Origin of the sequence: Nocardia rhizosphaerae, from assembly GCF_042650365.1 — a bacterium.
Lineage (GTDB): Bacteria > Actinomycetota > Actinomycetes > Mycobacteriales > Mycobacteriaceae > Nocardia > Nocardia rhizosphaerae.
In genome coordinates this window covers 201,120-300,442 of sequence record NZ_JBHSBA010000006.1, presented here as the reverse complement: position 1 = coordinate 300,442, position 99,323 = coordinate 201,120, and the positions used below count along the sequence as shown (strand labels likewise).

Annotated in this window: 99 protein-coding genes and 1 riboswitch; of the genes, 51 read left to right on the top strand and 48 right to left on the bottom strand. The window is 68.9% G+C overall.

What is annotated here, in order from left to right; translation table 11 throughout:
* On the bottom strand, positions 1-502 hold a 502-nt coding region (locus ACFOW8_RS14880; RefSeq protein ID WP_378551187.1), incomplete at its 3' end, for an FAD-dependent oxidoreductase.
* A gap of 188 nt (positions 503-690) precedes the next feature.
* On the opposite strand from ACFOW8_RS14880, the gene ACFOW8_RS14875 reads away from it, so the two are divergent.
* From ACFOW8_RS14875 to ACFOW8_RS14865, 3 genes are all read left to right on the top strand, one after another.
* Entirely contained in the window at positions 691-1,149 is a 459-nt protein-coding gene (locus ACFOW8_RS14875) for an Rv0361 family membrane protein (RefSeq protein WP_378551186.1), read from the top strand.
* Between the two features lie 44 nt (positions 1,150-1,193).
* Positions 1,194-1,310, top strand: a riboswitch (SAM riboswitch).
* A 17-nt stretch (positions 1,311-1,327) separates the two neighbouring features.
* Positions 1,328-1,744: a rhodanese-like domain-containing protein gene (locus tag ACFOW8_RS14870; RefSeq protein WP_378551185.1), complete on the top strand. Its 417-nt coding sequence runs from the start codon at positions 1,328-1,330 to the stop codon at positions 1,742-1,744.
* Positions 1,745-1,754: 10 nt separating this feature from the next.
* Positions 1,755-2,963 (top strand): O-succinylhomoserine sulfhydrylase, encoded by a 1,209-nt coding sequence (locus ACFOW8_RS14865; protein WP_378551184.1) that lies wholly within the window; start codon positions 1,755-1,757, stop codon positions 2,961-2,963.
* Between the two features lie 267 nt (positions 2,964-3,230).
* On the opposite strand, the gene ACFOW8_RS14860 is transcribed toward ACFOW8_RS14865, so the two are convergent.
* Both ACFOW8_RS14860 and ACFOW8_RS14855 read right to left on the bottom strand, forming a co-directional pair.
* Positions 3,231-4,337: an SPFH domain-containing protein gene (locus ACFOW8_RS14860; protein ID WP_378551183.1), complete on the bottom strand. Its 1,107-nt coding sequence runs from the start codon at positions 4,335-4,337 to the stop codon at positions 3,231-3,233.
* Positions 4,338-4,339: 2 nt separating this feature from the next.
* On the bottom strand, positions 4,340-4,561 hold the full coding sequence (locus ACFOW8_RS14855; RefSeq protein ID WP_378551182.1) for a hypothetical protein: 222 nt from the start codon (positions 4,559-4,561) through the stop codon (positions 4,340-4,342).
* 121 nt (positions 4,562-4,682) lie between these two features.
* Between ACFOW8_RS14855 and ACFOW8_RS14850 the strand changes: the two genes are divergently transcribed.
* Positions 4,683-5,306, top strand: a complete 624-nt coding sequence (locus ACFOW8_RS14850; RefSeq protein WP_378551207.1) for a DJ-1/PfpI family protein — start codon at positions 4,683-4,685, stop codon at positions 5,304-5,306.
* Entirely contained in the window at positions 5,306-5,767 is a 462-nt protein-coding gene (locus ACFOW8_RS14845; RefSeq protein ID WP_378551181.1) for a MarR family winged helix-turn-helix transcriptional regulator, read from the top strand. The genes ACFOW8_RS14850 and ACFOW8_RS14845 overlap by 1 nt, the downstream gene beginning before the upstream one ends.
* Before the next feature lie 134 nt (positions 5,768-5,901).
* Here the strand turns inward: ACFOW8_RS14845 and ACFOW8_RS14840 are convergent, their stop codons facing one another.
* The 4 genes from ACFOW8_RS14840 to ACFOW8_RS14825 form a co-directional block, all read right to left on the bottom strand.
* Positions 5,902-6,450, bottom strand: coding sequence for a YceI family protein (locus ACFOW8_RS14840; RefSeq protein ID WP_378551180.1), 549 nt, complete (start codon positions 6,448-6,450; stop codon positions 5,902-5,904).
* A gap of 22 nt (positions 6,451-6,472) precedes the next feature.
* On the bottom strand, positions 6,473-7,093 hold the full coding sequence (locus ACFOW8_RS14835) for an FMN reductase (protein WP_378551179.1): 621 nt from the start codon (positions 7,091-7,093) through the stop codon (positions 6,473-6,475).
* 35 nt (positions 7,094-7,128) lie between these two features.
* On the bottom strand, positions 7,129-8,220 hold the full coding sequence (locus ACFOW8_RS14830) for an LLM class flavin-dependent oxidoreductase (RefSeq protein ID WP_378551178.1): 1,092 nt from the start codon (positions 8,218-8,220) through the stop codon (positions 7,129-7,131).
* A 76-nt stretch (positions 8,221-8,296) separates the two neighbouring features.
* Positions 8,297-9,055, bottom strand: a complete 759-nt coding sequence (locus tag ACFOW8_RS14825) for an HAD-IIA family hydrolase (protein WP_378551206.1) — start codon at positions 9,053-9,055, stop codon at positions 8,297-8,299.
* A gap of 154 nt (positions 9,056-9,209) precedes the next feature.
* Between ACFOW8_RS14825 and fgd the strand changes: the two genes are divergently transcribed.
* Positions 9,210-10,220, top strand: a complete 1,011-nt coding sequence (gene fgd, locus ACFOW8_RS14820) for a glucose-6-phosphate dehydrogenase (coenzyme-F420) (RefSeq protein ID WP_378551177.1) — start codon at positions 9,210-9,212, stop codon at positions 10,218-10,220.
* A 65-nt stretch (positions 10,221-10,285) separates the two neighbouring features.
* Here the strand turns inward: fgd and ACFOW8_RS14815 are convergent, their stop codons facing one another.
* Positions 10,286-10,792, bottom strand: coding sequence for a nitroreductase/quinone reductase family protein (locus ACFOW8_RS14815; RefSeq protein WP_378551176.1), 507 nt, complete (start codon positions 10,790-10,792; stop codon positions 10,286-10,288).
* Positions 10,793-10,866: 74 nt separating this feature from the next.
* Here ACFOW8_RS14815 and pta point away from each other — a divergent pair, with 74 nt between their 5' ends.
* Both pta and ACFOW8_RS14805 read left to right on the top strand, forming a co-directional pair.
* Positions 10,867-12,945 carry a phosphate acetyltransferase gene (pta, locus tag ACFOW8_RS14810; protein ID WP_378551175.1) on the top strand — a complete coding sequence of 693 codons (2,079 nt, stop codon included), beginning with the start codon at positions 10,867-10,869 and terminating at the stop codon, positions 12,943-12,945.
* Entirely contained in the window at positions 12,942-14,141 is a 1,200-nt protein-coding gene (locus ACFOW8_RS14805) for an acetate kinase (protein WP_378551174.1), read from the top strand. Before pta ends, ACFOW8_RS14805 begins: the two co-directional genes overlap by 4 nt.
* Here ACFOW8_RS14805 and ACFOW8_RS14800 read toward each other — a convergent pair.
* The 3 genes from ACFOW8_RS14800 to ACFOW8_RS14790 all read right to left on the bottom strand — a co-directional run bounded on the left by ACFOW8_RS14800 (position 14,138) and on the right by ACFOW8_RS14790 (position 19,367).
* The gene (locus ACFOW8_RS14800) at positions 14,138-16,453 is read right to left on the bottom strand and encodes a serine/threonine-protein kinase (protein ID WP_378551205.1); all 2,316 of its coding nucleotides are present in this window, start codon (positions 16,451-16,453) and stop codon (positions 14,138-14,140) included. The two genes, ACFOW8_RS14805 and ACFOW8_RS14800, sit on opposite strands and share 4 nt — an antisense overlap.
* A gap of 608 nt (positions 16,454-17,061) precedes the next feature.
* Positions 17,062-18,006, bottom strand: a complete 945-nt coding sequence (locus ACFOW8_RS14795) for a glutamate ABC transporter substrate-binding protein (protein WP_378551204.1) — start codon at positions 18,004-18,006, stop codon at positions 17,062-17,064.
* Positions 18,007-18,020: 14 nt separating this feature from the next.
* Entirely contained in the window at positions 18,021-19,367 is a 1,347-nt protein-coding gene (locus ACFOW8_RS14790; protein WP_378551173.1) for a hypothetical protein, read from the bottom strand.
* 264 nt (positions 19,368-19,631) lie between these two features.
* Here ACFOW8_RS14790 and ACFOW8_RS14785 point away from each other — a divergent pair, with 264 nt between their 5' ends.
* Positions 19,632-20,276 carry an NUDIX hydrolase gene (locus ACFOW8_RS14785; protein WP_378551172.1) on the top strand — a complete coding sequence of 215 codons (645 nt, stop codon included), beginning with the start codon at positions 19,632-19,634 and terminating at the stop codon, positions 20,274-20,276.
* A 106-nt stretch (positions 20,277-20,382) separates the two neighbouring features.
* Here ACFOW8_RS14785 and thiE read toward each other — a convergent pair whose 3' ends face one another.
* Positions 20,383-21,084, bottom strand: a complete 702-nt coding sequence (gene thiE / locus ACFOW8_RS14780) for a thiamine phosphate synthase (protein WP_378551171.1) — start codon at positions 21,082-21,084, stop codon at positions 20,383-20,385.
* Positions 21,085-21,164: 80 nt separating this feature from the next.
* Here thiE and thiO point away from each other — a divergent pair, with 80 nt between their 5' ends.
* From thiO to ACFOW8_RS14750, 6 genes are all read left to right on the top strand, one after another.
* Positions 21,165-22,250: a glycine oxidase ThiO gene (gene thiO, locus ACFOW8_RS14775; protein ID WP_378551170.1), complete on the top strand. Its 1,086-nt coding sequence runs from the start codon at positions 21,165-21,167 to the stop codon at positions 22,248-22,250.
* Complete coding sequence (gene thiS / locus ACFOW8_RS14770; RefSeq protein WP_378551169.1) at positions 22,247-22,462, top strand: sulfur carrier protein ThiS; 216 nt, start codon at positions 22,247-22,249, stop codon at positions 22,460-22,462. Before thiO ends, thiS begins: the two co-directional genes overlap by 4 nt.
* The gene (gene thiG, locus ACFOW8_RS14765; protein ID WP_378551168.1) at positions 22,455-23,216 is read left to right on the top strand and encodes a thiazole synthase; all 762 of its coding nucleotides are present in this window, start codon (positions 22,455-22,457) and stop codon (positions 23,214-23,216) included. The genes thiS and thiG overlap by 8 nt, the downstream gene beginning before the upstream one ends.
* 92 nt (positions 23,217-23,308) lie before the next feature.
* Positions 23,309-24,241, top strand: coding sequence for an ABC transporter ATP-binding protein (locus tag ACFOW8_RS14760; RefSeq protein ID WP_378551167.1), 933 nt, complete (start codon positions 23,309-23,311; stop codon positions 24,239-24,241).
* Entirely contained in the window at positions 24,241-24,996 is a 756-nt protein-coding gene (locus tag ACFOW8_RS14755) for an ABC transporter permease (RefSeq protein ID WP_378551166.1), read from the top strand. The genes ACFOW8_RS14760 and ACFOW8_RS14755 overlap by 1 nt, the downstream gene beginning before the upstream one ends.
* Before the next feature lie 200 nt (positions 24,997-25,196).
* Positions 25,197-26,102: an adenylate/guanylate cyclase domain-containing protein gene (locus tag ACFOW8_RS14750; RefSeq protein WP_378551203.1), complete on the top strand. Its 906-nt coding sequence runs from the start codon at positions 25,197-25,199 to the stop codon at positions 26,100-26,102.
* A 5-nt stretch (positions 26,103-26,107) separates the two neighbouring features.
* On the opposite strand, the gene ACFOW8_RS14745 is transcribed toward ACFOW8_RS14750, so the two are convergent.
* Complete coding sequence (locus tag ACFOW8_RS14745) at positions 26,108-26,263, bottom strand: hypothetical protein (protein ID WP_167456334.1); 156 nt, start codon at positions 26,261-26,263, stop codon at positions 26,108-26,110.
* A gap of 84 nt (positions 26,264-26,347) precedes the next feature.
* Here ACFOW8_RS14745 and ACFOW8_RS14740 point away from each other — a divergent pair, with 84 nt between their 5' ends.
* The 9 genes from ACFOW8_RS14740 (at position 26,348) to ACFOW8_RS14700 (ending at position 36,507) form a co-directional block, all read left to right on the top strand.
* Positions 26,348-28,060: an acyclic terpene utilization AtuA family protein gene (locus ACFOW8_RS14740; protein ID WP_378551165.1), complete on the top strand. Its 1,713-nt coding sequence runs from the start codon at positions 26,348-26,350 to the stop codon at positions 28,058-28,060.
* The gene (locus ACFOW8_RS14735) at positions 28,060-29,211 is read left to right on the top strand and encodes an acyl-CoA dehydrogenase family protein (protein WP_378551164.1); all 1,152 of its coding nucleotides are present in this window, start codon (positions 28,060-28,062) and stop codon (positions 29,209-29,211) included. Before ACFOW8_RS14740 ends, ACFOW8_RS14735 begins: the two co-directional genes overlap by 1 nt.
* The gene (locus ACFOW8_RS14730; protein WP_378551163.1) at positions 29,208-30,806 is read left to right on the top strand and encodes an acyl-CoA carboxylase subunit beta; all 1,599 of its coding nucleotides are present in this window, start codon (positions 29,208-29,210) and stop codon (positions 30,804-30,806) included. Before ACFOW8_RS14735 ends, ACFOW8_RS14730 begins: the two co-directional genes overlap by 4 nt.
* Positions 30,807-30,817: 11 nt before the next feature.
* Complete coding sequence (locus ACFOW8_RS14725) at positions 30,818-32,917, top strand: ATP-binding protein (RefSeq protein ID WP_378551162.1); 2,100 nt, start codon at positions 30,818-30,820, stop codon at positions 32,915-32,917.
* A complete protein-coding gene (locus tag ACFOW8_RS14720; protein WP_378551161.1) occupies positions 32,914-34,074 on the top strand; it encodes an acyl-CoA dehydrogenase family protein in 1,161 nt (386 codons plus the stop codon). The genes ACFOW8_RS14725 and ACFOW8_RS14720 overlap by 4 nt, the downstream gene beginning before the upstream one ends.
* A 305-nt stretch (positions 34,075-34,379) precedes the next feature.
* A complete protein-coding gene (locus ACFOW8_RS14715; RefSeq protein ID WP_378551160.1) occupies positions 34,380-35,162 on the top strand; it encodes an enoyl-CoA hydratase family protein in 783 nt (260 codons plus the stop codon).
* A 4-nt stretch (positions 35,163-35,166) separates the two neighbouring features.
* Positions 35,167-35,790 (top strand): TetR/AcrR family transcriptional regulator, encoded by a 624-nt coding sequence (locus ACFOW8_RS14710; protein ID WP_378551159.1) that lies wholly within the window; start codon positions 35,167-35,169, stop codon positions 35,788-35,790.
* A 76-nt stretch (positions 35,791-35,866) separates the two neighbouring features.
* Complete coding sequence (locus ACFOW8_RS14705; RefSeq protein WP_378551158.1) at positions 35,867-36,085, top strand: DUF2191 domain-containing protein; 219 nt, start codon at positions 35,867-35,869, stop codon at positions 36,083-36,085.
* On the top strand, positions 36,076-36,507 hold the full coding sequence (locus tag ACFOW8_RS14700; RefSeq protein WP_378551157.1) for a PIN domain-containing protein: 432 nt from the start codon (positions 36,076-36,078) through the stop codon (positions 36,505-36,507). Before ACFOW8_RS14705 ends, ACFOW8_RS14700 begins: the two co-directional genes overlap by 10 nt.
* A 115-nt stretch (positions 36,508-36,622) precedes the next feature.
* Here the strand turns inward: ACFOW8_RS14700 and ACFOW8_RS14695 are convergent, their stop codons facing one another.
* From ACFOW8_RS14695 to ACFOW8_RS14685, 3 genes are all read right to left on the bottom strand, one after another.
* Positions 36,623-38,878, bottom strand: a complete 2,256-nt coding sequence (locus tag ACFOW8_RS14695; RefSeq protein ID WP_378551156.1) for a glycosyltransferase family 39 protein — start codon at positions 38,876-38,878, stop codon at positions 36,623-36,625.
* A gap of 133 nt (positions 38,879-39,011) precedes the next feature.
* On the bottom strand, positions 39,012-40,370 hold the full coding sequence (locus ACFOW8_RS14690; protein WP_378551155.1) for a glycosyltransferase: 1,359 nt from the start codon (positions 40,368-40,370) through the stop codon (positions 39,012-39,014).
* 66 nt (positions 40,371-40,436) lie between these two features.
* A complete protein-coding gene (locus ACFOW8_RS14685; RefSeq protein ID WP_378551154.1) occupies positions 40,437-41,129 on the bottom strand; it encodes a class I SAM-dependent methyltransferase in 693 nt (230 codons plus the stop codon).
* Positions 41,130-41,266: 137 nt separating this feature from the next.
* Between ACFOW8_RS14685 and ACFOW8_RS14680 the strand changes: the two genes are divergently transcribed.
* Positions 41,267-41,986: a TetR/AcrR family transcriptional regulator gene (locus tag ACFOW8_RS14680; RefSeq protein ID WP_378551153.1), complete on the top strand. Its 720-nt coding sequence runs from the start codon at positions 41,267-41,269 to the stop codon at positions 41,984-41,986.
* Positions 41,987-42,098: 112 nt separating this feature from the next.
* Here ACFOW8_RS14680 and thiD read toward each other — a convergent pair whose 3' ends face one another.
* Positions 42,099-42,947 carry a bifunctional hydroxymethylpyrimidine kinase/phosphomethylpyrimidine kinase gene (thiD, locus tag ACFOW8_RS14675; RefSeq protein ID WP_378551152.1) on the bottom strand — a complete coding sequence of 283 codons (849 nt, stop codon included), beginning with the start codon at positions 42,945-42,947 and terminating at the stop codon, positions 42,099-42,101.
* A 78-nt stretch (positions 42,948-43,025) separates the two neighbouring features.
* On the opposite strand from thiD, the gene ACFOW8_RS14670 reads away from it, so the two are divergent.
* Positions 43,026-44,174 carry a GTP-binding protein gene (locus tag ACFOW8_RS14670; RefSeq protein WP_378551151.1) on the top strand — a complete coding sequence of 383 codons (1,149 nt, stop codon included), beginning with the start codon at positions 43,026-43,028 and terminating at the stop codon, positions 44,172-44,174.
* Between the two features lie 103 nt (positions 44,175-44,277).
* Here the strand turns inward: ACFOW8_RS14670 and ACFOW8_RS14665 are convergent, their stop codons facing one another.
* Positions 44,278-45,423, bottom strand: a complete 1,146-nt coding sequence (locus tag ACFOW8_RS14665; protein WP_378551150.1) for an epoxide hydrolase family protein — start codon at positions 45,421-45,423, stop codon at positions 44,278-44,280.
* A gap of 88 nt (positions 45,424-45,511) precedes the next feature.
* Here ACFOW8_RS14665 and ACFOW8_RS14660 point away from each other — a divergent pair, with 88 nt between their 5' ends.
* The 6 genes from ACFOW8_RS14660 (at position 45,512) to ACFOW8_RS14635 (ending at position 49,055) form a co-directional block, all read left to right on the top strand.
* On the top strand, positions 45,512-46,159 hold the full coding sequence (locus ACFOW8_RS14660; RefSeq protein ID WP_378551149.1) for a TetR/AcrR family transcriptional regulator: 648 nt from the start codon (positions 45,512-45,514) through the stop codon (positions 46,157-46,159).
* Positions 46,160-46,214: 55 nt separating this feature from the next.
* Complete coding sequence (locus ACFOW8_RS14655) at positions 46,215-46,625, top strand: VOC family protein (RefSeq protein ID WP_378551148.1); 411 nt, start codon at positions 46,215-46,217, stop codon at positions 46,623-46,625.
* Between the two features lie 187 nt (positions 46,626-46,812).
* Positions 46,813-47,697 (top strand): DUF559 domain-containing protein, encoded by an 885-nt coding sequence (locus tag ACFOW8_RS14650; RefSeq protein ID WP_378551147.1) that lies wholly within the window; start codon positions 46,813-46,815, stop codon positions 47,695-47,697.
* A 78-nt stretch (positions 47,698-47,775) separates the two neighbouring features.
* Positions 47,776-48,207 carry an SRPBCC domain-containing protein gene (locus ACFOW8_RS14645; protein WP_378551146.1) on the top strand — a complete coding sequence of 144 codons (432 nt, stop codon included), beginning with the start codon at positions 47,776-47,778 and terminating at the stop codon, positions 48,205-48,207.
* Complete coding sequence (locus tag ACFOW8_RS14640; RefSeq protein ID WP_378551145.1) at positions 48,197-48,526, top strand: ArsR/SmtB family transcription factor; 330 nt, start codon at positions 48,197-48,199, stop codon at positions 48,524-48,526. Before ACFOW8_RS14645 ends, ACFOW8_RS14640 begins: the two co-directional genes overlap by 11 nt.
* Positions 48,527-48,542: 16 nt before the next feature.
* Positions 48,543-49,055: an SRPBCC family protein gene (locus ACFOW8_RS14635; protein ID WP_378551144.1), complete on the top strand. Its 513-nt coding sequence runs from the start codon at positions 48,543-48,545 to the stop codon at positions 49,053-49,055.
* On the opposite strand, the gene ACFOW8_RS14630 is transcribed toward ACFOW8_RS14635, so the two are convergent.
* The 9 genes from ACFOW8_RS14630 to ACFOW8_RS14590 all read right to left on the bottom strand — a co-directional run bounded on the left by ACFOW8_RS14630 (position 49,056) and on the right by ACFOW8_RS14590 (position 59,626).
* Positions 49,056-49,850: a thioesterase family protein gene (locus ACFOW8_RS14630; RefSeq protein WP_378551143.1), complete on the bottom strand. Its 795-nt coding sequence runs from the start codon at positions 49,848-49,850 to the stop codon at positions 49,056-49,058.
* Between the two features lie 30 nt (positions 49,851-49,880).
* A complete protein-coding gene (locus ACFOW8_RS14625; protein ID WP_378551142.1) occupies positions 49,881-50,093 on the bottom strand; it encodes a hypothetical protein in 213 nt (70 codons plus the stop codon).
* Positions 50,094-50,174: 81 nt separating this feature from the next.
* The gene (gene thiC, locus ACFOW8_RS14620; RefSeq protein WP_378551141.1) at positions 50,175-51,827 is read right to left on the bottom strand and encodes a phosphomethylpyrimidine synthase ThiC; all 1,653 of its coding nucleotides are present in this window, start codon (positions 51,825-51,827) and stop codon (positions 50,175-50,177) included.
* Between the two features lie 310 nt (positions 51,828-52,137).
* Positions 52,138-54,402 carry an MMPL family transporter gene (locus ACFOW8_RS14615; RefSeq protein WP_378551140.1) on the bottom strand — a complete coding sequence of 755 codons (2,265 nt, stop codon included), beginning with the start codon at positions 54,400-54,402 and terminating at the stop codon, positions 52,138-52,140.
* 365 nt (positions 54,403-54,767) lie between these two features.
* Entirely contained in the window at positions 54,768-55,943 is a 1,176-nt protein-coding gene (gene fahA, locus ACFOW8_RS14610; RefSeq protein WP_378551202.1) for a fumarylacetoacetase, read from the bottom strand.
* 8 nt (positions 55,944-55,951) lie between these two features.
* Positions 55,952-57,154 (bottom strand): homogentisate 1,2-dioxygenase, encoded by a 1,203-nt coding sequence (locus ACFOW8_RS14605; RefSeq protein ID WP_378551139.1) that lies wholly within the window; start codon positions 57,152-57,154, stop codon positions 55,952-55,954.
* A gap of 65 nt (positions 57,155-57,219) precedes the next feature.
* The gene (locus ACFOW8_RS14600; RefSeq protein ID WP_378551138.1) at positions 57,220-58,035 is read right to left on the bottom strand and encodes an exodeoxyribonuclease III; all 816 of its coding nucleotides are present in this window, start codon (positions 58,033-58,035) and stop codon (positions 57,220-57,222) included.
* A 45-nt stretch (positions 58,036-58,080) separates the two neighbouring features.
* Positions 58,081-59,046 carry an N-acetylglutamate synthase, CG3035 family gene (locus tag ACFOW8_RS14595; RefSeq protein WP_378551137.1) on the bottom strand — a complete coding sequence of 322 codons (966 nt, stop codon included), beginning with the start codon at positions 59,044-59,046 and terminating at the stop codon, positions 58,081-58,083.
* Positions 59,036-59,626: a peptide deformylase gene (locus ACFOW8_RS14590; protein ID WP_378551136.1), complete on the bottom strand. Its 591-nt coding sequence runs from the start codon at positions 59,624-59,626 to the stop codon at positions 59,036-59,038. Before ACFOW8_RS14590 ends, ACFOW8_RS14595 begins: the two co-directional genes overlap by 11 nt.
* Before the next feature lie 201 nt (positions 59,627-59,827).
* Here ACFOW8_RS14590 and ACFOW8_RS14585 point away from each other — a divergent pair, with 201 nt between their 5' ends.
* From ACFOW8_RS14585 to ACFOW8_RS14565, 5 genes are all read left to right on the top strand, one after another.
* Positions 59,828-60,145: a DUF3263 domain-containing protein gene (locus ACFOW8_RS14585; protein ID WP_378551135.1), complete on the top strand. Its 318-nt coding sequence runs from the start codon at positions 59,828-59,830 to the stop codon at positions 60,143-60,145.
* A 44-nt stretch (positions 60,146-60,189) separates the two neighbouring features.
* Positions 60,190-60,753, top strand: coding sequence for a LytR C-terminal domain-containing protein (locus tag ACFOW8_RS14580; RefSeq protein ID WP_378551134.1), 564 nt, complete (start codon positions 60,190-60,192; stop codon positions 60,751-60,753).
* An 89-nt stretch (positions 60,754-60,842) separates the two neighbouring features.
* On the top strand, positions 60,843-61,526 hold the full coding sequence (gene sodC / locus ACFOW8_RS14575; RefSeq protein WP_378551133.1) for a superoxide dismutase[Cu-Zn]: 684 nt from the start codon (positions 60,843-60,845) through the stop codon (positions 61,524-61,526).
* 10 nt (positions 61,527-61,536) lie between these two features.
* On the top strand, positions 61,537-62,679 hold the full coding sequence (locus ACFOW8_RS14570; protein WP_378551132.1) for a glutamate--cysteine ligase: 1,143 nt from the start codon (positions 61,537-61,539) through the stop codon (positions 62,677-62,679).
* Between the two features lie 50 nt (positions 62,680-62,729).
* Positions 62,730-64,076, top strand: coding sequence for a phosphatase PAP2 family protein (locus ACFOW8_RS14565; RefSeq protein WP_378551131.1), 1,347 nt, complete (start codon positions 62,730-62,732; stop codon positions 64,074-64,076).
* Here ACFOW8_RS14565 and mnhG read toward each other — a convergent pair.
* From mnhG to ACFOW8_RS14525, 8 genes are all read right to left on the bottom strand, one after another.
* Positions 64,073-64,402, bottom strand: coding sequence for a monovalent cation/H(+) antiporter subunit G (gene mnhG, locus ACFOW8_RS14560; RefSeq protein ID WP_378551130.1), 330 nt, complete (start codon positions 64,400-64,402; stop codon positions 64,073-64,075). The two genes, ACFOW8_RS14565 and mnhG, sit on opposite strands and share 4 nt — an antisense overlap.
* On the bottom strand, positions 64,399-64,659 hold the full coding sequence (locus ACFOW8_RS14555; protein WP_378551129.1) for a monovalent cation/H+ antiporter complex subunit F: 261 nt from the start codon (positions 64,657-64,659) through the stop codon (positions 64,399-64,401). Before ACFOW8_RS14555 ends, mnhG begins: the two co-directional genes overlap by 4 nt.
* Positions 64,656-65,210 (bottom strand): Na+/H+ antiporter subunit E, encoded by a 555-nt coding sequence (locus ACFOW8_RS14550; RefSeq protein WP_378551128.1) that lies wholly within the window; start codon positions 65,208-65,210, stop codon positions 64,656-64,658. The genes ACFOW8_RS14555 and ACFOW8_RS14550 overlap by 4 nt, the downstream gene beginning before the upstream one ends.
* Positions 65,207-66,802: a Na+/H+ antiporter subunit D gene (locus tag ACFOW8_RS14545; protein WP_378551127.1), complete on the bottom strand. Its 1,596-nt coding sequence runs from the start codon at positions 66,800-66,802 to the stop codon at positions 65,207-65,209. The genes ACFOW8_RS14550 and ACFOW8_RS14545 overlap by 4 nt, the downstream gene beginning before the upstream one ends.
* Positions 66,799-67,185, bottom strand: a complete 387-nt coding sequence (locus ACFOW8_RS14540; protein WP_378551126.1) for a Na(+)/H(+) antiporter subunit C — start codon at positions 67,183-67,185, stop codon at positions 66,799-66,801. Before ACFOW8_RS14540 ends, ACFOW8_RS14545 begins: the two co-directional genes overlap by 4 nt.
* Positions 67,182-69,968, bottom strand: coding sequence for a Na+/H+ antiporter subunit A (locus ACFOW8_RS14535; RefSeq protein ID WP_378551125.1), 2,787 nt, complete (start codon positions 69,966-69,968; stop codon positions 67,182-67,184). Before ACFOW8_RS14535 ends, ACFOW8_RS14540 begins: the two co-directional genes overlap by 4 nt.
* Positions 69,969-70,085: 117 nt before the next feature.
* Positions 70,086-71,351: a hypothetical protein gene (locus ACFOW8_RS14530; RefSeq protein WP_378551124.1), complete on the bottom strand. Its 1,266-nt coding sequence runs from the start codon at positions 71,349-71,351 to the stop codon at positions 70,086-70,088.
* 17 nt (positions 71,352-71,368) lie between these two features.
* Positions 71,369-73,594, bottom strand: coding sequence for an AAA family ATPase (locus ACFOW8_RS14525; RefSeq protein WP_378551123.1), 2,226 nt, complete (start codon positions 73,592-73,594; stop codon positions 71,369-71,371).
* 151 nt (positions 73,595-73,745) lie between these two features.
* On the opposite strand from ACFOW8_RS14525, the gene ACFOW8_RS14520 reads away from it, so the two are divergent.
* Positions 73,746-74,108 (top strand): hypothetical protein, encoded by a 363-nt coding sequence (locus tag ACFOW8_RS14520; RefSeq protein WP_378551122.1) that lies wholly within the window; start codon positions 73,746-73,748, stop codon positions 74,106-74,108.
* A 5-nt stretch (positions 74,109-74,113) separates the two neighbouring features.
* Here ACFOW8_RS14520 and ACFOW8_RS14515 read toward each other — a convergent pair whose 3' ends face one another.
* The 5 genes from ACFOW8_RS14515 to ACFOW8_RS14495 form a co-directional block, all read right to left on the bottom strand.
* Complete coding sequence (locus tag ACFOW8_RS14515; protein WP_378551121.1) at positions 74,114-74,467, bottom strand: UBP-type zinc finger domain-containing protein; 354 nt, start codon at positions 74,465-74,467, stop codon at positions 74,114-74,116.
* Between the two features lie 131 nt (positions 74,468-74,598).
* Positions 74,599-76,044, bottom strand: a complete 1,446-nt coding sequence (locus tag ACFOW8_RS14510) for an ATP-binding protein (RefSeq protein ID WP_378551120.1) — start codon at positions 76,042-76,044, stop codon at positions 74,599-74,601.
* 12 nt (positions 76,045-76,056) lie between these two features.
* The gene (locus ACFOW8_RS14505) at positions 76,057-77,724 is read right to left on the bottom strand and encodes an FAD-dependent oxidoreductase (RefSeq protein ID WP_378551119.1); all 1,668 of its coding nucleotides are present in this window, start codon (positions 77,722-77,724) and stop codon (positions 76,057-76,059) included.
* 46 nt (positions 77,725-77,770) lie between these two features.
* Positions 77,771-77,950, bottom strand: coding sequence for a hypothetical protein (locus ACFOW8_RS14500; RefSeq protein WP_378551118.1), 180 nt, complete (start codon positions 77,948-77,950; stop codon positions 77,771-77,773).
* Between the two features lie 189 nt (positions 77,951-78,139).
* On the bottom strand, positions 78,140-79,168 hold the full coding sequence (locus ACFOW8_RS14495; RefSeq protein ID WP_378551117.1) for a beta-ketoacyl-ACP synthase III: 1,029 nt from the start codon (positions 79,166-79,168) through the stop codon (positions 78,140-78,142).
* 262 nt (positions 79,169-79,430) lie between these two features.
* On the opposite strand from ACFOW8_RS14495, the gene ACFOW8_RS14490 reads away from it, so the two are divergent.
* Positions 79,431-80,144, top strand: a complete 714-nt coding sequence (locus ACFOW8_RS14490) for a phosphatidylserine decarboxylase (protein WP_378551116.1) — start codon at positions 79,431-79,433, stop codon at positions 80,142-80,144.
* On the top strand, positions 80,141-81,010 hold the full coding sequence (locus ACFOW8_RS14485; RefSeq protein ID WP_378551115.1) for a CDP-alcohol phosphatidyltransferase family protein: 870 nt from the start codon (positions 80,141-80,143) through the stop codon (positions 81,008-81,010). The genes ACFOW8_RS14490 and ACFOW8_RS14485 overlap by 4 nt, the downstream gene beginning before the upstream one ends.
* Before the next feature lie 65 nt (positions 81,011-81,075).
* On the opposite strand, the gene ACFOW8_RS14480 is transcribed toward ACFOW8_RS14485, so the two are convergent.
* Positions 81,076-82,341 (bottom strand): hypothetical protein, encoded by a 1,266-nt coding sequence (locus ACFOW8_RS14480; RefSeq protein ID WP_378551114.1) that lies wholly within the window; start codon positions 82,339-82,341, stop codon positions 81,076-81,078.
* 71 nt (positions 82,342-82,412) lie between these two features.
* Between ACFOW8_RS14480 and ACFOW8_RS14475 the strand changes: the two genes are divergently transcribed.
* The 4 genes from ACFOW8_RS14475 (at position 82,413) to ACFOW8_RS14460 (ending at position 85,806) form a co-directional block, all read left to right on the top strand.
* The gene (locus ACFOW8_RS14475) at positions 82,413-83,144 is read left to right on the top strand and encodes a Clp protease N-terminal domain-containing protein (RefSeq protein ID WP_378551113.1); all 732 of its coding nucleotides are present in this window, start codon (positions 82,413-82,415) and stop codon (positions 83,142-83,144) included.
* 243 nt (positions 83,145-83,387) lie between these two features.
* Positions 83,388-85,010, top strand: coding sequence for a chaperonin GroEL (groL, locus tag ACFOW8_RS14470; protein ID WP_378551112.1), 1,623 nt, complete (start codon positions 83,388-83,390; stop codon positions 85,008-85,010).
* Between the two features lie 266 nt (positions 85,011-85,276).
* Positions 85,277-85,471, top strand: coding sequence for a hypothetical protein (locus ACFOW8_RS14465; RefSeq protein ID WP_378551111.1), 195 nt, complete (start codon positions 85,277-85,279; stop codon positions 85,469-85,471).
* On the top strand, positions 85,465-85,806 hold the full coding sequence (locus ACFOW8_RS14460; RefSeq protein ID WP_378551110.1) for a type II toxin-antitoxin system PemK/MazF family toxin: 342 nt from the start codon (positions 85,465-85,467) through the stop codon (positions 85,804-85,806). The genes ACFOW8_RS14465 and ACFOW8_RS14460 overlap by 7 nt, the downstream gene beginning before the upstream one ends.
* Before the next feature lies 1 nt (position 85,807).
* On the opposite strand, the gene ACFOW8_RS14455 is transcribed toward ACFOW8_RS14460, so the two are convergent.
* Both ACFOW8_RS14455 and ACFOW8_RS14450 read right to left on the bottom strand, forming a co-directional pair.
* The gene (locus tag ACFOW8_RS14455) at positions 85,808-86,608 is read right to left on the bottom strand and encodes a DUF6585 family protein (protein WP_378551109.1); all 801 of its coding nucleotides are present in this window, start codon (positions 86,606-86,608) and stop codon (positions 85,808-85,810) included.
* Between the two features lie 88 nt (positions 86,609-86,696).
* Positions 86,697-86,936: a hypothetical protein gene (locus ACFOW8_RS14450; RefSeq protein WP_378551108.1), complete on the bottom strand. Its 240-nt coding sequence runs from the start codon at positions 86,934-86,936 to the stop codon at positions 86,697-86,699.
* A gap of 49 nt (positions 86,937-86,985) precedes the next feature.
* Between ACFOW8_RS14450 and ACFOW8_RS14445 the strand changes: the two genes are divergently transcribed.
* Positions 86,986-87,765, top strand: coding sequence for an alpha/beta fold hydrolase (locus tag ACFOW8_RS14445; RefSeq protein WP_378551107.1), 780 nt, complete (start codon positions 86,986-86,988; stop codon positions 87,763-87,765).
* Between the two features lie 68 nt (positions 87,766-87,833).
* Here ACFOW8_RS14445 and ACFOW8_RS14440 read toward each other — a convergent pair whose 3' ends face one another.
* Positions 87,834-88,286 (bottom strand): SRPBCC family protein, encoded by a 453-nt coding sequence (locus tag ACFOW8_RS14440; protein WP_378551106.1) that lies wholly within the window; start codon positions 88,284-88,286, stop codon positions 87,834-87,836.
* Between the two features lie 200 nt (positions 88,287-88,486).
* On the opposite strand from ACFOW8_RS14440, the gene ACFOW8_RS14435 reads away from it, so the two are divergent.
* The 3 genes from ACFOW8_RS14435 (at position 88,487) to ACFOW8_RS14425 (ending at position 90,215) form a co-directional block, all read left to right on the top strand.
* Positions 88,487-88,609 carry a hypothetical protein gene (locus ACFOW8_RS14435; RefSeq protein ID WP_378551105.1) on the top strand — a complete coding sequence of 41 codons (123 nt, stop codon included), beginning with the start codon at positions 88,487-88,489 and terminating at the stop codon, positions 88,607-88,609.
* Between the two features lie 104 nt (positions 88,610-88,713).
* Positions 88,714-89,346: a TetR/AcrR family transcriptional regulator gene (locus ACFOW8_RS14430; protein WP_378551104.1), complete on the top strand. Its 633-nt coding sequence runs from the start codon at positions 88,714-88,716 to the stop codon at positions 89,344-89,346.
* Complete coding sequence (locus tag ACFOW8_RS14425; protein ID WP_378551103.1) at positions 89,346-90,215, top strand: alpha/beta hydrolase family protein; 870 nt, start codon at positions 89,346-89,348, stop codon at positions 90,213-90,215. The genes ACFOW8_RS14430 and ACFOW8_RS14425 overlap by 1 nt, the downstream gene beginning before the upstream one ends.
* Positions 90,216-90,218: 3 nt before the next feature.
* Here ACFOW8_RS14425 and ACFOW8_RS14420 read toward each other — a convergent pair whose 3' ends face one another.
* Both ACFOW8_RS14420 and ACFOW8_RS14415 read right to left on the bottom strand, forming a co-directional pair.
* Positions 90,219-92,279 carry a prolyl oligopeptidase family serine peptidase gene (locus tag ACFOW8_RS14420; protein ID WP_378551102.1) on the bottom strand — a complete coding sequence of 687 codons (2,061 nt, stop codon included), beginning with the start codon at positions 92,277-92,279 and terminating at the stop codon, positions 90,219-90,221.
* A 32-nt stretch (positions 92,280-92,311) separates the two neighbouring features.
* Positions 92,312-92,839, bottom strand: a complete 528-nt coding sequence (locus tag ACFOW8_RS14415) for an AMIN-like domain-containing (lipo)protein (RefSeq protein ID WP_378551101.1) — start codon at positions 92,837-92,839, stop codon at positions 92,312-92,314.
* Positions 92,840-92,968: 129 nt separating this feature from the next.
* Between ACFOW8_RS14415 and ACFOW8_RS14410 the strand changes: the two genes are divergently transcribed.
* The gene (locus ACFOW8_RS14410; protein WP_378551100.1) at positions 92,969-93,955 is read left to right on the top strand and encodes a dipeptidase; all 987 of its coding nucleotides are present in this window, start codon (positions 92,969-92,971) and stop codon (positions 93,953-93,955) included.
* Between the two features lie 142 nt (positions 93,956-94,097).
* On the opposite strand, the gene ACFOW8_RS14405 is transcribed toward ACFOW8_RS14410, so the two are convergent.
* Positions 94,098-94,796, bottom strand: coding sequence for a YczE/YyaS/YitT family protein (locus tag ACFOW8_RS14405; protein ID WP_378551099.1), 699 nt, complete (start codon positions 94,794-94,796; stop codon positions 94,098-94,100).
* 31 nt (positions 94,797-94,827) lie between these two features.
* Positions 94,828-96,585: an adenine deaminase C-terminal domain-containing protein gene (locus ACFOW8_RS14400; RefSeq protein WP_378551098.1), complete on the bottom strand. Its 1,758-nt coding sequence runs from the start codon at positions 96,583-96,585 to the stop codon at positions 94,828-94,830.
* Between the two features lie 163 nt (positions 96,586-96,748).
* Between ACFOW8_RS14400 and ACFOW8_RS14395 the strand changes: the two genes are divergently transcribed.
* Complete coding sequence (locus tag ACFOW8_RS14395) at positions 96,749-97,681, top strand: LysR family transcriptional regulator (RefSeq protein WP_378551097.1); 933 nt, start codon at positions 96,749-96,751, stop codon at positions 97,679-97,681.
* Positions 97,682-97,781: 100 nt separating this feature from the next.
* Complete coding sequence (gene lpdA, locus ACFOW8_RS14390; protein WP_378551096.1) at positions 97,782-99,185, top strand: dihydrolipoyl dehydrogenase; 1,404 nt, start codon at positions 97,782-97,784, stop codon at positions 99,183-99,185.
* The last annotated feature ends 138 nt before the right edge of the window (positions 99,186-99,323 follow it).

Below are 99,323 nucleotides of genomic sequence, written 5' to 3'. Positions count from 1 at the left end.
TCTTGGCCAGCACCCGCGCCACGTCCAAGGCGACGTTGCCGACACCGAGCACGGCGACCTTCTCCGCCTCCAGCGGCCACGAGCGCGGCACATCCGGGTGCCCGTCGTACCAGGAAACGAAGTCGGCGGCACCGTAGGAACCGTCGAGGTCGATACCGGGGATCGGCAGGGCGCGGTCGGCGTTGGCGCCGGTGGAGAAGATCACCGCGTCGTAGAACTGACGCAGGTCGTCGAGGGTGATGTCGGTGCCGTAGTCGATGTTGCCGAGCAGGCGCACCTGGTCCTTGTCGAGCACCTTGTGCAGGGCGGTGATGATGCCCTTGATCCGCGGGTGGTCGGGCGCGACACCGTAGCGGATCAGGCCGAACGGGGCGGGCATGCGCTCGTAGAGGTCGATGCTCACCTCGGCGTCGGACTTCATCAACGCGTCGGCGGCGTAGATACCGGCCGGTCCTGCGCCCACGATCGCAATGCGGAGCGGGCGGGTCATCTGTTCGGTCATTTCTACGCGCACCCTTTGGTCGAGAACTGTTGACGGCGTCGATTTAGCTTAGGCTAAGTTGACGATCCGGCTGCTGGCGGCTGTCCGCACCGTCGGCAGCAGGCCGCATTCTGGCGATTCTAGCTGCGGCATCGTGGCCACCCGGCGCGCGGTGTGGTTGCCCGCCCCGGGTCTGCCAGGATTACAGCATGAACGAGGAGCAAACAGGGTCGGACGACGGGCCCATCGTGGTGGATCAGACCGACAAGCGTTCCATCGTCCCGTTCGTCGCGGCGGCGGTGATCGCGGTCATCGTGCTCATCGGCATCGTGCTCGGGGGCGTGCTCTCGCCCGCTGAGAAAAATGTCACAGTGGCCGATCGGCTCGCGGCCGCCGTCACCAACTATATCGACGCGCGCTCGCGCAGCGAGCTGCGTCCGCCGCCCGGTGTGGCCTGCGAGGGCTTCGACGAGGTGAAATCCGGTCTGTCCGAACGCCTCGGCGGCCCGGATTCCGAGGTGACCATCGACAAGAAGGGCTTCGACAAGGCCACCGTCAACGGCTCGCGGGGCAAGATCGACGCCACGGTGAAGGTCGGCGACGAGCCGTCGACCTTCACCTGGAACCTGACCCAGGTCGACGACACCTGGCTGGTCTGCACCCCCTGACCGTTTGACACGGTGACCGGTGCCGGGGCAATCTCAGATCGCAAGGTCATGAGTGCCAGCGTCAAGCCCCGGCTCGCTGGTCGGCAACCCTCCTCCGCGGTGGGGTGCTCCGGGTGACGACCTGGCCGTGTGCTGGACGACCGCCACGGCAAGAGCGGATTCACGCAGGAGGTTCGACATGAATTACGCCGGCGACATCACGCCCGAGAAGGCGTGGGAGATCCTGACCGAGCACCCCGGTGCGGTGCTCGTCGACGTGCGCACCGAAGGTGAGTGGGCGCAGATCGGCATCCCCGACACCAGCTCCATCGAGCGCCCGGCCCACTTCATCGAGTGGGTCGACGGCACCGGGACCCGCAACCCGGCCTTCGGCGCGCAGCTCGAGCAGGCGCTGGCAGGCAGGCCCGACGACGCTCCCGTGGTGTTCCTGTGTCGCTCTGGCCAGCGCTCCATCGGCGCGGCGACGGTGGCGACCGCGGCGGGCATCACCCCGTCCTACAACGTGCTCGACGGTTTCGAGGGCGGTCCCGACGCGTTCGGGCAGCGCGGCAGCGTCGGCTGGCGCGCGGTCGGCCTGCCGTGGCGCCAGGCATAGGGAGAAACGCATGATCACCGGTGGTTCGTTCGACAAGCCGCTGCCAGAGGGCGTCGGCCCCGCAACGCTCGGTGTGCGCGGCGGCCTGCGCCGATCCGGCTTCGAGGAGACCTCCGAGGCGCTGTACCTGACCTCGGGTTTCGTCTACGAGAGCGCCGAGGCGGCCGAGGCCTCCTTCACCGGCGAGGTCGAGCACTTCGTCTACTCCCGCTACGGCAACCCGACGGTGGCCATGTTCGAGGAGCGCATCCGTCTGCTCGACGGCGCCGAAGCCGCGTTCGCGACCGCGTCCGGCATGTCGGCGGTGTTCACCGCGCTGGGCGCGCTACTGAAGGCGGGCGACCGGCTGGTGGCCGCGCGCAGCCTGTTCGGCTCCTGCTTCGTGGTGTGCAACGAGATCCTGCCGCGCTGGGGTGTGGAGACCGTCTTCGTCGACGGTGACGATCTCGACCAGTGGGAGCGGGCGCTCTCGGTGCCCACCCAGGCCGTGTTCTTCGAGACCCCGGCCAACCCGATGCAGACCCTCGTCGATGTCCGCAAGGTCACCGAGCTCGCCCATGCCGCGGGCGCGAAGGTGGTGCTGGACAACGTCTTCGCCACCCCGCTGCTGCAGCGCGGCTTCGAACTCGGCGCCGACGTGGTCGTCTACTCCGGCACCAAGCACATCGACGGCCAGGGCCGCGTCCTCGGCGGCGCCATCCTCGGCGCCACCGACTACATCGACGGTCCGGTCAAGAACCTGATGCGCCACACCGGCCCCGCGCTGAGCCCATTCAACGCCTGGACCCTGCTCAAGGGTCTGGAAACGATGCCGCTGCGGGTGCGCCAGTCCACCGAGTCCGCGCTGAAAGTGGCTCAGTTCCTGGAGACGAACAAGTCCGTGAACTGGGTGAAATACCCCTTCCTGGAATCACATCCGCAGTACGCGCTGGCCAAGTCGCAGATGTCCGGCGGCGGTACCGTCGTCACCTTCGAGCTCGCGGGCGAGGACGGCAAAAAGCGCGCCTTCGAGGTGCTCAACCGCCTGCGCATCATCGATATCTCCAACAACCTCGGCGACGCGAAAACCCTGATCACCCACCCCGCCACCACAACTCACCGTGCGATGGGCCCGGAGGGCCGAGCCACCATCGGCCTCTCCGACGGCGTCGTCCGCATCTCGGTCGGCCTCGAGGACATCGAAGACCTACTGGCCGACCTCGACCACGCCCTGAGCTAACTCCCGGAATGGCCCGCCGAATCAGTCTGTCGAAATCCGGCGGGCCATCCGTATTCGCCCGAATCCTGCGCGGGATCTCCCGCCTGCTCGCGAACATCGTCGAATGGCTTCTCGGCCTACTGTTCTGAGGAACTGCGGCTCACCACTCGCCCTGGTTGTCGGGTGTGGACCCCGCACCGCGGCAGACGTCAGCCCGACCGGGTGATGATGGGGAGCGTCTGCAACTTGCTTGTATGAACGCGATGCGGCAGCACCATCCCGACCTCGTCATTCTCCTTTGAGGCCGTCGCTCTCGCCGTTCGACAGCGCCTTCTGCAAGGAGTTGAAGACGGTGAGCCCCTGTCCGACCATCCCATTGACGAGTTCGCCCACACCGTCGGGCCCGTTCAACACGGTGAGGTTGGCGTTGGACAGGCCCGCGGAGGCCTGTTTGACGATTTCGGGGAGTTGTTCGATGAGGAGCTGATCCAGGGCGATGCGGTTGTTGGAGGCGGCTGCTTCGGCCTGGATGCGGGTGCGGTCGGCTTCGGCCTCGGCGAGGATGCGGACGCGTTCGGCCTCGGCCTGAGCGGGTTTCACGACCTCGGCTTGCAGTTCCTGCTCGCGCAGTTCGGCGTTCTTGCGGGCCTGCTCGGCCTGGGCGGTGAGCACCTCTTGGCGGGCGATGGCGTCGGCCAGCGGGCCCGCCTGGGCGGCTTCGGCTTCGGCCCGGTCGATATCGCGCTGGTACTGGGCCTTGAGGATCGAGGTCTCGCGTTCGTATTCGGCCCGACGGCGCAGCGATTCCTGTTCGGCCTCGGCGGAGCGCTGGGCGGCCTGGGCCTGGGCGATCTGGGCGTCGCGCTGCACGGCGGCGTTGTGCGGGGCCGCGAGGGCGTTGATGTAGCCGAGGTCGCCGTCGTCGATGGACTGGATCTGGAAGGAATCGACCCACAGGCCGATATTGCTCATCTCCACCTTGGAAGCGAGCAGCACCTCGTCGGCGAGCTTCTGGCGCTCCCGGATGATCTCCTCGACGGTCATCGAGCCGACGATCGAGCGCAGGTGACCGGAGAAGATGCGCCCGGTGAGCACCGACATCTCCTGCTCCTGCTCGGACAGGAAGCGCTGGGCGGCGTTGACGATGGAGGGGGTGTCGTTGGCGACCTTGAACGCGATCACCGCGCGCACATCGAGCTGGATCGCCTGCTTGGTGACGCAGCGTTCCCTGATCTCGGATTCGAACATGGCCAGCGACAGGTAGCGGACCTTGCGGAAGAACGGGATCACCCAGGCACCACGGCCGATGATCACCTTGAACGGCGCGTTGTCCTTGGACGTGCCACCGCTGACCAGCATGGCCTCATCGGGGTCAGGAACGTGATAGCCCAGCATCTTCAGTTCTCCTTCGTGAGCGGAATCCAGGTGACGACGTCGACCACCCGGCCCGGATGGACCGCGACGATCAACACGGTGGCTCCGGCCTCGATCGGCTCGTCGGCCCGGGCGAGATAGCTCTCGGTGCCGCCGCGGATCGCGACGAGCACTTCGCCGAGCGCGCCCGCCGCCCGGATCGGTGACGTGAGGGTTCCCGTCAGGCCCTGCACCGGGTCGGTCATCGCGCTGAAGTCTCCTTGTCTCGCACCGGATGCCGTCAGCGTACGATGTGCGGCCTTCGGGTGGGTTTCGAGTTCCTTATTGACAGTATCCTGTCATTTATGACAGGATACTGTCATGTCGATGAAAACCGTGCACATGGCCGTCTACGACACTCTCGCGGACTGGGAGGTCGGCGCCGCCACCGCGCATCTCGCCAATGGCAACTTCCATCGGGAGCCGGGCACCTTCGAGGTGAAAACGGTGGGCCTGAGCGCGACGCCGATCACCACGATGGGGCGCCTGCGGGTCACACCGGACCTCGCGCTCGCGGAGGTGGATCCGGCCGACAGTGCGATGCTGATCCTGCCCGGCGCCGATCTGTGGGACGGCGAGACGCTGACGCCGTTCGCGCACAAGGCGGCCCAGTTCCTCGCCGCGGGCGTGCCGGTGGCCGGAATCTGCGGTGCCACCTTCGGTCTGGCGAAGGCGGGCCTGCTCGACGATCGCAAGCACACGTCCAATGCCGCCGAATATCTCGGGTACAGCGGGTATTCGGGTGCGCAGAACTACGTGGAGGCGCCCGCGGTCACCGATCGTGACGTGATCACGGCCGACGGCATGTCCCCGTTCGAGTTCGCCAGGGAGATCTTCGCGCGCCTCGGGGTGTACGAGCCTCATGTGCTCGACGCCTGGTACGCGCTGTACGCGCATCGGGATCCCGCGGCCTATGCCGTGCTCGCGGAGTACGAGGCCGCCAACGCCTGATGCACGAACAGGAACTGTTTGCGACCGCCGCGATCACATCGTTTCGGCTCAACGGCCAATTCCTCGCCATCGCCGAGGAATTGGCGGCCCCGGCCGGGCTCACCGCCGCGTGGTGGCAGGTGCTCGGTGCGGTTCTCGCCGAGCCGCTGCCGGTAGCGGGTATCGCCCGCGAGATGGGCATCACCAGGCAGAGCGTGCAGCGCATCGCCGATCTGCTGGTCGACAAGGGGTTGTGTGAATATCGGCCGAACCCGGCGCACAAGCGGGCCAAGCTGGTCGCCGCGACCGAGGCGGGCTCGGCCGCGGTGCGTCGGATCGACCCACAGCACGCGCGAGTCGCCAACCGCCTCGCCGCGGAGCTGGGACCTGCGGAGTTCGCGAATGTCGTCGCCGCGTTGACTCGCCTCTCGGCGGCGGTCGATGCGATCACCGCCGAGGGGGTGGGGGCTCGGCCGCGCTGAGCCCACACAATCAGCCCGAATCGTCGCGATCGGGACCATTCGGGACGGAAGTGAACGTGCAGCGTGGCTTCCGCCTTTGGTGGGCTGCTCGGCACGACGCCCTCGGCACCAGCCGAGGGCGTCGAGTCGCGCGCTCAGCCCTGCAGGACGACCTCGATCTCGAGCGTGAGGGTGATCTTGTCGCCGATCACGGCGCCGCCGTCGGGCAGCGGCATGTCGATGTCGAGGCCGAAGTCGCGGCGCGAGACCACCGTCTTGGCCTCGAACCCGGCGACCGGGCCGTTGCCCATACCCGGGTTCACGCCGAGGAATTCCACCTCCAGCGAGACCGGCTTGGTGTTGCCGCGCACGGTGAACTCGCCGTCGACGACGAAATCGTTGCCTTCGCCACGGAATCCGGTGGACTTGAACGTCATCACCGGGAACTGTTCGGCGTGGAAGAAGTCGGCGGTGCGCAGGTGGCCGTCGCGCTGGGCGTTGTCGGTGGTGAGGGAGTCGACGCGGATCTCGGCGTTGGCCGAGGCGCTGCCGTCCTCGTCGATGACGAGCGCGCCGTCGAAATCGGTGAAGCGGCCACGGACCTTGCTCACCATCAGGTGGCGTACCGAGAAGCCGACGGTGGAGTGGGCGGCGTCGATGGTCCAGGTGCCCGCGGTGAGGCCGTTGGTGAGTGCGGTGGTCATGATTGCTCCTTGGTTGGTCGGTCTAGCGGGGTGCGTTGGCTGCGAGCAGATTCGCGAACGGGGTCGGCTCGTCGTAGGGGTCGGCGGACACGGCGGTGGGCCTGCCGAGGATCTGGGTGGTGAATTCGGCCGCGGCGCGGTCGATCCGGTTGTTCAGTGCCTGGTCGGCGTCGCGTGTGCCCCAGTCCGACGTCGCGGCGTAGACGGCTGTGGGGACGACGATCGAGCGCAGGTAGGTGAACAGCGGGCGCACGGCGTGTTCCAGCGCCAGTGAGTGACGTTCGGTGCCGCCGGTGGCGCCGGCCAGTACCGGCTTGCCCGCGAGCGAATCCGGTTCGAGCACATCGAAGAACGTCTTGAACAGGCCGCTGTAGGAGGCGCTGAAGATCGGTGTCACCGCGATCAGGCCGTCGGCGGTGACCACCTGGTCGATCGCGGCCCGCAGCGACGGTGCCGGGAATCCGGTGAGCAGGTTGTCGGCGAGTTCGCGGGCGTGATCGCGCAGGTCGACGACGTTCAGTTCGACCTCGGCGCCCGCGGCGCGCAGTTCGCGCGTGGTCGCGGTGGCCAGCCGGTCGGCCAGCATCCGGGTCGACGACGGCTGTGACAGTCCAGCTGACACCACGGCGATGCGGGTTGTCATGCGATCACCTCCGTGTTCGGTAGGGGGTGCCGACGTCATGCGCCGACCTGGGCGGCGCTCTTGGCGGCCAGCAGTGCGGCGTGCGTCGGCGCATCGGGCACATGCGCGGGGCGCCCTGTCGCGAATTCCTTGCGCAGCACCGGAATCACTTCCTCGCCGAGCAGATCGAGCTGCTCGAGCACCGTCTTCAGCGGCAGGCCGGCGTGGTCCATCAGGAACAGCTGACGCTGGTAGTCGCCGAAGTGCTCGCGGAAGGTGAGCGTCTTCTCGATGACCTGCGCCGGGCTGCCGACGGTGAGCGGAGTCTGCGCGGTGAACTCCTCCAGCGAGGGACCGTGTCCGTAGACGGGTGCGTTGTCGAAGTAGGGCCGGAATTCGCGGACCGCGTCCTGGGAGTTCTTGCGCAGGAACACCTGGCCGCCGAGGCCGACGATCGCCTGGTCGGCGCTGCCGTGACCGTAGTGCTCGTAGCGGCGGCGGTACAGCTCGATCAGCCGCTGGAAGTGGTCGGTGGGCCAGAAGATGTGGTTGGCGAAGAAGCCGTCTCCGTAGTAGGCGGCCTGTTCGGCGATCTCCGGGCTACGGATGGAGCCGTGCCAGACGAATGGCGGCACGTCGTCGAGCGGGCGCGGGGTGGAGGTGAACGACTGCAGCGGGGTGCGGAATTTGCCCTCCCAGTCGACCACGTCTTCGCGCCAGAGCCGGTGCAGCAGGTGATAGTTCTCGATGGCCAGCGGGATACCGTCGCGGATGTCCTTGCCGAACCACGGGTAGACCGGGCCGGTGTTGCCGCGGCCGAGCATCAAGTCGACCCGGCCGTCGGCCAGGTGTTGCAGCATCGCGAAGTCCTCGGCGATCTTCACCGGGTCGTTGGTGGTGATCAGCGTGGTCGAGGTGGACAGCAGGATGTTCTCGGTGCGGCCCGCGAGGTAGCCGAGCATGGTGGTCGGCGAGGACGGCACGAACGGCGGATTGTGGTGCTCGCCCATCGCGAACACGTCGAGTCCCACCTCCTCGGCCTTCTGCGCGATCGCGACCATCGCCTTGATCCGCTCGGCCTCGGTGGGAGTGTGGCCGGTGGTGGGATCGGTGGTCACGTCACCGACGGTGAAGATTCCGAACTGCACGGACCCTCCTTTGGTTGCCATGGCAACTATAACCAGGAGGTGCGGAAACCTATTCCATGGTGATGCGGATCACATGTCAGTCGGTGAACGGTGTGCGGGTGCGGCCGATGAGTTCGGCGACCGAGTCGACCACGAGCGTTGGCCGGAACGGGTACTGCTCCACCGAGCTCTTGGTGGAGATGCCCGAGGTGACCAGGATCGTGCGCATCCCGGCCTCCAGGCCGGAGATCACGTCGGTGTCCATCCGGTCGCCGATCATCACCGTGCTCTGCGAGTGCGCGCCGATGCGGCGCAGGGCCGACCGCATCATCAGCGGATTCGGTTTGCCCACGTAGTACGGATCCTTACCGGTGGCGCGGGTGATGAGCGCGGCGACCGAACCGGTGGCCGGCAGCACGCCGTCGCGCGAGGGGCCGGTGGCGTCGGGGTTGGTGGCGATGAACTTGGCGCCGCGCTCGACCAGCCGGATCGCGGTGGTGATGGCCTCGAACGAATAGGTGCGGGTCTCGCCGAGCACCACGTAGTCGGGGTCGCTGTCGGTGAGCACGTAACCGATCTCGTGCAGCGCGGTGGTGAGGCCGGACTCGCCGACGACGTAGGCGGTGCCGTTGGGCCGCTGGTCGTCGAGGAAGGTGGCGGTGGCCAGCGCCGAAGTCCAGATGGACTCCTCGGGTATGTCGAGGCCGGAGTGGCGCAGCCGCGCCTGCAGATCGCGCGGGGTGCGGATCGAGTTGTTGGTCAGCACCAGGAAGGGGATGTCGTTCGCGCGGAGTTCGGCGAGGAAGTCGTCGGCGCCGGGGATCAGCTGATCCTCGTGCACCAGTACGCCGTCCATGTCGGTCAGGTACGACAAGATCCGATCATCCTTGGCGGTCACCAGCTAATCATCCGCTAAAAGGCGTTTCCGTGCGACCGGACAGGAGATATCGGCGTTGGTTAGTGTCGAAGCGGCAGGGGCTGCGACGACGCGAACGACAGGAGTGGCTGGGATGGTTGATCTCAAGCTCGGATACAAGGCATCGGCCGAACAGTTCGGCCCGCGCGAACTGGTCGAGCTGGCGGTGGCCGCCGAGGAGCACGGGCTCGACAGCGCCACCGTCAGCGATCACTTCCAGCCGTGGCGCCACAACGGCGGCCACGCGCCCTTCTCCCTGGCGTGGCTGGCCGCTACCGGCGAGCGTACCGAGCGCATCATGCTCGGCACCTCGGTCCTCACCCCCACGTTCCGCTACAACCCGGCGGTGATCGCCCAGGCCTTCGCCACCTTCGGCTGCCTGTACCCGGGCCGGGTCATGCTCGGTGTCGGCACCGGCGAGGCGCTCAACGAGATCGCGACCGGATACTCCGGTGATTGGCCCGATTTCAAGGAGCGTTTCGCCCGTCTGCGCGAGGCGGTGAACCTGATGCGCGAGCTGTGGACCGGTGAGCGCACCGATTTCGACGGCGAGTACTACCACACCGTCGGCGCCTCCATCTACGACGTGCCCAAGGGCGGCATCCCCGTCTACATCGCCGCCGGTGGCCCGGTCGTCGCCCGCTATGCCGGTCGCGCGGGCGACGGTTTCATCTGCACCTCCGGTAAGGGCATGGACCTCTACACCGAGAAGCTGATGCCCGCCGTCGCCGAGGGTGCGGCGAAGGTTGGGCGCGATGTCGCCGGGATCGACAAGATGATCGAGATCAAGATCTCCTACGACACCGATCCCGAACTGGCCCTGCAGAACACCCGCTTCTGGGCGCCGCTGTCGCTGACCGCCGAGCAGAAGCACGACATCACCGACCCGATCGAAATGGAAGCCGCCGCCGACGCGCTGCCGATCGAACAGGTCGCCAAGCGCTGGATCGTAGCCAGCGATCCCGACGAGGCCGTCGCCCAGATCAAGCCCTACCTCGATGCCGGGCTCAACCACCTCGTCTTCCACGCGCCAGGGCACGACCAGCTGCGTTTCCTCGATCTGTTCGAGCGGGATCTGGCGCCGCGGCTGCGCGCCCTCGGCTGACCGCGAGGCCGAACCACTCGGCCGGTTCCGGCATCTCGTCGAACTGCCGGGCGGGCGGCCGCTCGCTATGCCCGGCGGAGGGCGAAGATGCGCAGATCGCGGGTGGTGCGGTTGCGGTAGGCGGTGTAGGCGCCGGTGATCTCGACGAAGCGGGCGAACACCGCTTCTTTGTCCGCCTCGGGGACCTGGGTGGCGACGACCGGGATGCGCTCGCCTGCGATGGCGACGGTGGCGTTCGGGTCGGCGAGCAGGTTGGCGGTCCATGCGGGGTGGTGCGCCTGGCCGAAATTGGAGCCGACGACGTAGAGGGTGTCGCCGTCGTGCACGTAGAGCAGCGGCTGGGTGCGCTTGACGCCGGACTTGCGGCCGGTGGTGGTCAGCAGGATCACCGGGGCGCCGATCGGGCCGAGCACGGTGTACTTGGCGTCGGTGCGCTCGAGCAGGGCCCGGTCCAGCGGCGTCACCGTGCGGATCAGCCAGGAACCCGGCTTGGTCGCGGCGAAACGGTTGGCGGCGCGGGAGAGCAGGGTGGTGCGCGAACCCCACTGCCGATCCGGGAACGGCGTAGTCATGGGCCGGACTATAACGCGGCCGATCGCGCCACACCGAACGCCCGAATCGCCGAGAATTCACTAAGCTCGCGGGCATGGTCGAACAAGCGCCGTCCACCGTGTACATCGCCTCACCCGAGGGTGACACCGGAAAGTCCACCGTGGCGCTCGGCGTCTTGCAGATGCTGTGCGCGACCACCGCACGCGTCGGGGTGTTCCGCCCGATCACCCGCTCCACCGACGAGCCCGACTACATCCTCGAACTGCTGCTCGAGCACAGCACCGCCGACATCGGCTACGACCAGGCCATCGGCGTCACCTACGAGGACGTGCACCGCGATCCGGTCGCCGCGATCAGCGATATCGTGATGCGCTTCCACGACGTGGCCAAGGCCTGCGACGCGGTGGTGATCGTCGGCAGCGACTACACCGATGTGGCCAGCCCGAGCGAGCTGCGCTACAACGCCCGCATCGCGGTGAACCTCGGCGCGCCGGTGTTGCTGGTGGTACGCGGGGCCGACCGTACCCCCGGTGAGGTCAGGCAGCTGGTCGAACTGTGTGGCAGCGAGCTGACCGCCGAGCACGCCCAGTTGGTCGCGGTGGTGGTCAACCGGTGCGCACCCGAGGAGATCGACGAGATCGGCGCCGCTGTCGCCGATCTCGATGTGCCGTCCTGGACCCTGCCCGAGGTGCCGCTGCTGATGGCGCCGACCATGGGCGAGCTGTGTACGGCCATCGACGGCGAGATCTACAGCGGCGACCCCGAACTGCTGCAGCGCGAGGCGCTGCGGATCATGGTCGGCGGCATGACCGCCGAGCACATCCTCGAGCGCCTGTCCGACGGTGTGGTGGTGATCGCGCCGGGCGACCGGTCCGACGTGCTGCTCAGTGTGGTGAATGCCCATGAGGCGGAGGGGTTTCCGTCGCTGGCCGGCATCATCATGAACGGCGGCATCCGCCCGCATCCGGCGATCGCCCGGCTGATGGAAGGCCTGCACCCGAAGCTGCCGATCCTGGCCACCGAACTGGGCACCTACGACACGGCCAGCGCCGTACACCGCACCCGCGGCCGGATGTGGGCGGGCAGCCCGCTCAAGGTCGATACCGCGCTGGCCCTGATGGAGGAACGGGTCGACGCGCCGGAGCTGCTGAAACGAATCCAGGTGCCGCCCTCGCATGTGGTGACCCCGCAGATGTTCGAGTACCAGCTCATCGAGCGGGCCCGTGCCGACCGCAAGCGGATCGTGCTGCCCGAGGGCGACGACGACCGCATCCTGCGGGCCGCGGGCCGGGTGCTGCAGCGCAAAATCGCCGATCTCACCATCCTCGGTGACGAGACCGCGGTGCGGGCGCGCGCCGCCGAACTGGGGGTCGACATCGCCGCCGCGCAGGTCCTCGACCCGCGCACCTCCGGTTACCTGGAGGATTTCGCCACCACCTACACCGAGCTGCGCAAGCACAAGGGCATGACGATGGAGCGGGCCCGCGAGACCATGGCCGACATCTCCTATTTCGGCACCATGATGGTCTACCAGGGCATCGCCGACGGCATGGTCTCCGGCGCCGCGCACACCACCGCGCACACCATCCGCCCCTCGTTCGAGATCATCAAGACCGTGCCGGGGGTCGCCACGGTGTCGAGCGTGTTCCTGATGTGTCTCGCCGATCGGGTGCTCGCCTACGGTGACTGCGCGGTGGTGCCCGACCCGACCGCCGAGCAGCTGGCCGATATCGCGGTGTCCTCGGCGGGGACCGCGGCCAGGTTCGGGATCGACCCGCGGGTGGCGATGCTGTCGTACTCGACCGGCGAATCCGGCACCGGAGCCGATGTCGACAAGGTCCGCACCGCAACGGAATTGGTGCGGGACCGGGCGCCGCAGCTGCCGGTGGAGGGCCCGATCCAGTACGACGCCGCGATCGAGCCCGCGGTGGCCAGCGCCAAGCTGCCCGAATCCGATGTGGCGGGCCGGGCGACAGTGTTCGTCTTCCCCGACCTCAATACCGGCAACAACACCTACAAGGCGGTGCAGCGCAGCGCGGGTGCCGTGGCGATCGGCCCGGTGCTGCAGGGTCTGCGCAAGCCGGTCAACGATCTCTCGCGCGGCGCACTGGTCGCCGACATCGTGAACACGGTGGCCATCACGGCCATCCAGGCACAGGGCGAGTCGCGATGAGCGACCTGGTGCTGGTACTCAACTGCGGCTCGTCCTCGATCAAATATCAGCTGCTGCACGCTGATTCGGCGGAGGTGCTGGCCTCGGGGCTGGTCGAGAAGATTGGCGAGGCGCACGGTGGCCGGATCGTGCACGAGTGCGGCGACCGGAAGCTGGTGCACGAGGGCGCCATCGCCGATCACCGGGCCGGGTTGCGGCAGGCGTTCGAGATGTTCCGGGAGACCGGTATCGACCTCACCACCATCGGGGTGAGCGCGGTCGGGCATCGGGTGGTGCACGGCGGTGAGGTGTTCTGGCAGCCGACGCTGATCACCGACGAGGTCGTGCGCACCATCGACGAGTTGTCGGTGCTCGCGCCGCTGCACAATCCGGCGAATGTGATCGGTATCGAGTCCACCAGGGAGCTGCTGCCCGACATCCCCGAGGTCGCCGTCTTCGACACCGCCTTCTTCCACGCCATGCCGGAGGCCGCGCGCACCTACGCGATCGACGCGAAACTCGCCGCCGCGCACGGTGTCCGCAAATACGGGTTCCACGGCACCTCGCATCACTACGTGTCGGAGCGGGCAGCGCAATTCCTCGGCAAGCCGGTCAGCGACCTCGACCAGATCGTGTTCCACCTCGGCAACGGCGCGTCGGCCTCGGCCATCGCCGGTGGTGTCGCGGTGGACACCACCATGGGCATGACTCCGCTGGAGGGTTTGGTCATGGGAACGCGGCCGGGTGACCTCGATCCCGGCATCATGCCGCAGCTGATGAACGCCGCCGGGCTCGATCTGGCCGCGGTGGAGCAGCTGCTCAACCGCGAGTCCGGCATCAAGGGGCTGTCGGGGGTGAACGATTTCCGTGAGTTGCAGCAGCTCATCGACAACGGCGACGCCGCGGCGAAATTGGCCTACGACGTCTACATCCACCGCTTGCGCCGCTACCTCGGCGCCTACCTGGTCGAGCTCGGGCGCGTCGACACCATCGTGTTCACCGCGGGGGTCGGCGAGAACAGTCCGGCCGTGCGGGCCGACGCCCTCGCCGGGCTCTCGGGGTTCGGCATCGAGATCGACCCGGACCGCAATGCCACCAGAACCCCTGGTGTTCGGGTGATTTCGCCGGACACTGCGCCGGTGGCGGTGCTCGTGGTGCCGACGAACGAGGAACTGGCCATCGCGCGCGCCGCGCACCGGCTCGTCGGCGCGGGCTAGAACCAGGACTTCGCGCGCAGCGCGTTGGCCAGGTCGACCAGGGCGTAGCGGTGCACCCGGCCCGGTGCGTTGCGGGCGATGGCCCGTAGGCCCGACTCGGTGCCGTCGCGCAGCTCCCGTTCGTCGAAGCGGCGGCCGAACAGCTTGGCGTCCTTACGTCTCGGCGTGTTTCCCGCCTGCAGCCAGGCCAGCGCGCTGCCCTGGACCAGGGTGCGCATGAGCGTCGAGCGGTGTTCGCCGGGCGGGATCGACTGGGCGCGGGAGGCGGCGAGGCGCAGGACCTGTTCGTCGAGCTCGGCGACCGGAGCGCTGGTGAGCAGCAGCAGGATCGCGGTGGTCTGCGCGGTGGTGAAATGCCGTGCGGCGGTGGGCACGTCGTCGAGGGCGTGTACCGCCTCGCCGACCCGGCCCGCCACCGCGAGCTGCCTGGCCAGGCCGAAGGCGGCGCTCACCACGGCCCGGTCGGTGCGCCAGACGGTGCCGTAATAGCGTTCGGCGAAGGAGCGCCATTGCTCGGGTGCGTCGGTATCCCAGTGCTGCAGAATGAGTTCCGCGGTGGCGGCCAGTGCGAGTTTGGGGGCGATCTCGCCGGGCAGCACCCGCAGTACGGCCTCGAACGCGGCGAAGGCGGCCTCGTAGTCCAGCTCGAGCAGGTAGGCCTGACCGGCGAACCAGTCGGCCCGCCAATCGGAGTCGCCGGGTATCCGGGCCAGCAGGTGCAGCACTGCGGCCGATTCGCCGAGCTCGAGCCGGGCGCGGGCCTCGGCGAAGACGAGTTCGCCCGCCAGGGTCTCCGGGGCGTTGTCCGGGTCGGCCTCGGCGCGTTCGCGGGCCTCGTGCAGCGCCTCCAGTACCCGCTCCGGTTCGAGATTGGCGGTCGCGGCCAGCAGCGGAGCCGACGGGTCGGCCGGATCGATCAGCGGAATCGGCAACGCATCGGCCACCTCGCCGGGGTCGAGCAGCGGGGAGCGGCCGACGCCGTCGAGGTAGGCGTCGGTCTGGCTGATCAGTTCCTCGGTGCCGAAACTGCTGCGCTGTGGACTGAACACCGTTGACAGCTGTGGATGTTCGGTCTCGGTGTCGTAGGCCAGGATCTCCCGCAGTACCCCGGCCAGCTGCGCCGACATCGCCCGCGCCGACGGAAAGCGCAGTGCCGGATCGGTTTCGGTGGCGGTGAGCAGGAACCGGTGGAAGAACTCGTAGCGGGCGAGCAGCGGTTCGTCGGCGGGATCGGGGATGCCGTCGACGTAGCGGCCGTGCTGGGTGGGCAGCCGCAGGGTGAGCGCGGCCAGCGTGCGCCCGACGGTGTACACGTCCGACGCCGGGGTCGGTCCGGTTCTGGCGATCTCGGGTGCCTGGAACCCTTTGGTGCCGTAGAGGTTTCCGTAGGCCTCGATCAGCGCGACCGCGCCGAGGTCGATCAGCTTCACCTGGTCCTCGGTGACCATCACATTATCGGGCTTGAGGTCGTTGTAGGTCAGACCGATCGAATGCAGATGTTCGAGCGCGGGCAGGATCTCCAGCACATAGGCGATGGCCTCCGCCAACGGCATCCGCTCACCGGAGGGCCTTGCCTCCAGGATGTCGCGCAGTGACCGGCCACCGACGTACTCCATCACGATGTAGCCGATACTCGATCCGGCCGGATCGGTGTGCTCGACGAAGTTGTGGATCTTCACGATGCTCGGGTGCGTCACCTCGGCCAGGAACTGGCGCTCCGCCACCGCGACGGCCTGCGCTTCCGCGTCCCCGGCATGCAACAGGCCCTTGAGCACCACCCACCGGTCGCTGACATTGCGGTCGATCGCCAGATAGATCCAGCCGAGCCCACCGTGTGCGATGCAGCCCTGGATCTCGTACTGTCCGGCGACCATATCGCCCGCGTGCAGCGAGGGCCGGAAATCGTAGGCGGCGCCACAGTTTTCGCACGCGCCCGCGGACGACGCGGTCTTGGCGGGGGTCGATCGCCCGACCGGGTTCATACACCGCCAGCAGAATCGTCTGCCCTCCGCGACCACCGGATCGGCGAGCACCGCCTCGCGGGGATCGGCGGGCGTCACGGCCGGAATCGGCACCAGGCCCGCGCCGAGCCTGCGCGTCGGCCGCGACCTGGCGGTGCGCACACTGCGACCGGAACGGGCGGTGCTCGGGCCGGTCTGCGGACCCGAAGTCGGCGCACCGGATTCGGGCGGCGTCGCGGCGGTTGCCGTTGATTCGGCACCTCGGGTCGGCACGGCACCGGCCCGCTGAGTCGCCGGCGCGGCGAACTCGCTGTCGGGACGATAGGCGGCTTCCGTCGCGGGCGGTGGTATGTGGCGGGGGGCCGCCTGGGTGGCGTCTGAACGTCCTGCTGCGGTGGCCTGGTCGGCGTCACCTGCGCGCGGATATGCCCGAGTGACCTCCGCGGCGTGCGGGTGCTCGGCGCTGTCGGGACGGTGCGGCGGCGGCGGTGCGGCGCGGGTGGCCGCCTGGGTGGCGTCGGAATGGCCTGTCACGGTGGCATTGTCGCGGGTAGACGGTCCGGGGCGCGTTGATGCTTGGGTGGCATCCGTGGTGTGCGGGTGCTCGGTCGTGTCGGGGCGGTGTGCCGCCGCGGTTGGCCCGTTCGTGACGGGTGGTCGGCCGGGGTGCGCGGCCGGCGGCGATTCGTCACGCGGCGATGCCTGAGTGGCCTCGATAGTGTGCGGGTGCTCGGTGGATTCGGGGCGGTGTGCCGGTCGGCCGGGTTCCGGTGCCGCGTGGTCGTCCGGCGACTTCGCTCTGGTTCCGACGATGGGGAGTGGCATGGTCTCGTCGTCGGCGGGAGCCGGTGGCAGGGTCCAGCCGCCGGGCAGCTCGCCCTCGCTGTGGTGCGAGTGCTCGGTGGGTTCGTGCTCCGGGTCTGCCCGAGCACCGTCGCGCGGCTCGTTGCTCATGGCGATCAATCCCGGTACGTGGGCGCGGGCGGGTTCGGCGGCGGGCCGAGGGAGGTGAGCCAGCGGCGGTGAATGCTGGTCCAGGTGCCGTCGTTGCGGATGCGGTCGAGGGTGGCGTTGACGAATCGCACCAGGTCGTCGTCGCCCTTGGGGATGCCGATGCCGTACGGCTCGGCGCTGATGCTGGCGCCGACCACCTCGGTGTACGGGTCCTGTGCGGCGAGTCCGGCCAGGATCGCGTCGTCGGTGCTCACCGCGTCGACTTGGCGTTGCTGCAGGACCACCAGACAGTCGGCCCAGGTCGGCACGGTCAGTATGGTCGCGGCGGGCTGGTCGCGGCGGATGTGATCGAGCGAGGTGGTGCCGCGCGCCACGCACACCCGCTTGCCCGCCAGGTCGGCGAGACTGTTGATCCCGGAGTTCTTCACCGCGAGTATCCGCTGATCGGCGCGCAGGTAGACGGTCGAGAAGGCGACCTTCTCCCGCCGCTCGCAGGTGATCGTCATCGTCTTGGCGACCAGGTCCACGGTGTGGTCCTGCAAGGCCCGTTCGCGCTCTTCCGAAGCGAGACTGCGGTATTCGATCAGATCGGGGTCGCCGAGCAGGTCGCGGGCGATCTCGCGGGCGATATCGGCGTCGAAGCCGACGATGCGTCCGGTCAGTGGGTCGCGGAAGCTGAACAGATTGCTGCCCGCGTCCAAACCGACGACCAGCCTGCCGCGCGCGCGGATGGCCTCGACGGTCGGTCCGCCCGCGGTGCTCGGCCGCAGGCTGGCGGTGGGATCGCCGCACCGCACCGGACTGCGCGTCGGCACCGGCGTATCGGTTTCGATCGGAATGGCCTTGGCGGGCAGTGGCGGCTCGGAGTACACCGTGTGCGTCGCCGGGGTGGGTGCGTCGTCGGAACATCCACCGACGAGCGCCGCGGCGGCCATGGCGAGGGCGGCCATGGCCCGGCCCGGCCTCACCGGTACTCCCGCAGCCGCGGCCACAGGCCGAGCGCCACACACACCGCGCCGACGATGCCGAGCGCGAACGCGCCCGGCGCCAGGAAACCGAGCACATCGATTGCCTGGGACACCTTGCCGCGCAAGGTCTCCCTGGTCGCCAGCGCGGCCTTGTCGAGGGCCCGGTCGATCGCGTCCACCTGGGCGGCCGCGTCGGCCGCGCTCGGCCCGGTGGCGACGGCGGCGGCGCCGATGAAGTCCCCGCGCGCGAGGGTGTCGTTCATCCGCTGGTGGGCGGCCTGCCAGCGGCCGACAGCGGCGCCTGCGGCGGCGACCTCGCCGCGGGCGGGCGCGTCCTCGGGATAACCGGAGAGCAGTTCGGTCAGCCGGGCGGTATTCAGTTCGAAGGTGCGGTCGTAGTCGCCGGTGGCGTCGCGGCGCACCAGTTTCACCATCTCCGCCGACCTGGCCTGCTGCACCAGGATGCGGCTCTCGGCCAGCCGGGCGGCCGGCACGACGCCCTGGTCCCGGCAGCGGATCATCGCGATCGCCGAGACCGAACCGGCGGCCACCGTCCACACCAGGGTCAGCGCCAGCGCGCCGGTGCCGATCAGCAGACCCATGTTGAACACCCGGCGCGAGCGGCGCGCCAGCTCCACCTGCACCCAGATCAGCGCGGCCAGGGTGAGCATCAGCAAGACGATGGCGGGCCACGGTGGCAGCACATGCCGGTGCTGGGCGGCGGTGACCGCGTCGATCCGGTGGCGCTCCAGTTCCTCGGCCATCGGCAGCAGCGCGGTCTGCATCTGGTGCGAGGCCTCGCTGAGGTAGGCCGCGCCCACCGGATAGCCGCTGCGATTGTTGGCGCGCGCGGTCTCGATCAACCCCGTGTACACCGGAAGTCCGGTGGCGATGCCGATGCGCAGCTCGCGGTCGGCCTCGGCGCCATCGGCCGCGTCGGCGCCGTGCTGATGGCCCGACTGGGTGACCAGCTCGGCGGCCGCCTCACCGATCGCCTGGGTGTAGCGGTCGCGCACGGCCACCGGCTCCAGACCGCCGGCCAGGAAGGCGGTGCCGGCGGCGGCGTCGGCGACCGACAGCGAGGTGTAGAGGTGGTTGGCCGAGTGCGCGTCGGGTTCGGTGTCGTCGAGCAGGACGCCGAGCGCTTGCTGGCGGTCGCTGACGATCGTCGAAGTCACCGCGCCCGCGGTGACACACAGCACCATCAGCGTCAGCCCGGCGGCGACCAGACGTCCCGGCGAGGACCGCGCGAAGTTCCGGATCCGGGACGGGTGGAGCTGGGCGCGCAGCGCCTTCACGTCCGGCGCCTGCGGGCGCTGCGCCCCGATCGGGAGCCGGCGCACGCCCGCTCGGACGCCCGTCAGAAGCGGGTTCGGTGACCCGTCCGCGGTGGTCGCACCGGCAGTGTCCTGCGCCGACGAGGCCGAACGGACGGCCGCGACCTCGGTCGGGGCAGTGCGCTTCCCCGAGTCGACCATCGTTCACCTCCCGGAGCTGTCCGCGCACCCATCCTGGTGCGGAGTTTATTGTGGTCGTACCGGTGGCGCAGCCCCGCAGACACCCCCGAAGCGGTTGCTGCTCGGCTGCTACGGAGGAAAGAGTATTGGATGCGCGGTGATGGGGACGGCTGGTCTACCAGCCCGGGCGGGATTCGGCACTGGGGCAGGTTCGGCGCGGCGGGTCTGCTGCTGCGCGCGCCGCTGCCCGGCGGCGGATCAGCCGTGTTACTGCAGCATCGGGCGCCGTGGAGTCATCAGGGCGGTACCTGGGCGATTCCCGGCGGCGCGCGGGATTCGCACGAGTCGGCCGAGCACGCCGCGGTGCGGGAGGCATGGGAAGAGGCGGGCATCACCGCCGACGCACTGCACGTGCGCGCCGAGCGCCTGACGATGACCGCGCCGAGCGGCTGGACCTACACCACCGTGGTCGCCGACGCCGCGGGTCCGCTGGCGACCGTGGCCAACCGGGAGAGCGCCGAGCTGGCCTGGGTCCCCGAGGACGAGGTGAGCGACCTGCCGCTGCACCCCAGTTTCGCCACGGCCTGGCTGGAACTGCGCGCGGTCCCGGTCCGCGTCCGGTTCTCCGCCGAACCGGTGCTGCCGCTGCCGCGCACCGTCGAGATCACCGACCGTGGCTTCTTCTGGGTCTCCGCCACGGTCGATGGGCCAGGAGATGAGGTGTCCCTCGACGCACCCGCGGACGAACTGGCCGTAACCCTCGCTGCCGTGCTCGCCGGCGTCGGGCCCGCGTAACGATGCCGACCGGGCCGCGCTCACCCAACACGATTCGCGCGAGTGGCTCGAAAACCGACAGTTCGACGCGATAGTGATCGGTCAGCCCGGGCGAACTCCCCAGGTCCTACGCCGCGGCGGCAACCAGCGCCCGCTTGATCTCGCGCGCGGCGGCCTCGGGGTCGGCGGCCTCGGTGATCGCCCTGACCACCACGATCCGGCGCGCCCCAGCGGCCAGCACCTCGGGAACTCGGGCGCTGTCGATACCGCCGATGGCGAACCACGGCATCGTCGGATGCGCTTCGGCGGTCGAGCGCACCAGCTCGATGCCGGCGGCCTGGCGGCCCGGCTTCGTCGGGGTGGTCCAGATCGGGCCGGTGCAGAAGTAGTCGAGATGGCCGTCGATCGCGGCGAGTCCGGCCTGGGCGCGATTGTGCGTCGACCGGCCGATCACCACGTCGGGGCCGAGGATGCGGCGGGCGTAGGCGGGCGGTAGGTCACCCTGCCCGAGGTGCAGCACGTCGGCGCCCGCGGCGAGCGCGATATCGGCGCGATCGTTCACCGCGAGCAGCGCGCCGTGCCTGCGGGTGGCCGCCTTGATCTCGGCCAGCGCCCCGAGCTCGGCCTTTGCCTCCAGCGGGCCGAACTCGGCCTCACCGGGCGACCCCTTGTCTCTGAGCTGCACGATATCGACACCACCGGCGAGGGCCGCGTCGACGAACCTGGCCAGATCGCCGGAGTGCCTGCGCGCATCGGTGCACAGATACAGCAGCGCGTCGGCCAGGCGCTCCCTCGGCGGGACGGATCGATTCGGATGGGAGGGCTGCACCCCATCGACGGTAGTCGCGCTAACGTGGAGACGCGAACGCCGCGGCGTCGGCAGGTGCGAAAAAGACAGGTGGAACGGTGATGGGAACTCTGGCGGTCGTTGGCGGCGGCGCCGTCGGACTCGCCGTCGCCTGGCACGCCGCCGAGGCGGGCTGGACCGTCACCGTCTTCGATCCGGCGCCCGCCTCCGGCGCGTCGTATGTGGCGGGCGGCATGCTCGCTCCGCTGTCGGAGGGCTGGCCGGGGGAGGACCGGGTTCTCGAGTTCGGGGCCGCCGCGCTGGCCGCGTGGCCCGCGTTCGGCGAACGGCTGCGCGCGGTCGGCGGCGAATCGGTGTTCGTCGCCGACGCGACGATGACCGTCGCCCTCGACGGCGCCGACGCCGCCGACCTGCGCACCGTCGCCGACTGGCTGGCCGGTTTCGGGCACGACCTGACACTGCTCGATCGCGCCGGGGTGCGCGCCGCCGAACCCGCGCTCGCCAGGACCGTGCGGGCGGGTCTGCTCGCCGAGGCCGAACCCGCGATCGACAACCGGCGTGTGCTGCGCGCGCTGCGCGCCGCCTGCGCCGCGACCGGCGTCGAGATCCGCACGCAAGCCGTCGCCGCACTCGATGATCTGCCGCACGACCGGATCGTGCTCGCGGCAGGCGCGCATTCGGCGCGGCTGTGGCCGGAGTTGCCGGTGCGACCGGTGAAGGGGGAGATCCTGCGTCTGCGGCACCGGCCGGGAGTACGCCCGGCGCCGAGCCGGGTGATCCGCGCGAGAGTGCACGGGCGGCAGGTGTACATGGTGCCGCGCGACGACGGAATCGTCGTGGGCGCAACCCAATACGAGGCCGGCTTCGACACCACCGTCACCGTCGGCGGGGTGCGCGACCTGATCGCCGACGCCGAAACCGTGCTGCCCGGCATCGGCGAGTACGAACTGGCCGAGGCGAGCGCGGGCTCGCGCCCAGGCACACCCGACAATCTGCCGCTGCTCGGCCACCTCGACGACCGCGTCATCGCGGCCACCGGACACGGCCGCAACGGCATGCTCACCCTCGCGCTCACCGCGACGCTGGTGTCCGGCCTGCTCGCCGACCAGCCGTCCGCGCTCGCGGATATCGCTGCACCGCAACGCTTTCCGGCGCTGCGCCTGTCGACCTCAGGAGGAGTTCGATGACCTCGACCATCCCGATCGGTGTCACCGTCAACGGCACCGACCACGAGTTCGCCGAGCCGCTCAGCGTTCGCGAACTGCTGACCAGACTCGACCTGCCGTGTCAGGGTGTGGCGGTGGCAGTCGACGGCGCGGTGTTCCCGAAGTCGCGCTGGGACGAGCGGGTCGGTCGCGGCTGGAGCATCGAGGTGCTGACGGCGGTGCAGGGTGGTTGAGGTCGCGCCGCTGCGGATCGCGGACTCCGAGTTCGGCTCGCGCCTGATCATGGGCACCGGCGGCGCCGAGAACCTGGCCGTGCTGGAAGAGGCGCTGGTCGCCTCCGGTACCGAGCTCACCACGGTCGCCATGCGCCGGGTCGACGCCGCGGGCGGCACCGGCGTGCTCGATCTGCTCAAACGTCTCGACATCACCCTGCTGCCCAATACCGCGGGCTGCCGCAATGCCGCCGAAGCGGTGCTCACCGCGCAGCTCGCCCGCGAGGCGCTCGACACCAACTGGGTCAAGCTCGAGGTCGTCGCCGACGAGCGCACCCTGCTGCCCGACCCGTTCGAACTGCTCGACGCCGCCGAACAGCTGGTCGACGACGGTTTCGTCGTCCTGCCCTACACCAACGACGATCCGGTCCTCGCCAAACGCCTCGAGGACGCGGGCTGCGCCGCGGTGATGCCGCTCGGCTCCCCGATCGGCACCGGCCTCGGCATCGGCAACCCGCACAACATCGAGATGATCGTCGCCGCCGCGGGCGTCCCGGTAATCCTCGACGCAGGCATCGGTACCGCGAGCGACGCGGCCCTTGCCATGGAACTCGGCTGCTCGGCCGTCCTGCTCGCCACCGCGGTGACCAGGGCTCGCGAGCCCGAACTCATGGCCTCGGCCATGTCCGCCGCCGTCCGCGCCGGCTACCTCGCCCGCGAAGCGGGCCGCATCCCCAAGCGTTTCTGGGCTCAGGCTTCCTCCCCGGCGAAGTAGTTCGCACTCAGGGTTCGGGTCATCCTCGAGGATGACCCGACTCGCGACCTCTCGGCGACGCGCGAGCAATCGTTCTCGGGCAAGCTGGGGGCATGATCGAGCTGAAGGGCCTGACGAAGCAATTCGGCCAGACCGTCGCGGTGCAGGATCTGACGTTCACCGTCCACCCAGGACAGGTGACCGGCTTCCTCGGCCCGAACGGCGCCGGTAAATCGACGACCATGCGGATGATCCTCGGCCTGGACCGGCCGACCTCGGGAACCGCGCTGATCGACGGCAAGAGCTACCACGAGCTGGAGCGTCCGCTGACCCAGGTCGGCGCGCTGCTCGACGCCAAGTGGGTGCATCCGAACCGGTCGGCGCGCGCGCACCTGGAGTGGCTTGCCGCGACCAACGATCTGCCGAAGTCGCGGGTCGAGGAGGTGCTGCGGCTGGTCGGCCTCTCCGAGGTGGCAGGCAAGAACGCGGGTGGCTTCTCGCTCGGTATGTCGCAGCGGCTCGGCTTGGCCGGCGCGCTGCTCGGCGATCCCAAGGTGCTGCTGTTCGACGAGCCGGTCAACGGTCTCGACCCCGAGGGCATCCTGTGGATCCGCCGCTTCATGCAGCGGCTGGCCGCGGAGGGCCGCACCGTACTGGTGTCGAGCCACCTGCTGTCGGAGATGGCGCAGACCGCCGAGCACCTGATCGTGATCGGCCGCGGTCAGCTCATCGCCGACACCACCACCAAGGACTTCATCGACCGCGCCTCCGAGCAGACGGTCCGGGTCCGTAGCCCCCAGCTCGACCAGCTGCGCAGCCTGCTCACCTCGCACGGCATGACCGTGCGTGAGGAGGGCGATTCCGCGCTGCTCGTGGCCGGGGTGACCAGCGACGAGGTCGGCAAGGTGGCGGGAACCAACAATGTGACCCTCTACGAGCTGGCGCCGCAGCAGGCCTCGCTGGAAGAGGCGTTCATGCGAATGACCGGCGGCGCGGTGGAGTACCACGGCGCAGGCCTCGACCAGGTGATGGGAGGTGCGCTCTGATGGGAGTGCTCGCTGCGGAACGGATCAAACTCACCTCGACCCGCTCACCCTGGTGGTGCTCGGCGATCGTGGTCGTGCTCGGTATCGGCCTTGCCGCGCTGATGGCGGTGATCACCAATATCGACGCCGAGCCGGGGCAGGGCCCGCCGCCGCTCACCCCGACGCTGGCCGCCTCCGGTGTCACCGGGTTCGGCGTGATGGTGCTGATGATCATGGCCGCGCTCACGGTGACCAGCGAATACCGCTTCGGCGTCATCCGCTCCAGCTTCCTCGCGGTGCCGAACCGGTCGAAGGTGATCGTCTCCAAGGCCGGTCTGGTCGGGGTGTACGCGGCGGTGCTGACCGCCGTGCTGGCGCTGGTCGCCTTCGCGGTGGCCAAGATGATCGCCGGTGACGGCGTGCCGACGCTGGTGCTCGAGGGGAATTGGCGGGCGATCTACGGCATCCCGATCTACGCGTTCTTCGCGGTGATGCTCGCCATCGGTGTCGGTGTGCTGGTGCGGCAGTCGGCGGCGGCGATCTCGCTGATCGTGCTGTGGCCGCTGCTGATCGAGAGTCTGCTCGGCGCGTTCGGCAGCTTCGGGCGCGCGGTCAACCCCTTCCTCCCGTTCGCGAATGTGAACCGGTTCCTGAGCGTGGAGGAGATCTCCGGCAACTGGCACTGGGGTGTGTGGGGCAGCCTGATCTACTTCGCCGCCTTCTGCGTGCTCGTCTTCGCAGGCGCGCTCGTGGTGGTCAACCGCCGCGACGCCTGATCGACCAGCCCGGGCTGCCCTCGCAAGTGCCCGGGCATCGAGGGCCGCGACCTTGTCGGGAGGTCGCGCGACCCGGCCTTCGGCCGCCGCTGCCCGGTCGCCGAAGGTATGACCGCCGGTCCGCTGGACACAAACAGCGGACCGGCGGTTTTCGTCGGGTGAGCTAGTCTCGTTGCGTGAGTGAGACGCCTTCCGGCGGGATGGATCCGCGGCAGCGCGACGCGGCCGCGGAGGTGGTGATTCCCTTGGAGCCCACCGCAAGTGAGCCTGCAGCGGATGAGACGGCCGAGGAGCCCGGTCAGCGGTCCGGCAGGCGCCGTGCCCAGCTGTCGTCGCGGTTGCAGGCGGCCAACCGGCGCGCCGATGTGATCGGCGCGGTCCGCAAGGCCAGGCAGCAGCTGCCGGGTGACCCGTCGTTCGGCGACCCTCTTTCGGTGTCCGGCCCCGGCGGTGCCCGTGCTGTCGCGCGCGCGGCGGACAAGATCGTCGGCGGTACGCCGAGCGCGGCCCGTGAGATCGGGTTCGGCGCGCTCCAGGTATGGCAGGCCGCGCTGGAGCGGATCGGGCGCGGTCGCGGTACCGAGGAGGTGACGGTGATGTTCACCGACCTCGTGTCGTTCTCCAGTTGGTCACTGTCGGCGGGCGACGAACGCACCCTGGAATTGCTGCGCAAGGTCGCCAGGGCGATCGAGCCGCCGATCGCCGAGCGTGGCGGTCAGGTGGTCAAGCGGATGGGTGACGGGCTGATGGCGGTGTTCTCCTCGCCCGATCGGGCGGTGCGCGCCGCCGTCGCCGCTCGTCGCAATCTCGCCGAGGTCGAGGTCGACGGATACCGGCCCCGGATGCGGGTCGGCCTGCACACCGGCACGCCACGCGAGATCGGCGGCGACTGGCTCGGCGTTGATGTGAATATCGCCGCCAGGATGATGGAGGCGGGCGGCAACGGCAATCTGATGGTCTCGAGTACCACGTTGGCCGCCCTTCGCCCGGAGACCCTCGCCGAGCTCGGCGCGATCGCCAAGCCCTACAAACGCAACTTCTGGGCGGCCCCGCTCACCGGCATCCCCGAGGACATCCGCATCTTCAAACTCAACGTGCCCGCCTAGCGCCCCTATTGCAGCCAGAGCACCGCGCCGACGGCGGCCATGACGGCGGCGACGAGCAGGCCGATCGACATCGAACGGTTGGTCTTCCAGGTGGTGAAGGCGCCGCCGATGAGGAAGCCGGCGAGGGCGAACAGCAGGATCACGGCGGTTGAGGACGACATGCCCCCATCTTGCCTGGTGGATTGCTCGCGATTAACAAGCACGCATGCTTGCTTTTTTATCGGCCCGATGTGATCCTGGGATGCATGAGTGCACTCTCGGCGGACCCGGAGCTGATCCGGATCGGCAACTGCTCCGGGTTCTACGGCGACCGGCTCAGCGCGATGCGCGAGATGCTCGAAGGCGGCGAGCTCGACGTGCTGACCGGTGACTATCTCGCCGAGCTCACCATGCTCATCCTCGGCCGCGACCGGATGAAGGACCCGAGCCTCGGCTACGCCAAGACCTTCGTCAAGCAGATCGAGGACTGTCTCGGGCTGGCGCTGGAACGCAATGTCCAGATCGTCACGAACGCGGGCGGGCTCAATCCGGCCGGGCTGGCCGAGCGGCTGCGCAAGGTGGCCGCCGACCTGGGGCTCGACGCCAAGATCGCGCACGTCGAGGGCGACGACCTGGTCGCCCGAGCGGGCGAGCTCGGCCTCGGGCAGCCGCTCACCGCCAATGCCTACCTCGGCGCGTGGGGCATCGTCGAATGCCTGAACTCCGGCGCTGACATCGTCGTCACCGGCCGGGTCACCGACGCCTCGGTGATCGTCGGCCCCGCGGCCGCCCACTTCGGCTGGGGCCGTACCGATTACGACGCGCTGGCCGGTGCCGTGGTGGCCGGGCACGTGATCGAGTGCAGCACGCAGGCCACCGGGGGCAACTTCGCCTTCTTCACCGAACTCGGCGAACTCGGCCGCCCCGGCTTCCCGATCGCCGAGATCCGCCGCGACGGGTCGAGCGTCATCACCAAGCACGCTGGCACCGGCGGCGCGGTCACCGTCGACACGGTCGAGGCCCAGCTCATGTACGAGATCCAGAGCGCGCGTTACGCCGGACCCGACGTCACCACCAGGCTCGACAGCATCGCCCTCGCGCAGGAGGGCAAGGACCGGGTGCTGATCAGCGGGGTCACCGGTGAGGCGCCGCCGCCGCAGCTGAAGGTCTCACTGAACACACTCGGTGGGTTCCGCAACGAGATGGACTTCATTCTCACCGGGCTCGACATCGAGGCCAAGGCCGAGCTGGCCAAGCGTCAGCTCGAAGCTTGGCTGCCCGACCGGCCCGCCGAGCTGTCCTGGACCCTCGCCCGTCTGGATCGGCCCGACGCCGAGACCGAGGAGCAAGCCAGCGCGCTGCTGCGCTGCGTGGTCCGCGATCCGGATCCGAACAAGGTCGGACGCGGATTCTCTAGTGTCGCCGTGGAATTGGCGCTGGCCAGCTATCCGGGAGCCACCTTCACCACGCTGCCGGGAAACGGTTCACCCTACGGCGTGTTCACCCCCGGCTTCGTCGACGCGCACGAGGTGCCGCACACCGCGGTGCTGGCCGACGGCACCCGCGTCGCCATCGAGCCCGCCACCGAAACCGCTGTGCTCGAACCGGTTCCAGAGCCGGAACTGCCCGCCGGTCTCCCGCCGTCGGAGACCAGCCGGGTACCGCTCGGCACCATCGCGTTGGCCCGCAGCGGCGACAAGGGCGGCGACGCGAACATCGGCGTGTGGGTGCGCACCGACGCGCAATGGCGCTGGCTGGTGCACACCCTCACCGTCGACAAGCTCCAGGAACTGCTGCCCGAGACGGCCGAGCTGACCGTCACCCGGCACGTGCTGCCCAACCTGCGGGCCGTCAACTTCATCATCTCCGGCCTGCTCGGTAAGGGCGTCGCCTACCAGGCACGTTTCGACCCGCAGGCCAAGGGGCTCGGCGAATGGCTGCGCTCCCGCCACATCGATCTGCCGACGGAGCTGCTCTGATGACTTCTGTTTGGGACACGCCGGAACGAAAAGAGCTGCGCGCCACCGTGCGCGGGTTCGTCGAGCGGGAGATCCTGCCCGACCTCGACACCTGGGAACGCGAGGGCGCCCTGCCGCGCGAACTGCACAAGAAGGCCGGTGAGCTCGGCCTGCTCGGCATCGAGCATCCGGAATCGGCGGGCGGCGAGGGCGGCAGCATCGTCGACACCGTGATCGTCGGCGAGGAAATCCATCTCGCCGGTGCGTCCGGCGGTCTGTGGGCCTCGCTGTTCACCTGTGGAATCGCGTTGCCGCACATCATCGCCTCCGGCAACACCGAGCAGATCGAGAAGTGGGCCAAGCCCACCCTGCGCGGCGACCTGATCGGCTCGCTGGCCATCACCGAACCCGGCGGCGGCTCCGACGTCGGGCACCTCACCACCACCGCGGTGCGCGACGGCGACGACTTCATCATCAACGGCGCCAAGACCTTCATCACCTCAGGTACCCGCGCCGATTTCGTCGTCACCGCCGTGCGCACCGGCGGCGCGGGCGCTGCGGGCGTCTCGCTGATCATCGTGCCGACCGAGACGCCGGGCTTCACCGTCAGCCGCAAGCTGGAGAAGATGGGCTGGCTGGCCTCCGACACCGCCGAGCTGTCCTACGTCGACGTGCGGGTGCCGGCCGCGAACCTGGTCGGCGGCGAGAACACCGGGTTCGCCCAGATCGCCGCGGCCTTCGTGAGTGAGCGGGTGGGTCTGGCGGTGCAGGCGTACGCCCTCGCCCAGCGGGCCCTCGACCTCACCGTGCGGTGGTGCCGGGACCGGGAGACCTTCGGCCGCCCGCTGATCAGTCGTCAGAAGGTGCAGATGACGCTGACCGAGATGGCCCAGCGCGTCGACGTGTCGCGCACCTACACCCGCGCACTGGTCGAGCGGTTCGTCGCCGGCGAAGAGAATCTGATCGCCCAGGTGTGCTTCGCCAAGAACGACGCCGTCGAGACCGCCGAGTGGGTCGCCAACCAGGCCGTCCAGCTGCACGGTGGCATGGGCTACATGCGTGAGTCCGAGGTGGAGCGCATCTACCGCGATGTCCGCATCATCGGCATCGGCGGCGGCACCAACGAGATCCTGACCATGCTGGCGTCGAAAGTATTGGGGTACCAGGCATGACGACCTTCCGTTCCATCCTCGACACCGCGTCGCCGGAGTACACCGCGGCCGCCGAGGCGATGTCGACCAAGCTCACCGAGATCGAGGCCGAGTTCGCCAAGGCCATCGCCGGTGGCGGGCCCGACAAGGTGGCCAGGCACCACAAGCGCGGCAAGCTCACCGCTCGTGAGCGCATCGAGCTGCTGCTCGACGAGGACTCGCCGTTCCTCGAGCTGTGCCCGCTGGCGGCCTGGGGCAGCGACTTCCATGTCGGCGCGTCGACGATCGCAGGCATCGGCATCGTCGAAGGTGTCGAGTGCATGATCGTCGCGCCCGACCCCACGGTGCGCGGCGGCACGTCGAACCCGTGGACGCTGCGTAAGACGTTGCGCATCAACGACATCGTCAAGGAGAACCGGCTGCCGGTGATCTCCCTCGTCGAATCCGGTGGCGCCGATCTGCCGACGCAGAAGGAGGTCTTCATCCCGGGCGGCGCGATGTTCCGCGACCTCACCCAGGCCTCGGCCGCCGGAATCCCCACCATCTCCCTGGTTTTCGGCAACTCCACCGCCGGTGGCGCCTACATCCCCGGCATGTCCGACTACGTGGTGATGGTGCAGGAGGGCGCGAAGGTCTTCCTGGCAGGCCCGCCGCTGGTGAAGATGGCCACCGGTGAGGACTCCGACGACGAAACCCTCGGCGGTGCCGAAATGCACGCCCGCACCTCGGGTCTGGCCGACTTCATGGCCGCCGACGAGCAGGATGCCATCCGCATCGGCCGGGGCATCGTGCGCAGGCTGAACTGGAAGAAGCAGGGCCCCGAGCCGCGCGCCGAGGTGATCTCGCCGCTCTACGATCCCGAGGAACTGCTCGGCATCGTGCCCGCGGATCTGAAGATCCCGTTCGATCCGCGCGAGGTGATCGCCCGCGTCGTCGACGGTTCCGATTTCGACGAGTTCAAGCCGCTCTACGGCTCCAGCCTGGTCACCGGGTGGGCCGAGATCAACGGCTACCCGATCGGCATTCTCGCCAACGCGCGCGGCGTGCTGTTCTCCGAGGAATCCCAGAAGGCCACCCAATTCATCCAGCTGGCCAACAAGAAGAACACGCCACTGCTGTTCCTGCACAACACCACCGGCTACATGGTCGGCAAGGACTACGAGCACGGCGGCATCATCAAGCACGGTGCGATGATGATCAACGCGGTCGCCAATTCGAAGGTGCCGCACATCTCGCTGCTGATCGGCGCGTCCTACGGCGCGGGCCACTACGGTATGTGCGGCCGTGCGTTCAATCCGCGCTTCCTGTTCGCCTGGCCGAGCGCGAAGTCGGCCGTGATGGGTGGCGCGCAGCTCGGCGGCGTGCTCACCATCGTGCAGCGTGGCGCGGCCGAGGCCAAGGGGCTGCCGTTCGACGAGGAGGCCGCCGCCGGTCTCGCCGCCATGGTCGAGGCGCAGATCGAGGCCGAGGCCATGCCGATGTTCCTGTCGGGCAGGCTGTTCGACGACGGCATCATCGACCCACGTGACACCCGCACCGTGCTGGGGATGGCGCTGTCGGCCATCCACTCCGCACCGATCCAGGGCGCCGAGGGCTTCGGCGTCTTCCGAATGTGAGGCGCGACGACATGACTACAGCATCGCGAAGCGATTCCGCGCGGGGCGGCGGGCCGATCACGAACGTGCTCGTCGCCAACCGGGGTGAGATCGCGCGCCGCGTGTTCGCCACCTGCAGGCGGATGGGGATCGGTACCACCGCCGTGTACTCCGACGCCGACGCCGAGTCGCCGCATGTGTACGAGGCCGACGCGGCCGTCCGGCTGCCCGGCAACACCCCGGCCGAGACCTACCTGCGCGGTGAGCTGATCATCGAGGCGGCGCTGTCCGCCGGTGCCGACGCCATCCATCCCGGCTACGGATTCCTCTCCGAGAACGCCGAATTCGCCAGGGCGGTGCTCGATGCCGGACTGGTGTGGATCGGTCCGCCGGTCGCGGCGATCGAGCAGATGGGTTCCAAGGTCGAGTCCAAGAAGATGATGGACGCCGCCGGTGTTCCGGTGCTCGCCGAACTCGATCCCGCCGAGGTCACCGAGGCGCATCTGCCGGTGCTGATCAAGGCCTCGGCCGGTGGCGGTGGTCGTGGTATGCGCGTGGTGCGCGCGCTGGCGGAGCTGACGGATCAGATCGCCGCGGCGCAGCGCGAGGCCGAGTCGGCCTTCGGTGATCCGACGGTGTTCTGCGAGCGCTATCTCGAGACCGGGCGCCACATCGAAGTGCAGGTCATGTCGGACACCTTCGGCACGACCTGGGCGGTGGGCGAGCGCGAGTGCTCGATCCAGCGGCGCCATCAGAAGGTCGTCGAAGAGGCGCCGTCGCCGCTCGTCGAGAAGATCGACGCGCTGCGAGCTCGAGCGGATCGTGCCCACGCAGGCCCCGCGAACAGCGCCGATGGGCCGAGCATGCGCGAACGGCTGTTCGAGGCGGCGCGGCTGGCCGCCGAGGCCATCGGGTACGAGGGCGCGGGCACGGTCGAATTCCTCGCCGACGAGAAGGGCGAATTCTTCTTCCTGGAGATGAACACCCGGCTGCAGGTGGAACATCCGGTCACCGAGCAGACCACCGGCCTCGACCTGGTGCGCCTGCAATTGCAGGTGGCCTCCGGGCTTCCGCTGCCCGCGACCCAGCCCACACAGCGCGGGCATTCGATCGAGGTCAGGCTCTACGCCGAGGACCCGGCCCACGACTGGCAGCCGCAGAGCGGGCCGGTGCACAAGATCGAGATCCCCTTCACCGCCGGTGAATTCACGGTGCTGGAGCAGACCGGCGTCCGGCTCGACACCGGTGTCGTCGACGGCTCGGTGGTCGGCGTGCACTACGACCCGATGCTGGCCAAGGTCATCTCCTACGCCGAAACCCGGGCGGAGGCGGCGCATCTGCTGGCCACCGCGCTCCAGCGGGCGAAACTGCACGGCCTGGTCACCAATCGCGACCTGCTGGTCCGGGTGCTGCGGCACCCCGCGTTCCTGGCCGGCGACACCGACACCGCCTTCTTCGCCACCCACGACCTCGCCGCGCTGTCGGCGCCGCTGGTGTCGGAGGCCGACGAAGCGCTGTCGATCGTGGCCGCCGCACTCGCCGATTCGGCCTTGGCGCATCGCGCCAACCGGTACGCGCGCCTCGCCCCCAACGGCTGGCGCAATCTCGGCTCCCAGCCGCAACGCAAGTCCTACGAGAGCCGGATCAGCGGCACGCACGAGGTGCGCTACCGGTTCGACCGGTCCGGCGCGGTCACCGTCGACGGTCATGACGGACTGGAGCTGATCTCGGTGAGCCCGGAGCGCGTGGTGCTCGCGGTGCCCGGCGAGCGCGGTCCGGTGCGCCGTCAGTTCGAGATCGCCCGCTACGGCGAGCTCGTCGCGGTCGACTCCGCGCTCGGCCCGGTGTCGGTGCGCAGGCTGCCGCGGTTCACCGACCCGTCCGAGCAGGTCGCGGCCGGATCGCTGCTCGCACCGATGCCAGGCAGCGTGATCCGGCTCGGCGCAGCCGTCGGCGACCAGGTCGAGCGGGGTCGGCCGATCCTGTGGCTGGAAGCCATGAAGATGGAGCACACCATCGTCGCGCCTGCCACCGGCGTGCTCAGCGCACTCAATGTGACCGTCGGCCAGCAGGTCGAGGTGGGAACCGTCCTCGCCGTCGTCGAGGAACAAGAGCAGGAGCAGACAGCATGAGCTTCCAGGAAACCGAAGAGCAGAAGGCGCTGCGCGCGGCGGTCGCGTCGCTGGCGGCCAAGTACAACTACCGCGACTACGTGCTGCCGCTCTCGCGCAAGAACGAGCCGCTGAGCGAACTGTGGGACGAGGCGGGCAAGCTCGGCTTCCTCGGCGTGAACCTGCCGGAGGAGTTCGGCGGCGGTGGCGCGGGCATGTACGAACTCGCCCTGGTGCAGGAGGAACTCTCGGCGCAGGGCGCGGGCTTGCTGCTGATGGTGGTCTCCCCGGCCATCTGCGGCACCATCATCACCAAGTACGGCACCGACGCGCAGAAGCAGACCTGGCTGCCCAAGCTCGCCGACGGCTCGTCGAAGATGGTTTTCGCGATCACCGAGCCCGACGCGGGCTCCAACTCGCACCAGATCACCACCACCGCCCGGCGCGACGGTGCCGACTGGATCCTCAACGGCCGCAAGATCTTCATCTCCGGCGTGGACCAGGCCGAGGCGATCCTGGTGGTCGCGCGCACCGAGGACCACAAGACCGGCAAGCTCAAGCCCGCCCTGTTCATCGTGCCGGTGGACGCGCCCGGCCTGGTGAAGAACGTCCAGGAGATGGATGTCATCGAGCCGGATCACCAGTACACGCTGTTCTTCGACGACGTGCGCCTGCCCGCCGACGCCCTCGTCGGCACCGAGGACGCCGCCCTGGCCCAGCTGTTCGCGGGCCTGAACCCCGAGCGCATCATGGGCTCGGCCATGGCCATCGGCCTCGGCCGCTACGCCATCGACCGCGCCGTCGAATACGCCAAGGAGCGCACCGTCTGGAAGACGCCGATCGGTGCGCACCAGGGCATCTCGCATCCGCTGGCGCAGGTCAAGATCGAGCTGGAACTGGCCAAGCTGATGATGCAGAAGGCCGCGACCCTCTACGACTCGGGCGACGAGTTCGGTGCCGCCGAGGCCGCGAACATGGCCAAGTACGCGGCCGCGGAGGCCAGCATCAAGGCGCTGGACCAGGCGATCCAGACGCACGGCGGGTCGGGGCTCACCAAGGAAGTCGGTCTGTCGGCCATGCTGCAGGCGGCGCGCATCATGCGTATCGCGCCGGTGAGCCGCGAGATGATCCTCAACTTCGTCTCGCAGCATTCCCTGGGCCTGCCGCGGTCGTATTAGTTGGAGCGCTGGCGCGCTCGAGTCGCGGCCCCTAGGGGCCGCCGGTCAGCGCTCGAGACTCGCGCCTGCGGCGCATGCGCTTCGAGCGCTGACCGGCGACCCGGCCGCGACCGGCCACTGCGTGGCCGCCGCTCCTCGGGGTCGCGAGGTGCGGGGTTGGGAGTGCTGATGTGCGCGAGTCGCGGCTCATAGGTGGGTTGTGGAGCAACTGGGGCTCGAGGCGATGCCCCTTTGGGCGCGGGTGTGGTGGTGTGCGGAGATGGTCAGTGTTGAGTCCGATCCAGTGAAAGTCGAGGTGGGTGTCGATGAGTGAATCCGAAGCTGCCCCTTATGTCCGGTACGAGGTCGTCGACGGGTTCGCGACGCTGACCTTCGATTCCCCGCACAACCGCAATGCGCTCTCGTCCAAGCTCGTCCGTGAGTTGCTGGCCGGGCTGGCCGCGGCCGCGGCCGATCCCGCGGTGCGCGGCATCGTGCTCACGCACACCGGTGACACGTTCTGCGCGGGTGCCGACCTGAAGGAGGCGAGCACCGCCGATCCGGCGACCGCGGCCGATCAGCGCACTCGCGTGATGATCGACGTGTTGCGCGGCATCCTCGCCTCGCCGAAGCCGGTGATCGCGTCCGTTGACGGCAATGTCAGGGCCGGTGGCATGGGCATCATCGGCGCCTGCGATCTCGTCGTCGCCGGACCGGCGAGCAGTTTCGCGCTCACCGAGGTGCGCATCGGGATGGCGCCGTTCATGATCTCGCTCACCCTGGTGCCGCGGCTGGAGCAGCGGGCGGCGAGCCGGTACTTCCTCACCGGTGAGAAGTTCAACGCGGTGACCGCGCAGGAGATCGGGCTGATCACGGTGGCGGCCGCCGATGTGGCCGCCGAGGTGAAACGCCTGTGTGGCGAGCTGCGCAAGGGGTCGCCACAGGGGCTGGCCGAGTCCAAGCGGCTGGTCAACACGGCCCTGCTCGCCCGGTTCGACGCCGAGGCCGAGGAACTCGCGCAACGCTCGGCGGGGTTCTTCGGCACCCCCGAGGTGATCGAGGGGATGACCGCCTTCTTCCAGAAGCGTCCGCCCACCTGGGCACAATAGTCCGATGGCGACACCCCACGAACCCAAGCAGGACCGCAGCCGGGTCACCCGGCAGCGGCTGCTCGAGGCCACCATCGACTGCCTGGCCGAGATGGGCTGGGCGGCCGCGACGGTCTCGGTGGTAGCCGAACGGGCCGGGGTGTCGCGCGGTGCCGCCCAGCATCATTTCCCCACCAGGGAAGACCTGATCACCGGCGCGCTGGAGTACATGTTCGACACCAGGATGGAACAGTCGGCGGCCGAGGCGGCGACCGTGGCCGAGGTCGCCGAGGGCGTCGGCCGTACCCGCGCCGTCGTCGCCGGGCTGGTCGAGTCCTACACCTCCCCGCTGTTCAAGGCGGCCCTGCAGGTGTGGACGCACGCCGCCGCCGATCCCGCCCTCCGGGAGCGGATCGTCCCGCTCGAGGCCCGCTTCGGCCGTATCGCGCACCGGCGCGCGGTGCAGGCGCTCGGCGTGAACGACTCCGATCCGGTCGCCCACCACCTCGTCCAAGCCACCCTCGACCTGGCCCGTGGACTCGGCCTCGCCGACGTCCTCACCGACGACTCGGCCCGCCGCAAACGCATCGTCGACCAGTGGGCGACGACCCTCCATCAAGCCCTGCGCACACCACACAACCCCTTGTGAGCTGCGACGTTCCGGGTATATAGTTCAGCGGCGGGACGTATATCCACCAGGGGGGTTCGTGGTGAGGGATTGCGAGATGACGAAACGGCTGATCGAGATCGACGACGAGCTACTCGAGTCGGCCAAGGCGGCTTTGGGGACCTCGGGGGTTTCCGATACGGTCCGTGCCGCGCTGAGTTCGGCGACGAGTGCCGCGGCAATCGCGGCGGCGCGGGTTCGGCACATCGAGTGGTTGACCAGTGGTGGCGCGGAAGAGATGGCCGACAAGAATCGGCGCGGTGACGTATGGCGATAGCCGCGCGGTACCTCGCTGATACCAGCGCCCTCGCGCGAATGCGGCATACAAAAGTCGCTGGGCACCTCGCCCCTTTGATCGATGCGGGCAGTGTGGCGACTTGCGCTGCCATCGACGCGGAAATGCTCTACAGCGCACGCAGCCCCGTCGACTACGAGCAGATCAGGGCGGATCGTCGTCTGCTGTTCGAATACCTGCCAATCAACGACGAACACTGGCACAGTGCCTTCGCGATCCAGCGTGAGCTCGCCCGGTCGGGGCGCCATCGCGCGGTCGGCATCCACGATCTGCTCGCGTCGGTGCTGGCGATCGAACATCGCCTGGTGCTGATCCACTACGACGCCGACTTCGAATCCGTGGCCTCGATCGTCGATCTCAACCACCGCTGGGTCGCACCGCGCGGAACGCTCGAACAATCCTGAGTCCGGCGTCGCACCGGTTCGTGCGAGGCGGTGGGATCGATAGGGCAGGGTCAGCACATCCGGCCCGGTGGATCGGGTGATCCACCGGGCCGGACCGGGTCCGCTCGGACCGAAACTACGACTTCGGTTGCGTGAGGTCGTAGAGGGTGACGCCGTCGATGGTGACAGGGGTGTAGCTCGCCTCGACCCAGGCGGTAATCGCCGACGCGGTGGACTCGCTCCTCCCGCCAGGCCCGCCACGGCCACCCGCGACGAAGTAGTGGATATTGCCCTCGGCCACGTACTGCTTGAACTGCGCGAGCGTGGGCGACGGATCGCTGCCGTTGAAGCCGCCGATCGGCATGACCGGCAGTTCGGTGGCGAGCTGGTAACCGGCCGCGTTGTTCGAGCCGACCGTGGCGGCGACCCAGGTGAAGTCGCTGCCGTCCTGCGCGAGCAGCGCGACGACCTGGTCGCTCGGGCGTGATCCGCCGAGCAGACCACCCGCGCCACCCATCGGCCGTCCGCCTGCACCGCCGGACGACCCGGACGGCGCGCTGTCGTCGCCCGACGCGGTGGTGCCGCTCGCCGCACCGCCATTTCCTGACGAGGTGCCGCCGCTCGCCGAGCCGCCATCCCCGCCCGCAGTGCTGCCATCCCCGCCCGAGGTGCCGCGATTACCGCCCGCGGTGCCGCCTGGCATACCGCGCGGGCTCGCGCCGGGCAGCGATATCCCGTCCGGCCCGAGGCCACTGCCCGGCCCGGCGGTGCCGCCCTGGGCCGGAGTGCCAGGACCGTCGCTCGGCCCCGGAGCGCCGGGCGTGGTCGAACCGTCGCGTACGCCGGCGCCGTCCTGAGCGGCGCCGGGCATCGTGCCCATCGGGCCCGCACCGTCCGGCCGCTTTCCTGGGCCGCCCATCCCGCTGGTCACAGGCCCGGCCGTCGGGATGGCACCGGAGTTCGCGGCGGCGATGGTGTCGATGGAGTAGGCGAGGGGGCCCGCGAGGCCGACCAACACGGCGGCCAGGACGGCGAGCGCCGAGCGTCTGCCGGTCAGCGGAAAGGTGACCGCGATCGTCACCAGGACGCCGGTGACCAGGATCGCCCATCGCAACCATGGTTGGAAGGAAGCGCTGCGCGACAACAAGATCCACGCGGTCGCGATGGTGAGACCGAGGGCGAGGGCGCAGCTGAGCCGCACCGATGCCCGGTCCCGCGCGCCCCATGCCGCGGCGGCGCCGATCCCCACCAGCGCGGCGACGGCGGGGGCGAGGGCCACCGTGTAGTACTCGTGGAAGATCCCGGCCATGTAGCTGAACACCAGCCCGGTGACGAGCAGCCAACCGCCCCACAGGATCAGTGCGGCCCGACGGCCGTCGGTACGCGGGGCCCGGCCGCGCAGGACGAGTCCGGCGATCAGCGCTATCAGGGCCGCCGGGATCAGCCAGGCGATCTGTCCGCCCTGCGCGGGGTCGAACAGCCGGGTGATCCCGGTGCTGCCCCACATCCCGTTGCCGCCGGGCGGCAGTTCACCGCCGGGTCCGACGCTGCCGGTCTCGTTGCCGTTCAGCCTGCCGAGACCGTTGTAGCCGAGGGTCAGTTCGATGATCGAATTGTGCTGCGACCCACCGATCCACGGACGGCTGTCGGCAGGCCACAGCTCCACCGCCAGCAGCCACCAGCCCGCCGCGACCACCATGGCCGCGCCGGCGGCGCACAGCTGCGCGACGCGCTTGCCGAGCTTCGGCGGCCCGGCGATCAGATAGGTCAGCGCCAGCGCGGGGACGACGAGCAGCACCTGCAGCTGCTTGGCGAGGAAGCCGAAGCCGATGAACGCGCCGGTGAGCAGCAGCCAGCGCCACCTGCCGTCGGCGACGGCCCTGGTCATGGCCCAGGCGGCCGCGGTCATCAGCAGCACGAGCAGGGCATCGGGGTTGTTGAACCGGAACATCAGCACCGCGACCGGTGTCACCGCGAGCACCGTGCCCGCGATGAGCCCGGCGACCGGCCCGTAGACGCGCCGCACAGTCGCCCACAGGGTGGCGACCGTGCCGACTCCGAGCAGCACCTGCGGCACCAGCATGCTCCAGCTGCTGAGCCCGAACAGCCGCACCGACAGCCCCATCACCCACAGCGAGGCCGGCGGTTTGTCCACGGTGATCGAGTTCGCGGCATCGGAGGACCCGAAGAAGAACGCCTTCCACGACTGCGAACCCGCCTGCACCGCAGCGGCATAGAAGTCGTTGGCCCAGCCGTTGGCGCTCAGGTTGACCAGATAGGCGACGAGGGTGCCGAGCAGCAGCAACGCCAGTGCCGGCAGCTCCCAGCGAGGACGGGGTGCTGCGACAGCCGCCGCGGCAGGGGTCGCGGGTCGGGTGCTCACGGTGGTCATCTCGGCACCTCCGGGTTCGCCGGGGCAGCGGGAGACGGGGCACAGACTCGCGGGGTGATGGGTTCGGTGTTCGCGGAGGGGCCCGACAGCCGGTGGGCGGTGCGTTCCTGTGCCGAAGGGGTGCGGGCAGTGCTCATCGCGGCACCTCCGGGCTGGCCGAGATCGCGATCGAGCCGGTGGCAGCCGGGTCGCCGATCCAGGGGACGTGGGTGATCGGCTCGGTGATCGCGGTGGGGCTCGACCGGCGCGCGGTTCCCGCAGGGGCGCGTGTGGACCCAGTGGGCCGCGCACCGGTCGCGTCGCGGAACACCCAGCGCAAGCCGACGAAGCGCGCAAGTGTCGCGACGAGATTGGCGGTGACCAAGACCCCGAGTTCTACCGCGACCGGCGCATCGGGCGCCCAGCGGTGCAGCGCGAACAGCGAGCCACTGGTGATCGCCAGGCCGAAGGCGAAGATGGCCAAGCCATTCAACTGATGGGTCAGCGCGCCGCCCGGCCCGCGCACGCCGAAGGTGAAGGCGCGGTTGGCCGCGGTATTGCCCACCGCGGTCACCAGCAGCGCAACCAGATTCGCGCCCTGCCCGCCGAGCAGTGGTTGCAGCAGCAGGTACAGCACGGCATAGGCCAGCGTGGACAGCACGCCGACGATCGCGAACCGCACCAGCTGGCCGACCATGCCGAGCGGTACCCCGGCTACCAGCGGTTCCCGTCCGACCGCGGCCCGCAGTTCCGCCATGGGCAGCGCGCCGGTGGTCAATGCCTTGGTCAGCCGCCAGATTCCGCGCAGGTCCTTGCGCGCGGTGTCGACGAGGTCGACGCGGCTGTCCGGATCGTCGATCCAGTCGACGGGCACCTCGTGAATTCGCAGCCCCGCCCGCTCGGCCAGGACGAGCAGTTCGGTGTCGAAGAACCACTCCCCGTCGCGCACCAGCGGCAGCAGCTCACGCGCCACCTCGGTGCGAACCGCCTTGAAGCCGCACTGCGCGTCCGAGAAATGTGCGCGCAGTGTGGTTTTCAACAGCAGGTTGTAGCAGCGGGAGATGATCTCGCGCTTGGGACCGCGCACCACCCTGGCGGCCGCGTCGAGCCGGGTGCCGATCGCGAGATCGGAGTGGCCCGACACCAGCGGCGCGACCAGCGGCAGCAGCGCGTTCAGATCGGTCGACAGGTCGACGTCCATATAGGCCACCACCGCCGCGTCCGAATCGGTCCACGCCGCGCGCAGCGCCCTGCCCCGCCCCTTGGCGTCCAGGTGCAATACCTCGACGTCGTCGAGTTCGGCCGCGAGCAGCCGCGCCACCGCGAGGGTGGCGTCGGTGCTGGCGTTGTCGGCGATCGTGATCCTGGCGGTGAACGGGAATCCGGCGCGCAGATAGGCGTGCAGCCTGCGCACACAGAGCCCTAGATCGGTTTCTTCGTTGTAGACGGGAATCACCACGTCGAGCACCGGTGGCGCGGTGCATGGCGTGGTCTGTGCCTCGCTCTGGGTCATGGCACCCACCCTCGGCGGCGCCGCTGCCACCGAGCTGGGACCGGGCTGGGAGGTTGCTGGGGATCGTTACCCGCGGCGCAGACGCAGCACGCTGTCGGCCCGCTCGCCCTCGACGCCGTCCGGGCTCGTCGACGGGCTGGTGACCAGTTCGGCTGTCTCCACCCGCCATTCGGGTCCGAGGTCGAGCTCGTCGAGCATCTGCTCGATGGTCGGGAAGCTGACATCGTGCGGCGGGGTGGTGACCCAGGTCGGCCAGTGCGCATGGCTGCCGATCACCAGCGCGCCGCCGGGTGCCACCGCGGCGGCGGCCTTGCGCAGGATGGCCTGCCGCTCGTCGGGCCGTTCCACCGGCGAGTGCAGGAATTGCGCGGAGACCAGGTCGAAGGTGCCTTCGGGGAAGCTTTCGTCCAGGTCGTGGCGCTCCCAGCTGATCCGAACACCCGCGTCGGCGGCGTGCCTGGCACCGCGTTCCATCGCGGTGGCCGAGATATCGACCGCAGTCACCTGCCAGCCCTCGGTGGCGAGCCAGATCGCGTCGCCGCCCTCGCCGCAGCCGAGGTCGAGCGCGGTGCCGGGGGTGAGCCCGGTGACCTCACGGACCAGGGTCTTGTTGGCGTTGCCGGTCCAGATCTGCTCGCGCTCGCGGTAGAAGTTCTCCCAGAACGTCGCGGGGTCGCCGTCGGTGCCTGGTCGGCCTGCCCCGTGCGCGTGGGTGGCGGGCTGCGGTTCGGTGCCGGTGGCGGTCAGTTCTTCGGGCATCGGGGCTCCTGGTCGATGGTGGTGCGGATGGGCACATGGTGCGCCACTTCCATGGAAACTGGCAAGAACGCTTGCTGTCTTGGCAAACCGTGGCCCCGCGGCCGCTCGCACTCGACCGCGCCAATAAGCTGCTGGCCGTGACGCGCGGTTACCGGAAGGCAGACGAGGGTCGCCGGGTCGACGCGCGAACCGAGCGGTGGCGCGAACACCGGGTACGGGTCAGGGCCGAATTCGTCGACGCCGCATTCCGTGCGCTCGACCGCTTCGGCCCCGAGGTGAGCATGGGTGATATCGCCAAGGAAGCCGGCGCCGCCAAGCCGAAGCTGTATCGGCATTTCGAGGACAAGACCGATCTCTACAACGCCATCGTCGACCGCGTGCGCGACATGCTGTGGGAGCGCATTCTCTCCGGGGTGAACCTCACCGACGATGCCGTCGCCGACCTGGTGCGCCGCGCCGCCACCGAATACGTGGCCGTGGTCTCGGCGCATCCGAACGTCTTCCGGTTCATGCTGCACAGCCATTTCAGTCAGCAGGCGAAGGAAACCGAGCGGGCGCTGGTGGCCGCCAGGCAATCCGCACGGCGCGCCGCCGAGTACTTCGCCGGGCTACTGCCGACGGAATCGGTCGACGTCGCCGGCATCGAGCTGGTGAACTATTCGATCTTCGGCGCGGTGGCCTCGGCCACCGACTGGTGGCTCGGCGCCAACCAGCGCGAGGTCTCGGCGATGCCGGTGGAGCGGTTCATCGAGTATCTGGCCGAGAGCATCTCGGCGCTGGCACAGGCGCACGCGCGCTTCAACGGGGTCACGATCGACCCGTCGCAGCCGCTGCGCGACGCGTTCGTCGTCGGCTGAAAACCCTCGCGCCCGGCGCGAACTCCGTTGTTCTGCCGGCTACGTCGTTGGAGCCGGTGGGGTGCGATGCACTCAGTATGAACCCGCCCACCGACAAGTTCGCGACGCCACGCTAGACGTCGGTATGCAACCGCCACAGGGGGGAGACCGGGCCGTGGCCCGCGCCGAGATCGTAGGACGCGGCCAGGCAGCGGAAGGTCCACTCCTTGGCGAAGGCCACCGCGTCGGGCACGGAATAGCCGTTGGCGAGCGCGCTGGCGATCGCGGCCGCGAGCGTGTCGCCGCCGCCGTGGTCGTTGCCGGTGGCGATGCGTGGCGCGGTGAACTCGCGGAAGGTGTCGCCGTCGTAGAGCAGGTCGGTGCTCACCTCCGAGGCTCGCAGATGGCCGCCCTTCACAATCGCCCACCTGGCGCCGAGTTCGTGCAGCGCTTGCGCGGCCTTGCGCGCGGTGGTGTCGTCGACCACCTCGATGCCGGTGATCAGCCGGACCTCGTCGAGGTTCGGGGTCACCACCGTGGCCAGCGGAATCAGGGTGGTGCGGACCGCGTCGAGCGCCTCGGCGTGCAATAGCGGGTCGCCGTGCATGGAGGCGGCGACCGGGTCGACCACGAGCGGGACGGTGCCGTCGCGGCCGATCCCGACCTCCCGGCACACCTCGGCCACTGCCTCGATGATCGCGGTGGAGGCGAGCATGCCGGTCTTGGCGGCGCCGATCCCGATATCACGCACCACCGTGCGCACCTGGTCGGCCACGATCTGCGGCGGGATCTCGTGAAAACCGCTGACGCCCACCGTGTTCTGCACGGTCACCGCCGCCACCGCGACGCAGGCGTGCACACCGCACAGCGCCATGGTGCGCGAGTCGGCCTGGATGCCCGCGCCGCCGCCGGAGTCGGTGCCCGCGATGGTGAGCGCGCGAACGGGGGTCTGGCCATCGGGGGTCAGCGGCAGCATCTTCACGCCCCAACCCTACGACCGCGTGTCCGATTCCGGGACCCCGCCCGACAACAGCTAATGAAAACCATTATCGTTAATTACGTGACCAACTCCGCATCCACCGGGCGCCTGCCCGTCACCGTGTTGTCCGGCTTCCTCGGCGCGGGTAAGACCACGCTGCTCAACCACATCCTCGCCAACCGCGAGGGCCGCCGGGTGGCGGTGATCGTCAACGATATGAGCGAGGTGAACATCGACGCGGCGCTCGTCGCGGGCCAGGGTCACCTCGACCGCACCGAGGAGAAGCTGGTCGAGCTCACCAACGGCTGCATCTGCTGCACGCTGCGGGAGGACCTGATCGAGGCGGTCGCGAAGCTGGCCCGCGACGGCCGCTTCGATCAGCTGGTGATCGAGTCCACCGGCATCTCCGAGCCGATGCCGGTCGCCGCGACCTTCGAATGGGAATTCGAGGACGGTTTCCGCCTCGGCGAACTGGCCGCCCTCGACACCATGGTGACCGTGGTCGACGCCTCGACCTTCCTCGCCGAACTGGTGAAGGGACAGGCGCTGGCCGAGCGGCAGCTGGAGGCGGGCGACGGCGATTCGCGCACCATCGCCGATCTGCTGGTCGACCAGGTGGAATTCGCCGACGTGCTACTCATCAACAAGACCGATCTGGTGAGCGCGAACGCCGCGGCCACCGTCGAGGCGACGGTGCGCAGGCTCAACCCACGTGCCCGGATCCTGCGTACCGAGAAGGGGGTCGTCGAGCTGGCCGAGGTGCTCGGGACCGGTCGCTACAACCCGGTGGCCGCCGCCGAAACCGACGGCTGGGCCGAGGAGCTGGCTGGTGGCCACACCCCGGAAACCGAGGAATACGGCATCAGCAGTCTCACCTACACCGCCGACCGGCCGTTCCATCCCGACCGGCTGCAGACCGCGCTCTCCGGGTTGCGTGGGATGCTGCGCAGCAAGGGTTTCTGCTGGATCGCCAGCCGCCCCGAGCTCGCCGCGATCTGGTCGCAGGCGGGCCCGAATCTGACCTTCGAGCCGGGCGCGTGGTGGTCGTCGCTGGAGGTGTCGGCCGGGCAGGAGATCGTGTTCATCGGTGTCCGCCTCGACGCGGCGGCCGTGCGGCGCGAACTCGACGCCGCGCTGCTCACCGATGCCGAGTTCGCGGCGGGCCCGGCGAGCTGGACCAGCTACCCCGACCCTTTCCCGGCCTGGGGTGAACTGCACGAACATCACTGATTGGTTTCTTCGGTGCGCGTATCGCTCTGCGCTGGTGCATGATTCGAAAGGGCCGCGACCCACGCACCGATGAGGGGAGCGTGGGCCGCGGCACCGAAGCGGTTCAGCGGAGCCCGGCGAAGAACTGGCGAATATCGGCGACCAGCACATCCGGCGCCTCGTGGGCGGCGTAATGCCCCGCGGCATCGTTGGCGCCACCGGCCGCCGCGCCGGTGTCGTAGGAGTTCCAGCTGACGATATTGCGGTGATCGCGCTCGGCGAATCGGCGGATCGACTGGAAGTCGCCCGCGAACATCGCCAGCCCGGTCGGCACCACGGTCGGCTCGGTCGGATGCTCGGTGGCGTGCGCGTCCTCGTAGTAGAAGCGCAATGACGACCCCGCCGTCCTGGTGAGCCAGTAGAGCGCCACATTCGCGACGACGAACCGCGCGTCCAGCGATTCGCCGAACAGTTGCGCGTTCCAGCCGAGCAGCCCGATCGGGGAATCGGCCAGCGCGTAGGCCAGGGTCTGCGGCTGCTGGCTGTGCAAGGTGTTGAACGACATCTTGTTCTCGTGGAACCACTGCAGGTGCGCCAGCGCGGCCATATCAGCCTCGGAGAGGTCATCGAACTCGGCCGGGTCGCCGGACGGGAACGAGAACAGCTGCGTAACGTGCACGCCGAGCACCCGCTCCGGCGCGATCCGCCCGATCTCGGGGGAGACCATCGAGCCGCCGTCGTTGCCGATGGCGCCGTAGCGCTCGTAGCCGAGCCGGGCCATCAGCTCCGCCCAGGCGCGGGCAGTGCGGTAGCGGTTCCAGCCGGTGCTGCGGGTGGGCCCGGAGAAGCCGAAGCCGGGCAGCGAGGGGATGACCAGGTGGAAGGCGGGCTGCTCGGCCGATTCCGGTTCGGTGAGCGGCGCGATGACATCGAGGTATTCCAGGATCGAGCCCGGCCAGCCGTGGGTGAGGATCACCGGCGTCGCGTCCGCGCGGGTGGAGCGGATGTGCAGGAAGTGGATGTCCTCGCCCTCGATCTCGGTGGTGAACTGCGGGTAGGAGTTCAGCTCGGATTCCAGTGCGCGCCAGTCGAATTCCTCCAGCCAGTACTGCGCGAGCGCTCGCACCCGGCCGGCCGGGACGCCGTAGGCGTCGCCGACGCCGGGCAGCTCGTCGGGGTAGAGCGCGCCGCGCAGGCGCGCGGCCAGATCGTCGAGCTGGGCCTGCGGGATCTCGATACGGAAGGGGGTGATGGTGGCGGTGGAGGTCATCGGGGTTCCTCTTTCTGAAACGGAATGCTTCGTTCTGTTTAGACAGTAGCAGAACGGATCATTCCGTTTCAAGTGCTAGACTGAAGTCATGCCGAAGCAGACCGAAACCGCAGATCAGCCCCGCCTTCCCGGCCGCAAGGCGCAGGCGGCCCGCAACGACGGGCTGATCCTCGACGCGGCCCGCGCCGTCTTTCTCGCCGATCCGGGGGCGCCGATCGCGGCCGTCGCCGAGCGAGCCGGGGTCGGCATCAGCGCGCTCTACCGCAGATATCCGGGCAAGGAGGACCTGCTGCGCACCCTGTGCCACGACGGGCTGCGCCGCTACAACGCCGAAGCCGATGCGGCACTGGAAAATTCGGACGGCTGGCAGGGGCTGGTCGAGTTCCTGGAACGGGTGGTCGACGCCGATGTGCACTCGCTGACCGTGCACCTGGCCGGCACCTTCACGCCCGACGACGCGATGCTCCCCGACGTCCTGCGCGCGGGCGACGCGGCCGAGGAACTGGTCCGCCGGGCGCACGCCACCGGGCGGCTGCGGCCCGACTTCGGCGCCCTCGATCTCGGCCTGGTGCTGGAGGCTTGCGCCGCGGTCACCATGGCGACTCCCGAACGCACCGCGCAGATGCGCCGCCGTGTGCTCGCCCTGCTGATCGACGGAATGACCGTGGACGCTGAGCTGCCTGGCCCGCCGCCCGCAGGTGGGGAGTTCGCCTGGCGGTGGGAACGGCGCTCGTGAACCGCGCCGCGGTGGCAGACTCGGCGACGTCGCGAATCACACCGGGAGGTACGTCGTGAACTGGACTCTGGAAGTGGTGATCGTCCCCGTGTCCGATATCGACCGGGCCAAGGATTTCTACGCGAACCGGCTCGGTTTCGCCGTCGACCACGACACGGTGATCTCCGACGACGTCCGCGTCGTGCAGCTCACGCCCCCTGGCTCCGGCTGTTCGATCGTCATCGGCAAGGGCGCGGTGCCGGAGATGGTGCCGGGATCGCTGAAGGGCCTGCAACTCGTCGTGCCCGATATCGTGCGGGCGCACGCGGAACTGGTGGCGCGCGGCGTCGATGTCACCGAGGTGCGTGAGCTCGGCGAGAACCCGCGCCCCACCCCGCATCCCCTCGACAATGTCGGCTTCGTCTTCTTCGACGACCCCGACGGCAACAGCTGGGCGGTGCAGCAGATCTCGAGCCGGGCGGGGTAGCCCCGGTCCGCGAGGTGGGGTACCGCGCTGACCACACACATATCGTGATTCCTGTGCGGATATCGACCATCATCTGGATTCGTGTGTGCACAACGTGGTTATCCCCACCCTGCGAGTTATCCACATCCCGGCTGAAAGGCCAGGTAGCGCCAGCTGCGGTGCGACGGACCCCGGCGAAACTCCCACAATGGACTACGGAATCCGCACGCGCAGCCAACTACTCGCCGAGGGCGTACCGCCGGGCACGATCGACGATCGGTGCCGACGTGGTGTCTACGTCCGAGTCCTGCCCCGCACCTACAGTCTGGGACCGCCGACCGCGTTGGGGCGCTGCGCCGCGGTGATCGAATGGCTGCCCGGCGCGCGCCTGAGCCACCGAACCGCGGCGTGGTTGTGGAACTTGCTGCCCGAGCCGGACGTCATCGAAGCGACGGTGCCGAAGGCGGTGAGCAGAAAGGCGCCGCCGTGGCTCCGGCTCTATCGCCGCGACCTGCCCGACAGCGCCCTCGACCGCAGTGCCGACTTGCCGGTCGTGACACCCGCCCAGACGTTGTTCGATTGTGTCGCGGTACTTCCCGAAGCAGAAGCCGATCGTCTCGTCGACCGGACGCTCGGCCGCGTGGCGTCTCGAAGTGCGGTACTCGAGATCTGTCGCGGCCACGGCGCACCCGCCATGCGCAGGCAACTGCGCGAGGCGGCGCTGAAGTCGGTGTCCGAACCGGAGCGCCTGTTCGCGCGTGCGCTCGCACGTCGACGGCTGTACCTGCTGCCCAATCACTCCGTCGGCCCGTTCGTCGGTGACTTCGTCGACGAAAGCACGCGCACCATCGTGGAGATCGACGGGTGGGAGTTCCACAGCGACCGCCAAACGTTCCGCAGTGACCGGCGCAGGCAGAACTGGTTGCAGCGGCGGGGCTGGCTCGTGCTGCGATTCGCGGCGCACGATGTGCTCAATCACATGGAGACCTGTGTCGACGAAGTGGAATCCGTGGTGCGACCGAGGCGGTGTGGGCCGCGCTTGTCGCACATAGAACGGCGGATCGGTCGGGATATCTACCGCGGCGGCGATTAGTGGTCGCGGAGCGTTGACGCAACCAATAGGTTGCAATAACATATTTGGCAACCAACGGGTTGCTACAAAGGAGGCATCATGGGATTTCCCGATCAGATCGTGCGGACGGTCGAGCTCGCGCATTCGCCCGCCAAGGTGTGGGCGGCGATCACCACCGCGGAAGGGCTGGCGAGCTGGTTCGGCAATACCGCGGAAATCGACCTGAGGCCCGGCGGGGATATGCGGATGACCTGGAAGGAGGGGTTCGCGGCGGATATGCGGGTGGAGCGGGTCGAGGAGCCGACGGTGTTCGGCTACACCTGGCCGATCAATGGGCTGCCCGACGACGATCCGCGCCGGACATATGTGGAGTTCACGCTGGAACCGGTCGGCTCCGGCACCCGGCTGACCGTCACCGAGAGCGGGTTCGCCCAGCTGCCCGCCGACGCGCACGCCGAAGCGTTCGAAGGCAATGTCGGTGGCTGGAAGAGCGAGCTGGGTGAGCTCGTCGAGTACCTCGATGCGGCCTGAGCTCGAGACCACCGCCGAACGGGTCTTCGTCGCACTGGCCGATCCGAGCAGGCGGTCGGTCCTGGCCGCGCTCGCCGCGCACGGCCCGGCCACCGCGACCGACCTCGCCGATCGCCTGCCGATCACCAGGCAGGCGATCGCCAAACACCTCGCCCTGCTGACCGAGGCGGGCCTGGTGATCCCGGAGCCGGGTGAGCGGCGACGCGTGCGCTACCGGCTCGACTCCGCGCCGATGCAGATGGCGCAACAGTTCCTGGCCGCCCTCGCCCGTGACTGGGACGGCCCCCTCGACGCGCTCCGCCGCCATCTCGACGGCTGAGCCGGAAGGAAACATCATGAGTGACAACGATTTCACCGTCACCGTCACCGTCGGCAAGACACCGGCCGAGGCCTTCGCCGCCATCAACGACGTGCGGTCCTGGTGGTCGGAGACGATTGTCGGCGACACCGGAACCGTCGGCGACAGTTATCTTTTCGAGGTTCCCGGCATCCACCGCTGCACCATGACGACTACCGAATCGGTGCCGGGTCGCCGGTTGGTGTGGCATGTCACCGACTCCTGGATCGGCTTCGTCGCCGACACCGCCGAATGGGAGGACACCGACGTCGTCTTCGACCTCACCGACACCGAGGACGGCACCGAAATCCGGTTCACTCATCGGGGTCTGGTACCCGCGGGCGAGTGCTACGAGGTGTGCTCGAACGCCTGGGGCGCTTACGTCACCGGCAGCCTACGTGGCCTGCTGGCCACTGGCGAGGGTGACCCGTTCCGGCGCACCAGCACCGCCGAGACCGAGCTGCGCAAGCACGGCAATGCCGATCTGGTCGATCTGGAGGCGCTGCGCTGATCAGCTCCGCGGGGCGATGAGCAGGGTCTGGGTGCTGCGGCCGAGCGGTCCGGTCTCGTCGAACAGGGCGGATTCGGCGAGACCGATGCCGTGTGGTTGAGGGTGGGTCACCGCGTCCAGGCACACCCACTCGCCTATCGGGTGCCGGTGCAGGGTGACGGTGAGGTCGGTGTTGATGAACAGATACTTCGACCAGTCGAGCACGGCGCTCACGCCGTTGCCGGAATCGGCGGCGGCGAGGGTGCGTTCCAGCGGGCTCGGCGTGGTGCCCGCGACGATCGGGTGTTTCAACCTGATCCAGCACATCGCCGGACCAGGGGTGGCGAAAGAGCCGGTGGTGAAACGGTATTCGATGCCGGTGTGGAAGCCGATCGCCTGATCGGACGGGAACCGCTCCGCCGCGGTTTCGGCGGGCAGTGTCATGGCGCCGGTGGGCAGGAACTCCACCGGCAGGTCGAGGGCTGGTTCGGCAAGCTTGAGCCGCCACGCCGTGGCCTGCATGACCGGCCCGCGTTCGGACGACAGTGTCGCCTGGATCAGCTCGACGCTGCGCCCCGACCGCACCACCTCGGCGCGTGCTGTCAACGGCGCCAGCGGCACCGGACCGAGGATCTCCACCGCGACTCGCCCCACCTGGAACCCCGGCCGCGGCTCACACCGCTCGATGACATGCCCGAGCAGCGCCGATGGCGGCCCGGCATGCTGGGCGTCCGGCGACCACGGCCCCCTGGTCAGCTCGGTGGAAACGAACCGATCAGGGTCGGCCGGGTCGGGCAGGTAGAAGGCGTCGGCCATATCGGCGACGCTACCGCAGCGGCGCCCGGCCTAGACGCCGTCGGCTGATCCGCTGGTCAACGCGGTGATCAGGTCGAGCAACGGGCGAATCGGGCAGGGGTTGATATCGGTGGACGTGCAACCGATCGACGAGGACCCGGAATCGGCGACCGGCGCGGCCTCTGCGGACGCGAGCGGTGCGGCAAGGACCATGGCCGCGGCCACCCCGACACCCGCGATCGTGCTTTTCATTCTGAAGGACATGCGAGCAACATTACTGACCGCTCTGACCAGGCGAATCCCCCGAAACTCATGGGCAGAACTTCGGGGGTGACGCCGGATGGGTCAGGAGACGACCGGGAGATAGACCTGGTTGCCGTGGTCGGCGAATTCGGCGGACTTCTCCGCCATGCCCGCCTCGATCGCCGCGACATCGGTGAGGCCCTGCCGTTCCGCGTACTCGCGAACATCGGCGGAGATCCGCATGGAGCAGAACTTGGGGCCGCACATCGAACAGAAGTGCGCGGTCTTGGCCGGCTCGGCGGGCAGGGTCTCGTCGTGATACTCGCGGGCGGTGTCCGGGTCGAGCGAGAGCGCGAACTGGTCGTGCCAGCGGAATTCGAAACGCGCCTTGGACAACTCGTTGTCGCGGGCCTGGGCGTGTGGGTGGCCCTTGGCAAGGTCGGCGGCGTGGGCGGCGATCTTGTAGGTGATCACGCCGACCTTCACATCGTCGCGGTTGGGCAGGCCGAGATGCTCCTTCGGGGTGACGTAGCAGAGCATGGCCGTACCCGCCTGGGCGATGATCGCGGCGCCGATCGCCGAGGTGATGTGGTCGTAGGCGGGCGCGATATCGGTGGCGAGCGGACCGAGGGTGTAGAAGGGTGCCTCCTCGCAGAGTTCCTCTTCCAGCCGCACGTTCTCCACGATCTTGTGCATCGGCACATGGCCGGGCCCTTCGATCATCACCTGCACGCCATAGGATTTCGCGATCGTGGTGAGCTCGCCGAGGGTTCGCAGCTCGGCGAACTGGGCTTCGTCGTTGGCGTCGGCGATGGAGCCGGGACGCAGGCCGTCACCGAGGGAGAAGGTGACGTCGTAGCGCGCCAGGATCTCGCACAGTTCCCGGAAGTGTGTGTACAGGAACGATTCCTGATGATGCGCCAGACACCACGCCGCCATGATCGACCCGCCGCGCGAGACGATGCCGGTGACCCGCTTGGCAGTGAGCGGGATGTAGCGCAGCAGCACGCCCGCGTGCACCGTCATGTAGTCGACACCCTGCTCGCACTGCTCGATCACGGTGTCGCGGTACAGCTCCCAGGTGAGCTTGGTCGGATCACCGTTGACCTTCTCCAGCGCCTGGTAGATCGGCACGGTGCCGACCGGGACCGGGGAATTGCGCAGGATCCATTCGCGGGTCTCGTGGATGTTCTTGCCGGTGGACAGATCCATGATGGTGTCGGCGCCCCAGCGGGTGGCCCACACCATCTTCTCCACCTCCTCGGCGATCGAGGACGACACCGCCGAGTTGCCGATATTGGCGTTGATCTTCACCAGGAACTTCTTGCCGATGATGGTCGGCTCCAGCTCCGGGTGCTTGTGGTTGGCCGGGATCACCGCGCGGCCGGCGGCGACCTCGTCGCGCACCAGCTCCGGCGAGACACCCTCGCGGGCGGCGATGAAGCGCATCTCCGCGGTGATGATCTCCTGGCGAGCCCAGTGCAGCTGGGTACGCGGGCCGTCGACGGCGGGCTTGTCCCACTCGTCGCGCAGCTTCGGCAGACCGGCTTCGAGATCGATCGTCGCGTTGTCGTCGGTGTACGGGCCGGAGGTGTCGAAGACGTCGAAGTGCTCGCCATTGGTGAGGTTGATCCGCCGCACCGGAACGCGCAGCCCGTCGACCTCTTGGTAGTGCTTGACACTGCCATCGATCGGACCGGTGGTGACGGTGTCGATCGCGGCGGTGCTCCCGTTCGCGGACGTGGCTGTGCCCATGGTTGTTCCTCCCTACGCCGGCATTACCCGGTCAGGTTCATACGGTCGACGGCCCTGACCGCCCTGTCGACAGGGCTAGCCGTCCTCTCAGCCCGCTGGTGCGAGCCCCCGTGCTTGTTGGAGCGCTGGCGCGCTCGAGTTCGCGGCCCCTTGGTCCCGCCGATGGGAGGCCGTTGCTTGCTCCTTCGTCGCCTACGCAACGACCTCCCATCGGCGGGACGGCCGCGAACCGCCGCTGCGCGGCGGGCCCCTCCTCGAGGTCGGGGCGTGCGTGGCGGATCAGAGTCTATGCGGCGGTTTCGCCGGATGGCTAGTGGGTGGTGACTTTTTCCCTGGGAACGGCTGGCGTCGGCTCGGCCTCCGCGGCTTCCCGCAACCCGAACCTGTTGTGCAGCTTGACCAGCGGCTTCGGCGACCACCAGTTCCAGGTGCCCATCATCCGCATCAGCGCGGGCGCGAGCAGGCCGCGGATGACGGTCGCGTCGCTGATCACCGCCAACGCACAGCCCAGACCGAACAGCTTCATCATCGACACCCCCGAGGTCGCCACGCCGAGGAACACGATGCTCATCAGCAGGGCGGCGGCGGTGAAGATGCGGCCGGTGCGGGCCACACCCATGGCGACGGCCTCGGTATTGCCCTCGGTGGTCTTGGGCCCGGCCAGCCATTCCTCGCGGATGCGCGAGAGCAGGAACACCTCGTAGTCCATCGACGCGCCGAAGGCCAGACTGAACATGAGGATGGGCATGGCCAGGTTGAGGGTGCCGGTGGCGGTGAAGCCGAGCAGCCCGGACAGGTTGCCCTCCTGGAAGATCCACACCATCGCGCCGAAGGTCGCCGCGAGCGACAGGATGTTGAGGACCAGGGCCTTCACCGGCAGCACCACACTGCCGGTGAACAGGAACAGCAGCACCAGGGTGGTGATCGCGATCAGCGCGCCCGCCAGCGGCAGTTTGCCGGTGATCGCGACGACCGAGTCCTGATTGAGCGCGGCGGGGCCGGTGACGAGTGCGTCGCCGGGCGCGTCGACAGCACGGATGGCGTCGAGCTGCTCGCGGCCCGCGTCGGAGTACGGATCGAGGCTGGTAGCCACCGACAGGTATGCCCCATGGACGGGATCGGCCATCTCGGGCACCCCGGCCGCGACCCGCAGGCCGTTGCGGTAGACGGCCTCGCTGCTCAGCACGGCGGGCACATCGGGCACCTTGGACAGCTCCAGCGCGTAGGCGTCCAGCTCGTCGGCGGTGCCGCCGAATCCGGGCAGGACCACGGTGGCGCTGGCCGCCATGTCGGCGTCGAACTCGGTCCGCAGCACGTCACCCACATCGCGGCTGGCCACGCCGGTGGGCAGGGAGCGGTCGTCGGGGTAGCCGAACTGCACGCCGAGGAACGGCGAACCGAGCAGCAGCAGGAACGCGGTGGTGACGAGCGCGACCGGGAGTGGCCGTTTCATCACCGCGGTGACCAGGCGGTACCAGAACGTCTGCTGCGGTGCCTTCTCCTCGCGTGGGGCGAGCCGGAACAGCCGGCGCAGCGGCGCCCGCAGATCGCCCCTGTCGATCCGGTCGCCCACCAGGATCAGCAGCGCGGGCAGCACGATCACCGCGGCACCGGCGGCGGCCGCGACCACCGCGATCCCCGCGTAGGCGAAAGACTTGAAGAAGTACTGCGGGAACACCAGCAACGCCGACAGCGACAGCGCGACCACCAGCGCCGAGTACACGACGGTGCGGCCGGCGGTCTGGATGGCCCGATGCACCGCGGCGGCCGGGGCGGCGCCCGCGGCCAGCTCCTCGCGGTACCGGCTGACGATGAACAGGCTGTAGTCGATCGCCAAGGCCAAGCCGAGCGCGGTGGTCATGTTCAGCGCGAAGATCGACACGTCGGTGACCGCGGTCAGCACCCGCAGGATGCCGAGCGCGGCGGCGATGGCGAACAGGCCGATGGCGATGGGCAGTGCGGCGGAAACCAGGCTGCCGAACACCAGCGCGAGCAGGATGCCGGTGATCGGGATGGCCACGGCCTCGGCGATCACCAGATCCTTGCTGATCTGGGTGTTGATATCGGAGAAGGAGGCGGCGAGCCCACCCGGTTCGACCGTCACCGGACCGCTCTCGACCGCGATCTCTTCGCTGAGCTCGCCCGCGCGGACCGGCAGCTCCGCGTCGTCGCCTTCGATGCTGGCCAGGATCAGCGCGCGCTTGCCGTCCTTGCTGCGCAGGGCCTGCTTCAGGTCGGGCCGCGAGGTCCAGTACGACTGCACGCCGCTGACGATGTCGGAATGGGCGTTGAGCTGGGCGATCGCGGTGTTCGCCGCCTCGGTCGCGGCCGTGGAGTCGGCGCCTCCCGACGCATCGGTGACCAGCAGGACATAGTTCGGCTCACTGCCAGGGAAGTGATCGCTCAGATACTGGCTGGCCCGCACCGAATCGAGGTCATCGGTGACGAATCCGCCCGATTTCATGTGTGAGTGCACGGTGGCACCGATCGCGCCACACAGGATCATCAGCAGCAGCGCGACCGCGACCACCACTCGGGGCTTGCCCACGGCGGCGCGGGCGATTCTCGTCAACATCGTCGGGGCTCTCTCTAGGAAACGTCGAACGCCACCGTATCCCGCACGGAATCTTGCCGATACCCCCTCGGGGCGGAGGTGAGACGAGTACCATCTCCGCCCCTGGGCGGATGCCGCCGCCCGCTACTGCGCCGCCGACGACCCGCTGAGCAGGGTTGCCGCCAGCCGCGACAAGAAGTCCCCGACCTGCTGGCCCGAGCTCGGCGCGCACGGCACCGGGTAGGGCCCGCGTTCAGCGGCGGCGGGGCCGCCAGGGGTAGCTGGGCGAGGGTGATCAGGGCTAGCCCTGACCCTGCGACGATGATGGATTTCATGCGAGTGACGTATCGATGCGCGGGTGATGGTGGACGTCCTCGGTTCTCCGGTCAGATCTGGGGCGCGGGCAGTATTCGCCCGCGCACGTCGCCCAAGCCGATGGGTCGACCGGCCGCACCGGGAGCGGTTGCGGTGATGGTGACTTCGTCGCCGTCGGCGAGGAACGTGCGGGTTTCCGCACCCACGGCGATGGGTTCTCTTCCGCCCCAGGACAGTTCGATGAAGGAACCGCGCTGGGTCGGCTCGGGCCCGGAGATGGTGCCGGAGGCGTAGAGGTCGCCCGGACGCACGCAGGCTCCGTTGGCCGTGAGGTGGGCCAGCATCTGCGCCGGTGACCAGTACATCCGCGCGTACGGCGGTCGGCTGACGACGTGGCCGTTCCACGCCACCGCCAGGTCGATATCGAGGCCGTGGTCGGCGGTTGCGCGCAGGTACGGCAGCGGTTCCGGCTCCTGGCTCGGCAGCGGCACCCGCGCCTGCGCCAACGCGGCCAACGGAGTGACCCACGCCGACAGCGAAGTCGCGAAGGACTTACCGAGGAACGGCCCGAGCGGCTGGTACTCCCAGGCCTGGATATCGCGTGCCGACCAGTCGTTGACCAGCGCGACCCCGAACACGTGCTCGGCGAAGTCGTCGACGCCCACCGGAACACCGAGCGTCGACCCGGAACCGACCACGAATCCCAATTCTGCCTCGATATCCAGCCGCTGCGAAGGGCCGAATTCCGTTGCGCCCGCGGCAGTTCTGCGCTGACCGCGCGGGCGGACCACCGGAGTGCCCGAAACCACGACGGTGCCGGCTCGCCCGTGATATCCCACCGGCAGATGACGCCAATTCGGCAGCAACGGTTCACTATCGGGCCGGAACAACCTGCCCAGATTGGTCGCGTGGTCGATGCTGGCATAGAAATCGACGTAGTCACCGACAGTCACCGGCAAAGTCATCCGCACGGAATGCACGGGGTGTAGCACCTCGACGGGCAAAGCAGTGTCGGCCAATTCACGCAGCCGCTCTCGCGCCGCGCGCCACCGGGCCGGACCTGCGGCGAGGAAGGCGTTCAAATCAGGTCGAGCGAACATCGAATCACCAAGCAGAGCCGCAAGATCCAACACGGTATCGCCCAACCGCACACCGACGCGGAAAAGCTCACCCGGCGGGGCGAACACCCCGTACGGCATGTTCTCCGGCCCGAACAGCGAGTCCGGACCGACCTCGACCCGCAGCAGCCGCCCGCTCATCGCGGCCCCGGTCCACGCCCCGACCAGGTCCACGCGTAGCCGGGATCCTCGCAGGCCAGCGCGCCCTCGCCGAGTTGCAGCGGGCGGAAGGTGTCCACCATCACCGCCAGCTCGTCGAAGAACTCGGCGCCGATGCTGCGCTCGTAGGCGCCGGGTTGTGGACCGTGCGCGTAGCCGCCGGGGTGGACCGAGACCGAGCCCTGCGCGATCCCGGAGCCCTTGCGCGCCGCGTAGTCTCCGCCGCAATAGAACATGACCTCGTCGGAGTCGACGTTCGAGTGGTAGTAGGGCACCGGAATCGACAGCGGGTGGTAGTCCACTTTGCGCGGCACGAAATTGCAGACGACGAAATTGACCGCCTCGAAGGCCTGATGCACCGGTGGCGGCTGATGGACCCGGCCGGTGAGCGGCTCGAAGTCGGCGATATCGAAGGTGTACGGGTACAGGCAGCCGTCCCAGCCGACGACGTCGAACGGGTGCGTGGCGTAGACCATCCTGGTACCGACCACTTCGCCCGCCGGCCGGTGCTTCACCAGCACCTCGACCTCCTCGCCCTCGGCGAGCAGCGGGGCGGCTGGGCCGTGCAGATCACGCTCGCAATACGGCGAATTCTCCAGCAGCTGACCGAATTTCGACAGATACCGCTTCGGCGGGGTGAGGTGGCTCGACGCCTCGATCACATACGCGCGCAGCGGTTCCTCGCCCATGGGCAGCCACCGATGGGTGGTGGCGCGCGGCATGATCACCTGGTGGCCCGCGCGCACCGGCAGCGTCCCGAACACGGTCTCCACCACCGCCGCACCGGATTCCAGGTACACCAGTTCGTCACCGATGGCATTGCGGTACAGCGGCGACGCGCCCTTGGCGACCACGTACGAGATCCGCACATCGGCATTGCCGAGCACCAGCCTGCGCCCGGTCACCGGGTCGGTCGCGGCCGGGGTGTCACCGGGGAAGAGCTCGGGCAGGCGCAGATGCCGGTGGTGCAGTGGATGATTCGGGGTCAGGGTCTGGTCGGGGAGGTGCCAGGCGCCGACGTCGACGATGGCTGGTGGCAGGCCGCGGTGGTAGAGCAGCGAGGAGTCGCCGGAGAAGCCCTCCTCGCCCATCAGCTCCTCGTAATAGAGGTTGCCGTTCTCATCCCGATGCTGTGTATGCCGCTTCGGTGGAACATGGCCCACCTGCCGGTAGAACGCCACAAGCACACCTCCCGCTACGTCGCAGGCCGCGATGGTCTGCTTCCACGGTACCGCCGCTGCGGTGCTCAGCCGGTGAACTCCGCGATCACCGGGGCATGGTCGCTCGCGCCCTTGCCCTTGCGTTCCTCGCGGTCGATGGCGGCGTCCTTCACCTGGTCGGCCAGCGCGGGGGAGGCGAGGATGAAGTCGATGCGCATGCCCTCCTTGCGGGGGAAGCGCAGCTGGGTGTAGTCCCAGTAGGTGTAGACGCCTGGCCCGGGGGTGAACGGGCGGACCACATCGCGGAAGCCGGTGTCGAGCATCGCCTGGAAGGCGGCGCGCTCGGCATCGGAGGTGTGGGTCTTGCCGGTGAAGAAGTCCGGCGACCACACGTCGTCGTCGGTGGGGGCGATGTTCCAGTCGCCGACCAGGGCGATCCTGGCGGCCGGGTCCTCGGCCAGCCAGCGGGTGGCACCGGCTCGCAGCGTCGACAGCCAGTCCAGCTTGTAGGCGTAGTGCGGGTCGTCCAGTGCCCGGCCGTTGGGCACGTACAGGCTCCACACCCGCACCCCGCCGCAGGTGGCGCCGATCGCCCTGGCCTCGACCACCGGCGAATCGATCAGCGAATCGCCGGCGTTCTTGTCGAAACCGGGCTGATCGGGGAACGCGACCTCCACGTCGTCGAGCCCGACCCTGGAGACGATCGCGACCCCGTTCCACTGGTTGAGGCCGACGTGCGCGACCTCGTAGCCCGCGGCGTCGAACTGCTCGTAGGGGAACTGGTCATCGCGGCACTTGGTCTCCTGGATCGCCAGCACGTCGATATCGTGGCGGTCGAGGAAGGCTGTCACCCGATCGATGCGGGAGCGAACCGAGTTGACGTTCCAGGTGGCGAGGCGCATTGTGGGGTCCCTTTCATCGGCGGGCCGCGACCGCGGCGCCAGCCGCTATCGAACACTGCTCGGCGGTGCGGCGTAGCGGTAGCTGTGGTGTTCCAGGAAGCCGAGCTCGCGATACAGCGCGAGGCCGGCGGCGTTGCCCACTTCCACCTGCACGTAGGCATGGGTGGCGCCCTGCTCGGCGCCCCAGCGGATCAGCTCGGCGCACAGCAGCGCGGCGAGCCCGTTGCGGCGATGCGCGGTCGCCACGGCGACACAGGTCAGGCCGACCCAGCGTCTGCCGTCGGGTGCGGTGGTCACGGCGCCGCGGCCGATGGCCAGCGGTTCCGGCATACCGAGTGAGGCGAAGCCGACGGTCCCGTCGAGCACCGAGGTGAGTACCGCGCGATCCGGCTCGCGCACCCCGGCATCGACGGGGATCTCGCCACGGTAGCGATGCACCGCCAGCCAGCCCTGGTCGGGTTCGCCTGCGATCCGCACCATCGACGGCCCCTGCGGCAGAACCAGATTCGCGATATCGAGGCCGAGGACGGTCGTCTCGTTCCAGGTGCTCCAACCCGGCGGTACCGGGGCGAGCCGGTCCGGCAGCTGGAGCAGCAGCGGCAGCCCGTGCTCGGTGTACCAGTCCGCGATCCGCCGCATGGTCTCGATCGACAGCACCGCGGGAGCACCGGATTCGCCCAATGGCACAGCCGAATTCGCGCGGCTGGTGTAGCCGTCGCCGGCGCGGGCGAGCCAGCCGTCGATCCACAGGTGGGTGCGGCCCGGCCAGGCCGCGGCCGCGGCCGTCTCCAGCGACCGGATCTCCCTGGTGCGAATCGGGCGCGGCCCGATGGCTTTCAGCGCGACGACCCGATCCGGTGCGACCGCGACCAGCTCGCCGTCGGCGGTGCGCACCGTCGGCGGGTCGAGCGAGACCAGTTCGCCGATCACATCGGTGAATGGCTGTGGATAACCCTGCGGCAGCTGATACCGCAGCACCACGCGGCGGCCGAGGGGTATGTCAGTCGTCATGGCCGAACGGGTCGGGCACGGTGCCGGGGACCCAGCTCAGGCCCGGCGTGCCCCAGCCGTTGCGCTTGATCGCCTTCTTCGCGGCGCGGGCATTGCGGCCGATCAGCACGTCGACGTACAGGAAGCCGTCGAGGTGGCCCACCTCGTGCTGGAGCATCCTGGCGAAGAACCCGGTGCCCTCGATATCGACCGGCTCGCCGTGCTCGTCGGTGCCGGTGACCCTGGCCCAGTCGGCGCGGCCGGTCGGGAACTGCTCGCCGGGAACGGACAGGCAGCCCTCCTCGTCGTCATCGGGGTCCGGCATGGTCTCCGGGATCGCGGAGGTCTCCAGCACGGGGTTGACGACGACGCCCCTGCGCTTGATCGGCTTGCCCGCCGCGTCGACATCGGGGCAGTCGTAGATGAACAGCCGCTTGCCGACCCCGACCTGGTTGGCCGCGAGGCCGACCCCCTTGGACTCGGTCAGGGTGTCGAACATGTCCGCGATCAGCTCGGCCAGCTCCGCAGGCGTCTCCGTCACCGGAGCGGTGGGAGTGTGCAGCACTGGGTCGCCGACGATCACGATCGGGAGAATTGCCATGGGCGCCATTATCGCCCGAGGTGCGTCTCGGTGAGCGGCGGCCCCTGTGGGCCGCGAAACGCCACCGCATGGCGTGACCACGTGGCGCCGGCGTGGCCAACACGCCGGGACATCGCTCGAACGATCAAGCCCCCACATGGTTCAATGATCCGCGACGTGCAAGCGTCATTTTCGTCTCGTGTTACTCGGCGAGGGAGCAAGATGGACGGCGCAGCGGCTCGCAACATCGAGGCCAGACATTCCGAAGACGCGACCGTCGACGAGACCGGCGGTCTGAGTCGCCGGGAACTCGAGATCCTCGACTTCGAACGCAAATGGTGGAAGTACGCGGGCGCCAAGGAGGACGCGATCCGCGAACTCTTCGCCATGTCGGCCACCAGGTACTACCAGGTGCTCAACGCGGTTGTCGACAAGGAAGAAGCGCTCGCCGTCGACCCGATGCTGGTCAAGCGGCTGCGCAGGCTGCGGGCGAGCAGGCAGAAGGCCCGCGCCGCCCGTCGACTCGGCTTCCAGGTGTAAGACATGACAGCCACGCCCGACTCGTTGCGACTAGGGTTGCGCGGGTGAGCAACCCGAATCCCACCCCCGGCGGCCCACCGCTGCGCGCGCTGGCGATGGTGTTGATCGCACTGGCCATCGTCTTCGCTGGGCTCGGTGCGATGTCGTTGTCGAACTCCGGTGCCGAGGCCACCGACGCGGCCGAGACCACGACCGAGACCACGACCTCGAGCGCGGTCGCGCAGGCGCCGGCCACCACCTCGGCCGCCACGCCGACCACCACCACGGTCGCGCCGACAACCACGGTCGTCCCGACCACCACCGTGGCGCCGACCACCACCGCGTCGACGAGCACCGTCGACCGGAGCGTGCCGGTGCGGGTGCTGAACAACAGCCTGGTCTCCGGGCTGGCGGGCCGCACCGCGAGCCAGCTGACCGCCGCGGGCTGGACCAATGTGAGCAGCGGCAACTACAGCGGGTCGAATCTGACCGCGACGACGGTGTTCTACGGCAGCGGCGCCGGTGACAAGGCCGCGGCCACCGAGATCGCCGCCGAGGTGGGCGGCTCCGTCGTACCGAAGACCGGTGACACCTCGCCGGGCGTCGTCGTCGTGCTGACCGGTAACTGAACCGGGGCGCGGCACGCCGTGCCGAGCGCTGTGTGGCCGCTGTGGCATCATCTTGATCGGTACAGCCCCTGCACTGAAGGAGTTCCCTGATGGCCACGTCGCCAACCCGTCGCCCGTCCTGGCGCACCGTGACCCCGGTGCTCGCGGTTGCCGTGTTCGGCCTCGCCGCGTGCAGCAACAGCCAGGAATCGAGCGACGTCAAGGGGACCACCCCGCCGGTGTGGACGAGCTCGCCCGCCCCTGTGGGCGGCAGCCACGGTGACGACAGCCATGGCGAGACCGACAGCCACGGCGGCGACGACCACGGCACCCCGGCCGCCGGTGGGCTGACCGCGGAGCTGAAGAACAGCACCGGCGGTGACGTCGGCACCACCACCATCGTCGCCGAGGGCGGCCACCTGGTGGTGACCGTCGAAGCGCAGGGGCTGACTCCGGGTTTCCACGGCCTGCACTTCCACCAGAACGGCACGTGCGAGGGCGATTTCACCTCCGCGGGCGGGCATCTGCAGGTCGGCGCCGCCGACGCGCACCCGGCCAGCGGTGACCTCACCTCGCTGCAGGTCGGTGCCGACGGCACGGCCGAGCTGGTCACCCAGACCTCCAGCGTCACGCTGGATCAGGTGAAGGGCAAGGCGCTGATCGTGCACGCGGGCGCCGACAACTTCGGTAACATTCCTCCCAGGTACACCCGCGAGGGTGGCACGGGGCCCGACGAGACCACGTTGTCCACGGGCGACGCGGGTGCTCGGGTCGCCTGCGGCGTGGTCGGTTAGCGAGACGACTATGGCCGGGGTAGCGCATTCGGTACCGTTCCCCGGTTCACCGAGGCCGACTATCGGCATCGAATGGGAGATCGCGCTCGTCGACAAGGTGACGCGCGATCTGTCCAACACCGCCGCCGCGGTATTCGACGTCGTCGGCGATCGGCGCGCCCACGACGGCACCCCGCAGGTGTCCAAGGAGTTGCTGCGCAACACCGTCGAGCTGGTGACCGGCGTCCACGACACGGTCGGCGCGGCGGTGGACGATCTGCGCGGCACCATGGACGCGGTGCGCCGCGCGGCCGACCCGCTCGGCGTCGACCTGTTCTGCGCGGGCACCCATCCGTTCGCGCAGTGGTCGGCCCAGCAGCTCACGCGCTCAGCGCATTACGACGAGCTGATCGAACGCACCCAGTGGTGGGGCCGCCAGATGCTGATCTGGGGCGTGCACGTGCACGTGGGAGTCTCGCACCGCGACAAGGTCTTTCCGATCCTGAACTCGCTGCTGCTGTCGTATCCGCATCTGCTCGCGCTCTCGGCGTCCTCGCCGATGTGGTCCGGCGACGACACCGGCTATGCCAGCAACCGGGCCCTGATGTTCCAGCAGCTGCCCACCGCGGGCCTGCCGTTCCAGTTCGAGAATTGGCCGCAGTTCGAGGGTTTCGTGCACGATCAGCTCAAAACCGGTGTGTTCGAACAGCTCGGCGGTATGCACTGGGACATCCGGCCCGCACCCAAGTGGGGGACGATCGAGGTTCGGGTGTGCGACGGGCTGTCGAGTCGCGCCGAGCTGGCCGCGATGGCCGCGCTGATCCACTGCCTGGTCGTCGACCTGGAACGCAGGCTGGACGAGGGTGCGGACCTGCCGACGCTGCCGCCGTGGCATGTGCAGGAGAACAAGTGGCGGGCCGCGCGCTACGGGCTCGACGCCATCGTGATCGTCGACGACGACAGCAATGAGCGATTGGTCACAGACGATCTGACCGATCTGCTCAACCGACTGGAGCCGACCGCGGCCCGGCTCGGCTGTGCCGACGAACTGGCCGCGGTCGCCGATATCCCCCGTCGCGGTGCCTCCTACCAGCGGCAACGCCAGGTCGCCGCGCAATCGCAGGGTGATCTTGTCGCGGTCGTCGACTCGCTGGTGCGCGAACTGGATCAGTAGCGTTCAGCTGGGCGGTGAGGTGCTGTTCACCAGCCGTTTACGATGTCTGGATGCTTGTCGAACATCCGCGTGCCGTTCCGGGGGGTGCCACAGTTCGGGACCGGCTCACGCAGCCACGCGTTCTCGCCGTCGCCTGCGTGTCGGCGGTGCTCGTGCTGCTGATCGGTTTGCAGGTCGCCGCGTGGGTCAGCGGTTTCGACGGACCACTGGCCAGCCTGGCCCGTGACTACCTCGGCACGCCCAAGTCGATGTCGGTGCCGTGGGCGGGCCTGGTGCTCGCGCTGGTCGGGGTGAACGCGCGCAGGCGGGTGTACGCGGTGGCGGCCGCGGTCGGGATCGACGCGGTATACGCGGGGTTGCGGCTGCTCGACGGCAAGTCGTTCTCGGTCGGCAACGGGCCGACGATCGTGCTGACCGCGCTGGCCGTGGTCGCGGCGCTGCGCTGGACCGGGCGCGAACGCGCCGACGCGCTGAAGGCGGCCGCGCTCGGCGCCCTGCTCGTGCTCGCCACCAAGGTCGGTGACGTCTGGTTGCATGTCACCACGGCGGTGCGCCCCGCGGTGTTCGACGAGTACCTGCTGCTCGCCGATCACGCGCTCGGCGATCCGTCCTGGGTGCTCGGCCGGGTCGTCGACGCGCTCGGCCCCGAGGTGTACGCGGTGCTGCACTGGGTCTACATCGAGCTGCCGGTGGCGGCGATCGTGGTCGCGGTGTGGCAGCTGCGCCGGGTGGTGCCGACCGGGCAGTGGCCGACGCACTACCTGGTGCGGACCTTCCTGGTACTCGGGCTGGTCGGCCCGGCCTGCTACGTGCTGTTCCCGGTGGTCGGGCCGATGTTCGCGTTCGGGCCGGACGGGCACGGCTTCCAGCTCGGCGACTTCTGGCCGATCGCCCTGCCGCCGCTCGACCACGATCCGGCCGCGCTGCCGTTCGACGAGGTCACTCCGCGCAACTGCATGCCTTCGATGCACACCGCGTGGGCGCTGTCGCTGTTCATCCACACCCGTCGCGATATCGACGGCACCCGTGCGCCCGCATGGCTGCGCTGGGGCGGTGCGTTCTGGCTGGCGGCCACCGTGGCGGCCACCCTCGGATTCGGTTATCACTACGGCGTCGACCTGGTCGCGGGCGTGGTGCTGTGCCTGACTGTGGAGTCGGCGTTGCGGGCGCCGGAGCGCGGCTGGGGCCTGTTCCGGTGGCGGCTGGTCGGATTCGGGACGGCGGTGTTCGCCGGACTGCTGCTGACGTACCGGTATCTGGCGGTGCCGATGGCCGACTACCCGGTGCTCGCCGGTGCGCTCGTCCTCGGGTCGGCGGCCGCGGTGGCCGTCGCGTTCCACGCCACCTGGTTCGCCGCGGCGCCGCGCCGGGTGGCCGAGCCGGTCGGGGTGTCCTAGTCGTCGCGGCCGAGTTCGTTGATGCGAAGCAGGCCGTCGCGGTGCCGCTGTTCGCGGTAGGCGGTGCGGCCGAGCAGGTGCGCGATGACCGGTGCGGTGATGATGGTGAACAGCGCGGTCAGCACCAGCATCCACACGTTGCTGTCGTGCCTGATGTCGATGCCGGTGCCGGTGAGGACCAGCACCAGCCCGACCACCTGGGGTTTGGTCGCCGCGTGCATGCGGGTGAGGGTGTCGGGGAAGCGCACGATGCCCACCGACGCGGTCAGCGCCAGTGCCGAGCCGGTGAGAATCAGCACGGCCGAGACCCATTCCCACGCCGTCATCGGTCGTCCCGCACGCGGAAGCGGGTGACCGCGGCCGAGCCGAGGAAGCCGACGATGGCGACCGCGACGATCGCGGGAATCACCGCGGTGTCGTCGCTGTAGGCGGCCCAGACGGCGAGCCCGGAAGCGGCGATGGCCATCAGCGAGTCGATCCCGACCACCCGGTCGAGGGTGCTCGGCCCGGCCAGCACCCGGTAGCTGGTGATCAGCGCGGCAGCGGCGAGCAGGACCGCGGCGACGACGGCGACTATGGTCACGGCAGTACCTCCGGTCCGGCGCCGAGGCGGCGGCGTTCGCTCGGTCTTTCGAAGGCGTTGATCAGCAGATGCTCCAATCGCCGGGTGATGCGGTAGAACTTCACCACCGCCTCCTCACTGCCGACATCGAGGACGTGCACGTAGATCACGCACCTGGCCCGGTCCACCTCGAGCACCATGGTGCCGGGGATCAGGTTGAACAGATCGGTCGCTATCACCAGCACCAGGTCGGACTGGATGCCGAGGTGCACCCGCAGCACGCCGGAGACCGGCGGGCCGGCGGGCCGGATCGCGAACCAGGCCACCTGCACGCTCGACTCGAGCGCGTAATAGACGCTCACCGCTATGAATTCGAGGAACGAGAGCGGATGGAAGCGCCCGGTCACCGGCACCAGCGGCAACGGCAGTGCGAAGACGACGAGCGCGGCGACCAGGAAACCGGCGAGCACATTGGCCGCGCTGAGATCGCCCCAGAGCGCGACCCAGACGGCGGTGAGCCAGGCCAGCACGCCTGCCCTGAGCACGTTGTCGCGGGTGAGGAGTCTGCTCATCTCGCCTCCGCGCCGAGGACAGCGCCGATGTAGACGGCGGGGTTGTCGAGGTCGGCGGCGGCGCGTTCGGCGATGCCGAGGATGGGGCCTGCGAGCACCGTCAGTGCCAGGCCCGCCGCGACCAGCCCGGTGGTGGCGAGCACCATCAGTCCGGGCATCCGGCCGGGATCGGCGCGGTCCTCGTAGGACACGTCGGTCGAATCCTCCACCAGGGTGGGTGGTTTCGCGGCGACGAGATGGCCCTCCGGTGCCTCCTCGCGCGGTCGCCAGAAGGCCTTGCTCCAGACCCTGGCCACCGCGTACAGGGTGAGCAGGCTCGTCACGATCGCGCCGCCGACGAGGACCCAGGCCAGCACGCTGCCGTCGGCCGCGCCTGCCTCCAGCAGCGCGACCTTGCCGATGAAGCCCGAGAACGGGGGAATCCCACCGAGATTCAACGCGGGCACGAGGAAGAGCACGGCCAGTACCGGGCTCGCGGTGGCGAGTCCGCCGATGCGGCGCAACGAGACCGAACCCGCCTGGCGTTCGATCAAACCGACGGCGAGGAACAGCGCGGTCTGCACCAGGATGTGGTGGGCGATGTAGTAGACGGCGCCGGTGAGCCCGGCCGCGGAGGCCAGACCGATGCCGAAGATCATGTAGCCGATGTGGCTGACCAGGGTGAACGAGAGCAACCTGCGGATATCGGTCTGCGCGATGGCGCCGAGGATGCCGACGAGCATCGTCAACAGGCCGCAGACCAGCAGGATGTCATCGAACGCGCCGTCGGGGAACCACAGCGTGTCGGTACGGATGATCGCGTACACACCGACCTTGGTGAGCAGGCCCGCGAAGACCGCGGTGACCGGCGCGGGCGCGGTGGGGTAGGAGTCGGGCAGCCAGCTCGACAGCGGGAACACCGCCGCCTTGATCCCGAACGCCACGAGCAGTACCGCGTAGCAGGCGGTGCGCACCCCGCTCGGGGCCGCCTCCAGCCGCACCGCCAGCTGCGCCAGGTTCAGGGTGCCGGTGGCGGCGTAGGTGAGTCCGATACCGATCAGGAAGATCAGCGACGACACCATCGACACCATCACATAGGCGATGCCGGTGCGGATGCGTTCCTCGGTGGCGCCGACGGTGAGCAGCACGAACGAGGCGGCGAGCAGGATCTCGAAGGCGACGAACAGGTTGAACAGGTCACCGGCCAGGAACGCCGCCGACACCCCGGTGGTCAGCACCAGGTAGGTGGGCCGGTAGATGGAGGTCGGCTGGTTCTCGTCGCCGTCGGAGATGTTCTGTCCCGCACCGTAGATCGACACGACCAGCAGCACGAACGCCGACACGAGCAGCATCGCCGCCGAGAGCCGGTCGACGACCAGGGTGATCCCGATCGGCGTCGGCCAGCCGCCGACCTGCACGGCGGTGGTGCCGTCGCGGTCGGCCAGGTACAGCAGCAGCGCGCTGATCACCAGCACCGCCGACAACGCGGCCAGCGAGATCATCGCCTGCAGCCGTGGCCTGCGCCCGAAGATCAGTGTCGCCGCGGCGCCGAGCAGCGGGACGAGCACCGGGAGCGCGGCGACGGCAGGCAGCAGATCGGGGGAGAAGGTCACTGTTCCGGGTCCTCCTGCTCCCGTTTGGCCGCGATCTGGGCGTCCTCCGGGTCGTTGGAGACGTCCTCGGTGGTGGTCAGCATGTAGGCGCGATAGGCGAGGGCGAGCACGAACGCGGCCAGGCCCATGGTGATGACGATGGCGGTGAGCACCATCGCCTGGGCCAGCGGATCGGCCATCCCGGCGGTCGACGTGCCGGACCCGGTCACGATCGGTGACTTGCCGTCCGGCCCGCCGCCGACGGTGAGGATCAGCAGGTTCGCGGCGTTGCTCACCAGGATCAGCCCGAGCAGCATCTTCGACACCACCCGCTCCAGCAGCAGATACACCCCGCAGGCGGTGAGCACGCCGATCACGATCAGCAGGATCAGGTTCGCGGTCATCGCAATTCCTTGTCCAGCCGGGCGCCGAGGCTGCGCAGCACATCGAGAACGAGACCGACGACGACCAGGTAGACGCCGAGATCGAAGAACAGGGCGGTGACCAGTTTGATGTCACCGAGGATCGGCAGGGTCACCTCGACGATGGCCGAGGACAGCGGCGGGGCGCCGAGCAGCAGCGAGGCCGTCGCGGTGCCCGCGGCGAGGGTGAGCCCGGCGCCGAGCAGATGGCCCGCGTCCACCGGCAGCGCCTCGCCGAGTTCGTAGGGGCCGCCGGCCAGATAGCGCAGGGTCAGCGCCAGCCCGGCGAGCAGGCCGCCCGCGAAGCCGCCGCCTGGCGCGTTGTGGCCGGAGAAGAAGAAGTACACCGACAGCACCATGATGGTGGGGAAGATCAGCCTGGTGGTGATCTGCAGGACCATCGAGCGCCTGCTCCGGTCGTCGAGCCTGGCGGCGGGCAACCAGCTCACCAGGCCGGGGTCGTAGTCGGGAGCGTCGGCGGCGCGTGGCGCGCTGCCGAAGCGGCGGCTGCGGAACACCAGTGAGGCGACGCCGGTCGCGGCGACGACGAGGACCGAGATCTCGCCGAGGGTGTCCCAGGCGCGGATGTCGACCAGCAGCACATTCACCGCGTTCTTGCCGCCGCCGATCGTGTAGGCGGCCTCCGGGATGGCCGTCCAGATCGGGTCGCTGTGCCTGGCCGCGGTCGCGAAGGCGGCCAGCGCCGTCACGGCGGCGCCGACCCCGGTCGCGAGCAGCGCGCGGCGCAGTTCGAACGCGGTGGCCTGGTCGGCGGCGATCTCGGCGGGGAAGGCGCGCAGCACGAGTACGAAGATCACCAGCGTCAGCGTCTCCACCAGGAACTGGGTCAGGGCCAGATCGGGTGCGCCGTGCAGGGCGAAGATCACGCCGCAGCCGTAACCGGTGACGCCGACGACGAGCACGCTGGCCAGGCGGTTGCGCAGTACCGTCGCGGCCAGTGCCATCGCGACCATGATCGCGCCGATGGCGGCCTGTAGCGGCGAATCCCACAGCCGCAGTTCGACTCCGGTGCGGGTGCCCATCGCGAGCAGGACGGTCGGCAGCACGATCAGGGTGCCGAGGATCATCGCCTGACTCACCGGCAGCGAACCGGACTGTACGGTGCCGGTGATGCGCAGCGACAGCCGGTCCATCGCGCGCAGCGCCGCGTCGTAGTTGCGGTCGGCGTTGCCGAGGCGCGGGTGCAGCGGCTCGCCGATCCGGCTGCGGATTCCGAACAGCGCGATACCGGCGACGATCACGAGCACGGTCACCACCAGCGGGCCGTTCACTCCGTGCCACAGCGCCAGATGCGCGTCGAGTACACCGGGCAGCGAGGCCGCGTACGGGCTGAGCCACCGGTCGAGCGCGCCGGTGCCGAGGCCCGCGGCCAGCCCGGCGACCGCGAGTACCGCGGGCGGCGCGAGCAGCAGCGGGCCCGGTGCGTGCCAGCGCATCGATGGATCCGGATTGGCGGTGACGCCGAACGCGCCCCACACGAATCGAATGCTGTAGGCCACGGTGAGCGCCGAGCCGACGGCCACGCCGGCCAGCACGGCCACCCTGGCAGGAGTGCTCAGCACCTCCGCCGACCACAGCGCGCCGAGCGCCGCCTCCTTGCCGACGAACCCGAGCAGCGGCGGCAGTCCGGCCATGCTCAGCGTCGCGGTGATCGCGATCGCGCACAACCACGGTGCCCGCCCGCCGAGCCCGGACAGTCTGCGCAGATCCCTGGTCCCGGTGCCGTGGTCGATGATGCCGACGACCATGAACAGGCAGGCCTTGAACAGGGCGTGCGCCACCAGCAGGGTGAGCCCGGCCAGCGCCGCGTCCGGGGTGCCGACCGCCATCATGGTGAGCAGCAGTCCCAGCTGGCTCACGGTGCCGAAGGCCAGCACCAGCTTCAGATCGTGCACCTGCATCGCGCGCCAGCCCGCCAGCAGGATCGACGCGACGCCGAGCGGGAGCAGCAGCACATGCCAGGGCGGGGTCTGGGCGAAGGCCGGTGCGAGCCGGGCCACCAGATAGATGCCCGCCTTCACCATGGCGGCCGCGTGCAGATAGGCGCTGACCGGAGTCGGCGCCGCCATCGCGCCGGGCAACCAGAAATGTAGCGGCACGATGGCCGACTTGCTGATCGCGCCGACCAGCACCAGCCCGATCCCCACCGACACCGCCGGCCCGCCAGGTGGCGCGGTGGCCAGCAGCTCCGAGAGCAGGAAGCTGTCGTAGCGCAGGCCGAGGATCACGATCCCCACCAGCATCGTCAGCCCGCCCGCACCGGTCACCAGCAGCGCCTGGATCGCCGCCCGCCTGCTCATCGCGCGTTCGGCGTAGTGGCCGACCAGCAGGAACGACAGGACCGTCGTGATCTCCCAGAACACGAAGAGCAGCAGCATGTTGTCGCTGGTGACCAGTCCGAACATGGCGCCGGCGAAGGCGATGAGTTCGGCGGCGAACACCCCGAGCCTGGCCTCGTCCCGGTCGAAGTAGCGACCGCAGTAGATCAGGATGAGCGCGCCGACGCCGAGCACAAGCACACTCATCACCGCGGCCAGCGAATCGAAGCGCAGGTCGATGTCCATCGCGATCTGCGGTGCCCACGCGGTGTGCGAGCGCACGGTGCTACCCCAGTGCGCGAATACCCAGCCGAGGCTGCCGAGCGGCACCAGTGCCAGCGGGTAGAAGGCATTGCGGCCGAGGACACGCACGCACAGCGGGGCGAGCAGCGCGGCGAGCGCGTGGGCGAGAAGGATGGCGAGCACGATCCTCCTCCGTCAAGTCCCCATGGCGATCCGTCCGGCGCCTGCGATCCTATGGGCGATCAGGGCCGCAGCCGTGGCAGCACAAGTGTCGCGTCGCCCATGTCGGGGGTGGTGTCGCTATCGTGCGGCGGCTTCGGCGCGCGGCCGGATCCGGTACAGCAGGGCAATCGCGGCGCCCGCGCCCGCCGTGATCGCCAGCGCCGCCGCGGCGGGGGTGTCCTCCGAGACCGGGGTGGCGCCGCTCGGCCATTGCCGGAGCCGGGTGGGGATGGACCACAGGATCGACGGGAGATACAGCGCGCCGAGCGCGAGCACCGCACTCGGCAGATAGCTGACCCTGGTCGCGCCGAAGGTGTAGCCGGCCAGCGCGGACACCGAGACCGCGCCGAGCCCCCAGGCCAACGGCAGCCGTTCGGCGACCAGCGCGAGCACGCACACCGCCGCCGCGCCGAGCAGCACGGCCGCGGGTTTCGACCAGCGCAGGCCGGTGAGAATGCCCGCGGACGCGGCACCGAATACGAGCAGGATGCTCCACCCCAGGTTCGTGGCATCGCTGAGGGAATCGGCGGTGGCGGCCACGCTCACCGCGAGCAGCAGTCCGGTGCCGTCCCGGCCCGGCAGCAGCAGCGCGGCGACGAGCGCGGCCAGAATCGTCACCGCGACGGCGATCGCGATCTGCCCGCCGTTGCTACGGCGGCCGTCGAATTCGCGCGCGAGCCACTCGGTGGCCAGCAGCAGCGACAACGCGAGCACCGTGGTCGCCACGATCGGGGTGATCGGCAGATCGGCGGCCAGGCGTGGCACGGCGGGCAGCATCACGCCGTGCCGATGCCGCAGGGTGTTCGCGATCAGGCAGACGATCGCGACGGCGATCAACCAGGTCGGGGTGTGTACGGCCTTGTCCGCGAGTGAGGACGTGTTCGAGGTGAACACCGCGACCACCTCGCCGTACACGAAAACCGTCACCGCGCCGAGACCGAACCCGAACGCGGACCAGCGCCTGCGCAGCGCGCAGATGCCGAGCGCGCCGAACACCACACCGCCGAACAGCGAATCCAGATAGTTCTGGGTGGTCAGGACGTTGGCGGAGGTCACAGCGTTACCGATGACGTGGTTGATGCCGAGCGCGAGGGCGCCGCAGGTGGCAGTGAGCCAGACCAGTCCGGGCGCCCTGACCGGCCGGACCATCACCGCGAGCACGACCGCGACGATCAGCCCGAGCGCCGCCGCCCTCGGCACGCTGTTGACCAGACTGGTGACCTGGTAGGGCGAGTCGATCGCGTCCTCGGCGGCATAGGTGAAGGGCAGGAACAGCGACATCCCGGCCACGGCGGCACCGGTGAACGCCGTGACCGCATCCAGTCCATCACCGAACCTGGGCACAGCTCGACGATATCGGGTCACTCCCTGCTTTCGGCGTAGCGGCGCAGCGACTCCACCTGGGCCGGGTCCAGGGACGGCCGCACGGTGGCGCGGGCGGTGGCGACGTCGGCGGCGGAGACATCGGCGGCGGCCATGTCGCGGCGCAGCGCCGACAGCGCGGCCGCACGCAGCAGCGCGGCGCAGTCGGCGGCGGAGTAGCCGGCCAGGTCGGCGGCCAGCGCGGCCAGGTCGACGTCGGCGGCCAGCGGTACCGATCGGCCCGCGGTGCGCAGGATGTCCAGTCTGGCATCGGCGTCCGGCGGCGGCACGAACACCAGCCGGTCCAGCCTGCCCGGCCGCAGCAGCGCCGGATCGATCAGTTCGGGGCGGTTGGTCGCCCCGAGGACGACCACATCGCGCAGCGGTTCCACCCCGTCGAGTTCGGTGAGCAGCGCGGCGACCACCCGGTCCGAGACGCCCGAATCACTGCTCTGGCCGCGGCGCGGGGCCAGCGCGTCGACCTCGTCGAGGAAGATCAGCGACGGCGCGGAATCGCGGGCCCGCTGGAACAGCTCACGCACCGCGCGCTCGGAGGAACCGACCCACTTGTCCATCAGCTCAGCGCCTTTCACCGCGTGCACACTGAGCTGACCGGTGCCTGCCAGCGCGCGCACCAGGAAGGTCTTGCCGCAGCCGGGCGGGCCGTAGAGCAGCACGCCGCGCGGCGGATCGATGCCGAGCCTGGCGAAGGAGTCGGGATGGCGCAGCGGCCACAGCACCGCCTCGGTGAGCGCCTGTTTGGTCTCCACCATGTCGCCCACGTCGTCGAGGTTCAGCGAGCCGATCGCCAACTCCTCTGTCCCGGAACGCGACAGCGGCCGGATGACCTCCAGCGCACCGATCAGATCGTCCTGCGTCAACGCCGGATCGGCGTGCTCGCGGCTGGCCCGGCCCGCCGCGCGCACCGCCGCCTCCCGGCACAGCGCGGCCAGATCGGCGACGACGAAGCCAGGGGTGCGCGCGGCGATCGTGTCCAGCTCGAGAGTGCCGGCGGGCACCTTGCGTAGCAGCTGTTCCAGCAGGGCGCGGCGGACCGTCGCGGTCGGCAGCGGCAGGGCCAGCTCCCGATCGCACAGGTCGGGGGCGCGCAGCCGCGAATCCACCTGTGCTGGATGGGCTGTGGTGGCGAGCAGGGCCACGCACGGTGCGCGCATCGCGGCGCGCAGCTGGTCGAGGATCAGCGTCGCGACCGGCTCTGCCTCGGCGGGCAGCAGCGCGTCGATATCGGTGATGAGCAGGATGCCGCCCTGCCCGCCCGCCACATCGCCGACCGCCTCGGCCACCTCGCGCAGCCGGGAACCGCTCTCCATCGCGCCGACGCTCGGCCCGTCCAGCTCGACGATGCGGCGCGGCGCGGCGACGGCCCTGGCCAGCGTCGCCTTGCCGACCCCGGCGGGCCCGGTCACCAGCACGCCCAGATGTGCGGGCGCGCCGAGGGTTTTCAGCAGTTCGGGTTCGTCGAGCGCCAGGCTCAGCCATTCGCCGAGTTTGGCGGCCTGACCCTGTACCCCGGCCAGATCTTCGACCTGGATGGCCGCGTGCCCCGAACTCACCGATACCGCGCCCGCGGGCACGTCGTCGACGTCGGTGTCGGCATCGCGTTCCACCGCGTGCAGGATCGCGGCCGCGCCACTGCCCCAGCCGAGCGCCGAATTGGGTTGCACGCTCACCGGTCCCGGCATCGGCTCGATCGCGGTGACGGTGAGCAGCTCGGTCGTCCAGGCGATCCCGAAGGCCCGCGACAGCGCCTGCGTCGCCGCGGCCGAACTGATGTCGGGGCCGAGATCGCGGGGCAGCAGCGACACCGTGTCACCGACCGTCACCACCTTGCCCAGCAGCGCCTGGCGCAGGGTGGCCGCCGGGATGCTCGCCGTGGCGTGCGCCGAACCGCTCAGCGAGATCTGCTTCGCGCCGTACACGGTCACCGGCGTCACCGTCACCGCCGCGTTCTCCCGCAGCCCCACATTCGACAGCGTCACGTCGTCGAGCAAGGCCACCCCCGGTGCGGTACCCGCGGGAGCCTTGGCGACCACCGCGGCGGTTCTGCGCGCGCCGATCAGGGCGACGCCGTCCCATTCGCGCAGGCCGAGCGCGGTGAGCGTCTCCGGGTGCAGGCGCACCACCCCGCGCCTGGCGTCGGCCGCGGAAGGATTGAGCCGGGCGGTCAGCGAAAGTTCAGCCACCGTGCCATTCTGCCGTGTCATCCCCGCTGCCCGCGCCGATCAGGAATCGATAGGCGGGCCGTAAGCCGGGACAGCCATGGTGACGTGGCTGACATCGCAGCGCTACCGGCCGGTACGCTGCATCGGACGCGCCGGAGGTTCCGGCGCCGCGATCTACCGGGGAATGCTGCAGATGAATCGAATCTCCCTCGTCGTCCTGGCCGCCGCAGCGGTCTGCCTGACACTGGCCGGGTGCGGTTCCGACGAGTCCACCGAAGCCAGCGGACTGCGCAAGGGCACGCCTGCGTCCAGCGCGCCCGCGACCACCACCGCGAGCAAGGCGCCCGCCGCCGCGGGCGCCGACATCACCTGCGCGGAGTTCAAGGAGCTCGACAGCGAAGGGGAGAAGCAGGCGATCGACGAAATCCTGGCGGCCAACCCCGGCGGCCCGTTCGAGGGCAGCCCGAACGTCGCGCTCGGCACCGCCAAGCTGGTCTGCCTCGCGCCGGGCAATGCCGACAAGACCGTGGCCGAGGCCGCCGGGCTCGAGCCGTAGGAAACTCAGTGGACGTGTGACCGCCAGTCGGCAGGCACACGCTCGGCCGGTCCTGGCACGGACTGGTCCAGCGGATGGCTCGTCGGTGCGGCGAGTTCGGGTCCGCCGCTGTACATCTCCTCGGTGCCGAAGTTGTAGTACCAGTCCTCGCCGGGCTCGAAGCTCTGCATGAACGGGTGCCCCGACGAACGGAAGTGCCGCGACGCGTGCTGACTCGGCGAGCTGTCACAGCAGCCGATGTGCCCGCATTCGGCGCACCGGCGCAGATGCACCCACCAGCCGCCCGCCGCGTCACACTCCACACATCCGGCTCCGCTGGGCGGCACGCTCGGGTCGATCCCGTCGATCTGTTCCGTCATCACTGCCTCCTGTGCTATCGGGCGGCTGGCGCCGCGGGTTCTCGGCCTTTCGGCCTCGATTCTCCCTCCTCCGTTCAGTCGCTTCGCTCCTTCACTGGCGTCAGTCCAGAATCGAGGCGGCCGAGAACCGGTCAGCGGTCGGCGGTTTCCGCTGCCTGCGGGTCCAACGGGAGACGGACGATGAAGCGGGTGTCGCCGGGCTCGGACTCGACCCTGATATCGCCGTTGTGCTTGTTCACCACGATCCGGAACGAGATCTCGAGGCCGAGGCCGGTGCCCTCGCCGACCGGTTTGGTGGTGAAGAACGGCTCGAAGATCCGGCCGCTGGATTCGGGTGGGATGCCGGGGCCGGTGTCACCGATCTCGACGACGGCGCAATCGTGCTCCTTGTAGGTGCGCACCGTCAGCGTCCCGGTGCCGTCCATCGCGTAGACGGCGTTGTCGATCAGGTTGGTCCACACCTGGTTGAGCTCGGCGGCGAAGCACGGCACCGGTGGCAGCGCCCGGTCGTAGTCCTTGACCACCGCGATGCCGTCGCCGAGTTTGCGGTTGAGCATCACCAGCGTGGAGTCGAGCAGTTCGTGCAGATCGACCACCTGGTAGGGGGCGCGGTCCATCTGTGAGTACTGCTTGGCCGCGCCGACGAGGGTGGAGATACGGGTCGTCGAATCGGCGACCTCGTTCATCAGCAGCTCGGTCTCGATGGTGTAGTTCAGCCAGCGGATCGCGCCCTCGAACACCTGCGCCTGACAGGCCTCCAGCGCGGCGTGCACACCTTCGAGCCAGTCGATGTCGAGACCGGCCTGGACGAAGGTCGGCGCCAGATTCCAGCCGTCGGCGAGGCCGTGGTCGTCGAACCAGTCGGCCAGCGCGTCCTCCCGGTCGGCGGCCTCGAGCGGGGTGAGCTCGGGTGCCTTGGCGACCTGCTCGGCGGCCTGCTCCTGCAGTTCCACCAGTTTCACGAACGCTTCGGGCTGGAACTTGCCCTCGGCCATCATCTTCAGCTTGTGCCGCATGCCCGCCACCCGCTCGCGCAGACCCGCGGTCGCGCGGACGGCGGCCGCGGCCGGATTGTTCAGCTCGTGGGTGAGCCCGGCCGACAGCGAGCCGAGCGCGAGCAGCCGCTCCCGCTCGGCGATCCGCTGACTCGACCGCCGCCCGCCGGAGAATGCGCCCTCGAGCAGGTGCACGGCCATCGGGAACCATTCCTTGACCATCCGCGCGAAATCCGCGGCGGCCAGCACCAGGAACCGGGACCGCCGCTGGACATACATCGACCCCGGATAGTCCTGGCTCACCTTGTCGCCGAGATAGGCCATCCACGCGCCCGCGTACACCCCGCGCTGGTCGGTGCGATTGATCTCGATCTCCATGCCGCCCGACAGCTTGGTCAGCCGGACCTCGCCGTCGATCAGCACATAGAAGCAGGTCGCCGGATCACCCTCGCGGTACACCTGGCCCGCGTCGATGTATTCGATCCGGCCCGCCGCGCACAGCTCGGCGAGCTGCGCGTCGTCGAGCTTCTCGAACAGGAACAGTGTGCGCAGTTCCGCCGGATCGCAGATCAGTTCGCTCATCACATCCCTTTCCTACGCCAGGTACCGGTGGACGAGCATGACCGCCATCGCGCCCTCACCGACCGCGGAGGCCACCCGCTTGGCCGATTCGGCGTGCACATCGCCGGCGACGAAGACGCCGGGCACGCTGGTTTCCAGATGGTGCGGTGGCCGGGGGAGCTCCCAGCCGGGTGGGCGGTTGCCGTCGACCATCAGGTCGGGCCCCGCCAATACATAGCCCGCCGGGTCCCTGGTGACGACGCCGTCGAGCCAGCCGGTCTGCGGTGCGGCGCCGATGAACAGGAACAGCCGCTGCGCGTCGACCTTGTCCTCGGTGCCGGACCGATTGTCGCGCAGGAGGATCCGCTCGAGATGGTCGTCACCGTCGACGCCGACGACCTCGGTCTCGGTGTGCACCACGATGTTCGGGATCTGCGCGATCTGCTGCACCAGATAGTGCGACATCGACTTCTCCAGCGCGTCGGCGCGGACCACGATGTGCACCCGCCTGGCGTTGCGGGACAGGAACACCGCCGCCTGCCCCGCCGAGTTGGCCCCACCGACGATGTAGACGTCCTGATCGGCGCATTCGGCGGCCTCGGTCATCGCCGAGCCGTAATACACACCGCGCCCGGTGAATTCGTCGACACCCGGCGCCGGATGCCTGCGGTAGTCGACGCCGGTGGCGATGAGCACGGTGTGCGCGCACAGCCTGCCGCCGTCGGCGAACCGCACCGTGCGCGCCGAACCGTTCACCTCGAGGCCGACCACATCGCGGGTGGTGATGATCTCCGCGCCGAACTTGGCCGCCTGCCGCCGGGCCCGGTCGGCCAGCTGAGCGCCGGAGAGCCCGTCGGGGAAGCCGAGGTAGTTCTCGATCCGGGAACTCTGCCCGGCCTGACCGCCGGTGGCGGTGCGCTCGACCAGCACCGTGCGCAACCCCTCCGACGCGCCGTACACGGCGGCGCCGAGCCCGGCCGGTCCGCCGCCGACCACGATCAGGTCGTAGAAATCGCCACTCGGCTCCACGGTGAGCCCGACATTCTCGGCCAGTTCGCTGTCGCTGGGCTGGACGAGGGCGGTGCCGGTCGCGGTGATCACGACCGGGCAGTTCAGCGGATCGGCGCCCGCGGCCTCGAGCAGCCTGGTGCCCTCCGGCTCGTCGGACGGGTACCAGCGGTACGGCAACTGGTTGCGGGCCAGGAACTCCCGCACCTGGGAGGAACGCGGCGACCAGCGATCGCCGACCACCTTGGTCTCGTGCACCGGCCGCTGCTCGGCGCCGCGCCAGGCGTCGAGCAGACCGTCGAGCACCGGATAGAGCTTCTCCTCCGGCGGATCCCACGGCTTGAGCAGGTAGTGGTCGAGGTCGACGACATTGATCGCGTCGATCGCCGCGCTGGTGTCGGCGTAGGCGGTCAGCAGGACGCGCCGGGCGAAGGGGTGCAGGTCCATCGCCTGCTCCAGGAATTCGATGCCGTCCATGCCGGGCATCCGGTAGTCGGCGATCAGTACCGCGACCGGCTGGCCGCGCAGTTTCATCTCACGCAGGGCTTCCAGGGCCTGCGGTCCGGATTCGGCGCGCAGGATCCGGTAGTCGGCGCCGTAGCGGCGGCGCAGATCGCGGACAACGGCCCTGGAGACACCGGGGTCGTCGTCAACGCTCAGAATGGCCGGTTTGGTTACCGCGGGAGTGCTCACCTGTCGAGTATCCCCCCGCGCTGAGGTGTCGTGCTCGCTTGGCCGGTCAGAGCTGGTTGTGCAGCACCAGGTCGAGTTCGCCGGGGGTCAGCAGGCGTTCGAGCCGTTCGTCGCGCTTGCGGCGGGTGAATGCCGAGCGCAGCGCGGAACCGTCGTCCGGCTCGATGGTCGGCAGCAATGGGACGTCGTTGATGCTCCTGCGTGACAGGAGGGAGCGCAGTTTCACGGCCGATCACCTCGGTTCGACGACGGGGACGCGGTGGCTGAGCTTCTTCGCCTCAGCAACGTCGATAGCGAAAAGTTTGCCAGCCTGTCCACGTTGGTGCAACTCGGATGCGACCGGCCCGGCGCGTCCACCGCTCGGTGGCCTGTGCGGGGTCAGGCCACCGAGTCTGGGTGTTGGGTTGCTGGTCGGCTATCGCCAGGCGGGCATGGTGACAACCTGTGCAGCGTAGGAGAGTCCGGCGCCGAAGGCGATCAGCAGGGCGGTGTCGCCCGGCTTCGACTCGCCCTTGCGTAGGAGTGCCTCCATGGCCAGCGGGATGGACGCCGCCGAGGTGTTGCCCGCTTCCTCGATGTCGTTGGCCAGCGCGCAGTCCTCCGGCAGCTTCAGCACCCTGGCCATGATCTCGATGATCCGGCCGTTGGCCTGGTGCGGGACCATCGCGTCGAGGTCGTCGGTGGTGAGCCCGGCCTGGTCGATCGCCTCGCGGCAGACCTTCTCCAGCGAATGCGCGGCCCAGCGGAACACCGCGGTGCCCTCCATCGCGAGGTAGGGGCGGACCGCGTCGGTGCCCTTCTCCTCGATCTCGGTGAAGAATTCCATCCAGTCCTTGGACTGCCGGATGGCGTGGTGCTGGGTGCCGTCCGAGCCCCAGACGGTCGGGCCGATGCCCTGCTCTTCGGCCGGGCCGACGATCACGGCGCCCGCGCCGTCGGCGAACAGGAAGGCCGTGGAACGGTCGGTGAAGTCGACCGTGTCGGTGAGCTTCTCGACGCCGATCACCAGCACGTTCTTGGAGGTGCCCGCCCGTACCAGGTCGGAGGCCATCCCCAGCGCGTGGCAGAACCCGGCGCAGCCCGCGGAGATGTCGAACGCCGCCGCGCCGGTCATGCCGAGGTCGGTGGCGATCTGGGGGCCGATGGCAGGGGTGAGCAGCAGGTGGGTCGAGGTCGCCACGATGACGCAGTCGACCTGATCGGCGGCCACCCCGGCCGAGGCGAGCGCGCCCTCGGCGGCGGCGACGCTCATGCTCTTGACGGTCTCCTCGGCGGAGGCGAACCGCCTGGTCTTGATTCCCGATCTGGTCTGGATCCACTCGTCGCTCGAGTTGATCGGTCCCGCCACCTCGTCGTTCGTGACCACCCGGGCGGGGCGGTAGACGCCCAAACCGAGAATCGCGGTGTGCTCAGCTCCAGTCGTCTGGGCGATTCGAGCAGCCATTGTGCGTCTCCTATGTACCTATCAACCTGCGGTCGCACCGCTGGGTGTACCTGAAGCATCGAAATCTGTCCCGCATCGCCCATGGCCCCCGTGTGGACAGCATGTGAACGGTAGACATGAGGCTTCCTCATATTAGCGTCCCCGCCCCGCGAATTCGTGGCTTCGGTCACATCGGCCGCCCACCGCCCATCGGTGGCCGTCGGCGAGTTCGGCGTAAGGTGTGAACGCTCGTGTTGTCGTCACCCCATGAAAGAGGGAGCCCGTGGCCCGCCGCCCCACTCCGCCCGGCACGCCTGAGACCACCGGCGTCGGCCATGTCGTCGACCTGGTGCGGGCAGCCGTCCCGCCGCTGCACCCCGCAGGACTGCCGTTCGTCGCGGTTCCGCTGGTGGTCGCGGTCGTCGGTGGCCGGAACAGATGGGTGCGCCGCGCGGGGCTGACCGCGGCGGCCGCCTGCGCGGCGTTCTTCCGGCATCCGCACCGGGTGCCGCCGAACCGGGCCGGTGTGGTCGTCGCGCCCGCCGACGGTGAGGTCGCCCTCGTCGACACCGCGGTGCCGCCCGCCGAGCTCGGGCTCGGCGATCAGCCGCTGCCGCGCGTCAGCATCTTCCTGTCGGTGCTCGACGTGCACGTGCAGCGGGTCCCGGTGTCGGGCACCGTGCGCGAGGTGCAGCATCAGCCGGGCAAGTTCCTCTCGGCCGATCTGCCGGAGGCAAGCGACGCCAACGAGCGCAACAGCATGGTCATCGACACCTCCGACGGCAAGCAGGTCGTCGTCGTGCAGATCGCCGGGCTGCTCGCGCGCCGCATCGTCTGCGACGCCCGCGCCGGTGACGTGCTCACCATCGGTGACACCTACGGCCTGATCCGCTTCGGCTCCAGGGTCGACACCTACTTCCCGGTCGGCACCGAACTGCTGGTCAACCCGGGGCAGCGCACCATCGGCGCCGAAACCGTGCTGGCTGTACTGGGATGATCGAACAGGCTGCCCGCCGCAAGCGCCCGCGCTCGGTGCGGTTGCTGCCGAGCGTCGTCACGATCCTGGCCCTGTGCGCGGGTTTGTCGGCGGTGAAGTTCGGTCTCGACGGCGAGCTGGAAGTGGCGCTGGCCATGGTCGGCGCCGCCGCCGTGCTCGACACCCTCGACGGTCGTCTGGCCAGGATGCTCGACGCCACCTCGAAGATGGGCGCCGAGCTGGACTCGCTCTCCGACGCCATCTCCTTCGGCGTCGCGCCCGCGCTGGTCCTCTATGTCACCCTGCTCGACGGCTACAGCGCGGGCTGGATCGTGGCGCTGCTGTTCGCGGTGAGTCTGGTGCTGCGCCTGGCCAGGTTCAACACCCTCCTCGACGACGACTCCCGCCCCAATTGGGCACGCGAGTATTTCGTCGGGGTGCCCGCGCCCGCCGGTGCGCTGATCGCGCTGGTCCCGATCGCGCTGCAGGTGCAGTTCGGCGACGGCTGGTGGACCGGGTTCGGCTTTGTCGCGGCCTGGACCACTTTCGCCGCCCTGCTGTGCGTGAGCACCATCCCGACGCTGGCGATGAAGTCGGTCTCGGTCGCTCCGCAGGCGGCCGCCGGTCTGCTGGTGCTCGTGGCGCTGGCCGCCGCGTTGTTGGTGACCTACCCGATCGTGCTGCTGCTGATCCTGGTCGCCCTGTACCTCGCGCACATCCCGTTCGCCTGGCGCTCGGCTCGCTGGGTCGCCGCGCGGCCGGAGACCTGGCAGCACAAGCCCGCCGAACGGCGGGCCCAGCGTCGGGCGCAGCGCAAGATGCCGCAGATCCGCCGCCCGGCGATTCGCGGGTCGGCCCGGCTGCGGTTACGTCGTCCGCGCGACTGAATCGGACCGCTGCGCTGAGCGCGCATTAGTGCGCTGATCGGTCGAAATCGCGACCATCGGCGCGATTAGTGACCGGTCAGCGCATCCCCGCCGATGGATGCGGCCCGTTTCCTGCGGAGTGCCGCGAAAAGCGGCCCGACCCAAGGGGCGACGGCGATCACGCTGAGGACGATCAGCCACGGCGCACGCCACCACCAGCGCATTTCCCAATTGCCGGCGGCCGGTTGCGTGGTCAGCAGTCGGGCAGTCGAGGACCACACCATGAACGCGTCGCCGATCGGGGCGAGGCCGAAGGCGTATCGCTTGGCGCCGGGCAGGTCGACCGGCAGTCCGAGCAGTTCGCCTTCGGCGCCGATCGCCGCCGCCAGGTGGCTGTCCCCGTTCACCCTGGCGGTGCCGAGCCCGACCACCGTGGCGGACAGGCTGATGCCGGCGACCAGTGGGCCGGAGTCCACGTCGCCCGCACCGTCGACACCGTGCGGGTATTCGCGCAGAGCCGGCCCGAATCCGCCCGGATAGGCCAGGAATCGGGTGCGATAGCGGGGGTACTGCTCGGCGGCGAAGTTCGGGTCGATCTCGGGCAGGAATCGCTGGATCATCGCCTGTGAGGTCGCCCGTGCGCCGTCGAGCTGAGCGCCATCCGGCGAAACCTCGTGTGGCAGTAGCCCGGTCGCGGGGTCCAGGCGGGTGCGGGCCTGGTCGAGCCAGCGCGCGGTCACCGCCGTGAATCGGGGGCCGAGCAGTTGGTCGTACAGGCGCAGTGAGGCCACCGCGACCGTGGAGTCCACGGGCCACGCCCGGCCGGGGTAGGCCGCGAGGAACGGTGTCGGTGAGGTGGCGAACGCGGCCGCGATCTCCGCGCTGTGCGTGCTGAACCGTTGTCGCTCAGCGGGATCGGTGGCATCGAGCGAAAGGATCGCGCCACGGAGCCAGTTCGTCCAGCCCGCCCAGAACACGCCGTAGGCGGGCTGGAGCGTGGAGGTGAAAATCGCCCGGCCCAGCTCGGAGTCCACGCGGCCGAGGGCCCAGCGCGCTTCACGGAGCGCGCTGGTGCGCAGGGTGGGGTCGGTGTGCGCGGCTTGGACCCAGGCCAGGCCGTACAGGGCATTGAGGAAGAAGTGCCCTTCGGGGAATTGCCGCTGGGCCGTGAGATCGGCGCCGTCGTCGAGCGCGCTGCGGACGAAGGCGAGCTGCCGTTCGGTGGATTCGGGCTGCGCATCGATTCCTGGCTGCGGCCAGAGCAATCTGCAGGCCGCCAGCAGACAGGCCACGGTCACGACGACCCCCACGATGCGCCCTGCCGAGCGGGCAGCGCGTCGAACTCTCCCCATGCGCCTACTCTGCCACACGAATCGTCAACTAGAGGTTGACGTCCCGACTGCGTCAACCTAGAGTTGACGGCATGAGTACTTCGAACCTCCGCCTCGACGATCTGATCGACGGCATCAAGAAGGCCCGCCCCGACAACGTCCTCGACCAGCTGTCCGACGCCGTGGTCGTCGCCGGTCATCTGAGTGAGGTGGCTGATCACCTGATCGGCCACTTCGTCGACCAGGCCCGCCGCTCCGGCGCCTCATGGACCGACATCGGCGCCAGCATGGGCGTCACCAAGCAGGCCGCGCAGAAGCGTTTCGTGCCCAAGCAGCCCGGCGACGCGGCCGCGATGGATCCGCAGGCCGGGTTCGCCAAGTTCACCGATCGGGCCAGGCAGGTGGTCGTCGGATCCCAGGAGGTGGCCCGCACCGCGGGTAACGGCAAGATCGCGCTCGGGCACCTGATCCTCGGGCTGATCGGCCAGGTCGAGGGGCTGGCCGCGCGCGAGATCGAAGCGCGTGGCGTCACGCTCGATGCGGTGCGCGAGGCCGCGACCGCCGCGCTGCCGCCCGCTGACGACGAGGTGCCCGCCCTCATTCCGTTCGACGGCGCGACGAAGAAGGTGCTCGAGCTGACTTTTCGCGAAGCGCTGCGCCTCGGCCACAACTACATCGGCACCGAGCACATCCTGCTCGCGCTGCTCGAGCAGGAGAACGGCACCGGCGTGCTCAGTGACCTCGGCCTGGACAAGGCTGTGGTAGAGGCCGATCTCGTCGAGCTGCTGAATCAGTTCCTCGCCGCGCAGGAGGGGCAGGACTGAAGCCGGGACGCGCCCGGCGGGCTTCTCCGCGCGGGGCGCGACCTTGCACTCTCACCCGTCGAGTGCTAAAAATGGCTTTGGCACTCGCGACCGTTGAGTGCCAGGTCGGGACGGTGAGACCGGGTTCCATCGACACCCTCGGTCGTCCGTCGCGGGCACCGCACCTGGCCAGCGTACTTTGGGGCGATCCAACCTGCGATCGTCTCGTGTGTCAGCCATAGACATGTGGAGGATCTCAACGCAATGGCCAAGACAATTGCGTACGACGAAGAGGCCCGTCGCGGTCTCGAGCGGGGTCTGAACGCCCTCGCCGACGCTGTCAAGGTGACGCTGGGCCCGAAGGGTCGCAACGTCGTGCTCGAGAAGAAGTGGGGCGCCCCCACGATCACCAACGATGGTGTGTCCATCGCCAAGGAGATCGACCTCGAGGACCCGTACGAGAAGATCGGCGCCGAGCTGGTCAAGGAAGTCGCCAAGAAGACCGACGACGTCGCGGGCGACGGCACCACCACCGCCACCGTGCTCGCCCAGGCGCTCGTGCGTGAGGGTCTGCGCAACGTCGCGGCCGGCGCCAACCCGCTGGGCCTCAAGCGTGGCATCGAGAAGGCCGTCGAGGCCGTCACCGCCAAGCTGCTCGACACCGCCAAGGAGGTCGAGACCAAGGAGCAGATCGCCGCTACCGCCGGTATCTCGGCCGGCGACCCGTCCATCGGTGAGCTGATCGCCGAGGCCATGGACAAGGTCGGCAAGGAAGGTGTCATCACCGTCGAGGAGAGCAACACCTTCGGGCTCCAGCTGGAGCTCACCGAGGGCATGCGCTTCGACAAGGGCTACATCTCCGGTTACTTCGTGACCGACCCCGAGCGTCAGGAAGCGGTCCTCGAGGACCCGTACCTGCTGCTGGTGTCGTCGAAGATCTCGACCGTCAAGGACCTGCTGCCGCTGCTGGAGAAGGTCATCCAGGCGGGCAAGCCGCTGCTGATCATCGCCGAGGACGTCGAGGGCGAGGCCCTGTCGACCCTGGTCGTGAACAAGATCCGTGGCACCTTCAAGTCCGTCGCCGTCAAGGCGCCCGGCTTCGGTGACCGCCGCAAGGCCCAGCTGGCCGACATCGCCATCCTCACCGGTGGCGAGGTCATCAGCGAAGAGGTCGGCCTGTCGCTGGAGACCGCCGGTCTCGAGCTGCTGGGTCAGGCCCGCAAGGTCGTCGTCACCAAGGACGAGACCACCATCGTCGAGGGCGCGGGCGACGCCGATGCCATCGCCGGTCGCGTGGCGCAGATCCGCTCGGAGATCGAGAACTCGGACTCCGACTACGACCGTGAGAAGCTGCAGGAGCGGCTGGCCAAGCTGGCCGGCGGTGTCGCGGTGATCAAGGCCGGTGCCGCGACCGAGGTCGAGCTCAAGGAGCGCAAGCACCGCATCGAGGACGCCGTCCGCAACGCGAAGGCCGCCGTCGAGGAGGGCATCGTCGCCGGTGGTGGCGTGGCTCTGCTGCAGTCGGCCCCCGCGCTGGACGAGCTGAAGGTCGAAGGCGACGAGGCCACCGGTGCCAACATCGTCCGGGTCGCCCTGTCGGCTCCGCTGAAGCAGATCGCCTTCAATGCCGGCCTCGAGCCCGGCGTTGTCGCGGAGAAGGTGTCCAACCTGCCCGCGGGTCAGGGCCTCAACGCCCAGACCAACGAGTACGAGGACCTGCTGGCCGCCGGCGTCGCCGACCCGGTCAAGGTCACCCGCTCGGCCCTGCAGAACGCGGCCTCCATCGCGGCCCTGTTCCTCACCACCGAGGCTGTCGTCGCCGACAAGCCGGAGAAGGCGGCCCCCGCGGCCGACCCGACCGGCGGCATGGGCGGCATGGACTTCTGATCCCCGCGGATCAGCTGGCCGGATAAGCCACGAAGGCCGGTTCACCATTCGGTGAACCGGCCTTCGTCATGCTTGACCCACATCCGCAGCCGATCCACAATGGTTGTATGACATCTGTAAGACAGTCTGCCGACGAGCCGGTTGGCCGTCAGCGGGCGACGCGGAAGAAAGGCGCCGCTCGTCGTGAATCGGCGCGTCCGCTCGGCCCTAGTCGTTTGGCCCAGGTCCGTCTCCGGAACGACGAGATCCAGGCGCTGCGAGAGGTCATGCGGACGCTGGACATCGCTTCGACGTCGGATGCGTTGCGCGAAGGTTTGCGGCTACTCGCCCGCGAGGCCGCGGAGGTCGGCGCGGCCGAGGAAATCCGCACGTTCTACGAGGGCGGCCCGGCGCCGCTGCCCGACGGGGTGGCCGAGCCCGGCCCGGAAGAACTCGCCGCTGTGGACGAGATGCAGTGGTAAGCGTCGGGACGGCGTTACGTGGCGAGGTGTGGGCATGTGCGCTGCCTCAGCCGGTGGGTCCACACCCGGTGGTCGTCTTGACCGTCAACCGGATTGCCGAACCGCTGACCGCCGTGACGGTGGCTGTCGTCACGGGCACATCCGGTCCCGAGGTGACTCACGTGGCCGTCGGCCCGGATGCCGGCTTGACCAAATATCAAGAGTCCTATGTGAACTGCGCGGACCTGCACACCGTGGCGAAACCGCGCTTGCGCCGTAGGCTCGGCGTCCTCGCACCCGCTGAGTTGCGCCGCGTAGAGAGTTCGGTACGGCTGATACTCGGGCTGCAGCCCTGACTCACCCCACCGGCGTCAACCGCAACCTCTCGGCGAGTTCGTTGAAGATGTAGAAGTTGGGGATGGTGCTCACCGGGGCGAGGGAGATCCAGGTGCCGGTGAGTTTCATGCGGATGTGGCCGCTGCGGGCATCGATGAGCTGGACGTTTTCCCATGGGAACGATTCGCCGCGCCAGGTGAGGGCGTCCAGGGACAGGCCGAGGTCGCCGAAGACGACGGTCTCGCCGTTGTCGATGGCGGCGACGGCGGCGGGGAGTTGGGTTGCGGTGACGGCTGATTGGATGGCGCGGGCCCATTCGCGGGCGCGGGCGAAACCCTCTTCGTCGATGGTCGTCGTCATGTTCCCCGGACCGGTGAGTTCGAGGACGTAGGTCACCGGGATGGAGTCGTGGAAGGGGATCATCTGCTGGCGCACTTCGGTGCTGTCCCAGCGGAATCCGGCGACCCGCTGGCCAGACCGGTACACGGTGACGCCGTGGTCGAACAGGTCGATCCGCGCGGCTCGGTTCTGCCGGTTGAGGATTCCGCGCCGCAGCGCGAGCAGGACCGGGACGGCGGCGATCACGAGCAGCGCCACGCCACCTTGCCAGGAGCCGACGGCGGCGGTGATCACGCCGATGGTCGCGATGGTGCCCGCGATGATGCCGCAGCCGCGCACGAAGGTGTCGTCGGCGGGGGTGGCGAGGAAAGTGTCACGGTGCGCGCCGAGCTGCTGATACTCCGCCATCAGGTGTATCAGCTGGGTCAACGGCACGGTATGCCGGACTTCGGCCGCGTCCTCCGGCCTGTGCGGAGTGATCACTCGTCCCTCCATGAGGCTCGAACATCCGCGGCGAAGCGTATTCGACGCGCCTCATAACCGCCACTGGTGCGGGCCGAATTGTACCCGTTCACCGAAAAGTGGCTGCTGAGCGGGTGTTAAGGGGCCAGTTCAGCCGAGCGCGCCCAGCGCGAAGGCGTACGGAACGCGGGCTCGACAGTTCCTCCGAGACGGCCGCGATCATGGTGCCTGCGCCGAAGGCCATCGGCGTGCCGAGGACCGCCCGCGGCAGTGTCCACCGCAGGCCGATCGCGACGCCGATCGGCAGCGGGACTGCGGCGCCGAGGCCGTGGGGCAGGGCGGTGACCACGCCGGACAGCCTGGGACGCGCCCTGCGCCAGGCGAGTTAGGCTCGAAATGTGCGGTATGTGGACGAAGGTGAGCCGAGCGCCCCGGCGATCGTCTGCGTGCACGGCATCCCCGGTTCGGTCGATTGGTTCGCCGCCGTCGCCGAGCGGCTCGTCGCCGAGCATCGGGTGATCCGCGTCGATGTGCACGATCAGGACGTCTTCGACGCCGAGTCACGCACCGCCCCGCTGGTCGTGCTTATCGACGAACTCCAGCTCCGCGGGGTAACGGTGATCGGCCATTCCTTCGGCGCCGAGATCGCGCTCGAACTCGCGGCGGTGTCCGACCGGGTAGCGCGGGCGGTGGTGGTCGGGCAGGCGCCGGACTATGGCGCCGCGAACATCCCGGCGGTGGCGAGCTGGTTCGTGCGGCCGTGGACGGTGCGGTTGGCGCAACGCTGGACTCCCGACCTGGTGATCCGGCTGGCCAATCGCGGTGTCTTCGCGCCGCGCTTCCGGTTCGGCTCGGCGCCCGGCCTTGCCGAGGCGGTGGTTCGTGATTTCCGCGCCGCGCGCCCCGAGGCCATGGCCTACGCGGTGAGCGGGCGCGTCGACGATCTCGCCGCACACCCGCTCGACGCTCGCGTGGCCGCGCTCGGCAAACCCGTGCTCGCCGTGCACGGCCGCCACGACCACCTCTACGACAGCACCGAGACCCTGTGCAGGTTCGGCGCCGCGGGAGCACGCACCCACCTGGTCGAGCACGCAGGCCATTCGCCGCAGGTCGAGCAGCCGGACGAATTCTGCACGGTACTGCGGGAATTCCTCGGCTCAGAGTCCGTCGAGGGCTGAGACGACGACGATGTCGGGTGTGCCGTCACCGCCGAGCGGAAGATCCGGCGGGCGTTGGGTCGTGCGGGTCAGCGCTCCGCGGCGGCCTTGATCCTGCGCAGGGTCTCCTCCATGCCCGCGACCAGGTCGGCCTCGAACTTCTGCTCGCCGCCCATCCCCACCTTGATGGCTCCGCGCAGCCACCCCGGCAGGCCCTTGGCGTCGACGGTGCGGGTCTGCACCACCTTGGTTCCGGTCGCGGTCGGCTCGAGGTCGTAGCGCCACACTGTGCGGTTCTCGTTCATCCGGAAGGCGAACGACGTGTTCGGTTCGAAGGTGACGATGCGCGAGGTGGTCGGGTAGACCTTCCAGCCGACTTTGTTCACATTCACCGTGAACGCGCCGTCGCGAACGCCACCGAGCGCGATCATCTTGAGTGTGGTCGGGGTGATCTCGGCGATGCGGTTCAGGTCGGCCAGGATCGCCCACACCTTGTCCGGCGCTGCGGCGATGTCGATGCTGGCTTCGAGATTGTTCGGCAACGGTGCCTCCGGGTGCGTGTGACGTTCGGTCGCACTCAGCATAGGCAGCGGTGCCCCCGAGCTCCTCCGCCCAGGGGTGGATAAGAAAGTTCTAGGGAAATCCTTTAAAACGGCCATGCTTCACTTTCTCGGTCGGTATCGTCCGAGTCGGCAAATAGCCGGTGACGACGTCGTCACAAAGCATCAACTGGAGTGACACCATGCTTTACTACATCACCGAAAGCAACAGCGGCAGCAGTGGCGACGGCGGCATCCTCGGCCTGCTGCTCGGCCTGCTCAGCAGCTCGATGAGCACCGGTTCGGCACAGACTTCCGGCAACTGAACAGACATCAGCCAATTTCCGGCTAACGCGCGGTAAGCCGGGAGGGCAGCCGAAGGGCCTGATCCATGACGAGGGGATCGGGCCCTTCGGTATTGTCAGCGACAATGTCACAGGATGCGAATACGGGACGAATGTATGCCGGGCAGCCCGTAGAGGACCGGCAACGCCAGCGGCGTGCGCGTTTTCTGGAGTCAGGCCTGACGGTCTTCGCGCGCGACGGGTACGCCAACAGCTCGGTCGGTGCCATCTGCAAGGACGCCGGGCTCTCCTCCCGCCAGTTCTACGAGGAGTTCACCGGCCGCGAATCACTGCTGCTGGAACTGTACGAACAGATCGATCGGCAATCGCGCGAAGCGGTCGCCGCGGCACTCGAAGCGAAATCCGACGCGACCGTGCTGGAGACGATCGACGCGGCGGTGCGCGCCTACGTCGAGGCGATCGGCACCGATCCGCGTAAGGCGCGGGTGGCGCTGGTCGAGGTCGTCGGCGCCGGGCCGAAGGTGGAGAAGTACCGCCTCGAGCTGCGCCGGGTCTGGGGTTCGCTGCTGGCAAGCGCGGCCGAGGACGCTGCCATGCACGGCGAGATCCCCGCCGGCGACTACGAATTGCGCGTGCTCGCCATCATCGGCGCGGTGAACTACGTGGTCGACGGCTGGAGCGGCGCCGATCCACGCCCGCCGCTCGATGACGTCATCCAGGTGCTGAGCCGGGTGATCCTCGGTGCGGTAGGGGCCTGATGCCCCGGGTCGAGCTCGTCCCGATCCAGGTCCCCGACGGCACGACCCTGCCGGTCCGGCTGATTCCGGCCCGCGGCCCGCACCGGCACCCGGTGACTCCCGACGCCCCGCGACCGGTGCTCGTCATCGCGCCAGGACTCGCGGTACCCGGTGAGTTCTACGAGTATTTCGGCGACAAGCTGGCGCAGCGCGGTTTCGATGTCGCCATCGGTGAGTTGCGCGGCAACGGTGACAGCACCCACCGTCCCGATGCCGAAAGCGCCTACGGCTACCACGAACTGGCCTCGGTCGACTTCCCGGCGATCCTGCAGGTCGTGCGCGACCGGTTTCCCGGCAGCACCCCGTACCTGCTCGGCCACAGCATGGGCGGCCAGCTCGCGGTGATGTACGCGGCGCGGGCGCGTGGCCGCATCGCCGGGCTCATCCTGATCGCCTCGGGGACACCGTATTTCCGCGGTTATCGCGGCGTCCTCGCGCCGGGCATGCTGGTCGGGACCGCGGCCGTGGCGGTGGCGTCGAATCTGGCGGGGTTCTGGCCAGGCGACATGCTCGGCCGCCGCGCGTTCGGCAGGCAGTCCAAGGTGCTCATGTCGGACTGGGCGCGGCTGGCGCGGACCGGGCGTTTCGTCCCGGTCGGCGCCGATATCGACTACGAGGAGCGGATCGCGCGGCTGAAGTTCCCGGTCCTGTCGATCACCGTCGCCGCGGACGAACTCGCCCCGCAGTCTTCCGCCGACCACCTGCTGAGCAAATTGCCCGCGGCGGAGGTGACCAGGTGGTTCCAGCCGGAGCCGCTCGGGCACAACGGCTGGATCACCAACCCGGACACCACCGTCGAGGTGATCGAGCGGTGGCTGCGCGACCGCTGACCGCTACGCCGCGCGCCGTCCCTCCATCAGCATCTGCGTGAAGAACTCGTACACCAGCGCCGACAGGTGCGCCGCCTGCTTGTTGTCGGCCGCCCCACCGTGCCCGCCCTCGATGTTCTCGTAGTACCAGACGGTGCGGTTCTCCGATTCCAGCAGCGCGGCCATCTTGCGCGCGTGCCCTGGATGCACCCGGTCGTCGCGGGTGGAGGTGGCGAGCAGGATCGGCGGATACTGTTTGCCCGGATCGGTGTTCTGATACGGGGAGTACTCGCTGAGGTAGGCCCACTCCTGCGGCTTGTCCGGGTCGCCGTATTCGGCAATCCAGGACGCGCCGGCCAGCAGCAGGTGGTAGCGCCGCATGTCCAGCAGCGGCACCTGGCAGACGATGGCGCCGAACAGTTCCGGGTAGCGGGTGAGCATCACGCCCATCAGCAGGCCGCCGTTGCTGCCGCCGACCGCGCCGAGCCGATCGGGCGTGGTGATGCCGCGGGCCACCAGGTCACGGGCGATCGCGGCGAAGTCCTCGAAGGCACGATGCCGGTGCTCTTTCAGTGCCGCCGTGTGCCATTCGGGGCCGTATTCGCCGCCACCGCGGATATTGGTCATCACGTAGGTGCCGCCGCGCTCCAGCCAGGCCATGCCGGCGGCGCCGAGATAGCCGGGCGTGCGGGAGATCTCGAAGCCGCCGTAGCCGGACATGATGGTCGGTCCCGGTGTGCCGCGGCGGTCCCGATGCCGGATCACGAAGTAGGGCACGGCGGTGCCGTCGTCGGAGGTGGCGAAGAACTGCTCGGTCTCGACGCCGGTGGCGTCGAAGTAGGCGGGCGCCTGCTTGAGCAACGTGACAGGGGTGCCGATGGCGCCGCTGAGCAGCGTGGTCGGCGTGGTGAAACCGGTGGTGGTGAGCATGAATTCGTCGCCGCCCTCCAGCGGGTCCAGATTGCTCACCGAGGTGGTGGACATGGCGGGGGACTCCGCGAGCTCGGTGGTGGCCCAGCCGTCTGGGCCGGGAGTGAGCACCTGGAAGCCGGTCTGCACGTCGCGCAGGGTGGTGAGGATCAGATGGTTCTCGGTCCAGCCCCATGATTCGAGCGAGGTGTGCGCGTCCGGGGTGAACAGCACCTCGAAGTCCCTGCCGCCTGCGAGGAATTCGTTCAGGTCGGTGACGAGCAGGGTGCCCGGCGCGAAGGTGGTCTCGCCTGGTGTCCACGCGGTCTTGAGCCGGACCAGCAGCCAGTCGCGGTACCAGTCGATATCGGCGTCGGTGGGTGTTTCGATCAGCCGCCATTCCCCGTCGTCGAGCAGCGAGATCTCGGTGTTGAAGAAGTCGGTCGCCCTGGTGAGGAAGTGACGCTCGTACCCGGGGTGGCGGTCGTAACCCGCGCCGATCGAGACGTCGCTCGGCTTGCCCTCGAATACCGTTTCGGCGGAAGACAGTTCGGTGCCACGCCGCCAGCGCTTGGCCAGGCGCGGGTAGCCGGAATCGGTCAGCGAGCCCGGTCCGAAATCGGTACCGATGTAGACGGTGTCGGCATCGATCCAGCCGAGCCTGGTCTTGGCCTCCGGCACGAAGAAGCCACCGTCGGCCGGATCGACGAAGGTCCTTGTGGTCATGTCGAATTCGCGTTCGACGGTGGCGTCGGCGCCGCCTCGGGACAGGTGGATGACGGCCCGCTGCTGCGACGGCCGCAGCACCGCCGCGCCCGCCCACACCCAGTTCTCCCCATCGGCCTCGGCGAGCGCGTCGACGTCGATCAGCACATCCCATTCGGGGTCGTCGGTGGCGTATGAGGCGAAGGTCGTCCGCCGCCACAGCCCGCGCGGATGCTCGGCGTCGCGCCAGAAGTTGTAGAGCCATGGCCCGCGCCGACCGGGGTAGGCGATCTTGGTGTCGTCGTCGAGCATCGCCAGGATTCGCCGCTCCAGCTCGGCGTAGCGATCCGATGCCGCGAACCGGCGTCGGACCACCTCGTTGCGGGCCCGCGCCCAGTCGAGCGCCGCCTCTGCGGTCACATCCTCGAGCCAGAGATAGGGATCGGTCACTTCCTGCTCAACACCGGTCATGCCCACATTGTCGCCGATCGGCGGCTCGGGTCTCACCAGCGGTGTGCGACGTCTATCACTACGCGGGCCGGACCGTCGAGGGTGAACACCCGGAACGGCAATCTGGCGCGGACACCGATCCCGAGGTTGGACTGGCCCTCGAAGGAGACGGCCCAGGCGACCTGGCGGAAGGTCGGGTAGCCGGTGACGTCGACGAGTTCGGCGCGGTCGGCGGGCAGGTAGGTCAGGCCGCCGTCGTCGTAAGCCGGGGCATGGACGGTGACCTGCAGGAACGCGCTGCCGCGGAGCGGCACCGGCGCACCGGAACCGTCCTCGGCGACGGTGTCGACGTAGCGAACCAGATAGCCCGCGACCGGGCCGGTCAGATCGATCACCAGGCGGTCGAAGCATTCGTGGCGCCCGGAACGCACATTCGTGAGGGTGGCGCTGGAGTACTCAGGATCCGACTTGTCGAGCGAACCCCAGGTGAGTCCGCAGTAGGACGGGGTCGCCGCGGCGGGGACGGTCCATAGGCCCGCGCAGGCCAGCAGCGTGATGAGGATGACGAGGAAGCGACGCATGTCGCACCGCCTTCGGGCAGTGGGGGAGCTTACCGATTAATCGGACCTATCAGACAGCACGTTAGCGTCGCTGCGGTTCCGGCTGTGTTGCGAAACGTAGGATCGCTGGTGACGGACTAGGAGGTGAGGATGGCACCCTTCCTGTGGGAGCAGCACTGCTGTCTGCCGTTGCACCACACCGCGCGGATCGCCGACCTGGCGCGCTATCCGCTCGGCTCGTATCTGTCGGTGAATGTGGGGTATTCGCCGCAGACCACGGAGGATTCGCTCGCGCTGCTGCGGCGGTTCCGGGAGCAGGCGGCGGCCGATCCGCGGTTCCGGCTCGTCGAGACCGTGGCCGATATCGGCGCCGACGACGCGCTCGCCCTCGCCTTCGATCTGGAGGACTCCGGTCCGCTCGGCGGCGATCTCGACAATGTCGAGCTGTTCTACGGGCTCGGCGTCCGGTCCCTGCTGCCTACCTACAACCACGCCAACGCGGCGGGCTGCGGCTGTCTGGACACCACCGACACCGGGCTGACCGGCTACGGAAAAGATCTGGTGCGCAAGCTCAACGAGGTCGGTATGTTCGCCGACGGCTCGCACTGTTCGGCTCGCACTGGCCTCGATATCGCCGCCGTCACCACCGTCCCGATGATCTACAGCCACTCGAATTTCGCCGCGCTGTGGGATCACCCGCGCAATATCACCGACGATCAGGCGCGTGCCTGCGCGGAGACGGGCGGGGTGATCGGGATCAACGGCGTGGGAATCTTCCTGGGGCACAATGAGTCCGGTCCGCACGCCGCGCGGCTCGCGGCGATGGCCGACCATCTCAGGTACGGCGCCGACCTGGTCGGTGTCGACCACATCGGGGTCGGCTCGGACTACTCCTTCGACGGCGACGAGTTCAACGACGAGATCCGGGCCAACCCCGGCGCGTTCTCCGACTCATACACCGAATGGGGTCCACTGCAATGGGTTCCGCCGGAGGATCTGCTCGGCGAATCCGGCGCACCCGGCCTGGACGAACTCCTGGCCGACCGCGGCTTCCTCCCCGACGAACGCGCCGCCGTCTTCGGTGGCAACTTCGCCAGGGTGGCAGCCCAGGTCTGGCGGCCGAAGATGGACGAGTGATCCCGGTTCGTAGGCCAAGCGGACGAACATCTTGCCGGTATTCGCTCCGGTAAGGAGCGCCCGGCACCACCCGGTCCGTTCGCGCCGTGTCCGGCACGCGCGAGAACTGCCGGACAGCGGGCCGTCCGGCAGTTCTCGTTCGCTAGTCGGCGACGGGAGCCAACTCGGCCGCGCGCTTGCGCGCCACGTACTTCTCGTACAGATAGAAGTACCCCTTCACGTACTGCCCGACCAGGATCGCGTTGATGACGGTGCCCTCGCGGATGAAATGTGGTGCGCCGAGAAAGATCAGGCCGATGCCCGCCGACAGCGCCAGCAGGGTGCAGTCGAAGACGGTCTTGATATTCCCCCATTTCCGGCCGGTTTTCTGCTGGATGGTGTTCACGAACAGATCGATCGGCATCAGGATCAAGTTCGCGCGGATCATCAGGAACAATCCGAGTGCCAGCATCGCGTCGGCGAAGACGAGCAGCACGACATTGGCGAGATACGGCTCGAGGTGGACCCCTTGGGTGAGCCACAGATTCAGGTCGAGCAGCAGTGCCAGCACCAGGGCGGGAATCATCGAGAGCAGATAGCGCGCCTTGAAGGCCTTGGGTCTGACCAGGAAGGTCAGCACCAGCATGATGACCTCGAGAATGAGGTTGTAGTTGCCCTGACTCAGCGGGGTGAAGACCAGCGTCATCGTGCGGGTGAGGCTGCTCTGCGGAGAGATGCCGATGGCCGCCCTGATGGCGAGGCTGAGGCCGAGGGTGAGGATATAGATGCCGGCGACATAGACGATCCAGCGGCGCACCTTGCTGCCGTTGTCGATGACCGCCGCGGCGTTGTCGTGTTGCATAACGGTGTATCCCTTGTTCTGCCGGCCGAGGCTATTTCATGAAGCCGAAGCGGTCGAGCGAGATGAACAGCGTCAGCAGTTTGTTGACCACGGGTTCGCCCTCGTTGTGATGGCCCAGCTTCCGCAGGGCGTCGTCGATCGAGCGGGTGGCGGCGACGAGTTCGCGCAGGTCCATATCGGCCATCACGCCGTAGAAGTCCAGCGCCAGCTGGGCTGTCACCTCGCGGCTCGCGGTCACCACACAGCCGCCGACGAGCCCGTCCAGCTGCTGGAGGTTGTGGCACATCTCGGCGCTGTCGGTGCCGACGACCACGAAGTAGGCCGACGGGGCCGGCCAGAAGGTGGATACCGCGCCGCCGTCGATCGCGACACCTTTGAACAGCCCATTGACCACATGCCGGTCACCATCGGCGTAGCGCTGTACCACCGAGATCCGGCTCAGTCGCTCCCCTTCGTACTCGGGCACCACCGCGCCGTTGTGGAACGGGACCCACACCTCCTGTGCGAACTTGCGGTGTCCGCGCCCGTACACGTCGAAGAGCAGCACCTTCGCCCGCGTGCCGTCCTCGGACAGCTCGATGGGCTTGAGTTCGAGCTGCCCGGCACGCAGGTCGCCGAGTCCCGGCCTCGGCTCCTTGGCCAGGATCGAATAGTCGATACGCACCGGGTCGAGCAGCCGATGATCTTCGGCGACCAGCTTGCCGCCCTTGAAGACGTAGCGGGCATTGATCTTGGACAGGCTGTCGGTGAGCACGATATCGGCGAACCGGCCCGGGCTCAGCGAGCCGAGGTCGCGGTCCTTGTGGAAGGAGCGGGCCGCGTAGAGGGTGCCCATCTTGATCGCCTGGATCGGTGGCATACCCATTTCGATCGCGAGGGAGATGACCCAGTCGATATGGCCTTGCCGCAGTACCCGGTCCACCGAGATGTTGTCGGCGCAGAGCTGGAAGTTCTCGGCGGGCCAGCGCCGTTTCACGATGGCGCGCAGCATGGTCCTGATCACCTCCGGGCTGCCGACACCGAATTTGATCTGTGTGTTGAGGCCGTACCGGATGCTCTTCTCGATATCGTCCTCGTTCCACACGTCGTGGTTGTTGTCCACCCCGATCGCGGGCATGTAGTTGAGCAGCATGTCCGACAGGGCGGTCACACCCCAGTGGCAGTTCACGAAACCCGCGTTCGCACGGCCGAGCGCGGATTTGCGGAAATCGTCGGCGTTGCCGGTCATATACGACAGGTGGGCCAATTCGCCGAGGCCGATCACCGGGTCGAGGTCGAGCATCGCCTCGGTGATCTCGGGTGCGCTCTTCTTGCCCGGCGCGAAGGCGTAGAGCCGGTACGGGAGCTTGTCGTGGTCGGCGAACAGCGCGCGGGCGGCCTCGACGGCCTCCTCGCCCGCCGCGCTGGCGAAGTCGAGCGTTTCGCCGAAGACGGTGGTGGTCCCGCTCGGCACGATCGCCTCGCCGAACGCGGCCGGATGCGCGAGCTGGGATTCGAAGTGCAGATGCACATCGATCAGCCCGGGAATCGCGTAAAGGCCTTGGCCGTCGAAGGACTCGCGGTATCGCACCACGGATTCGTCGGGGTTCAACGCGATGATGCGCTGCCCGTGTACCAGCAGTGTCCCCGGATAGACGGTCTCGCTGTGCACATCGAGAATGTGCAGATTGCGCAGCAGCAGGTCGGCTTCCCGCTCGCCTTCCAGGATGCCGAAGATCGTCCGTACGTAGTCGTCCTGGGTGGAAATGCCCGCGAAAGGGGCCTCGGTGGTCGAATTCTGTTCGGGCATGACGGTCCTCACGTCGATATTCACAACTTGCAGGTGAGGGCGGCCTATTACGTGGTCCCCTGCGCCTGTATCGATGGAACGCGATAAGCACTGTTGCCCACAAGCATTCGTTTTCGCACGAGGTGTACTAATATTTCGCACACATTCGGCGAGGAGGCGCGCGATGCTCCATTCACGACTGCTGCACTACATCGACGAGGTGGCGCGGCTCGGATCGATTCGGGCCGCCGGTGCCCGGCTACACGTCGCGCCCTCGGCGATCAACCGGCAGATCCTCATGCTCGAGGCCGAGCTCGAGCAGCCACTGTTCGAGCGGCTGCCGCGTGGGATGCGGCTCACTCCCGCGGGCGAGGCACTGGTGGCCCATATCCGGCGGACCCTGCGGCAGTACCGCGAGACCGTCGCAGATATCCGCGATCTGCGCGCGCTCGGCAACGGGGAGGTGGTGATCGCCACCATGACCGGTCTCGCCAGCAGCGTGGTCGCCACCGCCGCGGCGACCTTCCGCGCCCGCCATCCGCAGGTCAGGATCTCGATCCGCGCCATGTCGACACGTGAGATCGCGCGGGCGATCGAGGACAGCGAGGCCGACCTCGGGCTCGGCTTCAACATCCCGGCCTCGCCCCGGCTCGAGGTGTGCTGGCAACTCAACACCCGGCTCGGAGTCGTTGTGTCCCCACACCATCCGCTCACCGCCATGGACACCGTTCCGCTCGCGCAGTGCCCGCCGTTCCCGCTGATCTTCGCCGACCGTTCGATGGTGATCCACGGCATCGTCGCCGAGGCCTTCGCCAAGGCCGGGCTCGATATCCAGCCCGCCTTCCACACCAACTCGATCGAAACGATGAAGCGGCTCGCGATGTCCGGCGAGGCCATCGCCTTCCTCAGCGAATTCGACATCGCCGAGGAGCTGCGCGACGGCCGCCTGGTCTTCCGGCCGGTCCGGGATGCCTTCGACGTCAATATCCTGTCCCTGATCCGCAGGGAGAAGCACGGCCACGGTCTCGCCGCCGATCTCCTCGCCGAGGAGATCGGCACGACCTTGCGGCCGGGGAACACGCGAGCGGGCGGCGACGCGGCGCCGGAGCGTCCGTGACCAGCCGGTGGGTGCGACGCCGGGATCCGGGGTCCTCGGCATCTCACCGAAGTGGGGGACGGGTGGGTGAACCTCCCGAAACAGCGTTAGGCTCGGGGTCGTGACTTCCCACTACGATGTCGTCGTTCTCGGCGCTGGTCCCGGCGGATATGTCGCCGCGATCCGTGCCGCTCAACTCGGCCTGCGAACAGCGATTGTCGAGCAGAAATACTGGGGTGGCGTGTGCCTGAACGTGGGCTGCATCCCGTCCAAGGCACTGCTGCGCAACGCCGAGCTGGCCCATATCTTCCACAAGGAAGCCAAGACCTTCGGCATCTCCGGTGAGGTCAGCTTCGATTTCGGCGCGGCGTTCGACCGCAGTCGCAAGGTGGCGGACGGGCGCGTCAAGGGCGTGCACTTCCTGATGAAGAAGAACAAGATCGACGAGTTCGACGGTCTCGGCAGCTTCACCGGCCCGAACTCGCTCGACGTTGCCCTCACCAAGGGCGGCACCGAGTCGATCACCTTCGACAACGTCATCATCGCCACCGGCACCACCACCAAGCTGCTGCCGGGAACCCAGCTCTCGGACAACGTGGTTACCTACGAGGAGCAGATCCTCACCCGCGATCTGCCCGGCTCGATCCTGATCGTCGGCGCGGGCGCCATCGGCATGGAGTTCGCCTACGTCCTCAAGAACTACGGCGTCGACGTGCGGATCGTGGAATTCCTCGACCGCGCGCTGCCGAACGAGGACGTCGACGTCTCCAAGGAGATCACCAAGCAGTACAAGAAGCTCGGCATCACGATCACCACCGGTGCGGCCGTGCAGTCGATCGACGACGACGGCTCCAAGGTCACCGTGCAGATCAAGGACAACAAGTCCGGCGCGATCGAGACCGTCACCGTCGACAAGGTGCTGCAGGCCGTCGGCTTCGCGCCGCGCGTCGACGGCTACGGCCTGGAGACCACCGGTGTCGCGCTCACCGATCGCGGCGCCATCGCGATCGACGACAACATGCGCACCAACGTGCCGCACATCTACGCGATCGGTGACGTCACCGCCAAGTTGCAGCTCGCGCACGTGGCCGAGGCGCAGGGCGTGGTCGCCGCCGAGACCATCGCCGGTGCCGAGACCATGACTCTCGGCGACTACCGGATGATGCCGCGCGCCACCTTCTGCCAGCCGCAGGTCGCCAGCTTCGGCCTCACCGAGCAGCAGGCCCGCGACGAGGGCTACGACGTGAAGGTCGCGACCTTCCCGTTCACCGCCAACGGCAAGGCGCACGGCCTGGCCGACCCGACCGGTTTCGTCAAGCTCATCGCCGACAACACCCACGGCGAACTGATCGGCGGCCATCTCATCGGCCCCGACGTCTCCGAGCTGCTGCCCGAGCTGACCCTGGCTCAGAAGTGGGACCTCACGGTCAACGAACTGGCCCGCAATGTGCACACCCACCCGACCCTGTCGGAGGCGCTGCAGGAAGCGATCCACGGCCTGGCAGGCCACATGATCAACTTCTGAGCGGTGTTGTTGGAGCGCTGGCGCGCTCGAGTCGCTGTGTTCGTTGGAGCGCTGGCGCGCTCGAGTCGCGGCCCCCTTGTGTCCCGTCGATCAGGCACCGTTTCTTGCTCCTTCGTCGCTTGCGAAACGGCGCCTGAT

Bases quoted from the DNA above. Each gene is read 5' to 3' on its own strand.
- ACFOW8_RS14875 (WP_378551186.1), top strand. From the start codon at position 691: ATGAACGAGGAGCAAACAGGGTCGGACGACGGGCCCATCGTGGTGGAT.
- ACFOW8_RS14870 (WP_378551185.1), top strand. From the start codon at position 1,328: ATGAATTACGCCGGCGACATCACGCCCGAGAAGGCGTGGGAGATCCTG.
- ACFOW8_RS14865 (WP_378551184.1), top strand. From the start codon at position 1,755: ATGATCACCGGTGGTTCGTTCGACAAGCCGCTGCCAGAGGGCGTCGGC.
- ACFOW8_RS14860 (WP_378551183.1), bottom strand. From the start codon at position 4,337: ATGCTGGGCTATCACGTTCCTGACCCCGATGAGGCCATGCTGGTCAGC.
- ACFOW8_RS14855 (WP_378551182.1), bottom strand. From the start codon at position 4,561: ATGACCGACCCGGTGCAGGGCCTGACGGGAACCCTCACGTCACCGATC.
- ACFOW8_RS14850 (WP_378551207.1), top strand. From the start codon at position 4,683: ATGAAAACCGTGCACATGGCCGTCTACGACACTCTCGCGGACTGGGAG.
- ACFOW8_RS14845 (WP_378551181.1), top strand. From the start codon at position 5,306: ATGCACGAACAGGAACTGTTTGCGACCGCCGCGATCACATCGTTTCGG.
- ACFOW8_RS14840 (WP_378551180.1), bottom strand. From the start codon at position 6,450: ATGACCACCGCACTCACCAACGGCCTCACCGCGGGCACCTGGACCATC.
- ACFOW8_RS14835 (WP_378551179.1), bottom strand. From the start codon at position 7,093: ATGACAACCCGCATCGCCGTGGTGTCAGCTGGACTGTCACAGCCGTCG.
- ACFOW8_RS14825 (WP_378551206.1), bottom strand. From the start codon at position 9,055: ATGGACGGCGTACTGGTGCACGAGGATCAGCTGATCCCCGGCGCCGAC.
- fgd (WP_378551177.1), top strand. From the start codon at position 9,210: ATGGTTGATCTCAAGCTCGGATACAAGGCATCGGCCGAACAGTTCGGC.
- ACFOW8_RS14815 (WP_378551176.1), bottom strand. From the start codon at position 10,792: ATGACTACGCCGTTCCCGGATCGGCAGTGGGGTTCGCGCACCACCCTG.
- pta (WP_378551175.1), top strand. From the start codon at position 10,867: ATGGTCGAACAAGCGCCGTCCACCGTGTACATCGCCTCACCCGAGGGT.
- ACFOW8_RS14805 (WP_378551174.1), top strand. From the start codon at position 12,942: ATGAGCGACCTGGTGCTGGTACTCAACTGCGGCTCGTCCTCGATCAAA.
- ACFOW8_RS14795 (WP_378551204.1), bottom strand. From the start codon at position 18,006: ATGGCCGCCCTCGCCATGGCCGCCGCGGCGCTCGTCGGTGGATGTTCC.
- ACFOW8_RS14785 (WP_378551172.1), top strand. From the start codon at position 19,632: ATGCGCGGTGATGGGGACGGCTGGTCTACCAGCCCGGGCGGGATTCGG.
- thiO (WP_378551170.1), top strand. From the start codon at position 21,165: ATGGGAACTCTGGCGGTCGTTGGCGGCGGCGCCGTCGGACTCGCCGTC.
- thiS (WP_378551169.1), top strand. From the start codon at position 22,247: ATGACCTCGACCATCCCGATCGGTGTCACCGTCAACGGCACCGACCAC.
- ACFOW8_RS14760 (WP_378551167.1), top strand. From the start codon at position 23,309: ATGATCGAGCTGAAGGGCCTGACGAAGCAATTCGGCCAGACCGTCGCG.
- ACFOW8_RS14755 (WP_378551166.1), top strand. From the start codon at position 24,241: ATGGGAGTGCTCGCTGCGGAACGGATCAAACTCACCTCGACCCGCTCA.
- ACFOW8_RS14750 (WP_378551203.1), top strand. From the start codon at position 25,197: ATGGATCCGCGGCAGCGCGACGCGGCCGCGGAGGTGGTGATTCCCTTG.
- ACFOW8_RS14745 (WP_167456334.1), bottom strand. From the start codon at position 26,263: ATGTCGTCCTCAACCGCCGTGATCCTGCTGTTCGCCCTCGCCGGCTTC.
- ACFOW8_RS14740 (WP_378551165.1), top strand. From the start codon at position 26,348: ATGAGTGCACTCTCGGCGGACCCGGAGCTGATCCGGATCGGCAACTGC.
- ACFOW8_RS14735 (WP_378551164.1), top strand. From the start codon at position 28,060: ATGACTTCTGTTTGGGACACGCCGGAACGAAAAGAGCTGCGCGCCACC.
- ACFOW8_RS14730 (WP_378551163.1), top strand. From the start codon at position 29,208: ATGACGACCTTCCGTTCCATCCTCGACACCGCGTCGCCGGAGTACACC.
- ACFOW8_RS14725 (WP_378551162.1), top strand. From the start codon at position 30,818: ATGACTACAGCATCGCGAAGCGATTCCGCGCGGGGCGGCGGGCCGATC.
- ACFOW8_RS14720 (WP_378551161.1), top strand. From the start codon at position 32,914: ATGAGCTTCCAGGAAACCGAAGAGCAGAAGGCGCTGCGCGCGGCGGTC.
- ACFOW8_RS14715 (WP_378551160.1), top strand. From the start codon at position 34,380: ATGAGTGAATCCGAAGCTGCCCCTTATGTCCGGTACGAGGTCGTCGAC.
- ACFOW8_RS14710 (WP_378551159.1), top strand. From the start codon at position 35,167: ATGGCGACACCCCACGAACCCAAGCAGGACCGCAGCCGGGTCACCCGG.
- ACFOW8_RS14705 (WP_378551158.1), top strand. From the start codon at position 35,867: ATGACGAAACGGCTGATCGAGATCGACGACGAGCTACTCGAGTCGGCC.
- ACFOW8_RS14700 (WP_378551157.1), top strand. From the start codon at position 36,076: ATGGCGATAGCCGCGCGGTACCTCGCTGATACCAGCGCCCTCGCGCGA.
- ACFOW8_RS14695 (WP_378551156.1), bottom strand. From the start codon at position 38,878: ATGACCACCGTGAGCACCCGACCCGCGACCCCTGCCGCGGCGGCTGTC.
- ACFOW8_RS14690 (WP_378551155.1), bottom strand. From the start codon at position 40,370: ATGACCCAGAGCGAGGCACAGACCACGCCATGCACCGCGCCACCGGTG.
- ACFOW8_RS14685 (WP_378551154.1), bottom strand. From the start codon at position 41,129: ATGCCCGAAGAACTGACCGCCACCGGCACCGAACCGCAGCCCGCCACC.
- ACFOW8_RS14665 (WP_378551150.1), bottom strand. From the start codon at position 45,423: ATGACCTCCACCGCCACCATCACCCCCTTCCGTATCGAGATCCCGCAG.
- ACFOW8_RS14660 (WP_378551149.1), top strand. From the start codon at position 45,512: ATGCCGAAGCAGACCGAAACCGCAGATCAGCCCCGCCTTCCCGGCCGC.
- ACFOW8_RS14650 (WP_378551147.1), top strand. From the start codon at position 46,813: ATGGACTACGGAATCCGCACGCGCAGCCAACTACTCGCCGAGGGCGTA.
- ACFOW8_RS14645 (WP_378551146.1), top strand. From the start codon at position 47,776: ATGGGATTTCCCGATCAGATCGTGCGGACGGTCGAGCTCGCGCATTCG.
- ACFOW8_RS14640 (WP_378551145.1), top strand. From the start codon at position 48,197: ATGCGGCCTGAGCTCGAGACCACCGCCGAACGGGTCTTCGTCGCACTG.
- ACFOW8_RS14635 (WP_378551144.1), top strand. From the start codon at position 48,543: ATGAGTGACAACGATTTCACCGTCACCGTCACCGTCGGCAAGACACCG.
- ACFOW8_RS14630 (WP_378551143.1), bottom strand. From the start codon at position 49,850: ATGGCCGACGCCTTCTACCTGCCCGACCCGGCCGACCCTGATCGGTTC.
- ACFOW8_RS14625 (WP_378551142.1), bottom strand. From the start codon at position 50,093: ATGTCCTTCAGAATGAAAAGCACGATCGCGGGTGTCGGGGTGGCCGCG.
- thiC (WP_378551141.1), bottom strand. From the start codon at position 51,827: ATGGGCACAGCCACGTCCGCGAACGGGAGCACCGCCGCGATCGACACC.
- ACFOW8_RS14615 (WP_378551140.1), bottom strand. From the start codon at position 54,402: ATGTTGACGAGAATCGCCCGCGCCGCCGTGGGCAAGCCCCGAGTGGTG.
- ACFOW8_RS14600 (WP_378551138.1), bottom strand. From the start codon at position 58,035: ATGCGCCTCGCCACCTGGAACGTCAACTCGGTTCGCTCCCGCATCGAT.
- ACFOW8_RS14595 (WP_378551137.1), bottom strand. From the start codon at position 59,046: ATGACGACTGACATACCCCTCGGCCGCCGCGTGGTGCTGCGGTATCAG.
- ACFOW8_RS14590 (WP_378551136.1), bottom strand. From the start codon at position 59,626: ATGGCAATTCTCCCGATCGTGATCGTCGGCGACCCAGTGCTGCACACT.
- ACFOW8_RS14585 (WP_378551135.1), top strand. From the start codon at position 59,828: ATGGACGGCGCAGCGGCTCGCAACATCGAGGCCAGACATTCCGAAGAC.
- sodC (WP_378551133.1), top strand. From the start codon at position 60,843: ATGGCCACGTCGCCAACCCGTCGCCCGTCCTGGCGCACCGTGACCCCG.
- ACFOW8_RS14570 (WP_378551132.1), top strand. From the start codon at position 61,537: ATGGCCGGGGTAGCGCATTCGGTACCGTTCCCCGGTTCACCGAGGCCG.
- ACFOW8_RS14565 (WP_378551131.1), top strand. From the start codon at position 62,730: ATGCTTGTCGAACATCCGCGTGCCGTTCCGGGGGGTGCCACAGTTCGG.
- mnhG (WP_378551130.1), bottom strand. From the start codon at position 64,402: ATGACGGCGTGGGAATGGGTCTCGGCCGTGCTGATTCTCACCGGCTCG.
- ACFOW8_RS14550 (WP_378551128.1), bottom strand. From the start codon at position 65,210: ATGAGCAGACTCCTCACCCGCGACAACGTGCTCAGGGCAGGCGTGCTG.
- ACFOW8_RS14540 (WP_378551126.1), bottom strand. From the start codon at position 67,185: ATGACCGCGAACCTGATCCTGCTGATCGTGATCGGCGTGCTCACCGCC.
- ACFOW8_RS14525 (WP_378551123.1), bottom strand. From the start codon at position 73,594: ATGACACGGCAGAATGGCACGGTGGCTGAACTTTCGCTGACCGCCCGG.
- ACFOW8_RS14520 (WP_378551122.1), top strand. From the start codon at position 73,746: ATGAATCGAATCTCCCTCGTCGTCCTGGCCGCCGCAGCGGTCTGCCTG.
- ACFOW8_RS14515 (WP_378551121.1), bottom strand. From the start codon at position 74,467: ATGACGGAACAGATCGACGGGATCGACCCGAGCGTGCCGCCCAGCGGA.
- ACFOW8_RS14510 (WP_378551120.1), bottom strand. From the start codon at position 76,044: ATGAGCGAACTGATCTGCGATCCGGCGGAACTGCGCACACTGTTCCTG.
- ACFOW8_RS14495 (WP_378551117.1), bottom strand. From the start codon at position 79,168: ATGGCTGCTCGAATCGCCCAGACGACTGGAGCTGAGCACACCGCGATT.
- ACFOW8_RS14485 (WP_378551115.1), top strand. From the start codon at position 80,141: ATGATCGAACAGGCTGCCCGCCGCAAGCGCCCGCGCTCGGTGCGGTTG.
- ACFOW8_RS14480 (WP_378551114.1), bottom strand. From the start codon at position 82,341: ATGGGGAGAGTTCGACGCGCTGCCCGCTCGGCAGGGCGCATCGTGGGG.
- ACFOW8_RS14475 (WP_378551113.1), top strand. From the start codon at position 82,413: ATGAGTACTTCGAACCTCCGCCTCGACGATCTGATCGACGGCATCAAG.
- groL (WP_378551112.1), top strand. From the start codon at position 83,388: ATGGCCAAGACAATTGCGTACGACGAAGAGGCCCGTCGCGGTCTCGAG.
- ACFOW8_RS14465 (WP_378551111.1), top strand. From the start codon at position 85,277: ATGCGGACGCTGGACATCGCTTCGACGTCGGATGCGTTGCGCGAAGGT.
- ACFOW8_RS14435 (WP_378551105.1), top strand. From the start codon at position 88,487: ATGCTTTACTACATCACCGAAAGCAACAGCGGCAGCAGTGGCGACGGC.
- ACFOW8_RS14430 (WP_378551104.1), top strand. From the start codon at position 88,714: ATGTCACAGGATGCGAATACGGGACGAATGTATGCCGGGCAGCCCGTA.
- ACFOW8_RS14425 (WP_378551103.1), top strand. From the start codon at position 89,346: ATGCCCCGGGTCGAGCTCGTCCCGATCCAGGTCCCCGACGGCACGACC.
- ACFOW8_RS14420 (WP_378551102.1), bottom strand. From the start codon at position 92,279: ATGACCGGTGTTGAGCAGGAAGTGACCGATCCCTATCTCTGGCTCGAG.
- ACFOW8_RS14415 (WP_378551101.1), bottom strand. From the start codon at position 92,839: ATGCGTCGCTTCCTCGTCATCCTCATCACGCTGCTGGCCTGCGCGGGC.
- ACFOW8_RS14410 (WP_378551100.1), top strand. From the start codon at position 92,969: ATGGCACCCTTCCTGTGGGAGCAGCACTGCTGTCTGCCGTTGCACCAC.
- ACFOW8_RS14405 (WP_378551099.1), bottom strand. From the start codon at position 94,796: ATGCAACACGACAACGCCGCGGCGGTCATCGACAACGGCAGCAAGGTG.
- ACFOW8_RS14400 (WP_378551098.1), bottom strand. From the start codon at position 96,585: ATGCCCGAACAGAATTCGACCACCGAGGCCCCTTTCGCGGGCATTTCC.
- ACFOW8_RS14395 (WP_378551097.1), top strand. From the start codon at position 96,749: ATGCTCCATTCACGACTGCTGCACTACATCGACGAGGTGGCGCGGCTC.